The following is a 110571-nucleotide window of genomic DNA, read 5'->3' as shown; positions in this document are numbered from 1 at the left end:
AAGGGTGTCCTGCAGGACGTCGGCACCCCGACCCAGGTCTACGGGCGCCCCGCGACGCTCTACGTCGCGGCGTTCCTCGGCAGCCCTCGGATGAACCTGCTCGAGGCCGAGGTGTACGTGCACCTCGACCGGCACATTGCGCTGCACATGGGCGACCAGGTGCTGCACCTGCCGTGGAACGATCTGCGCTCCCGCCAGGTCGCGCACTTCCACGGCGAGCGGATCGTCATCGGCGTGCGCGCCGAGGCGCTCACGCCCGTGCCCGACACCACCGGCGGCGACGTCCTGCGCGGCAGGATCCGCTACCTGGAGCACCACGGCCACGAGTCGCTCGCGTTCCTCGACATCGGCGCGACCGCCGTGATCGTCGACGAGATCGGCGCGCCGCCGACCGACATCCCGATCAACGGCGGTGGGCTGAAGCGGTTCGTCAGCAAGCTCACCGGCCGCGGCGGCAATGTCGAGGACCTGGAGCTGGTCGGTGCCGGCAACGGCCGCGGCGGCCGTCGCGCGCCCCAGCGCGACAGCGTCCTGAGCGACCCGGGTCGCCACCACCGCCGTCCGGCGGAGCTCGCGGTGCGACTCGCGCCATACCCTGCGGTTACGCATGGTCACCCACTGACCGTTGCCGTCCGCATGGAAGCACTGCACTTTTTCGACGAAAGGGGACAGCGCATCGATGTGGGGTGGCGCTGAGTAAACGGCTGCTCTAGCCTGCGGCGATCTGGCCCTCCGACATAGGGGAATGTTCTGATGGCTGCACTAGGCACCACAAGCACCGCTCAACCACCCGGCAGCGGGCTGCTCATCATCGAGCGGATCCTGCGCGACCGGGACTCGATCTGGCGGCAGATCGGGGAGGAGCGCGATCTCGGCAAGCTCACGTTGCAGATGCTCGCCAGCTCAGTGCTGGCGCTCGCCTGCTACGGGGCGGTCCTCGGCGCATCGCACAGCCCGGCCCAGGCCGGGCTGTCGGCGCTGAAACTGCCCCTGCTGTTCCTGATGACGCTCGCGATCTGCCTGCCCACGCTGTACCTGTTCAACCTGGTGTTCGGCGCCAGGTTGCAGGTCCGGCAGGCACTCGCGCTGGTCATGGTCACCATCACCGTCACCGCGGTGCTGTCGCTGGCATTCGCGCCGATCAGCCTGTTCTTCCTGCTCACGGCGTTCAGCTACTCGTTCTACAAGATTCTCAACGTGGCGATCCTGACGATGACCGCGTTCGTCGGGCTGAAGTTCCTCACCAGCGGCATGCACGCGCTGAACGCCCACACGGCCAGGGCCGCTGCGGAGCGGCAGGCGCAGGCCGAGGCCGCCGCGGTGGCCGAGCTGGCCAACCCGTCCGCCGACGCGCCGGTGTCTCCGGCGCCGGCCGGTGCGGCGGAGGTCGTCGCGGGCACGGATGAAGGCAAGGCGGCTGTCCCGGCCGCGTCGGTGTCGGCCGGGCCTGCGGTGCAACCGCAGCCCAACGGGACGGCCGCACCGGTCCAGACCCTGCCGGCGTATCCGCCGAGGCAGCCGCTGCTGCTTCCGGACGGCCGCTACGCGTTCCCGGTGGCGCCGCCGCTGCCTGCGACGCGGACCGGGGCGACCGTCCTGCCGGCGGGTGAACGACCGGCCAGCATGACGCTGCTGCACGTGTGGATCCTGCTCTTCGGGTTCGTCGGCACCCAGCTGGCGTGGACGCTGCGACCGTTCGTCGGTGAGCCGCACGAGCCGTTCGAGGTGTTCCGGGCGATCGAAGGCAACTTCTACGTCAACATCATCCACACGATCGGCGAGCTCTTCTAGGGCTAGCTACCAGCCGGTAACATCGGCGGCATGACCGTTGACCCCCCAACGCTTGCCGCCGGCCTCATCGCCGCAGTCCCGTTCGCCCGCACCGTCGGCATCGAGATCACCGATGTGCGGGTGGACGGTGACGACATCAGCGCCACCGCCACGCTCCCGGACGAGGAGCGGCTGCACAATCACGTCGCCGGCCCGCACGCGGGCGCGATCTTCACGCTCGCCGAGACCGCTTCCGGCGCCGTGGTGATGGCGGCATTCGGCGGGCATCTCGCGCTCGGTACCCCGCTCGCGGTGCGGTCGGAGATCGCGTACCGCAAACTCGCCGTCGGGCCCGTCCGGGCCGTCGCCAGGCTTGGCCGTCCTGTGCGCGATGTCATCGCCGAGCTCGCCGCCGGCGAGCGCCCCGAGTTTCCCGTCGCGATCGAGGTCACGCGGGCCGACGGCGCGGTGACCACCGAGATGACGGTCGTCTGGACCATCCGTCCGCATCGATGACAGGGCCGTTAACTACTGGAAGGTTTCTTGACTATTACTGAGATGTGATGTGACCATTCTCGCCAGGCGCGAAGGGTGGTTGACGCATGGACGCAAGCACGGGGGACGACCTGGTGAGCATGGCGAACGCCGTGCTGCAGCCGGGATTCGTGGGCAAGGAGCCCCCACCGTGGGTCCGCCGCCGCCTGGCCGAGGGGCTCGGCGGCGTCGTCCTCTTCGCACGCAACGTCGTCGACCGTGACCAGGTGGCCGAGCTGACCGCGGCGCTGCGCGCCGAGCGTCCCGACGTCATCGTCGCGATCGACGAGGAGGCCGGCGACGTCACCCGCATCGACGCGCACAACGGCAGCCCGTGGCCCGGCAACCTGGCCCTCGGCGCCGTCGACGACACCGCCCTGACCCGCGAGGTCGCCTGCCACATCGGCCGCGATCTGGCCTCGGTCGGCATCACGTTCGACTACGCGCCCGACGCCGACGTCAACTCCGACCCCAACAACCCGGTCATCGGGTCCCGGGCGTTCGGCGCCGAACCCGAGCGGGTCGCCCGGCACACCGCCGCGTGGATCACCGGGCTGCAGGAGGCCGGCGTCGCCGCCTGCGCCAAGCACTTCCCCGGACACGGCAACACCAGTGTCGACTCGCACCTGGACGTCCCGATCATCAAGGCCGGGCGGGCCGAGCTCGACGCCACCGAGCTGGTGCCGTTCCGCGCCGCCATCACCGCCGGGGTGCAGGCCGTGATGAGCGCCCACCTGCGCGTCCCCGCCCTCGACCCGGACCTGCCGGCCACCCTCAGCGGGCGGATCATGACCGGGCTGCTCCGCGACGAGCTGGGCTTCCAGGGCCTGATCGTCACCGACGGCATCGAGATGCGGGCCATCTCCGACCGCTTCGGCTTCGCCCACGCCACGGTCCTCGCCCTGGCCGCCGGCGCCGACGCGATCTGCGTCGGCGGCGACCACGCCGACGAGGACACCGCCAACCTGCTCCGCGACGCCATCGTGGCCGCCGTGCGCTCCGGTGAGCTGCCCGAGTCGCGGCTCGCCGACGCCGCCGCGCGGGTCGCCCGGCTCGCCGCCTGGTCCGCCGCCGCGCGGGCCGGAGCGACGGCACCGCCGGACCCGCAGGCCGCCGCGCTGGGGCTGTCGGCGGCCCGCCGGGCGCTGCGCATCACCGCACCCGACGCCGCGTTCCCGCTCGCCGGGCCGGCGTACGTGATCGAGTTCCAGCCGGAGCTCAACTTCGCGATCGCGCCCGAGACGCCATGGGGTCTCCTGGCGCCGCTCGCCGAGCTGGTGCCCGGCACGTCCGGCGTGCGGCTGTCGTCGGAGAACGGCCTGCCAGACGCGCTGCAGGCGTCCCTCGGCCGGCCGTTGCTGCTGGTGGTCAGGGACCCGCACCGGTACCCCTGGATCACCGACGCGCTGCGCGCCTCCCTGGCCGTGCGCCCGGACGCCGTGGTGGTCGAGATGGGTGTCCCCGCCGCTCCGCTCGGCGACCTGCACATCGCCACCTTCGGCGCGACGGCCGCCTCGGGCCGGGCGGTCGCCGAGCTGCTCGCCGGCCGGTGACATCGATGTTGCGCAGGGTCACGGCACGCGAGTTGTTTCGCCGATCGGTCTAGCATGCGGGGTATGTCCCGCACCCGTGCTCTGCTGACCGGCGTAACGGCCGCCGCCCTGCTTCTCGTCACCCTGACCGGCTGCACCAGCAAGTCCAAAGAGGACGAGGCGGGGAAGGCGGATCCCAACCTGCCGGCGGCCGAGGGGCTGCTGAAGGAGTCCGCCGCCGCGATGGGCGGGATCAAAACGGCGAAGTTCCTCATCACCGCCGACGGCACCATCGCCGGCGTCGCCCTCAAGCGCGCCGATGGCGTGCTGACCAAGGAGGGCAACGCGCAGGGCACCGCCCAGGTCGAGCAGATGGGCGCGACGGTCGAGCTGGCGTTCACCATCGTGGGACAGACCATGTGGTTGAAGGGCCCCACCGGCGACTACCAGCAGCTGCCGCTCGCCCTCGCCGCCTCGGTCTATGACCCGTCGGCGATCCTCAACCCCGACCGGGGCATCGCCAAGGTCGTCGGGACCGCCACCGGCGGCAAGACCGAGGCCACGGAGAGCGTCGACGGCCAGGAGGCCTACCGGGTCTCCACCAGCAACTCCGCGGAGACGCTCAGCAACGTGGTGCCCGGCGTGACCGGCTCGGTGCCCGGGAAGTTCTGGATCGCCAAGGACGGCAAGAAGCTGCTGAAGGCCGCGTGGACCCTGCCTGCCGTCGGTGAGGCCAAGGGCGGCACGGTCACCGTGACGTTCAAGGAGTTCGACGCTCCGGTCACCATCACCCCGCCGAAGTAGCCGATGACGTCGACGCAGCCCACGAGCGCCGCCACCACCGCGCCGCCCACGGCCGGCGGCGTCCCGCGGCGCCGGCTCGCCATCGGCGTCGGCGGCGTCGCGGTGCTGCTCGCCGCCCTGGACGCCTACGTCGTCGTCGGGGTCCTCACCGACATCATGGACTCGCTGCACATCGCCGACACCAGGCTGGAGCGGGTCACCCCGGTCGTGACCGGGTTCCTGCTCGGCTATGTCGCCGGCATGCCGCTGCTCGGCTCGCTCTCGGACCGTTTCGGGCGCCGGGCGCTGCTCGTCGCGAGCCTGCTCGGCTTCGGCGCCGGCTCCGCGCTGACCGCCGCCTCCGGCGACATCATCCTGCTCACCGGGGGCCGCACCCTGCAGGGCATCGCCGGTGGCGCGCTGCTCCCGGTGACCGTCGCGCTGGTCAGCGACCTGTGGCGGGACCGCGACCGTCACCTCGTCCTCGGCAACGTCGGCGCCGCGCAGGAGCTCGGCAGCGTCCTCGGCCCGCTCTACGGGGTCGCGGTCGCCTCCCTCCTCGGCAGCTGGCGCGGCATCTTCTGGCTCAACCTGCCGCTCGTGGTGGTCGCGATCGCGCTCGTCTGGCTGGCCGTGCCGGGCGGCCCGCCCACCGCCACCGCGCCGCGCCGGACCGACCTCGTCGGCGGGCTGCTGCTCGCGGTGGTCCTCGGCGCCGTCGTCGTCGCGCTCTACAACCCCGACCCCCAGCGGTCCGTCCTGCCCTCGTGGGGCTGGCCCGTCCTCGCCGGCGCCGCCGCGGTGACGGTGCTGTTCGTGCTGTGGGAGCGCCGGGCGAAGACCAGGCTGCTGGACCTGACCGGCGCCGCCAAGGGACCGTTCTTCGCCGCCCTCGCCGCGAGCTTCTGCGCCGGCGTCGCCCTCATGGTGACACTGGTCGACGTCGAGCTGGTCGCGCAGACCCTGCTGGGCCGGTCGGGCGTCGAGGCCACCCTGGTGTTGACCCGGTTCCTGGTCGCGCTGCCGGTCGGCGCCGTCGTCGGCGGGCTGCTGCTGCGCTCCGGCCGGCTCGGCGAGCGCGTCGTCACCGCCGGCGGCCTGCTGCTCGCGGCGCTGGCGTATGTCCTCATCGCCGGCTGGCCCGCGGAGGTGCCCGCCGCCCGCTATCTCGGCTTCCTGCCCCGGCTGGACACGGACCTCGCGCTCGCCGGGCTCGGGCTCGGCCTGGTCATCGCGCCGCTGTCGGCGGCGGCACTGCGCGCGACCCCGCCGCCGCAGCACGGCGTGGCCTCCTCCGCCGTCGTCGTGGCGCGGACGATGGGCATGCTGATCGGCGTCGCCGCGCTGACCGCGTGGGGCCTGCACCGGTTCCACACGCTGACCGCGAAGCTGGACTTCCCGCTGGTGTTCGGCAAGCCCGCCGAGGAGCAGAAGCGCCTGCTCTCGGCGTATGCGGACGCCCTGCAGTCGGCGCTGCGCACCGAGTATCGCGAGATCTTCCTGATCACGGCGGTGGTGTGCCTGGTGGGCGCGGTGTCCGCAATCTTCCTCGGTGGCTCGCGCCGTCCCTCATGATCCGGAAGACTCTGTGCACCCAGGAGTACACAATCTCTTCCGGATCACGGATAGCGCGGGGCTAGAGGTGGCCGGCGGTGTGGGCTAGGGAGCAGATGGCGATCAGGCGGACCGTCGGCCACTCGGCCCTGGACCAGTCGATCTCCGAGGTCGGCGGGAGCTGCCACTGGGCCTCGATCAGCGCGTCGCGGACGCCCGTGGCGTAGCTGGCCAGGGCGACGGCGTTCGGTCCGCGCTCCGGGTCGCCGAGGGCGTCGCGGACCGAGGCGGCATGCTGATCGACGGCGGCCTGGAGGCCGGCGGACGCGGCTGCGGCCGCCAGGCCGGACTCGCCGAGCCAGGTCATCAACCCGTTCAGGGTCGAGCGGGCGGCGCTGTGGCGGGTGGCTTCGGCGAGGTCTTTGAACATGCCTCCGACTTCGACCGGCCGGCCCCCCGGTTGACCGGTGAACCCGGAGCGCACCCGTGTCGACCTCAGTTGTAACTGTGGGAGTTCGACTCGTCGGGCATCAGGACCCACAGCACGATGTAGACCACGAACTGCGGCCCCGGCAGCAGACACGAGAGCACGAAGATGAGCCGCATCGTGTTGGGCGACAGGCCGAACCGCCGGGCGAGACCGGAGCACACGCCGGCGATCCAACGGTTGTCCCTGGGTCTGACCAGTCTGGACATTGCTGCTCCTTCGACAAGACCTGCGTACGAGGTGTGTAGCTCAACGGTATGAATGCCCGGGGCCGTCGCCCTCCAACCTTTGACGGAACTTCACGGGCCGGTCCACTAGGGACCCACCCGCACGGGTAGCGGGCCGGTTGCCGACCGTTGCGGGGTAGTTGAGGTGCTCACGAGGGCTGTGAGCGACCCGATACCAACTGCGTCAAAGCTCACCGACGGAAGGTTCTCTCATCGTGACCCGGTTCCCTCGCCGTGCCACCATCCTCGCCGCCGTGCTGCTCGCGGTGCCGCTCGGCTTCACGCTCACCGCCACGGCAGCGACGGCCGCCCCCGCCGCCGCCCAGGTCGTCACCGCCGTCACCGCCGTCGGTGACGCGGTCGCCGGTGTCGACGTCGCCGCGGCGGTGTCCAAGAAGAAGAAAAAGAAGAAGACGACCGCCAAGAAGCCCGCCACGAAGCCGGCGACCACCCCGGCCACCAAGCCGGCCACGCCGACCACCAAGCCGGTGGAGAGCAGCTCGCTGGAGTCCGAGGTCGTGGCGCTGACCAACAGCTACCGCACCGCGAACGGCTGCGGCGCGCTGCGCATCGACACCCGGCTCGTCGCCGCCGGCCGGGCGCACAGCACGGACATGGTGACGAACAACTTCTTCAGCCACACCGGCTCCAACGGCAGCACATTCGTGCAGCGCGAGGCGGCCGCCGGCTACACCACCGGGGCGTCGGCGGAGAACATCGCCTGGGGCTACCGGACGCCGAAGGAGGTCGTCGACGGCTGGATCAACAGCCCCGGGCACAAGGCCAACATCCTCAACTGCGGCAGCGTCGCGGTCGGTGTCGGGCTCGCCTACAAGGCCGACGGGACCCCGTACTGGACCCAGGATTTCGGCCGCGTCTGAAACCCTGTACAAACACTGGGGTGACCCTACGCAGAGCCGTGCTGTCGGCGGGCGTCGTGCTGGCGCTCGCCGGCTGCGGCGACAACCCGTCCGGACCGGCCCAGCCGCCGGACCCGAAGCGCAACGGCGGGCTCTACGACGCCGTCGACGTGTGCGGCCTCGCCACCGACGACCAGCTCAAGGCCGCGCTCGGTGAGGCGCCGGGCGCCAAGGAGCGGCGCGACACCGACTCGCTCAAGGCGTGCTCCGTGGACGGCGTCTCCGGCAACTTCTACCTGTTCCTGGTGCTGGTCCGGCCGACGATGGGGGCCGCGCAGCAGGTCGCCTACGACAAGAACGTGGCGAAGGACGCCAAGTCGATCGACGCGACGACGTACTCGTCCGTGGCCGGCGGCGAGGCGCACGTCGAGACCGCCAGCGGCGAGCTGGTCGTGCGGGTGTCGTTCGTGTACTACCAGGACGGCGGCAGCATCACCGACGCCCCGGCCGTCGTCGGCAGGCTGCAAACCCTTCTCGGGGCCATCACCAGGAAAACGTAGGCGGTTCATCCTGGCCTCCTAGCGTCGCGGGCCATGAGGAATCTCCGACGAATCGGTGTCGGCGCGGGTATCGGCGTGCTGACGCTGGCCCTCGCCGCCCCAGGTGCCGCCGCACACGACACGTACGGCCGTGCCACCCTGACCGGTTTCGCCGCGCTCCCGGCGGCCACGTTCGTCTCCGCCAGCGACCCGTCCGGCTCGCTGCTGGGCGGCACGCCGTCCAACGGGATCACCCCGCCGTTCGCCGACCAGCCGATCCAGGGCTTCAGCGGCATCGTCCGCAACGGCGACGGCACCTTCGAGGTGCTCTCCGACAACGGGTACGGCAACAAGGCCAACAGCGCCGACTTCGTGCTGCGCATCCAGCGCGTCGCGCCGGACTACGGCAACCACACCGTGGACGTGGTCGGCGGCATCAACCTCACCGACCCGAACAGCTTCGTGCCGTTCGCGCTGACCCGGCCCGACCGGGTGCTGACCGGCTCCGACTTCGACGTGGAGTCGATCCAGCGGGCCAAGGACGGCACGTACTGGATCGGCGACGAGTTCGGCCCGTACCTGCTGCACTTCGACCGCGCCGGGCGGCTGCTGCAGGCGCCGATCCCCCTCGATGGCGTGCGCGCGCCGGAGAACCCGGCCGGCAACCCGAACCTGAACAGCAGCAAGGGCTTCGAGGGCCTCGCCCAGTCGCCCGACGGCCGGAAGCTGTACGCGCTGCTGGAGGGCGTCGTCGCCGGCGACGCGGCCGGTGGCCTGCGGCTCAACGAGTTCGACATCGCGTCGAAGACCTACACGGGCAAGCGCTGGATCTACCAGCTCGAGGACCCGGCCAACGCGATCGGCGACGCGATCGCCGTCGACGACGACCGCTTCCTGATCATCGAGCGGGACAACGGGCAGGGCGCGACCGCGAAGTTCAAGCGGATCTACCTCGCCAAGAAGAAGAACAACGGCACGCTCGAAAAGACCCTGGTCGCCGACCTGATGAACATCGCCGACCCGCGCCACCTCGGCAGCACGGACGGCACCTTCACGTTCCCGTTCCAGACCATCGAGGACGTCGTCATCCTCGACGACCGCACGCTCGGCGTGGTCAACGACAACAACTTCCCGTTCTCCAGCGGCCGTACCCCCGGCCAGCCGGACAACAACGAGTTCATCACCATCCGGCTGACGGACTCCCTGCACGCCGACAAGCGGTTCCTCAAGTAGCGAACCGCTACGACGGGATCAACGAACAGACCGCCAGCAGGCGGAGCATCGCCCAGGTCGGGCGGGACCAGTCGTCGAGGGTCTCGCCCGCATCCCGGGCGGCGTCACGGATCGCCGCCGCGTAGCCGGCGAGGGCCACCGGGTCGAGCAGTGTGCCGCCGAGGGACTCCCGGATCGCGGCGGCGTGCTGGTCGACCCGTGCCAGCAGGTCGGGCCGGGTGGACACGGCCACGCGGCCGGGCCGTCCGATGGCGGACGCGAGCTCGGCCAGGCCGGCCCGGGCAATCCACGCGCGTCGACCGGACGTCAACTCATCGAAGGGTGCGCTCACGTTCGCGACCATAAGCCCAGCATGCAACCGGTCGCAGCCCCGACGCGCCGGGTTTGGGCCGATCGCCAAGTTCGACCTGCCGACCCGTTGGGTAAATGAACCCGCATGGCCGATCGCGACGAGACCCCGGATGAGCGTTTCGACCGGAACTGGAATGAATTGCTGCAAGAGCTGCGGGTCGCGCAGACCGGGGTGCAGATCCTCTTCGCCTTCCTGCTGACGATCCCGTTCAACCAGCGCTTCGCCGAGATCACCGACGTGCAGCGGGCGACGTACATCGTGACGCTGCTGCTGACCGCCCTGGCGACGCTGTGCCTGATCGCCCCGGTCAGCCATCACCGCATCCTGTTCCGCCGGGGGCGCAAGAAGGAGCTGGTCGAGGCCAGCAGCAACCTCGCGAGTGTCGGCCTGGTGTTCCTGTGGCTGTCAGTGGTCGGCGCGGTGTTCCTGGTCTTCGAGATCGTCGTCGCCATGTCGTGGGCGATCGCGGTCGGCGCTGCGCTGGGCGTGTCCTTCATCGTCGTCTGGTACGTGTTCCCGACGCTGAAGCGATAGCCAAGCAAGAAAGAGTATTGACACTCTGTGTGCTGTAGGCCACAGTGGGAGCGCTCCCATTTCCCTTCCGCCACAAGGGGTGTCTGTGTGAAGCGCAAACTTTCGCTTGCCTTAACGGCGGCGGTGCTGGTCGTGCCGATGACCGCCTCCGCCGCCTTCGCCGATCCGGCTGAACAACTCGTCAACGGCACCTTCGACAGCGGCACCGACCCGTGGTGGTGGACCGGCAACGCGCCGGCCGCCGTCGTGGACGGGCAGCTGTGCGCGGCCATCCCGGCCGGGACTGCCAACCCGTGGGACGCGATCATCGGCCAGAACGCGGTCAAGCTGCAGGCCGGCGAGTCATACAAGCTGGCGTTCAAGGCCAGCGCCAGCACCCCGGTGACGGTCCGCGCCAACGTCCAGCTTGCGGCGCCGCCCTACACCCAGGAGCTCTCCGCGGCACCGGCCCTCACCGCGACGCCGCAGACCTACAGCTACACCTTCACCGCGGCCGCCGACACCGATGCGGGGCAGGTCGCGTTCCAGGTCGGCGGGAGCGCCGTGGCCTGGACGTTGTGCCTTGACGACATCTCGCTGCAGGGAGGTGCACCGCCGCCCGTGTACGTCCCGGACACCGGCCCGCGGGTGCGGGTCAACCAGGTCGGCTACCTCACCAACGGCCCGAAGGCCGCCACCGTCGTGACCGAGGCGACCACGGCCCTGCCGTGGCAGCTGCGCAATGCCGCGGGCACGGTCGTCGCCACCGGCACCACTGCTCCATCCCCGGGCCCATCCGGCGTCGACGCGACGTCCGGCCAGAACGTCCAGACGGCCGACTTCGGCTCGTTCCACGTGGCGGGGACCGGCTACACGCTGACCGCCGACGGCGAGACCAGCGTGCCGTTCGACATCGGCGTCAACGCCGCCTACGAGAAGCTCCGCGCCGACTCGCTGTCGTGGTACTACACGCAGCGCAGCGGCATCGAGATCCTCGACAGCATCGCCCCCGGCTACGCCCGTGCCGCCGGTCACCTCGGCGTCGCACCCAACCAGGGCGACACCGACGTGCCGTGCCAGCCCGGCGTGTGCGACTACCGCCTCGACGTGCGCGGCGGCTGGTACGACGCCGGCGACCACGGCAAGTACGTCGTCAACGGCGGCATCTCCGTGTATCAGCTGCTGAGCACGTTCGAGCGGACCAAGGTCGCCACCGGGGCCCGCGCGGACAAGCTCGGCGACGGCTCGCTGCGGATCCCGGAGCACGGCAACCAGGTGCCCGACGTCCTCGACGAGGCCCGCTGGGAGCTGGAGTTCATGCTGCGCATGCAGGTGCCGGCCGGCAAGCCCCTCGCCGGCATGGTCCACCACAAGGTGCACGACGCGGCCTGGACCGGTCTGCCGCTCGACCCGGCCGCCGACCCGCAGCCGCGCGAGCTGCACGCGCCGTCGACGGCCGCGACGCTGAACCTCGCCGCCACCGCCGCGCAGGGCGCCCGGCTCTTCCAGCCCTACGACAAGGCGTTCGCGGCCAAGCTGCTCGCCGCCGCGAAGACGGCCTACGCCGCGGCGCTGGCCAACCCGGCCCGCTACGCGCTGGTCACGGACGGCACCGGCGGCGGCGCGTACGACGACGACAACGTGACCGACGAGTTCTACTGGGCCGCGGCGGAGCTGTTCATCAGCACCGGCGAGAAGGCCTACCAGGACGCGGTCGTCGCGTCGCCGTGGCACACCGCCGACGTGTTCCGCCCGGAGGGCTTCGACTGGAAGTTCACCGCGACGGCCGGCCGGCTCGACCTGGCGACCGTGCCCAACGCGCTGCCCGACCGGGCGCGGGTGCGGCAGTCGGTGATCGACGGTGCCCGCGGTTACCTGTCGACGCTGCGCGGCAACGCGTACAACATCGCCTACAACCCGACCAACGGGAAGTTCGACTGGGGCTCCAACGGTCTCGTCGTCAACAACCTGGCGGTGATCGCCACCGCGTACGACATCAGCGGCGACACCGCGTTCCGCGACGGCGTCGTCACGGGCATCGACTACATCCTGGGCCGCAACGCGCTCAACCAGTCCTACGTGACCGGCTACGGCGAGCGGGCGTCGCACAACCAGCACTCGCGGATGTACGCCCACCAGCTCAACCCGGCACTGCCCAACCCGCCGGCCGGCTCGCTGTCGGGCGGCCCGAACTCCTCGATCCAGGACCCGGTCGCGTCGAAGATCCTGCCGGGCTGCAAGCCGCAGTTCTGCTACCTGGACGAGATCGAGTCGTGGTCGACGAACGAGATCACCATCAACTGGAACTCGGCGCTGTCGTGGGTGTCGTCGTTCCTCGCGGACCAGGGCGAGGGCGGCGCGGTGCCGAAGTCTCCGTGCACCGTGTCCTACACCAAGGTCCTGGACCTGGGCGGCGTGTACATCGCCTCGGCGACGGTTCGCAACACCTCGAAGCAGACGCTGAACAACTGGTCGCTGGGCTTCGCCTACACCGGCACGCAGAAGGTCGAGCTGGCGGTCAACGGCACCGCCACGCAGACCGGCGCCTCGGTGCAGGTCAAGCCGTGGCAGACCAGGCTGAAGCCGGGAGAGTCGACGACGATCCTGCTGATCGGCAAGGTGGCGTGGGGCCCGAACGCGGCCCCGGCGGTCTTCACCTGCGGTTGATTGGGTGGCCGCATCGGATGGGGTGAGGAAAGGAGAGGGGCACCGGCCGCGACCCGGCCGGTGCCCCTCACCCGGTTCAGACCGGTTCAGACCAGCCAGATGACCAGCGCGACGATCACCGCGACGAGGACGACGACCGGCACCGCGATCTTGATGATGTTGGTGGTGCCGGCGGTCTCCAGGAGGTTGACCGGCTCGGCCTCGGGCCCCTCGATGACGCGGACGGCCTGCTGGGCCGGCGCGATCGAGGCGCCGTTCGGGTCGGGGACATTGCCCGCCGGCAGGATCGCGACGACCTCCTCCACCTGCGCGGCGGAGGCGGGCACCGGCTCGGTCGACGCGGCCTGCTCAGCTGACGCGGAGGCGGAGGCGGAGGCGGAGGCGGAGGCGGGGACGGCGGGTTCGGCGGCGGCGGGCGGGCTGGCGGCCAGCTGCGCCTCCAGGTTCGTCACGAACTGGCCCAACAGCCGGGTGCTGATGTCGCCGATCGTGCTCCGGCCCATCTGCGCGAGCGGGCCGGCGATCGTCAGGTCCGTCTCGACCGTGACCCTGGTGTCCTCGCCCTCGGCCACGAGCACCGCGGTCACCAGTGCCGACGCGCGGCCCTTGCCGGTCGCGTCGCGGCCGCGGGCGTCGATCACCGCCCGGTGCGCTTCGGTGTCGAGTTCCTTGAACGTGGCCACGCCCGAGAACTGGGCGGTCATCGGGCCGACCTTGACCTTGACCTTGCCGTGGTACTCGTCGCCCTGCACCGAGGTGAGCTGGGCGCCGGGCATGCACGGCGCGATCCGCTCCAGATCGGTCAGGACGGTCCAGGTCTCTTCGAGGGGGCGGTGGACGACGAACTCATTGGTGAGCAGCATGACGGGCACGTCCTTCTAGTGCAGCCAGGAGGGGGTCGAGAGCGTTGAGGGAGTGTGCGCTGACCACCGCGTCGCAGTAGGGCCACGCGGCGGCCATGCCACCGACGAGCGGCCGGTAGCGGGGACTCTGGGTTCTGGGGTTGACCCACACGATGCGGTGGGCGAGCCGGGACAGCCGGGCCATCTCGACGCCGACCTGCGCCGGGTCGCCGGTCTCCCAGCCGTCGGAGACGATGAGCACGACGGCGCCGCGGGCCATCCCGCGCCGGCCGAAGGTGTCGTTGAAGGCCTTCAGCGCGGCGCCGATGCGGGTGCCACCGGACCAGTCGGGGGCGGCCTGCCCGGCGCGGTGGAGGGCGACGGCCGGGCGGGTGCGGGCGAGGATCTTCGTCAGGCGGGTCAGTCTGGTGGCGAAGGTGAACACCTCGGCGTGCGAGGTGCCGGCGGCGCAGTACAGCAGCTGCAGCATTGCCCTGGCGTAGGGCTCCATCGAGCCGGAGATGTCGCAGAGCGCGACGAGCCGCCGGGGGCGCACGCGCGGTTCGCGGCGCATCAGCCGCACCGGATGCCCGCCGGTGCGCCTGGCCCGCCGGAGCGTGGCCCGCAGGTCGACGGCGCTGCCGTGCGCCCGCGCGGCCATCCGGCGGGTGCGCCGCGGCGGGGTCGCCACGGCGAGCCGGCGCATCAGGTCGGCCAGCTGGTAGAGCTCGTCGGGTGTCAGGGTGGCGAAGTCCCGCGACGCGAGGCGTTCGGTCGCGCTGCCGACGGTGGCGACCGGGATCTCGATCTCCCGGCCGGTGGACGCCGTGCCGGGGGGCGGCGGCCCGGCCGACGGGGTGCTCCCGGACGACGCACTGGTGGTGGACGTGCCGGTGGCGTTGGGGTCGCCGCGGAAGTCGGCCGGGTCGTCGGCGTAGCCGCGGAAGACCGCGTCGAAGACCCGGTCGAGGATCTCGAACTGCTCCGGGTGGCAGGTCAGGGTCGCCCGCGCGCAGCGGTGCAGCTCCGCGGTCGTGGTCGGGGCCAGCAGCGTGACGGCCCGGGCGAAGCGTTCGCTGCGGTCCGGCCCGACGGGCAGCCCCGCGTCGTGCAGCGCCGCCCCGAACGCGGCGACGAGCCCGGCCAGGTCACCTCTCGACAAGGTCCGCCAGTCCCGTCCTGCGGGCCAGCTCCTCGTCCTCGCGATACTTCAGGACCGCGCCGAGGGTCGCGCCGGCGGACTTCTCGTCGAGGGGCAGGCCCAGCAGGCGCAGCGCGTTGGCCCAGCTGATCGCCTCGGCGACGCCGGGCGGCTTGGTCAGGTCGAGGCCGCGCAGCCGGGACACCGCGCCGGCGACCCGGGCCGCGAGGAGCTCGTCGGCGCCCGGCACCCGCTGCCGGATGATCGCCGCGACCCGGTGCGCGTCGGGATAGCCGATCCAGTGGTACAGGCAGCGCCGCAGCAGCGCGTCGTGCAGGTCACGGGTCCGGTTGCTGGTGAGCACGACGACCGGCGGCACGACGGCGGTCCGCGTCCCCAGCTCGGGGATGGTCACCGACCCTTCCGCCAGGAGCTCGAACAGGAACGCCTCGAACTCGTCGTCGGCCCGGTCGACCTCGTCGATGAGCAGCACCGCCGGGCGCGGCCCGGGATGTTCGATCGCGGCGAGCAGCGGACGGCGCAGCAGGTACTCGGGGGCGAACAGGTCCGCCTCGCGGGGCACCTCGCCACGGGCCTCGGCCAGCCGGATCCCGAGCAGCTGGCGGGGGTAGTTCCACTCGTAGAGGGCCTCGGCGGCGCTGAGCCCCTCGTAGCACTGCAACCGGATCAGCGGCGTGTCCAGGAACGCGGCGAGGGCGCCCGCGGCGGCGGTCTTGCCGACCCCGGGCTCCCCTTCGAGCAGGATCGGCTGGCTGAGCCGCACCGACAGGAACAGCGCCGTGGCGAGGCTCTGGTCGGCGAGGTACCCCTGCGCGCTCAGCCCGTCGACCAGTTCCTCGACCGACGCCGTCACAGGTACCGGGCCGGGTTGTCGATGAACGCCCGCCGGCAGCCGGAGCCGCAGAAGTAGTACCTGGTGCCCTCGTGCTCGTACTGCAGCGCGTCAGGGGAGATCGCCACGTCCATGGCACACACGACGTCCTTGGCGATCGCCACCTGCGACACGGGCTTCTGGATCAACGGCAGGTCGATGCGGCCCGGCGGCGGCGCCGTCTGCCGGGGTCGCCTGGAGATGACCTCGGCCAGGATCGACAGGGCGATCTCCGGTGCCGTGCGAGCGCCGATGTCCAGGCCGGCGGGGGCGTGGATCCGCGCCTTCTCCAGCGCGGTCAACTGCAGCTCGTCCAGGACCGCGGCAGCACGCTTGCGGCTGGCGACGAGCGCGATGTACGGCACGTCGGCGCGCACGGCAGCGGTGAGGACCTCGACCTCGTCGCGGCCGTGTGACGCGACGACGACCGCCGAGGCGTCCAGCGGCAGGGTCGCCGCCGGGCCACGGACACCTTCCCAGCCGATCGAGCGCGCCACGTCGACCATCGCGCGGGCGACGGGAGCTTCGCCGTGCACGTACACCAGCGGCGCGGGGATCATCGTCTCCAGGAAGATCTCCAGGGTGCCCCCCGACAGGCACGGATTCGTGACCGTCAGCAGGCCCTCCCGCTCGCCGTCAGTGCCGGATGAGGAACCGCTGGGCGTGATCCGCAGCAGTGTCGACTCGCCCGTCTCCAGCAGCCGGAGCCCCTGGAGACGGACGGTGGACTCGGCGCAGGTACCGCCGACGAACCCCTCCATCGTGCCGTCCGGCAGCACGAGGGCGCGGTCGCCGGTCTTGGCGCTGGTCGGGCGCTCGGCGCGGACCACGGTGGCCAGGACGAACGGGGTGCGGTCCGCGCGCAACCGGTCGGCGCGATGGAGGAGGTCCATTACTGGATAGCCAAATCTGTGCGGATCGGGCGGCCCTGAGCGGCGCGCCACACGTTGGACGGGGTGAGCGGCATGTCGGCGTGCCGGACCCCGAAGGGCTTCAGCGCGTCGAGGACCGCGTTGACCACGGCGGCCGGCGAACCGACGGTCGCGGATTCGCCGACGCCCTTGGCGCCGATCGGGTGGTGCGGCGACGGCGTGACCGTCTCACCGAGCTCCCACGAAGGGCACTCGAGGGAGGTGGGCAGCAGGTAGTCCATGAGCGACGCGCCGAGGTGGTTGCCGTCCTCGTCGAACGCCATGAGCTGCATGAGCGCCATGCCGATGCCGTCGGCGAGACCGCCGTGCACCTGGCCCTCGACGATCATCGGGTTGATCCGCACACCGCAGTCGTCGACCGCGATGAACCGGCGGACCTTGACCTGGCCGGTGGCCGGGTCGACGTCGACGACGCAGATGTACGCGCCGAACGGGTAGGTCAGGTTCGGCGGGTTGTAGACCGTCGTCGCGTCCAGGTGGCCCTCGACGCCCTCGGGCAGTTCGAGGCTGGAGTGCGCGGCCATGGCGATCTCCTGGATCGTCTTGGCCTGGTCGGGATCGCCCTTGACGAAGAACTTCCCCTTCTCCCACTCCAGGTCGTCCGGGGACACCTCGAGCATCGCCGACGCCACGATCCTCGCCCGGTCGCGGACCTTGCGGGCCACGATCGCGGTCGCGGCACCCGACACCGGGGTGGAGCGGGAGCCGTACGTGCCGAGCCCGAACGGGGTCTGGTCCGTGTCGCCGTGCACGACGTCGATGTCGTCGGGGGAGATGCCGAGCTCCTCCGCGACGATCTGCGCGAAGGTCGTCTCGTGGCCCTGACCCTGGGTCTGCACCGACAGCCGCAGCACCGCCTTGCCGGTCGGGTGGACCCGCAGCTCGGCACCGTCGGCCATGCCCAGACCGAGGATGTCCATGTGCTTGCGCGGGCCGGCGCCGACCCCCTCGGTGAAGAAGCTGATGCCGATGCCCATGTACTCGCCGCGCTGGAGCTTCTCGGCCTGCTCGACCCGCAGCTTCTCGTAGCCGACCATGTCCATCGCGAGCCGCAGCGCCTTCGGGTAGTCGCCCGAGTCGTACTCCCAGCCGGTCGGCGTGGTGTACGGGAACTGCGCCGGCTGGAGCAGGTTCTTCATCCGCAGCTCGGCCGGGTCCATCTTCAGCTCGAAGGCGAGCACGTCGATCATGCGCTCGACCAGGTACGCGGCCTCGGTGATCCGGAACGAGCAGGCGTATGCCACGCCGCCGGGCGCCTTGTTGGTGTAGACGCCGGTGACGTCGCAGGACGCCGCCTCCAGGTCGTAGGACCCGGTGAAGATGTGGAAGAAGCCGGCCGGGAACTTCGTCGGCTGGGCGGTGCCGTTGAACGCGCCGTGGTCGGCGAGGACCTTGACCCGCAGCGCACGGATCTTGCCGTCCTTCGTCGCCGCGATCTCGCCGCGCATGTGGTAATCGCGGGCGAACGCGGTGGCCGTCAGGTGCTCGTTGCGGTCCTCCATCCACTTCACCGGCTTGCCGGTGACGATGGAGCCGACGATCGCCAGCACGTAGCCGGGGTAGATGCCGACCTTGCCGCCGAAGCCGCCGCCGATGTCGGGGGAGATGACCCGGATCTTGTGCTCCGGCAGGCCCGCCACGAGGGCGTAGACCGTCCGGTGCGCGTGCGGCGCCTGGGTGGTCGAGTAAATCGTCAGCTTGCCGGTGACCTTGTCGAAGTCGGCGACCGCGCCGCACGTCTCCAGCGGGGAGGGGTGCACCCGCGGGTAGAGGATGTCCTCGCCGACGACGACCTCCGACGAGGCGAAGACCGCGTCGGTCTTCTCCTTGTCGCCGGCGGACCAGTCGAAGATGTGGTTGTCGGACTTGCCCTCCTTGTCGTCCCGGATGACCGGGGCGCCGGGAGCGAGGGCCTGCTTCGCGTCGGCGACGACCGGCAGCGGCTCGTACTCGACCTCGATGAGCTCCAAGGCGTCGCGCGCGATGTAGTGGTTGTCCGCGACGACGAACGCGACCTCCTGGTTCTGGAAGCGGACCTTGTCGGTCGCGAGCACCGCCTGGGTGTCGTACGACAGGGTCGGCATCCAGGCCAGGCTCAGCGTCTCCAGGACGGCGCCGGTGATGACGGCCTTGACGCCCGGCAGCGCCTCCGCCGCGCTGGTGTCGATCGAGACGATCTTCGCGTGGGCGTACGGGCTGCGCAGGAACGACCCGTGCAGCATGCCCGGCAGGTTGACGTCGTCGACGTAGTTGCCCTTGCCCCGCACGAACCGCGCGTCTTCCTTGCGGTGCATGCGGCCGAAGCCCATCGGGGTGGGGTTCTCGGTCACCGTCATGACGTCACCTCGGCTTTCGCTGCAGCCTCGTGCTCCGCGGCCCAGCGGACCGAGCGCACGATGTTCTCGTAACCCGTGCACCGGCAGATCTGGCCGGAGATCGCCTCACGGATCTCCTGCTCCGACGGGTCGGGGTTCTTGTCGAGCAGGCAGCGGGCGGTGAGCATCATGCCCGGCGTGCAGAAGCCGCACTGCAGCCCGTGGCACTGCACGAAACCCTGCTGGACCGGGTCGAGGCCGTCGGCCCGCTCGAGTCCCTCGACGGTGCCGACCTGCTTGCCGTCGGCCATCACCGCCAGGACCGTGCAGGACTTGACCGGCACGCCGTCCAGGGTCACGGTGCACACGCCGCAGTTGGACGTGTCGCAGCCCCAGTGCGTCCCGGTGAGGCCGAGGTCATTGCGAAGGAAGTGGACCAGCAGCAGCCGGGGCTCCACGTCGCGGGTGTGGCTCTCGCCGTTCACCGTCACGGTGATCTGCATGGTTCAGGCCTCCTGACCTCGCGCGCGGGCCGCCGCGGCGCGCAGTGCGCGCACGGTCAGCTCGCCGGCGAGGTGCCGCTTGTAGTCGACCGGTCCGCGCTGGTCGGCGACCGGGTTGCTGGCTTCCGCGGCGATGCGTCCCGCCTCGGCGAAGCTCGCCTCCGTGGCCGGCTTCCCGACCAGGTACGCCTCGGCCTCGGCGGCGCGGAAGTGCTCGGCGCCGACGGCGGCCAGGCCGATGCCGACGGTGCTGACGTTGCCGCCGGCGTCGGTCCAGATCGCGGCGCCGGCCGCGGCGACCGCCCAGTCACCGACGCGCCGCTCCACCTTGACGTATGCGGACCCGCCACCCGGGCGGATCGGCACGCGCACCTCGGTGAGCAGCTCGCCGGCCTCGACGACCGTCTCGTAGGGGCCGACGTGGAACTCGGTCAGTGGCACGGTGCGCGACCCCCGCGGACCCTGGATCACCACCGAGGCGCCAACGGCGGCGAACGCCGCGGAGAGGTCCTCGGCCGGGTCCGCCTGGCACAGCGAGCCGCCGACGGTGCCGCGGTTGCGCACGATCGGGTCGGCGATCACCCGCTCCGCGTCGCGGAAGATGCGGTAGTGCTCCTCGACGAGGGCCGACTCGAGCAGTTCGGCGTGCCGGGTCAACGCCCCGATCCGCAGCTCACCGCCCTCGACCTTGATGTAGGACAGCTCGCCGACGTCGTTGATGTCGATCAGCGCCGTGGGCCGGGCCAGCCGCAGTTTCATCATCGGGATCAGGCTGTGACCCCCGGCGATGACGCGGGCGTCCTCGCCCCACTGAGCCAGCAGGTCCAGCGTCTGGGTCACCGACGTGGCCTTTGCATATTCGAATGCGGCGGGTACTTGCATCGCGCCTCCGCGTGAGGGGATCGTTCGGGCACCAACGGGAGAATGCTCGTCCTAAAGGCGACATTGAACAACACCTGATGACAAAAATTCTTCACTCGCGGGGTCACTACGGTTGGGCGCATGGGTCGACAGAAGCGAGCGGGCGGCATCGTCGAGCAGATCGACGGCGGGGTCGCCGAGCTGCATTCCGACGACGGCCGGCCCGGGCGGTGGACGCTGCTGGTGGACGGCTACCCGCAGTCCGCCGTCGACCTGGACGATCCCCGCCGGCTCGACTTCGAGTACATGCGCCGCCTGGCCTCGATCGTGGACGGCGTCGCGCCGCCCGGCGCCCCGCTGTCGGTGCTGCACCTCGGCGGCGGCGCGCTGACGATGGCCCGCTACGTCGCCGCGACCCGGCCCGGCTCGTCGCAGCGGGTGGTCGAGCTGGACGCGGCGCTGATCGCCCTCGTGCGGCGGGTGCTGCCGCTGCCGCGGGGCGCCGACATCCGGGTCCGCGCGATGGACGCCCGGGCCGCCGTGGAATCGATGTCCGGCGGGCGCTTCGACCTGGTCATCGCCGACGTGTACCGCGGCGCCCGCGTCCCGGCGCACCTGGCGTCGCTGGAGTTCCTGACCGCGGCGGCGAACCTGCTGCGCCCCGGCGGGGTCTACACCGCCAACCTCGCCGACGGCACCGGGCTGGCCTTCGCCCGGGGTCAGGTCGCGACGCTGCGGCAGCTCTACGCCGACGTGTGCCTGCTCGCCGAGCCGTCCGTCCTGCGTGGCCGGCGGTTCGGCAACGTCATCCTGGCCGCGTCGGCGGCGGCGCTGCCGGTCGCCGGGTTCGCCCGGGCCGGTGCCGCGGACCCGTTCCCGGCCCGGCTCGTGCACGGTGAGGACCTCGACCGCCTGGTCGCCGGCGCCCGGATCGTCACCGACGCGATCGCCACCGAGTCGCCCGCCCCGCCGGCCGGGATCTTCCAGTCCCAGCGGAGCCGGGGAAGTCAGCAATAGCTACCGCCCAGTTCTCGGGAAGGAGCTTAGGGATCGTTCAGGAAGCGCATACAGTCGCGGAATGCTTGATTTCGCAACCGTTTCCGCGCCGCGCCGCCCCGCGGCCGAGCGCGCCGCCCTGTTGAGCGACCCCGGCTTCGGTCGCGTCTTCACCGACCACATGGTCACGATCAGATACGCCGACGGCAAGGGTTGGTACGACGCCCGGCTCGAGCCGTTCGGCCCGCTCTCGCTCTCGCCGGCGACCGCCGCCCTGCATTACGGGCAGGAGATCTTCGAGGGGCTCAAGGCCTACGCGCAGCCCGGCGGCGGGGTCGCACTGTTCCGCCCCGAGGCCAACGCGCGCCGGCTCAACGTGACCGCCGAGCGCCTCGCCATGCCGCAGCTGCCCGAGGAGCTGTTCCTGCGCGCCGTCGAGCTGCTGGTCGACGCCGACCGGGACTGGGTGCCCACCCGCGACGGGCAGAGCCTCTACCTGCGCCCGTTCATGATCGCGACCGATCCGTTCCTCGGCGTCCGGCCGTCCTCGGAATACCTGTTCGCCGTCATCGCCTCGCCGGCCGGTTCCTACTTCGCCGGTGGTGCCAAGCCTGTCACCATGTGGGTCTCGCAGGAGTACTCGCGGGCCGCGCCCGGCGGCACGGGCGCGGTGAAGACCGCCGCCAACTACGCCGCCAGCCTCCGCGCCCAGGAGCAGGCCCACGCGGCGGGCTGCGACCAGGTCGTGTTCCTCGACTCGGTCGAGCGCCGCTACATCGAGGAGTCCGGCAGCAACAACCTCTTCTTCGTCTACGACGGCGAGCTGGTGACCCCGCCGCTGGGCGGCACGATCCTGCCCGGCGTCACCCGCGACTCGGTGCTGCGCCTGGCCGAGCATCAGGGGCTCACGGTGACCCAGCGCCCGTACACCTTGCAGGAGTGGCGCGACGACGCCCGTTCGGGCGCGCTCAAGGAGACCTTCGCCAGCGGCACCGGCGTCGTCATCAGCTCCATCGGCACCGCCCGCACCGCCGGCGACGAGTTCACCATCGCCGACGCGGTCGAGGGCCCGGTCACCGCCCGGATCCGCGACGCGCTCGTCGGCATCCAGCGCGGCACCGTCGAGGACCCCTTCGGCTGGCGGCGGCCGCTCTCCTAATAGACGGAGAGATGGACGTGGTTGGTGTGGTCGCTGGACGGGTCGCCGTTGCCGCCGCTGTAGGAGTGCCAGCCGGCTGCCGGGGTCCACACCTGCCGGAACCAGATGACGTAGAGCACGCCGAGCGCGCTCGCGTTGCGGACGAAGAACGCGGCCAGGTTGCCGCCGTAGACCTTGTCCCCGCCGGTCGCCACGCCGCCGAAGCCGTTGGCCGCGGCGGCGAAGTCGCACGCCCGGCCCTTCGGATGCTCATACGGGCCGGAGGGCCGGAAGCACGAGTAGTAGCGGGTGAAGCCGGCCTTCTGGGCCTCCTTCGCCGCGTGCAGGGTGCGCGGGGTGATGCAGCCGCTCGTGGTCGGGTCGTCGATGATGCAGTTCTCTTTCGGCCACGAGCCGTTGGCGTTGCGCGGGGCCGGTGTCGCCAGGGGTGAGTTGACGTTGACGTAGCCGTTGGCCCGGCCGCCCATCTTCACCAGCGCGGTCTCGGCGTCCTTCTTCTTCTTCGCCATGACGTCGGTCTGCGCCTGCTGCTGCGCGACCTCCGCGTCGACGGCCTTCTTCGTCTCGCCGAGCTCCGCCTGCAGCTTCGTGAGCCGCCCGATCTGGCGGTCGTTGTAGCGGGCGATCGTGTTGACCATCATCGTGCGCTCCATGAACGACTCGGTGGAGTCGCTCTGCAGCAGCGCCGCGGCGGTGCGCACCCCGCCGGTGCGGTAGGCGGCGCCGGCGATGACGTTGACCTCGCCGAGGATCACGTCGAGCTCGCGCTGCATCGAGTCGACCTGCGCGGTGAGCTCCGCCTGGCGTTTCTTGGAGACCTCGAGGATGCCCTGGGCGTCCAGGAAGTCGCCGTTGGCCTTGTCCAGCAGCTCACCGAGGGTCATGTTGGCGGTGCCCTCATCGGGTGCGGCGGTCGGGTCGCCGGGCGCTGCGCCGGCCGGCACCCCCCAGGCACCGATCATGACGAGCGCCACGAGGAGCGAGGCGATGATGCGCTTCCGCAACGGTGTCCCTTCCGCGGGCTGGTCAGCCGTCAGATTACCGACTGCCCTCCGGAAGTACAGGACCGAGAACGCTTACGGTCAGTTACTGACCGTAGCCATGCGCCGGGTCGTGAACAGCGCCACCCATCCGAACGTCAGGCCCAGGCCGACCGTCACGACCGTGGTCAGGCCGCCCGTCGGGAGCAGGCCCGAGAGGCGGGAGGCGGCGACGCCCAGCCCCACGTAGAGCCCGCCCCACAGGGCCGAGCCCATCGCGGCGGAGCGCAGGAACCGCACGTAGGGCATCCGCAGCCCACCCGCGGCGAGCGGCACGAGGGTGTTGAGGAACGGCAGGAACGGCGCCGTGACCAGGATCCGGGTGCCCCCGGTGCGGACCACGTGGTCGGCCTTCGCCCAGCGCTCCTCGCCGATCCAGCGGCCGAACCGGCCCTGCCGCAGCCGCTGGCCGAAGGTCCAGCCGACGAAGAAACTCAGTGACCAACCGGCCAGGCACCCTGCGATGATCCAGCCGAGGCTGCTGAACGGGTCGGCCGCGCCGACCGTGGTGAGGATGGCGACGTCGGCCGGGATCAGGATGCCGAGCAGCGGGATGGAGTCGAGCAGCATGACGAGCCCCAGCGCCAGCCCCAGCAGGGCGGCAGGGAGGCTGTACAGCGGTTCGAGCCACTCGGTCATGTGGATGACGGTATGGCTGAGCGTATAAGCGGCACATCAGGGAGCGACCCCGAGACAACCCCGAGGGGCTTCCGGATGCTTCTGGGGGCCCGCGGCATCTCGTACGCCGGCGACACCCTCAGCATGGTCGCGTTGATGCTGCACGTCGCCTCGTCGACCGGCCAGGCCCTCGCGGTCGCCGCGTTGCTGCTCGCCGGGGACTTCGTGCCGTCGCTCGTCGCGCCGTTCGCGGGAGCCCTCGCCGACCGGTTCGACCGGCGTCGGCTGATGATCGGCTGCGAACTCGTGCAGGCGCTGGCGGTCCTGGTCATCGCGCTGACCCTGCCCCCCGTGTGGCCGCTGCTGGCGCTGGTCGCCGCCCGGGCCGTCGCGGGGCAGGTCTTCCAGCCGGCGTCGCGGGCCGCCGTGCCGTCGCTGGTGCCGCCCGACGGCCTCGTCGCCGGCAACGCCCGGCTGGGCCTGGTCACCAACCTCGCCGAAGTGGCCGGACCGCTGCTGGCCGCGGCCCTGCTGCCGGGGCTGGGCACGCGGGGCGTGCTCGCCGTCGACGCGGCGTCGTTCGTGGTGTCCGCCGCGCTGCTGACCCGGCTGCCGCGCCTGGAGCCGGTGGCGCTGGAGGTCGAGTCCCTGTGGGCGGGGGCCCGCACCGGGCTGGGGTATCTGGTCCGGCACCGCACGGTGCGGATCGTCGCGCTCGGCTTCTGCGCGGTCGTGCTGTGCACCGGCGTCGACGACGTGGCGCTCGTCGTGCTGGCCAAGGAGGACCTCGGCGCGAACGACTCGGTCGCGGCGCTGCTGCTCGGCGCGGTCGGCTTCGGCCTCACCGCCGGCTATGCGCTGCTGTCGAAGGCCGGCGACCACCTCCGGATGACCGTGCTGCTCATCGCGGGCTTCGCGGTCAGCTCGGCCGGTAACCTGCTCACCGGGGCGTTCGCGCACGTCACGTGGGCCGTGGCGGCGGTGTTCGCGATGCAGGCGGGGCGCGGGCTCGGCATCGCCGCGATCGATGTGGCGAGCAACACATTGCTGCAGCGGCTCGTCCCGGACGCACTGCTGGGTCGGGTCTTCGCCAACCTGTACGGCGCGGTGGGCGCGTCCGCCGCGCTGTCCTACGTGGGCGGTGGCCTGCTGCTGGACGCCACCGACGCGCCGACGACCCTGATCGTGGCCGGCGCCGGCGGGCTGCTCGCCGCATTTGTGGCCGCCGTCGCGCTGGCCCGGCGCGTCGATTGAGGACATCGACACTTCCTTTGCTAGCGTCCCCGCTAGCAAACGGCTAGCAGGAGTGTGGGTTGGAAGCGACAGAGAACGCGGTGGCGATGCCGCCGCAGCGACCGCGATTCGAGCGTGTGCAGCTCAACACGCGGGTCCGGGTGGAGATCGAGCAGATGCTCCAGCGCTTCGTCGAAGACCACAACACCACGGTGCAGAGCTCCGTGGACCTCGCGCTGGCCGAGTTCCTCGCGGCGCGGGGCTACCCGCTGCCCGCAACGGATGACAGGAGAAGCCGGTGACTTCGCCGGGCAGCAAGCGACCTGGAATTGTCGAACTCGACGCCGACCTGCAACGCACGGTCCGCCGCACCTCATACATGCGCCAGCTGTTCTACTTCGTGGTGCTGCTGGTCGCCCTCGCCGGGCAGGTGTCCGGCGCGGTCGAGGCGCTCGGCATCCCGCTCCTGTGGGCCATCCCCGCGGTCGGCGCGCTCGAGCTGGGCGGCATCGTGGTCCTGGCCAACGCCGACGTCCGGCGCCGGCTGGGCGAGCGGGCGACCGCCTCGCGGGTGCTGTCCGCGGCCATCGCCGGCTTCGCCGTCGCCTTCAACTGGCTGGCCCACGACAACAAGCTGCTCGCCGGTTTCTTCGCCGGCATGTCGCTGCTGGGTTACCTGGTGTGGCTGATGCACACCGAGAACCAGCGCCGCGACCGGCTGCGGGCCACCGGCGACCTGCCGCCGACCACCCCGGCCTACGAGGTGGTCGGGCACTGGATCCGGCACCCGTGGCTGACCCTGCGGGCCAAGAACCTGGCGAAGGCCGACGACCGGCTCGGTCTCTACACCTCCCTCGCGGCGGCGCGCGCCGAGAAGCGCAAGGAGGTGCGGACCAAGGCGATCGCCAAGGTGCTGCACCGCAAGATCCGCGCCGCGGTCGACCCGACGACGGCCGACATCGCGGTCGCCGTCTACGACCTGGACGAGATCGCCGTGCGGCTCGCCGACGGTGCCGACTACGACGGGCTCACCGCGCTCATCGCCGCGGACCTGTCCCCGGCCCGGCTGGCATCCGACGCGCGGATCATCTCCGTGGTCGACGAGCCGGCGCGCCGACCGGCGATCACCGATGCGGTCGAGGTGCCGGTCGACGAGCAACTGACGTTGCCAGAGGTGGCTGACGTTTCCGTTGCGCCTGGTGTACCCCCAGCGCCTGCTGTGGCCTCGGCGCCCGCTGAGCCTGCCGTTCCCACCACGCCCGAACCGGCCGTCTCACCGCTCGGCGAGTGGCGGGGCGAGATCGCCGAGATCCTGCCGCCGCCGGCCCCGCGCCGGGCCCGGGGCCAGTCGAAAGTGCCCGCGCCGGATCTCGGCGAGGAGCCGACGCTGACCCCGAGCCGGGCGATCCGGGAGGGCTCGCTGCGCAGCCAGGTGCACGCCGCGCTGCACGAGCACGTGCCGGACAACGACCCCCGCGACACGATGGCGCTGACCTCGTTCGTCGGTGACCTGCTGGAGCTCAACGACGTGGAGCGGCTGACCGCGTCGAACTACGTGCGCACCTGGAAGCGCGAGGTCGACGCCGGTCGCCGCGCCTCCGTCAACGGCCGCCACCTGCAAGATGTGATCCCGACCAAGCGCTGACACTGTCTCCAGTTCCCCGGCCCGGCGGCCGCGGTTCCCGTGGGGGGTTCCCACCCCACACCCCCATGCGCCGCTTCGCGACGCACGCAGGCTCAACACGGCCCTCTGCCTGTCGATCATCACGGTGACAGGCAGGGGGCCGGTATGGCGCGGATTCTGGTCGTGGACGACGAGCAGGACGTCCTGGAACTGATCGTCAAGCGGTTGCGTGCCGACGGGCACGAGGTGCTCGCCGCCGCCAGCGGCGATGCGGCACTGGAGCAGGTCGCGCGGCACGGATTGCCGGACGGCGCGATCCTCGACGTCGATCTGCCCGGCATGGACGGCATCGACCTGCTGCTCCGGTTGCGCGAGCTTCGGGCCGACCTGCCGGCCATGTTCCTGACGGTGCTGTGGGACGGTGCGGTCGTTGCTCGCGTGCGCGACACCGGCGCGCTGTACCTGCGCAAACCGTTCACCACGGAGAGCCTCCGGACCGCGCTCGACATGGTGCTGGTGCCCGGATGATCGGCTCACTCGGGCGGACGCTGGCCTGGTCGGTGCTCTGCCTGCTGGCCACGTTCGCGGGCCGGCTGACCATCATGGACGGCACGAGCCTCAGCCTGGTCTGGCCGGCGGCGGGGGTCACCGTCCTGTGGTTCTCCATGCAGCGCCGGGCCAGGCTGCGCTGGGTCGATCCGCTGATGCTGGCGGCCATCACCCTGGTGGTGAACATGGCGACCGGCGCCCCGCTCGTCCTGGCGCTGTGGTTCGTCGCGGCCAACCTGACCCAGGTGGCCGTGTTCCTGCGGGTGCACGCCCGGCTCAGTCCGCAGCTCTGGGGGGCCGGCGGCGACGCGCCGCTGGCCCGCTCGGCCGACCTGTGGCGGCTGCTGTTCGCCACGGTGGCGGGCACGCTCGCCGGCGCCGCGATCGGGCCGCCCGCGGTCTGGCTGGTCTCCGGACACGTCTCCTGGCTGGACGCCGCCGTCTGGTTCACCCGCAACACGGTCAGCATCCTGCTGATCGCGGCGGTCGGCCTGCGGGTCGGGCACCACTGGCGCGGTGGCTGGCAGGTCCGGCGGATCCCGCCGCTGCGCCTCGCCGAGTACGCGGCGCTGATCGTGTGCTCGATCAGCGCCTACGCCATCGGCTTCGCCGCGAACCACGGCCTGCCGCTGGCGTTTCCGCTGCTCGCGGTCACGGTCTGGGCGGGGTTGCGGCTGCACACCACGTTCGTGGTCCTGCACGACCTGTGCCTGGGCAGCATCGCCGTGCTCTTCACGCTGCACGGGCAGGGGCCGTTCGCGGTGATCGAGTCGTTCCAGGCGCGGGCTCTGGTGGCGCAGGTGTTCGTCGGCATGGTCGCCATCGTCGGGCTGTCGATCGCCCTCGGCCGGGATGAGCGGGCCGAGCTGCTGCGGCAGCTCACCGACACCGGGCGGGCCGCCGCGGCGCAGGCGCAGCTGCTCACCACGATCGTCGACTCGATGAGCGACGGCGTGGCCGTGGTCCGGACCGACGGCAGCTGGGCGATGCGCAACCCCGCCTCGGTGGCGCTGCTCGGCGGCGTGACCAGCGGCACCGGCACCATCGCCGACCCCGGCCACTACGGCCTCTTCCATCCGGACGGCACCCCGCTGCCGGACGCGGACATGGCGCACACCCGGGCCCTCGCGGGCGAGGACGTGCACAACATGGAGCTGCTGGTGCGCAACAGCGGTGTGCCCGATGGCCGGATCGTGAGCGTCAGCGCGCGGCGGCTGCTGGGCGACGACGGAGTGGTGGTCGTGTTCCACGACGTGACGGCCGAGCGGCGGCAGCGCGACGAGCTCGCGTCCTTCGCCGGGGTGGTGGCGCACGATCTGCTCAACCCGCTGACCACCATCGACGGCTGGGCCGAGAACCTCGACGACACGTTGCGCGGCATGCCCGACACCGCGGCGCAGCGCGACGCCACCGACAGCCTCAGCCGGATCGTGCGCGCCTCCGGCCGCATGCGGCACCTGATCAACGATCTGCTCGCGTACACCACCACCCGCAACGCGGTCATCGCGCCGGTCGACGTCCGGTTGCGGGACCTGGTGGTGGACGTGACCACGGCGCGCGGCGACCTGGCCGCCTCGGGCGCGACGCCGGCGCCGCTGTTCGCCCTCGGCCGGCTGCACGACGTGCACGCCGACCCGGTGCTGCTGCGGCAGCTGGTCGACAACCTGATCGGCAACGCGGTGAAGTACACCGCGCCAGGGGTCGTCCCGCGGATCGAGATCTGCTCGGTGCGCATCGAGGGCGACCTGGTCCGGGTCGAGATCACCGACAACGGCATCGGCATCCCCGCGGGACAGCACGAGGCGATCTTCAACAACTTCCACCGGGCGCACCGCTCCGGCGGCTACGCCGGCACGGGACTCGGCCTGGCGATCTGCAAGCGGATCGTGGAGCGGCACGGCGGCTCGATCATCGCGACCGACAACCCGGGCGGCGGCTCCCGGTTCGTGTTCACGCTGCCGAAGGCGACCCGCCGTGAGGTAGCCCACGCCGTGAAAGCGAACGCTCGTTCTTGACGCGCCATGCGGCCGGGCGCATGCTCGACGGTAAGCGAATGAACGTTCCTTTTAGGAGAGTTCCGATGGCACCCACCGCACCTCGGTCGCCCTGGTCCCGCGTCGGCGCGATCGTGCTCCTGTTGACCGCCCTGCTCAGCCTGATCATGATCGCGTTCGCCTGGCCGGCGACCCGGTCGAGCGTCCACGACATCCCGATCGCCGTCGCCGGTCCGCCCGCCGCCACCGCGCAGATCGCCCAGCAGCTGGCGGCGAAACGCCCCGGCACGTTCGACGTCACCGTCGTGGACGGCACCGCCGCGGCCGAGCGGCTCATCCTCGACCGCGAGGTGTACGGCGCGATCGACGTCTCCAGCGGCCACCCGCAGCTGATCATCGCCTCCGCCGCCAGCCCGACCGTCGCGCAGGCCCTCCAGCAGGTGGCCCAGGCCCTGGGTGGCGCCGAGCCCGCCGTGCCGGTCCGCGACCTGGTCCCGCTGCCCGCCGACGACCCGCGCGGCGCCGGTCTGGCCGCCGGCGCGCTGCCGCTCGTCCTCGGCGGGATCGCCGCCGCCGGCCTGCTCACCAGCCTCGTCGTCGGGGTCGCCCGCCGCCTCGCCGGGGCGCTCGCCTTCTCCGTCACCGGCGCCCTCGCCCTCACCGCGATCCTGCAGTTCTGGCTCGGCTCGATCGAGGGCTCCTACTGGTTCAACTCCGGCGCCGTCGCCCTCGGCATCGCCGCCACCGCCCTGACCATCCTCGGCCTGGAGTCCCTGCTCGGCGCGGCCGGTCTGGGCCTGGGGGCGGCGACCATGATGCTGCTGGGAAACCCACTGTCGGGGCTGACCAGCGCCCCGCAGATGCTGCCGTCGGGCTGGGGCACGTTCGGCCAGTTCCTTCCCCCGGGCGCGGCGGGCTCGCTGTTGCGCAGCACGGCGTTCTTCGACGGTCACGCCGCCGCGTCGCACGTCTGGGTGCTGCTCGGCTGGGCGGCCTTCGGCCTGGCCCTCGCCGGCCTGGCGGCGGTGCGCACCTCGCGCCGCCCCGCCGCGGCTGAGCCGGCATCCGCCGAGCGACGTGCCGAGACGGCGGCCGTCTGAGACCCGCTCCGGCCCGGCTCACCCCCGCCTCCCCCGGGGGTGAGTCCGGGTCCGAGGTCTGCTCTTTCCCGCTAGCCGCAAGGTCGGCGGCGGCTACACCTGGCACCGTTCACGGTATGACGATCCGCTGCGTCATCGTTGACGACTCGGAACGCTTCCGTGTCGGTGCCAGGCGCCTGCTGACCGCACAGGGCATCTCGGTCGTCGCGGACGCGGCGAACAGCCAACAGGCGCTGCGCGCCGTGCAGGAACAGACGCCGGACGTGGTGCTGGTGGACGTCGGCCTCGGCGACGAGAGCGGGTTCGACCTCGCCGCCCTCATCGACACCAGCCCGGTCATCATGGTGTCGGCGTTCTCCGCCGAGGAGGTCGCGGACCTGCTCGCCGACAGCAAGGCCATCGGCTTCCTGCCGAAGGAGCACCTGTCCGCCGCCGCGATCAGGTGCCTGCTGACCCGGCTGCCGTGATCAGGTGCCTGCTGACGCGGCCTCGAGGAACGTGAGGACCGCCAGGACCCGGCGGTGCGTCTCGTCGGTCTCGGGCAGGTCGAGCTTCGTCAGGATCGACCGCACGTGCTTCTCGACGGTGCCCTCGGTGACCCACAGTTCCTTGGCCACACCCGCGTTGGACCGCCCCTCCGCCATCAACCCGAGGACCTCCCGCTCGCGGGGGCTCAGCACGTCGAGGGGATCCCGCCGCCGGTGTGCGGCGACCAGCTCCTGCACGACGGCCGGGTCGACCACGGTCCCGCCGTCCTGGACCCGGTGCAGCGTCTCCAGGAACTCCTCGACGTCGGTGATCCGGGTCTTGAGCAGATAGCCGATGCGCTCGCCGCTGGCCAGCAGCTCGATCGCGTGCTCCACCTCGACGAACGCCGACAGCACGAGGATCGCCACCGACGGGAACCGGGCCCTGATCTCCCGGGCCGCGGCCAGGCCCTCGTTGGTGTGCGTCGGCGGCATGCGGATGTCCACGACCGCCAGGTCCGGCCTGACCTCCTCGACCAGCCGGAGCAGGTGCGCTCCGTCGTCGGCGATCCCGGTCACGGCATACCCGTGCCGATCCAGGAGGCTGGCGAGCCCCTCCCGGAGCAGTACGTCATCGTCGGCAACTACCACAGATGTCATCAAAGCCAACATATCCCCGCTTAACCGGGTAGGACACCCCCATGCACGGGGGGTTGACGCTCCGCCTAGGGGTGACGTGCGCGCTGTTCACACTGCTGATCAGCACCGCGTTCGCAGCCATCCTGCTGTCCGTCTACCAGCTGCGGGAGTCCGTGCTTGCGGTGTCGAAGGCCGAGCGGGCGGTCTCGGCGGCGACCACCCTCGAGCGGCTCCTGCTGGACGTGGAGGCGGGCCGGCGGGGGTTCGCGCTCGCCCGTGACCCGGCGCTGCTGGTGCCGTGGAAGGCGGCGCAGGAGCAGATCCCGGCCCGGCAGGAGGAGCTCACGGCGGCCGTTGCCGACGATCCCGCACAGGCCGACCGGATCGCCCAGATCAACGTGGAGATCACCGATTACCTCGACGACTACGCCGACCCCTCCATCGCGCTGGAGGAGGGCGCGGTGCCGAAGAACATCAACGCCGAGTCGATCCGCGCCGGCCAGCGGCAGATCTCCGACCTGCGCCAGCAGTTCGACGACTTCGCCAACGCGCAGCGCACCACGGTCGAACGCGCCCGGCGGGACGCGATGATCGCCGGCCAGCGGGCCTTCGTCGCGGGGATCGCCGGCTTCGCCACCTCGTTGATCGGCGTCGCCATCCTGACCCGGTCGCTCGCCGTGATGGTGGCCCGCCCCCTGCACCGGCTGGTGTCCGCCGCCGACAAGGTCGCCAACGGCGACCTGAGCGTCCGCGTCGCCACCGACGGCCCGGTGGAGATCGGCAGCATGCAGCGCACGTTCAACTCGATGGTCGGCGTGCTGGAGCAGAGCCGCGACACGCTCAGCGCGATCGCCGCCGAACAGGCGGCACTGCGCCGGGTGGCGACCGTCGCGGCCAAGGGGAAGCCGGCGGAGGCCGTGTTCGGCGCGGTGACCGAGGAGGCCGGCAAGCTCTTCGGCGCGGACGCCACGGCCCTGCTCCGCTTCGAACCCGACGGCGGCGGCACCGTCGTGGCCAGCTGGTGCTGGGACGTCTCGCACCGCATCTCGCTGGGCAAGGTCAACCTGGAGAACCAGGGCCTCGCCGGGCAGGTCCTGCGCTCCGGCAAGCCGATCCGCCTCGAAGGACCCAAGAGCGCGGACTTCCTCGGCCATGAGTTCGGCGACCTGTCGATCCGCTCCGCGATCGGCGCGCCGGTCCTCGTCGCCGGGCGGACCTGGGGCGTGCTGAAGGCCCTGTCGACCCGCTCCCACCCGCTGCTGCAGCACGACGCCGCCCGGGCCGCGGAGTTCACCGACCTCATCGCCAGCGCGATCGCCAACTCGCAGGCCCGCGCCGACCTGACCGCGTCCCGGGCCAGGGTCGTCGCCGCGACCGACGAGAGCCGCCGCCGGATCGAGCGCGACCTGCACGACGGCACCCAGCAGCGGCTGATCGCCCTGCTGCTGCAGCTGCGGGCGACCGAGACGCAGGTCCAGGACGGGTTGCAGGACCGGCTGCGCACGATGGGCACCGACCTGGCCGAGGCCATCGACGAGCTGCGCGAGCTGGCCCGCGGCATCCATCCGTCGATCCTGTCCGAGGGCGGCCTGGTCCCGGCGATCAAGTCGCTCGGCCGCAGGTCACCGATACCGGTGGAGGTCCGCCTCGCGCTGCCCTCCCGCCTCGACACGAAGATCGAGATCGGGGTCTACTACGTCGTCGCCGAGGCGCTGACCAACGCCATCCGGCACGCTCACGCGAAGCTCATCTGCGTCCGCGCGGCGATCATGGAGGCGCCCGGCGGCGATCCGCCGGCGGGCCTGCTCGAGGTCTCGATCGAGGACGACGGGGTCGGCGGCGCCGATCCGCAGACCGGCACCGGCCTGATCGGCCTCGGTGACCGGGTCGCCGCGCTCGGCGGCACGATGCACATCGCCAGCCGGCCGGGCCGGGGCACCCGGCTCGACATCAGGATCCCGCTGGTGGACGCACCCGACGAGGGTGATGCCGGTTGAGACGCCGGTGGCGGCCAGCCGGTATATCCGGGTCGGGAAACCCGCAGTGCCGGACGCATGCTGGCGCAGATGCCCCGCACCCTCACCCGAGCGACGGTGGACAGGACACCAACGACCTCTGTGAGAGGTGAGCCACAATGACGACCTGCCTGGTGGACCCGGTCCTGTGCATGGCCCTGTTCGTCTCCGACACCCCCAACCACGCCGATCTCGACGACGCGACGGTTCGCGCCACCGTCGACCGGACGCTCGACCGGCTCGGCCCGGACGAGTGCTACGCCCGCGCCGCCGAGGTCTTCGGCGACCGGCCAGAGGTCGCGCTGGACCGCATCCAGTGGGCCCGCACGCTGTGCAGCCGGGCCCTCGCCCCGGTCTGACCCTCCCTCTCTCTTCCGACCGGTCAGTTCGTGGCCGGTGGCTGGCCACCCTGCTGGCCGCCGCCGTTGGCCTGGTTGAGCGTGGAGTCGGTGATCGTGGTGGCAGTCGCGGCCTCGCCGCTGAGTGTGCCGACCACGGTCACGGTGTCACCGACCTTCACGTCGCCGATCGCGCCGCCGCCGCCGACCGTCGTCGAAGACGTGACCGCGAACGTCGTGGCGTGCCCGTCGGCGCTCTTCGCGGTGATCGACGAGGCGCTGACCGCGGTGACCGTCCCGGTCTGCATGCGCCTGGTGACGGTGCCGCCGTTGCCGTCGGACGCGACGAAGTCCCCGTAGAGCACCCCGGCGAGGCCGTTCGCCCCACGGCCCATGCCTCCGCCCGTACCCCCGCCACCCATGCCACCCGCAGCACCCTGGCCGCCGCCCGGCGCCCCCTGTGCGCCCTGGGCCCCCTGCACCCCGGTCTGCTGGCTGGTGGACGCGCCGTTGTCGCCGGCCGCCCTGATCACCGCGAACCCGCCACCGCCGATGATCAGCACCGCGACCGCTCCGACGATGGCGGTCTTCAACCTCGACGACCTGCCCGGCGCTTGAACTGTCGGCGCGCCGTTTTGAACAGGTGCCACGCTCGGTTCGGTCAGGTGGGGCACCGGCGTGCCGTTGACGGCGACCGGCTCGGCCCAGACCGGCGTGGTCTGCTCGGTGTTGTTCATGTTGTCGCTCCCGCGGTCGGTCGGCCCGCTCCGGGAGGGCCGCTGGAAGCAACTGTCGTGGCCGTGCCTGCCAGCAACGTCCGCTGAACTTGGCAGCCGGCTGTGAAAAGGCCACCCGTGGCGGCGGGTGGCCTTTCCGATCGCGCGGCGGTCTAGAAGTTGCCCGCCGAGTTGCACTTGTAGCCCTGGTCGAGGCAGTCCCGGACCCGCCGGGCCAGCTCCTCGGGCTCCCAAGCGTTGAAGAAGTCCGCGTGCATCGAGTACCCGTTGCCGGAGGAGAGCGTGATCCCGGTCGTGTTGGTGTTCAGCGGGTAGGCGATCACGAAGGACACCGAGGGGATCGGCACCGGGTGCGACTTCGGGCAGGCGCCGGTGTAGTCGCCGTTGGCCATGTGGTCCTTGTGGTTGGGGCTGTCCAGGTGCACGCCGTCCCAGCAGTCGGGGAACGTGATCTGGCGGACCAGCTCGGCCGTCGGGGCGCAGACCGGGTACTCACCGTCCGGGGTGCGGCCGGTCGAGCCGCCGATGCCCGCGCACCAGAAGTGGTTGCCCTGCTTGTCGGGCGTGTCCGTCTGGGTCTTCGCGTCACCGGCGATCATGCGCAGGCCGAACGGGAACGGCTGGGTCTTGCTCGGGTCCTTCAGGCGCGATCCGTAGTAGATGGTCACCGCGCCCTTGGGGTCGACGACCTTGCCGTTCTGATACAGCGTCGGGATCCAGTAGGCCGAGTGGTCGCCGGCCGGGTTGCACGTCGTCGCCCCGGCGAACAGGCTCTCGGCGGTCGAGGCGGCATCGGTGGTCTTGTTGCCGAAGAACGTGTGGTTGTGCGCGGCGCCGGCCAGGCCCGGGAAGACGATCGGGTCGTCGTTGTTGTGGTGGCTGACCGTGCACTGCGCGTTGAACTCGGGGACCTTCACCGGGTTGTTGGTGATCGGCTTGGGCTTGCGGGCGAAGAACGCGGCGGTGTCGGCGGCCTGCTTCGCCGCGTCGACGGTCGGCCAGCCGGTCTGCGGCGCCGGCGGCGCGCTCGTCGGCGCCTTGGTGCCCCCGGCCGAAGCGGTCGGGGAGCCCGGGATCGTCGCGGTCGGGGTCCGCTTGAACTGCAGCCAGTTGATGTTGATGAAGTCGCCGGCCTGGTTGCTCTTCAGCACGACGAAGACGGTCTGCGGGCCGGTCAGCGCGGTCGGGCTGACGGCGGTCTTGGTGGTCCACGTCTGCCAGCCGCCGGTGTAGTTCACCGGGTAGCTGGCGAGCAGCTCGCCGGTCTGGGAGCCGGCGTGCAGCTCGACGGTGCCGCCGGCGCGGCTGGCCGCGGCGACGCGGACGCTGGCGGTCAGGGGGCCGCTGCTGCCGAGGTCGATGGCGTCGTAGCGCATCCAGTCACCGTTGGCGAGCCAGCCGACGTTCTTGCCACCGCCGGTGTCGCCGGTGTTCTCGGTCTTCGCGCCGGACTGGCCGCTCCACGCCTCGGCCTGGATGAGGCCGGCGGTGTCGGACTGTTCGGCGCCCGCGCTGGTGGTGACGATGACGGTCGTCGCGACCGCGCCGACGACCGGCACGGCGAGCAGTGCGAGCAAGGTACGGCGTCTGGTCTGCCGTTGGGTCGGCATGAGCCCTCCGGGGAAAAGTTGGGGCAGGCACCGAGACGGTAGACAGTGAGAGAGCGCTCTCTCAAGGGTTCCCCGGAGATCTAAGTCGAACGTAAAGGTGGCCTAAAGCTCGGTCACCACCCGCAGCGAACGCGTCACCGTGTCCGCCATCGCGGCCCTGGCGGCCTTCAGGTACTTGCGCGGGTCGACCACCGCCGGGTCGCCGAGGGTGGCCCGGATCGCATCGGTGAACGCGATGTTCAGCGCCGTGCCGATGTTGATTTTCACGAGCCCGCCCCGGACCGCCGCGCGGAGCTCGCCGTCCGGCAGTCCCGACGAACCGTGCAGCACCAGCGGCACCGGCACCGCTGTGTTGAGCCGCGCGATGAGGTCGTGGTCGAGGGACGCCGTCCGGGTCGTCATCGCGTGGCTCGACCCGACCGCGACCGCGAGGGCGTCGACGCCGGTCGCCTCGACATACGCCGCCGCCTCCCCCGGGTCTGTCCGCGCGCCCGGGGCGTGGGCGCCGTCCTTGCCGCCGACCTCGCCGAGCTCGCTCTCCACCCAGATCCCGGCCGCGTGCCCGCGCCGGACCGCGTCCGCCGTCGCTCGGACATTGTCCGCGAACGGCAGCCGCGACGCGTCGTACATCGCCGAGCCGAACCCGTGCGCCGCGGCCAGGTCGAACAGCTCGTCGCTCTCCACGTGGTCCAGGTGCAGCCCCACGGCCACCGCCGACAGCTCCGCGACCCGCCGCGCCGCCGCCGCGATCGGGCCGAGCCGCCCACCGTGGAACTTCACCGCGTTCTGGCTGATCTGCAGCACCACCGGCCGGCCCGCCGCCTCCGCCCCGGCGACGATCGCCTCGGCGTGCTCGACGGTGATGACGTTGAACGCGCCGACGCCGACCCCCGCCACCCGTGCGGCCTCGACGATCTCACCCGTGGGGCTGAACATGGACCCGTTCCCTCGTTGCTCGGTAGTGGTTGATGTCGATCTCGCCGGCGACCGGTGCTTTGACCGCAGCCGCGGCCAGGGCCACCGCGTCCGCGAGCAGTGCCGGCCACGGCGTGCCGTCGCGCAGGCCGCGGGCGAGCGCCGCCGCGCACGCGTCGCCTGCGCCGGTCGGGTTGCCGGTCACCACCTCGGGCGGCGCCGCCCGCCACGACCCCTGCGGCGTCCGGGCGATCAGCCCTTCCGGCCCGTGCGACTCGACGACCGCCGCCGTCGGGCTCTGCAGTGCGGCGAGTTCCTGGGCGTTGGGCTTGACCACGTCCGGCCCGGCCGCCGCGCCCCGCTCGAGTGCCGCACCGCTGGTGTCGAGGACGCTGCGGCAGTGGTGCCGCCGAGCCAGCCGGATCAGCACCGCATAGGCGTCGTCCGGAAGTCCCTGCGGCAGTGACCCCGACAGCACGACCACCTCGGCGTCCTGCACCAGCGCGACGTAGTTCGCCTGGAACGCGGCCCACTCCACATCGGTCACGACCGGTCCCGGCTCCCACAGCCCGGTCGCGTCCGTGCGGTCGACGACCGTCACGGTCCGCCGGGTCTCCCCGCCGATCGGGGTGAAGCTGTGCGGGGTGCGGATCTTCGCCTGGACGACGGCGCCCGTCGCCCCGCCGAGCAGCCCGGTCGCCAGGACCGGCTCGCCGAGCGCGTGCAGCACCGCGGCGACGTTGAGCCCCTTGCCGCCGGCCCGCTCCGCCACCCGCCGGACGCGGTGCGTGGCGTGCGGCACCAGCGCGTCCACGGTGTACGTGAGGTCCAGCGCGGGATTCAGCGTCACCGTGACGATCATGGCTGGGTCAGGATCACGGAACGGGTCAGCAGCCTCGGCCGGTCCGGGTCGAGCCCCTTGTGCTCCGCGAGCGCGACGGCGAACCGCTGCGCGAGGACGAGCTGGGCCAGGGGGTCGAGGCCGTTGCGGACCGGGGTCGCCCCCGCGCCGCGGATCGGCTCGTCCAGCGACTCCGGCACCGCGCCGAACGCCCAGACCAGGCTCCGCGCCCCGGCCACGGCGACCGGTCCGTGCCGGTAGTCCATCGCCGGGTACGACTCCGACCAGGCCTGGGCCGCCTCGCGGACCTTCAGCGCCGCCTCGTGCGCCAGCCCCACGGTCCAGCCGGTGCCGAGGAACACCAGGTGCTCGGTCTTCCCGGTGTCGCCGGGGAGGTCCGCGGCCAGGGCCGCCTCGCCGTCGGCGACCAGGTGCGACAGGTCCTCCCCGTACGCCCGGCGCGCCACCGCCAGCAGCGTGGTCGGGAACCTCGTCTGCACGACGCTGCGCTCGTCGGCGAAGTCCAGCAGGATCCGCTCCTCGACGAGCTGGTCGACCGGCTCGCCGTCCACCGCGGTGATCGCCACCCGGTGCGTGCCCTCCGGGATCTGCCGCAGCGCGTCGAGCACCTCCGTCGACGTGCCCGACCTGGTGATCGCGATGACCCGGTCATACCGGCGGCGCGGCACGAACTCCGACGCGCACACGGCGTCGGTCTCGCCGAAGCCGGCCGACTCCCGCAGCTCGGCCAGGCTCTGCGCCATGAACCACGACGTGCCGCAGCCCAGCACCAGCACCCGCTCCCCGGGCGCGACGAGCGCGGCACCGTCGACGCTTGCGGCCCGCGCCCACGTCTCGGGCTGGCTGGCGATCTCGTTCGCGGTGTCCGTCATGCCACCAGGGTTGCGCGATTCCTGCGCGCCTCACAAGCTATCTTGCTCAAGTGGACATTCTGAACTGCGCGTTTGGCTGCTTGTGAGCCGCCGCCGCGCCGATCGCGTCTCCGCGATCCTGACCCGCGTCTCGGGCGACGGCTCGATCGACGCCGGCTCGCTGGCCGCCGAGTTCGGCGTCTCGGCCGCGACCATCCGCCGCGACCTGCAGACCCTGGAAGACCAGAAGCTGCTCGCCCGCACCCACGGCGGCGCGGTCGCGGCCTCGCCGTCCCACATCGAGCTCCCGGTCCGCTACCGCACCGGCCGGCACCGCGAGGCCAAGGCGGCGATCGCGCGGCTGGCCTTCGACCTGCTCCCGCACGGCCCGCTGACCCTGGGCCTCACCGGCGGCACGACGACCCACCTGCTGGCCAGGCTGCTCGCCACCCGCGTCGACCTGACCGTCGTCACCAACGCGGTCAACATCGCCGCCGAACTGGCGCTGCTTCCCCGCCTCAAACTGATCATGACCGGCGGGGTGACCCGCACGCAGTCCTACGAGCTGGTCGGCCCCATCGCCGACCGCACCCTCAACGGGCTGCACCTGCAGGTCGCCGTGATCGGCGTCGACGGCGTCTCCGCGGCCGGCGGCCTCACCACCCACGACGACATCGAGGCCAACACCAACGCCACCATGCTCCGCCGCGCCGCCCACGTCATCGTCGTCGCCGACGGCTCGAAGATCGGCCGCAACTGCCTGGCCACGATCGCGCCGCTGACCTCGGTCGCGGTCCTCGTCACCGACCCCACCGCCGACCCCGCCGAGCTGGCGGCGATCCGCCTCGCGGGCGTCACCGTCGTGAGTTCCTCGTGATCCGGAAGACCCTGGGCACCCCTGACTACACAAGGTCTTCCGGATCACGGGAACCTCAGCGGCGGGCGTGGCGCAGCCGCGTCACGCCGAAGGCGAGCGCGAACAGCGCCACCGCCGCGCCGGCGACCGCTGCGGGTGGCGGGCCACCGGACGGCAGCGCCCCCATGAAGTCCAGGGCTGCGACGTCGTTGATCAGCATGTACCAGAGCACGGTGTAGAGCGCCTGGAAGGTGCGTGGCACGCCGGTGAGCGTGCCGAGCGCGAGTGCCAGCGCCGGGATGAACAGGGCGCCGGCGGTCCACGCAGCGAGGCCGGGCAGGTCGGCGCCGGCCAGCATCCGGACGGCGGGGAGGGCTCCGATGGCGGCGGCGACGAGCACCCCGGCGGCCCACTCGGCAACGAGGCGCCGGCGTGGAGCGGGATACGCCGCGAGGATCGCCGCCGTCTCGTCGCGGGTCCCGAGGCGGGACCAGAGCAGCACCGGCCAGATCCACACGACGGCGAGCACCGGGCCGGGCGGCGCGGCGAGACCCGCGACCGCGAGCACCGCCGCGCCGGCCCACCACCACCATGGCGTGCCCCGGACCAGGATCAGCACCTCGGCGGCGAGCAGCCGCCCGGTCGCGGACCCGGCGACGGCCGCGGTCGGTGGCAGTCCCCGGTAGACGGTGTGCGGCTCCGGCAGTGACCGGGCGGTGGAGCGGGCGGCGACGTCGAAGCGGTGGAACCACAGCGCCGGCAGCAGCGCGACGGCCACCGCAAGGAGGGTCAGCGCGACCCGCCCCGCGACGAAGCCGGCGTCCAGTGGCAGCCCGGACCATTCGAAGGTCCGCAGTGGACGGTCGACGTACATGAGACCCAGCCCGAACGTGTCGGCCGTCGCCGGCATCGTCCCGGCCAGCTGGCCGACGCCGATGCCGCCCAGCGGTGCCGACGCCGACTGACCGCCGATCGCGCCGGCCATCCACACGAAGCACCACAGCATGTTGCCGAACCCGGAGCGCAGCACCGGGGTCGTCTCGAACAGCAGCGCCGCGGCGGCGGTCACGGCGAGCATCGGCAGCGCCAGGAACACGAACGGCGCCATCAGCCCGACCGGGTCGACGGTGCGGGACTCGCCCCGCAGCAGCTGCAGCACCAGCGCGGTCACCGCGAGGACCCCGGCCATCGAGCCGAGCACCAGCAGGTTGCTGGTGAACTTGCCGGCCAGGTACACCGGCGTGCGCAGCGGGCCGGCGGCGAGCAGCTGGCCGACGCCGGTGCGCACGTCGCGCGCCACGGCGTCGCGGACCAGGTAGAACCCGACGAACGTGAGCCACAGCGCGCTGGTCAGGGCGGTCACCAGGCCGACGTACGCGCTGGTGTAGAGGCCGCGGTACCCACCGGCGTCGAGCACCACCCAGCGCGCGTCGGTGGGCGGCACCGCCAGCCAGCCCAGGCCGACCGCCGAGATCAGCATCACCAGGTACGCGGGCCGGCGCACCCGCTCGCGGAAGTCCGCGACGGTGAGCCCCCACCAGGCCGTCACGCCGGCCTTCATGTCGTGGCCCGGGTGCGGTGCACGACGGCGAGGTAGGCGTCCTCCAGGTCCGGCGGGACCGGGGTCGCGTCCGGCGCCGGCCGGTGCGCGGCCAGGACCCGCACCCGGACCTGCTCGGCGGTGCGGACGAGGCGGGTCACCGGCAGGCGCCGCTGCAGGGCGGCCAGCTCGGCCGGCGGCACGGTCAGCTCCCAGACGTGCCCGGCGACGCCGCGCTGGAGCTCGGCGGGTTCACCGTCGAACCGGATCCGGCCGCCGGTGACGACCACGATGCGGGTCGCGACCGACTCGACGTCGGAGACGACGTGCGTCGACAGCAGCACCGACCGGTCCGCGGACAGGTCGCTCAGCAGGTTGCGGAACCGCACCCGCTCCTCCGGGTCGAGACCCGCGGTCGGCTCGTCCACGACGATGATCCGCGGGTCCGCGAGGAGCGCCTGCGCGATCCCGACCCGCCGCAGCATGCCGCCGGAGTATCCGCCGAGGGGCCGCTTCGCGGCGTGCGTGAGGTTGACCAGCTCGAGCAGCTCGCCGACGCGCGCCCGGGCGGAGCGTCCCGCCAGCCCGCGGACGGCGGCCAGGTAGCTGAGGAACTCGTGCCCGGTGAGGTGCGGGTACACGCCGAAGTCCTGCGGGAGGTACCCGAGCGCCCGGCGCAGCGGGCCCGGCCTGGCCACCGCGTCGCCGCCGGCGAAGCGCACCTGCCCGCCGGTCGGCCGGGTGACCGTCGCCGCGATGCGCAGCAGCGAGGACTTCCCGGCCCCGTTGGGCCCGAGCAGCCCCACGAGACCCGGCCCGAGCCGCAGCGTCAGCCCGTCGACGGCGCGCTTGTGCCCCTTGTAGACCTTCGTGATGTCGATCAGTTCCAGCATCGTTCGAGCGTCCCGACTGCCACCGCGGCGCACATCTGCCGAACGGCAGATTCCGGGCCCCCATGGCCGCCGGAGATGTCGTAGCCTGTTGCCCTTCACGGGAGGAACCACCATGTCAACATCGGCTCAGCAGCAACAGCAGGCTGCCCAGCTCACCCCCTGCCGCTTCTGCAACAACGTCCCCACCGCCAAGACCAAGTTCCGCGGTCACCGGGGCATGATCATCGTGATGCAGTTCCGCCACGTCGACGGCCCGTTCTGCCGGGACTGCGGCATGGCCACGTTCCGCGAGATGACCTCGAAGACCCTCATCCAGGGTTGGTACGGCTACATCTCGTTCCTGATCACGCCGTTCATCGTGCTGTGGAACATCATCAACCGGGGCAAGGTCGCCAGGCTCGCCCCGCCGCAGCCCTCGCCGTTCGGCGGCGCCCGCCAGCCGATGGACCCGGGCCCCCGGCTGCTGGCCCGCCCGATCAGCATCATCGGGCTGTGCATCCCGTTTCTCCTGATCATCGCGTTGGTGATCATCGTCAACCTCGGCTGATACGTCAGCTGACGGCTGGCAGGTGGCAGGTCACCTGCCAGCCGTCGCCGAGCGGACCGGCGGTCAGGTCGCCGCCGACGGACCTGACCCGCTCGTCGAGGCCGACGAGGCCGGTGCCGCCGCCGTCCCTTTCCAGCCGCGGTCCCGCGCTCTTGTCGTTCACGATCCGCAGCTCGACCCCCGGGCCTGTCGATGTCACGGTCACCGTCACGGTGGTCGCGGCCGGGGCGTGCCGGCGGACGTTGGTCAGTGCCTCGATCACCACGTGGTAGGCGGCCTTCGACGCGTCCGGGGACAGGTCCGGCACCGCCGGCATCGACAGCGTCGCCGCGGTCGGGCCGGTGGTGGAGAACCGGCGCACCACGTCCGGCAGGTCCGCGACGCCGTGGACGCGCTGTGACACCGGTCCGCGCAGGGTGCTGACCATCTGGTCCATGGCCTCCAGCGCCCGCAGGCCCGCCGCCTCGATGTCGGGCAGCGCCGCCGCCTGCGCCGCGATCACGATGCCGGTGACCTCGTGGGCAACCAGGTCGTGCAGGTCGCGGGCCAGGTCCAGGCGGTGCGCCCGGCGGGCCTGCTCCTCGGCCAGCCGCCGCCGGTGGTCGCCGAGCCGCAGGTACAGCCCGGTGCCGGTGGTGCAGACCGCCGCCGTGAACGCGGCCGCGACGAGCAGCACCGACGCCTCGACCCGGTCGCCGGGCACGTGCAGGGACATCCGCAGCGGCAGCGCGGTGACGGCGAGGCCGACGGCGACGACGGCACGGGCCGGTCCCCGGCGGGCGAGCGACACCAGCAGGACGGTCAGCGCAACGAACTCGACCGGCGCCCACAGCGCGGGCGGCTGCGGCGGGCCGGTGTAGAGCGCGTCGGTCAGCAAGGACCCGGCGGCGGCCAGCATCGCCGGCCACGGCGTGCGCGCGAGGGCGGCGACCGTCACGGCGGCCCCCGCGGCGGCGCCGGGAACGATGCCGGCGGGCCCGGTCAGCGGCAGCGCGCACAGCCACAGCAGCCCGACCGGCAGCACCACCAGGAGCAGCTTGAGGGGGCGGGTCACGGTGCCACGGTGCCCGTGTCCCACGCCCACACGGCGATCCCGACGCGGTTGCGCACGCCGAGCTTGCGCTGGATCGCGGCGACGTGCGTCTTGACCGTGCCCGCCGAGATGAACAGTTCGGCGCCGATCTCCGCGTTGGTGCGGCCCGCGCCGACGTGCGCGGCCACCTCCAGCTCCCGTTCCGTGAGCGCCTCGACCGGTGCGGGCCGGACCGGGCGGGGACCGGTGACGTGCTTCAGCAGCCGCACCGTGATCGAGGGGCTGATCAGGCTGTCCCCGGCGTACGCGGCGCGGACCGCCTCGGCCAGCAGCGCCGGCCCGGACCGTTTGAGCAGGAAGCCGGAGGCGCCGTCGCGCAGCGCCGGGTAGACGTACTCGTCCAGGTCGAACGTGGTGACCACGACGACCCGGGTCGGTCCGCCGGCGAGGTGCCGGGTCACGGTGAGGCCGTCCATGCGCGGCATGCGGATGTCGAGCAGGGCGACGTCCGGGGCGAGCTCCCGGGCCAGCCGCAGCGCCTCGACCCCGTCGGCGGCCTCGGCGACCACCTCGACGTCGGGCTCGGCGCCGAGGATCTGCCGCAGCCCCGCCCGCACCATCGGCTGGTCGTCGGCGATGAGCACGCGGATCACAAGGTGGAAGCCTAGGCCAGCCCGGCTTCCGTGCCACGAGCTCGGCAACAGGCGGCGCTCCCGTGGCGCCGTCCCGATCTGCCCGCCCGGTTCGTCTGGGGCCAAACGAGATCGGCTGTTGACCGCCCGGGCGACCCGGTGTACTGGCCGCCATCAAGGCGGGCCCCTGGCCCAACCCGGATGTCAGAAGTGTGCCATGACTGCCACGCCCCCTCCGACTGTGGCAGTACTTTGACATCGTCATTCCACGATTTTCCACGTATTTGCAGGGCAATTGGACTGCAGTCGGGCCCGTGGTTACAGGGTTGGAACGGTCAAGAAATGTCAGAGTAATGACTCGGGGTCAACCTGCTCTCACCTGCACAGTCGGCTGCACCTTTCCGGCGACACGGGGTGGGGCGCTCGGGACGCCGGCGGTTCGCCCTGGACATGTGTATCCGCACGATCCGCCGTGCCGCGACCCAGGCGTCACGCCCCTTTACCAGGAACGGAGCTCTCACATATGTCCACCACCAGCAAGCGGCTGCGCACGCTTGTGGCCACGGGCGCCATCGGGACGACCGTGGCCCTCGTGCTCGCCGGCTGTGGCGCCAAGGCCGGCGACGAGGAGAAGCCCGGCGGGGCGGCTTCGGCGGCCAGCTGCATCGACACCTCCGGCGACACGATCAAGCTCGGCTTCCTCAACTCCCTGACCGGCGGCATGGCGATCTCCGAGAAGACCGTCTCCAACGTGCTGCACATGGCTGCCGACGAGATCAATGCCAGCGGCGGCATCCTCAAGAAGAAGATCAAGTACGTCCAGGAGGACGGCGCCACCGACTGGCCCACCTTCGCGGAGAAGACCGAGAAGCTGCTCACCCAGGACTGCGTCGGCGCGATCTTCGGCGGCTGGACCTCGTCCTCCCGCAAGGCCGTCAAGCCGGTCGTCGAGAAGAACAACGGCCTCTTCTTCTACCCGGTGCAGTACGAGGGCCTCGAGGCGTCGCCGAACATCTACTACACCGGTGCGACCACCAACCAGCAGATCATCCCCGCGATGGACTTCCTCGCCTCCAAGGGCGTGAAGAACCTGTTCCTCGCCGGCAGCGACTACGTCTTCCCGCGCACCGCGAACGCGATCATCAAGCTCTACGCGGCCAAGCTCGGCATCAAGATCGTCGGTGAGGAGTACGTGCCTCTCGACAAGGACGACTGGACCACCCAGGTGGCGAAGATCAAGGCGGCCAAGCCCGACTTCATCTTCAACACCATCAACGGCTCGTCGAACGTCGGCTTCATCAAGGCCTACTACGACGCCGGCCTCACCGCGGAGACGACGCCGATCATCTCGGTGTCGATCGCCGAGGAGGAGGCGCCGGCCATGGGTCACGCGGTCACCGGCCACTACGCGTCGTGGAACTACTTCCAGTCGCTCAAGACCGACACCAACCAGAAGTTCATCGACAGCTGGAAGGCATACCCCAACAGCAGCGGCGTCACCTCCGACCCGATGGAGGCCGCCTACATCTCGCTGTACCTGTACAAGGCACTCGTCGAGGCGGCCGGCTCGTTCGACGTCAACGCGGTGAACGCCGCGGCGAAGAAGGGCGGCATCACGTTCGCCGCGCCGGAGGGCACCGTCACGCTCGACGGCGAGAACCACCACATCTCGAAGCCGGGTCACATCGGCAAGATCAACGCCAGTAACCAGTTCGACATCGTCTGGTCCTCCGACGCGTTCATCAAGCCCGACCCGTTCCTCAAGGGCTACGACTGGTTCCCGGCGAGCGTCCGTGACCAGCTCGTGAAGTCCGCCGGCTGACAGTTCCACCCGGACGCGGGGTTGCGTCAGGCAACCCCGCGTACCCCGGATCCCCCGCACACCCACCTCCGCACAGAGAGCGAGAGCACGTGGACTCACTGATCCCACCGCTGCTGAACGGCAGCGCACAGGGTGCGCTGCTCCTGCTCGCCGCGCTCGGCCTCTCGCTCACGTTCGGCCAGATGGGCGTGATCAACATGGCCCACGGCGAGTTCCTCATGATCGGCGCATTCACCGCCTACCTCGTCCAGCAGGTCATCGACTCCAGCGACCTGTCGATCCCGGTCGCGCTGCCGGTCGCGTTCCTCGTCGCCGGACTGTTCGGCCTCCTGCTGGAGGTCAGCATCATCCAGTGGATGTACCGCAGACCCCTCGACACCCTGCTCGTCACGGTCGGTGTCAGCCTGATCCTGCAACAGGCGGCGCTGCAGATCTTCCCGTCCCAGGGCGTCCCGGTGGAGAAGCCGGGCTGGCTCGACGGGCAGTTGACCATCCTCGGCTACGACTGGCCGCTGCGGCAGGTGTTCACCATCGTGCTCGCGACCGTCTGCGTCGCCGCGCTGGCGGCCTGGCTCAAGTACACCTCGTTCGGCCGCCGCATCCGGGCGACCGTGCACAACCGGGACCTCGCCGAGACCGCGGGGATCTCCACCCGCACCGTCGACCGCCTGACCTTCTTCGTCGGGTCGGGGCTGGCCGGGGTCGCCGGAGTGGCCGCGTCGCTCATCGGCGGCACGAACTCCACGATGGGCGTGCAGTACATCATCCCGGCCTTCCTCGTCGTCGCCGCAGGCGGCATCGGCCAGCTCAAGGGCACCATCATCGCCGCATTGGCGGTGGGCGTCGGCCTCTCGTGCTTCGCCTACTGGACGACCGGCAGCCTCGCGCAGGTGCTTGCCCTCATCCTCGTGATCGTCTTCCTGCAGGTGCGCCCGCAGGGCCTGTTCACGGTGCGAACCAGGAGTCTGGTATGACCAAACTGAAGCCCTGGCTTTCCCTCTCCGGCATCGGGGTGTTCGCCGTCCTGCTCCTCGCGGTCGCTCCCCTCGTGCTCACCGATCACTGGCTCAGCAACCTCGGCAAGTACCTCTGCTGGGCCATGGCCGCCGTCGGCATCGGCCTGGCGTGGGGCCGGGGCGGGATGCTCGTCATGGGCCAGGGGGTGTTCTTCGCTCTCGGTGCCTACTCGATGGCCATGCACCTCACGCTGGAGACCGCAGGTGACGGGGTGCCGGGGTTCATGGTGCTCTATGATCCGCTCGCGCCGCTCCCGGCGTTCTGGGAGCCGTTCCGCAGCACGGCGTTCACCCTGCTGGCGATCGTGCTGCTCCCGGTGATCGCGGCCGGCCTCCTCGGCTACGCGCTGTTCAAGCGCCGCGTGAAGGGCGCGTACTTCGCGATCCTGACGCAGGCGCTCGCCGTCGCGCTCGCCACCCTGGTCAGCTCCACGATCCGCGAGACCGGCGGCGACACCGGACTCAGCGACTTCAAGTACTTCTTCGGTTACGTGCTGAACGACCCGGCGAACAGGACCATGGTGTACCTCATCACGGCCGCGCTGCTCGTCGTGTGCCTGCTCGTGGTGTGGCAGCTCTACCGCAGCCGCTTCGGTGAGCTCCTCGTCGCCACCCGGGACGCCGAGGAGCGCGTGCGCTTCCTCGGCTACGACCCGGCCAACGTCAAGCTCGTCGCCTTCGTCGGCGCAGCGCTGATGGCAAGCATCGGCGGAGCGATGTTCGTGCCCATCGTCGGCATCATCACTCCGGCCGAGATCGGTGCTGCTGCCTCGATCCTCATGATCGCGGGCGTTGCCTTCGGCGGCCGCGCCTCGCTCTTCGGCCCCGCGCTCGGCGCGATGGCGGTCGGCTGGGGGCAGTCGAGCCTCGGCTCCACCTGGCCCGACGGCTGGACCTACATCATCGGCCTGCTGTTCGTCGTCGTCATCCTCTTCCTGCCGAAAGGACTGTCATCGGTGCCGGCCAGGTTCATGGCAGTGCGACGGGGCCCGGGCGAACAGCCCGCGGCGCCGACCGCCACCCTGCAGCTCGAGGAGGCGAAGTCGTGACCGACTCGCTCGTCGTCACGGACCTCCACGTCGAGTTCTCGGGCTTCGTCGCGGTCGGCGGCGTCTCCTTCGACGCGCACCCCGGCGAGGTCCGGTTCCTCATCGGCCCGAACGGTGCCGGCAAGACGACCTGCATCGACGCCATCACGGGGCTCTCCGCGGCCACCGGGTCGGCGAGGCTCGGCGAGCAGGAGCTGCTCGGCAGGCCGGTGCACAAGATCGTCCGACTCGGGGTCGGCCGCACGTTCCAGACCGCGAGCGTCTTCGACGAGCTCTCGGTGCTGCAGAATCTCGACATCGCCGCCGGACGCCACCGCCACTGGGCCTCGCTGCTACGGACCCGGCGTGGCGTCGACCCGTCGATCATGCAGGCGCTCGATGAGACAGGACTCGCCGGCGAGCTCGCCACGCCGGCCGGCATCCTGTCGCACGGCCAGAAGCAGTGGCTGGAGATTGCGATGCTGCTCGTGCAGGACGCGAGGGTGCTGCTGCTCGACGAACCCGTCGCCGGTATGAGCCAGGACGAGCGCACCGCGACCGGCGAGCTCCTGCAGCGCGTCGCGGCGAAGCGCATTGTGCTGGTGGTCGAGCACGACATGGACTTCATGCGCCGCTTCGCCACCCGCGTGACGGTGCTGCACCAGGGCAAGGTGCTCTCGCACGGCACGGTGGCCGAGGTGCAGGCCGACCCCAAGGTGCAGGAGGTCTACCTGGGCACCGCGGGCGCCGCGACCACGGCCGCCATGGCGGCCGTGCCCGAAGCGGCAGCCGCAGGGCTCGCAAGCTCGCAGCAGGAGGAGGACTCACATGCTTGAGCTCACCGACATCGAGGCCGGCTATGGGCGCACGCGGGTGCTGCACGGGGTGACGGTCCCGGCCGGGAAGGTCGTGGCCGTGCTCGGCCACAACGGCGCCGGCAAGACGACGCTGCTGCGTGTCGCGATCGGGCTCATCAAGCCGACGAAGGGCCGCGTGTTCTTCGACGGCGAGGACATCTCGTCGCTGGCCCCCAACAAGCGCGTCGCTCGCGGCATGGCGTACGTGCCGCAGGGTCAGCAGGCGTTCGGCCAGCTCACCACGCTCGAGAATCTGCAGCTCGTCGCCGACGGGCGCCGGGGCGGCAAGGCCCTCATCGACGCGCAGCTGGCTCGCTTCCCCGCACTGGAGCAGTTCGCAGCCCGCAAGGCCGGCCTGCTCTCGGGCGGGCAGCGCCAGCAGCTCGCGATCGCCCGCGCCCTGATCACCGAGCCGAAGCTGCTCATCCTCGACGAGCCGACCGAGGGCATCCAGCCCACGATCGTCGCCGAGATCGAGCACACCATCGTGCAGCTGGCCAGTGAGGGCATCGATGTGCTGCTCGTCGAGCAGCACATCGGCTTCGCCCTCGAGGCCGCCGAGCGGTACGTCGTGCTCGCCTCGGGCTTCGTCACACAGACCGATGAGGGGGGATCGGCAGCCGTCTCCACCGTGCGGGCCGCCATGGCGATCTGAGCCGACATTGCTGTTTTCCGGGCCTGCAATGCCGTCGTAACAACGGGCCCGGATGATGCCCCACGCCTAGCGCGTGAGGGGATGCCATTGTGAGCAGAACAGGCAACGCGCGCGCGGCCGCGGAGGACAGCCTCGAGGACTATGCCTTCCGATATGTGCCGCGCACCTTCCGGCGCTGGAGCGCGGCCTCCGTCGGCGCGACCGCCCTCGGGTCCATCGCGTTCCTCGCCGATTTCTCGATCGGCGCGAGCGTCGGCATCGACCACGGCACCATCAACGCCGTGCTCGGCATCCTGTTCGCGCCGGTCATCATCATCATCGTGGGCGTGCCCGTCGCCTACTACGCCGCCCGCTACAACCTCGACCTCGACCTCATCGCCCGCGGCTCGGGATTCGGCTACTACGGCTCGATCATCACAACAGTGGTCTTCGCGGGTTTCACCTGCATCTTCTTCGCCCTGGAGGGCGCCATCATGGCGCAGGGGCTGCAGGTGGCGACGGGGATGCCGCCGTGGCTCGGCTATCTCATCTCGACCGTGGTCGTGATCCCGATCGTCATCTACGGCATGCGTGCACTGGAGCGCCTGCATTTCTGGACCACGCCCATGTGGCTCGCCCTCGCCCTGCTGCCGCTGCTGTGGATCCTCGTCTCCGACCCCGAGTCGGTGCGCGCCTTCACGTCGTTCAGCGGCAATTCCGACGGCTCGATCGGTTTCGGCGCCGTTGTCTCAAGCGCGGCCGTGTGCTTCGCCCTCACCCCGCAGCTTGCGGAACAGATCGACTACATCCGCGCCATGCCGCCGCGCACGCCGGCGAACGCCCGCTCGTGGTGGACGTCGTTCGCGCTGGCCGGCCCCGGCTGGGTCATCTTCAGCGGCACCAAGCAGGTGATCGGGGTGTTCCTGGCCGTCTACGTCCTGGTGAAGGTGGATGCCACCCTCGGGCACAACGCGACCGAGCCGGTCAAGCAGTTCGTCGGCATGTACCAGACCCTGTTCCCCGACTGGCTCGCCATCGTCCTCGCCCTCCTGCTCATCGTGGTCGCGCAGGTGAAGATCAACGTGACGAACGCGTACTCAGGCTCGCTCGCCTGGTCGAACGTCTTCACCCGGGTGACGAAGCATTACCCCGGTCGCACGATCTTCGTGCTGCTCAACCTCGTGATCGCGTACGGGCTCATGATGCTGGACGTCTTCACCCTCATCTCGTTCGTGCTGAGCCTCTACGCGAACGTCGTCATGGCGTGGCTCGTGACGATCGCCACCGACATCGCGATCAACAAGTGGGTGCTGCGCATCTCGCCGCGCTTCCCGGAGTTCCGCCGCGGCATGCTGCACGACTGGAACCCGGTGGGGCTCGTGTCGGTGGGACTCGCCTCGGTGCTTTCGCTGCTCGCGTTCGCCGGGCTGCTCGGCACCGCCGTCAAGCCGTTCTCGGTGCTCATCGCGATCGGCGTCGCGTTCGTCGCCACGCCGGTCATGGCCCTCGCCACGCGGGGGCGCTACTACCTCCGCCGCCGCTCCGACGGCATCGACTCCCCCCTGTTCGACGAGCACGGCAACCCCTCGGGTGAGCGGTTCCGCTGCCACGTCACCGGCTATATGTTCGAGCGGCCGGATATGCTGGCCTCGGCGCAGCGAGGGTCGCACGGCCAGTTGCAGTACGTCTCGTCGCTGGCGCTCACGCTCGACAATTCCGATCGCTACGTGCTTCCGCCGGAAGTCACCGGCCCCCCGCACCGGGCGACCGATCGAGGCAGGGGAACGTGATGGAGGAGCCGGTCGACACCGCGACCGCGATTCTGGCGAGCGCTGCGGCTCTGCTGCGTGAGCACACGTTCGACGACATCTCCTATCGTGCCCTCGCCGACGAGGTCGGCATCTCGGAGCGCACGGTCTACCGCCAGTACCCCACGCGTGCGCACCTGCTCGCCGCACTTTCGAACTGGATTGAGCAGACCCATTTCCCGCTGCCGCCGTTCGTGACCGTGGCCGATTTCCGCGCCGCTGTGCACGACCGCTTCCGCGCCTTCGACGCGTCGCCCGCGTACGCATACGTCGGCGCACGGGCGTCCGCGATCTCGCTGACGATCGACGCCGAGCCCGCCTACATCACGCGTGCGATCGAGGCGATGCTCGACGTGTCGGCTTCGACGCTCAACCGACGGGATCGGCGGCGGGTCGCGGCATCCCTGCGGTACTTCTCGTCGGCGATGTTCTGGGCGCGACTGCGCACGGGCTTCGACATGGATGCCGGCGAGATCTGCGACGCGTTCGATCGCGCCGTGGGCACCATGCTCGCGAGGCTGCTCGACGCGACGTGGGCGAAGCCGTGACCGGGTCGACGGACGTCCCGGCGTTGAGCGGCACGCAAGCAGCCATCCTCGCCGCCTATGCCGAGCTGATCGAGGAAGTCGGCAGCGACGACGTGTCGTTCCGGCTCGTCGCGCGCCGGGCCGGCATCGCCGAGCGCACGGTGTTCCGCAACTATCCCACGCGGGTCGATCTGCTGCTGGCGACCGCGACGTGGATCGAGGCGACGGTGTTCGTCCGCGAGGAGTCGCACTCGATCTTCGACATCCCCCTCGCGATCCGCGACGCGATGCAGCGGTACGACGAGCGGCCGGAGCTCGCACACGTCGTAGCCGAGACGGCGATGCGCGGCGTGAGCGGCGCGGCGCCGGCGCTCGGCCGGCCGCACCTCGAGCGGCTGCTGGATGCCGAGGTGCCATCCCTCGACGCGGCGCAGCGCAGGGCGGTCATCGTGGCGCTGTCCCACCTCGACTCCGCCGCGACCTGGGTGACGTTTCGCCGCGAGTTCGGCATGGACCGGCGTGACATCGCCGACGCCGCCGCGTGGGCGGCGGAGGCGGTGCTCGACAGCATCCGCAACCGCGTCGCCCTGTAGGGCCGCGTAGCCGAAAATGCACGATCGTCACGTCAGCCTGCCGACGCCGGTCCAGATCCCGGCAGCAGCCATGTGCAGCGTGTCATTGGGCGCCTGCCGACCGGCCGCTGCACGTCGTCGTAGCCGAGATGGCGTCTTCGTCGTCCGCGTGACCGTGTTCGACCCCCACTTGCCGTTCGCCCGTCCGAGTGCAGCAGCCACGCCACAGGTGCTGGTGACCACCCGCGAGGTGCCAACCGGCCCGGTCGAGCCGTGGCGGGTGCGATCAGCGTCGGTTGCAGGACCTTCCGCAGATGCAGGCAGTCGCTGACGCTCCGCATCGAGGTGGCGGAGACCCGGAAGCTGGTGGGTGAGGTGGTGTTGTTCTGGCGTAGCCGGGAGCAACGCTCGCCGGCGAGTGGGCTGGGAACTGCAATTGGCATGATCTCTGACCTGAACCCGTGGGGAGAAAGCGCTCGGCACTGGGGTGGGCCCTACCAACGAGAGGGCGGCTCGCCGGATCGGTTGTAGCGGCGCCGGCGCCTAGCGTCGATGGCATGACCGCGACCTTGCTCGAGACGCCCCGCACCACCATCGCTTCCGCGACCGGCCTCCCGGCCCGGGTCGCCGCCGACACCCGCTACGTCCTCACCGGGTTCCCGCTGGCGCTTGGCGGACTGGTCCTGTGCATGACCGGCTTCGTCGCCGGGGTCAGTCTGGCGGTGGTCTGGGTCGGGGTGCCGCTGATGATCGCCGCCATGACGTTGTCACGGGTGTTCGCCAGGGCGGAGCGGGCACGCATCGCCGCGGTGCTCGGAAAAGCGAAGGCGGAGGCGGAGGCTGGGCAGGTCCGGCAGCCCCGGCACCGCGTCGCCTTCACCGATCCGCAGGCCTGGCGGGACCTGGCGCACGCGTCGTTGCGCATCATCCCCAGCACGGTCGCGTTCTCGGTCGTGGTCACCTGGTGGGCCGGGGTGCTCGGCGGGCTGAGCTGGGCGCTGTGGGGGTGGGCGCTGCCGGACGGGCAGGGGTTGCCCGAGCTGCTCGGCCTCGGCGACGCCTACCTCACGGCGGTGGCGTTCTACCTGGTCGCGGCGCTGCTCTTCGCCGTCACCCTGCCCGTTGCCGTCCACGGCGCCGCGCGGTTCGAGGCCCGGTTCGCCCAGGTGCTACTCAGCCCCGCGGCGCTGCCCGAGGCCTGAGTTCAGCTGGTACGCCTCCCGGCTGGCCTCGATGTGCGGCACGTGCTCGATCGCCCAGCCGGCGAGAGCGAGCGCGGGCGGGATCAGGCTCTTGCCGGTGGGGGTCAGGGTGTACTCGACCCGTGGCGGGACCTCGGCGTACACCGTGCGGGAGACCAGGCCGTCGCGCTCCAGGTTGCGCAGCGTCAGGGTCAACATCCGCTGGGAGATGCCGGGGATCTGCTGGTGGAGGTCGGTGAAGCGCAGCGTGCCCTGGTCGAGGGTGGCGACGACGAGCAGCGTCCACTTGTTGCAGATCTGGTCGAGGATCGCCCGGAGCGTCTGGCCGCCGTCGCCGCGGATCATGCAGGTGTGCTCGTACTGCACAGTGACAACCCCTTGTGCCTCACGTACATCCGTGTGCCTTTTGTAAGCCCCTCAATAGTGACGCATCATGTGCCTACTTACGACTGGTAACCATCCTGGTGAGGGGCGCTCATGGAGATCGCGTACTGGATCGTCGGCGGGTTGCTCGCGGTGTTCTACCTGTACGCCGGCGGCAAGAAGGTCGCGCAGAGTCAGGAGCAGCTCCAGCCGATGATGGGCTGGGTCGACCGCGTGCCGATGCCGCTGGTGAGGACGATCGGGGTGCTGGAGGTCCTCGGTGCGGTCGGGTTGATCCTGCCGCCGCTGACCGGGATCGCGCCGTGGCTCGCCGTGGCCGCCGCGGCCGGGCTCGTGCTGATCCAGGTCGGTGGCATCGCGGTGCACCTGTCCCGGGGTGAGGCCCGCCTGATCGGCCTCAACATCGGCCTCCTGGTGACCGCCGCCGTCGCCGTCTGGCTGGGCACCACCTGGCGCTGACCGGCTAGTGCAATGTGATCTTGAGCAGGATCATCAGGACGCCGAACGCACCGGCGACCAACGCCGACACCAGCCGTTCCGGGCGGGTGAGCTGGCCGTTCCGGCCCACCTCCCAGCCGGCCAGGCACAACAGCAACGTACTGCAGACGAGCGCGGACAACACCGCGGCACGGAGCGGGGCACCCCCGAGCCGCAGCACGGTCAGGACGGCCACCGGCAGGGCGGACGCCGTCACGATCTCCCAGCCGGTGGTCAACTGTGCCCGCACCTCGGGTGCGGTCGGCCGGCGGTGCGCGTGGATGCGTTGTGCCACCAGGCGGGAGTACCGCTCGGCGGTCCAGTAGACGACGAGGGCGACCAGGACCGCCCCGATCACGGCCGCGGCTGAGGCGGCGTGGGACGAGGCCATCACGGCCGCGCCGATGATGACGCCATAGATGCCCGCCGCGGTGCTCTCCTCGTCGGGTCCGGTCACCCAGAAGTGATGCCGGTGTACCCGTGACCTGATCCGCATCGTCACCGTCCTGTTCGCCCGCCACGGGGGATGGCGAGCCGTGATTGTGGGTGAAGCGTGGGTGATACAGGAGCGAAGGAGGGAAAATGGCGACGTTTTCAGCGAGACACGGCGACGCCCCTCGGCGCGGCGTGGCGCACGGTTCCCCGGCTACGGCCGCCGTGCCGTTCAAACAGACCCTGACGTTGGGCGTGATCACCGCCCTGTTCGGGATCGTGGTGCTGGCCTGGCCGGGCGAGACGCTGCGGGTCCTCGGTGCGCTGGTCGGCGTCTGGCTGCTCGTGGCCGGCGTGATGCGGGTGGCGGCGGCACTGACCGAGCATCAGGGGATGGGACGGCGGGTGCTGACCGGGGTGGTCGGTGCCGCGATGATCATCGGTGGGGTGGCCTGCCTGCGCGACGTTGCCAACGGCGTGGTGGTCCTCGCGTTGATCGTGGGGTTGGCCTGGCTGCTGACCGGCGTGTCGGAGATCGGGATCGGGATGATGACGCACGGCCGGGCGCGGATCTGGCTGACCACCATGGGCGTCGCGTCGCTGGTCGTCGGCCTGGTGTTCGTCGTGTGGCCCGGCGTGACGCTGACCGCGATGGTGCTGCTGACCGGCATCAGCGCCCTGGTGATCGGGTGCGTGGAGATCGCGTTCGCATTCATCATGCGGCGGGAGGCCCGAGCCTGAGAGGCCCCACAGAAGAAGCAGGAACGGCAGGCGGCGCCCCGGGGCGCCGCCTGCCGCGTCATTTCGACTCGGACTTGCGGGTGTGGGACCGGGCTGCCGTGGCCTTCGCGGGTCTCGCAGTACCACCGGTCGTCGGTTCCTCATCCTCGCCGTCGTCCAGAACCTTCATGATTCTCGGCGCGAGCACCTCCGCCAGCGCCGGTGCGATCGCGTCGGCGAGCACCCCGGCGAGGGCCTCGGCGATGAGCATCCGCTCCAGCGTCGAGCCGCCCGAGCGGCCGCGCATGGTGGACCGGACCCCCTCGAGCAGGCCGCCGGGGGCCGGGGCGCGCCCCTGGGCGCGACCTCGACCCGTGGTCTTCGTGCTCTGGTCGGCGTTGTCGAGGATCTCCAGGATCAGCTCGTCGATCAGGGCTTCGACATGTTGGTGTGGTTGGTCCGGATCATTGGGTACGGGCGAGTCAGCCGCCACGATGGTGCCTCCCTCAGATGGGCAAATGCCCCGCCCCCCGGCCGCGAACAGCCGGAGGACGGGATCGGGATGAACAGGCGGCCCCGGTCAGTTGCGCGCCATCATGGCGGCCAGCAGAAGGGGGTGCTCGACGATGTTCTTGCCCCGCCGCTTACGGCCGGCGAGCGCCATGAGCAGCAGCGGGTTGTCCATGATGCTGTCGCCGTCGTCGCGGCGGCGACGGGCGAGGGCGGCGAGCAGCAGCGGGTGTTCGATGCCGGACTCGCTGTCGTCGTCGCGGCGGCGGCGGGCGAGCGCGGCCAGCAGGAGCGGGTGTTCGATGCCGGGCTCGTCGTCATCGTCGCGGCGGCGGCGGGCGAGCGCGGCCAGCAGGAGCGGGTGTTCGATGCCGGACTCGCTGTCGTCGTCGCGGCGGCGGCGGGCGAGGGCGGCGAGCAGCAACGGGTGTTCGAACAGGGTGTCGCCACGCTCCTCCCGGCGTGCCATCAGCGCCGCCAGCAGCAGCGGATGCAGGACGCCTTCTTCTTCCCGCTCACCGGTTTCGGTACGGGTGCGTTCAGCGGTGGAACTGGTCACGGGTGCTCCCTTGATCAGTAGATCCGTCACGGGCCGCCTCGCGGCGCGTGCGCTTACGGGATCCACAATCCGGCTCCGGCACCGGCAAGCACCCACCCGAGCCGCATGAACGGCTGGCCCGGCTGTGATGCAATCTTTCGCGTGACCATTGCGATCCTGGCCCGTGGGCAGAACACGGCGCTGCCGCCGGCGCCGTCGTACACCGTCGTGGTCAGCCACGCGTCCGGGCCCGAGGTGGACCTCGTGGCGTTCCTGCTCGACGAGACCGGCCGGGCGCCCGGCGACGAGGCAATGGTCTTCTACAACCAGCCCACCGGCGCCGGGGTGCGCTGGCTGCCGCCCGAGACCGCCGGCGGGGTGACCCGGCACCGCCTCGAAGTGACGCCGGGAGGGTGGGCGGGGACGACCGCCCGGGTGCGGATCGGCCTGACGGTTGCCGGTGCCACGTTCGCCGCGGTACCAGATCTGCGGGCGGCGCTGCACGGGGACGGCGGGGAGCTGTACGCGCTGGACCTCGGCACGCCGACCGTGCAGGACGCGCTCATCGTCGGCGACGTCTACCGGCACCGCGACGCGGTCAAGGTGCGGTGCGTCGGGGACGGCTTCACCGACGGCCTGCGCGGGCTCATCACCGACGTGGGGCTGACGGTCGACGAAACGGTCGACGACGCGGCGCCCCTGGCCGAGACCACGGCACCCGCGATCCAGCTCACCAAGGCCAAGCAGATCAGCCTCGCCAAGCCTGCCGCCGGCGCCTCCAGCGTCGACCTGCGCAAGTACGCCGTCGCGGTGTCGCTGGTCAAGAGCGGCCTGGACGGGCGCACGTTCCGGGTGGTGCTCGCGATCGACTGCAGCGGCTCGACGAAGAAGCTGTTCCGCAGCGGCGTCATGCAGCGCTCGCTGGAGCGGATGGTCGTGATCGCCGACCTGCTGGACGACAACGGCGAGATGGAGGTGTGGTTCTTCGGCGACTTCCCGGTGCGGTCGGCGCCGGTGCGCACCACCACCGCGCACGACTACCTGGAGCGGCAGGCCGACGACAAGAAGCGCGCGGAGGGCGGCAACTTCGAGCCCCGGGTGATGAAGGAGATCCTGGACTGGACGGCGGCCGAGCCGTCGCCGCACCCGACGCTGGTGCTGTTCTGGTCCGACGGCGGCGTGCACGCCGAGAAGCAGATCAAGGAACTGCTGGTGCGTTCCAGCAACCAGCCGGTGTACTGGATGTTCCTCGGCCTCGGCGTTGCCGACTACGGGGTCCTCGCCCGGCTGGACGACGTGCGCGGCGGGATGGTCGACAACGCCGGCTTCATCCCGATCGACGACATCGACCTGCTGTCGGACGAGGACCTGTACGGCCAGATCTTCGGCAACTTCGTCAGCCGCTGGCACACCGCCGCCGCCGCGGCCGGCATCCTGCGGTCCTGAGGACACGGGTGCCCACCACCCCGTGAATGGTGGGCACCCGCAAACCCCGGTCAGGAACGGGCGTACTCGTCCTTGCGCCGCCACCAGACGCCGGTCTCGTTGCGGCCGCGGGGGGCCCGGTCCAGCCACGAGTACATGCCCCAGATGCCGTCCACACCGCGCTCGTACGAGGAGTAGGTGTGGTAGACGGCGCCGTCGTCGAGCACGAACGCGCTCACGCCCGGGCCCTGCTGCCGGTACGTCGACCAGTCGACGCCGACACCCGACGCCATTTCGATCACGCTCGGGGGCAGCTCCCCGGCCGGTCGCACGTCCATCTGGCGGTAGTTGTACTCCACGCTGCCGGAGCGCCACTCCTCGGCGGAGTGGGTCACGCGGAAGTCGTAGTTGAAGTCGCTTCCGGCCGAGGACGCCCACGGGAACGTCCAGCCCATCCGCTGCTTGTACCCCTGCAGCTTCGCCAGCGGCGCCTGCGAGACGGCGTGCAGCGTGACGTCGTGATTGGCGAGATGGACGACGGAGCCGTTGAAGCCGTCCGCGATCGACGAGCACGACGGGCAGCCGGCGGTGTAGTCGGGTCCGAACATGAAGTGGTAGACGAGCAGCTGCGAGTTGCCCCGGAACAGGTCGGCGAGGGTGGCCGGCCCGTCGTCGGTGTCGAAGCGGTACTCCTTGTCGACGCGCACCCAGGGCAGCTCCTGCCGCTGCCGGGCCACCTCGTCGCTGCGCCGCGTGAGTTCCTTCTCCGCCTTGAGCAGTTCCAGCCGCGCCGCGAGCCACTCCTCGCGGGTCCCGGTCGTGTGGTCGGTCATGATGTGTTCTCCCTTCGTCGCAACCTAACGGTTGCACATCCTCGCGCGAATGGCAACCAAAAGGTTGCGTCAGGATTGGCTCGGAGCTGTCGTAAGGAGCCGGTAACCACGTGACATCTGGCCCCGGTCCGGGGCGACCGGTTCACTCGGAGGCATGACGCGCAAGCCGTTGACGTGGATCGTGCTCGCGGGACTCGCCGTGGGGGTCGGGTTCGGCCTGTACTGGTTCGCGCCCTGGCGCCTGTTCACCGACACCACCGTGCGGGAGGCCCTGACCACGCCCGCGCCCACCGTGGCTGGTTCTGGTTCTGGTTCTGGTTCTGGTTCTGGTTCCAACGCCGCCGTCGTCGTGGCGCAGGGCACGTTCGTCACCCACGAACACGACACGTCCGGCACCGCGCGGATCGTGCGGCTGCCCGACGGCACGCACCGGCTGGAGATCGAGGGGCTCGACACCTCCGACGGGCCGGACCTGCGCGTGTGGCTCACCGACCAGCCGGTCGTCACCGGCAAGGCCGGCTGGCAGGTCTTCGACGACGGCCGGTACGTCGAACTCGGCAAGCTCAAGGGCAACAAGGGCGACCAGGTGTACGCAATCCCCGCGGCCACTGACGTCACCGCTCTGCGCTCGGTGACGATCTGGTGCAAGCGCTTCTCGGTGTCCTTCGGCGCCGCGCAGCTCGCTTAGCCGGGCCGCCGAGGCGGGCGACGGAGCCGAGGCGCTGACCAACACGTCCGCATCCCGGTCGCGCCGGTCTCCGCCATGCGGACGCCAGCACCTCGACAAGGCGGCCCGGAGGGCCAGTGGCACGCGAACGGCACGCAAGCCCAGGACGAACGTGCAAGATGTCTCTGGTCTGGTGCCCCCGGCAGGATTCGAACCTGCGACACACGGTTTAGGAAACCGTTGCTCTATCCCCTGAGCTACGAGGGCGCGGTGCACAGTGTACCGACGCCCCCGCTGACCTGCGTCGCCATATCCCGCCCCGGCGTGACCTGGCTTCGTTCGGGCTGGTGGGAGCGGGGGCCGATCACACAATCGGCGTTTGCGATGGGCGGGGTCCGTCCGGTATGCCCGGTTGGTTCGCCGTGACCCTGGGTGGTTCGCTTCGTCGAGCACTCTTCGAGCCAGTGCGGCGGTCGAAGGCGTGGTACCACAGAGTGATCCCGCTTGCGGATACTTGGTTCGCCGAACATCTCGCGTCGCTGAAGAGGGGGCCATTCGTGACCGAGGCGTCGAACTGGCGAGACGTCAGGGCGCAGGCTGGCGCCGCCGACCCAACCTGGGACAGCGCCGAGTGGGTAGCTCGGCGCCAGGACGACATCCGCGCGGAACTCGGCGACGGCGACAGCGACGCGCTGAACGCGGAACGGGTCCGGACCGAGGCGTGGGTCAGCGCCTTCCACTTCGCCGAGGTTCGATCTTTGTCTAAAGACATCTAATTCCACCTAAGAAGCACCATGACGCGCTGCTCGTGAGCTGCGACGGGCCGCCGTCGGTGGAGTCAACGGCACCGGACCCCCGCCCGAGCGCACCTGCCGTGTGGACGTCGACCAGCTCATCTGGCCACGCTCGGGCACAACGTCGGCGACCGGCTCATCGTGTCCGCCGCCCACCGGCTCACTGCGGCGGCCACCGTCGGCGAGTTCGTTGCGCGGCTCGGTGGCGACGAGTTCGCGGTGCTGACCCGGATCGCCGACGGGCTGCCTGCCGACCAGTCCGCGGCCGCGCTCGGCGAGCGGTTCCGGCAGGCGATCGCCACGCCCGATCCGGCGCTACCAGGCCGGCGCGCACAGCGTGGCCAGCGTCGGCGTCGCGAGCGCCGGCGCCGACGCGGAGACGCTGCTGCGCGAGGCGGACCTGGCGATGTACCGGGCGAAGCGGGCCGGCGGCGACAAGGTCCGGGTCGCGCTGAACGTCGGCGCCCAGCCCGGTTTGCGTCCGGGCGCCGGCGACGACATCGTCCGCGCCATCGAACACGGTGAACTCCGGCTGTTCTACCAGCCGATCATCGGCGTCACCGACGGATGGGTCCAGTCCGTCGAGGCACTCGTCCGCTGGCAGCACCCCCAGCACGGGCTGCTGACCCCTGACCAGTTCCTGGCGGACGTGCGCCGGGCCAGGCGGCTGCCGGCCCTGGACAGCTGGGTGCTCGACCGCGCGTGCGCCGACCTCGCCGCCTGGGACGCCACGCTCGGCAGCCAGGCGCCGCGGTGCGTCAACGTGAACCTCACCCTCGAAACGCTCTGTGCCGACGATCTCGCCGACCAGTGCGCCGCCGCGCTGCCGCAGGCGGCGTTGACCCGGACCGCCTGCGGGTGGAACTGCCCGAGTCGGCCGACCTCGCCCAGCTGCAGGATGTCGTCGGGCAACTGCATGACCTGCGCGACCACGGCGTCGGCATCGTCCTGGACGACATGGTCGCGGGCGTGGCGACGTTGCGGCATTTGTCGGCCCTGTCGGTCACCGGTATCAAGATCGACCGCTTGTTCGTCGCCGGCATGCTGGACAACCGCAACGACCACGCCGTCGTCAAACTGCTCGGCGACCTCGGCCAGAGCCTGGGCATCGACGTGACTGCCGAGGGTGTCGAGGTCGACGGGCAGCTGGACTGGCTGCGACGGCTGCAGGTGCCGTACGCGCAGGGCCACCACCTCGGCATGCCCGCGCCCGCCGACCACCTCACCCCGCTGCTGCGCACCGGCCGCCCCCGGTACCTGGGCCGTGTGCCGTTCCAGCAGCTGGAACGCCAGGTCGAAGTGGGACGCCACCGGGGGTAGGCGTTCACTGCGCAGGCTCGAACCGAATCCGAGGGCACCGGCTGAAACCGATGCGCGGACTACGGACCGATACGACAGCACAGGTCATCATCGCCAGACACGCCTTCACGCAGAGCCTCCGACGCGGACACTACGAACTCGCCGTCGACGCCCCGCCCGCGCTGCGGGTCGCCACAGCGTTCGCCGAACTCGCCCCACGCGATCTGACCGCGGACCCGACACGGGCACAACACGTCCGCCGATCCCACAACGCAACTGTGCCCTGCGCGTCGATCGACAGCTACAACCGCTGACCGGTCAGCGGGCGCCGAGGGCGTGGAGCCGGTGCGACAGCAGGCCCGTCATCGCCCGGACTCCGACGCCGATGGCCCGCTCGTCGGCGGCGAAGTCCGGCGCGTGGGCCACGCCGTTGATGCCGGCGGCGGGGTCGGCGACGCCGAGGTACAGCATCGCTCCGGGGACGCGCTGCAAGAACAGTCCGAAGTCCTCGCCGTTGAACGGGAACGCGGCGTGCAGCACGGTGACGGACTGCGGGCCGAGTGTGCCGCGGAGGAAGTCGGCGGCCGTGTTGCTGAGCTGCGGCGAGCACACCATCGGCGGGAAGGGCTCCGGGACGAACGTGACCCGGGCGCCGTCGACGGACTCGACGAGGCGCCGTACCTCGGCACGGATCTCCGGATAGCGGTCGTGTGGCCATGCCCGAACCGAGACCCGGATCTGTGCTCGCCGGTCGTCCTCGGTGAGGTCGGACCGGACGAAGACGAATCGCGCCAGCGGGCCGTCCGGCCGCTGCAGGTCGTCCACCAGCCGCGCGTACTGTTCGGGGGTCTGCGGGCGCTGCACCGTCGACAGCGCGTCGATCGCGGCGCGCAGACGCGCGGCGTCGGATCCGGACACCTCGATGTCGAACGTGTCCTGCCCGGGCAGGCCGTAACCGGGCATGACCGCGAACGCGCCGACTGGCAGCGGGCTGCAGTGCAGCGCGTAGATCTCCTGCGGCTCGATCCGGTCGAGGGCGCCGTCGGCGAGCATCGCCCGGGCGCCCTCGACGTTCTCCTCGGCCGGCTGGAACACGAACACCACGCGACCGCTGAGGCGGTGCCGGAGCCGCGCGAACACCTGGGCGACGCCCACGCCGATCGCGGTGTGGACGTCGTGGCCGCACAGGTGCGCCACTCCCGGCACCTGCGAGGCGAAGTCACTGCCGTACAGCTCGCTGCTGGGAACGGCGTCCAGGTCGGCGCGGTAGGCGACAGTCGGCCCGTCGCGCTCGCCGTCGAGGACCGCCACGACGCCTTGACCGCCCACGCCGACCGAGACGGCCAGACCCGCGGCCCGCAGCCGGTCCGCGACGAGGGCGGCCGTGCGCCGTTCGTCGCCGGCCAGCTCGGGCCAGCGGTGAATGTCACGGCGTAGCGCGACCAGGTCGTCTTCGAGCTCGGCCGTTGTCGTGTCGATCGATGCGCGATCCGGTACCGCTGCCACGACGCCAACGGCAGGACCTCGACGCCTGGTACTGAAACGGCGTTTCGTCACGTGTGATCACCTTCGATTCTTTGCGGTAGTTGCTGGCTTTCGCTTGGGCTTAGACCGTGTCTCATTTGGGGTGACGTAGGATGGTTGATGTTGTTCAATGAGTTTGTGTCCGATATGGAGCGTTGGTGTCCTGATGCGCGTGGGAGATCGCTGAGCCGTTGATCCCGGCTGCGCCTGTGAGGGCCCAGGGTGGCGGCCGGCGTCGGGTCGATGACCGGGCCGCGCTCCGCGCATCGAACTCACGGCCACCTGGGCCTTCCGAACGCGGCGACATCGACCGGATCACCGCACGGGTCCGTCAGGCACTGGGCGAGCCTCGTTTCACCACCGAGTTCCAACGCGGCAGCAGCCTCACCTTCGAAGAAGTGCGGACTCTCATGGCCGCGCTGAAGGCGCCCGTAGCGACTGTTGTCGGCACCAGGTGAAACAGATCAGGTTGAGGATCATCGGCGCGAGCCCCGAACCGGGGTGGTGCGATGCCGGTAGTGGTGGTGGGGCGGACGCCGGATATCGGGCTCTCACCGCCATGGACCGGAATCGGCTTCGGCGGGCTCTGGACGCCGGTCGAGGAGGCCGGCTGCCGCCGCGACCAGCCCGGCGAGGACCGCCACCACCACGAACGAGACCCGGAGCGAGGTCGCCGCCGCCACCGCCCCGATGACGCTGGGCGCTGCCAGTCCGGCGCCGTAACTGACCGTCGCCACACCGGCGACGCCGACCGCTGGGTTGGCCGTGGCGTGCCCGGCGGCGGCGAATGACAGCGGTACGACAACCGAGACGCCCGCCCCGATCAGCATGAACCCAGCCATGGCCAGCAGTTGCGTATTGGCGATGACGACGAGCAGCGCTCCGGTGGCGCCGAGCAGTCCGCAGATCCGTACCGTCCGGCCGACTCCGAGCCGCCGGACCACGAGGTCGCCGCTGAGCCGACCGCCGGTCATGGTCAGGGCGAACACGCTCGTCGCCAGCGCCGCCGTAGCCTCGTCGGCGCCGAGGACTCTTCGCATGAAAATGGCCGACCAGTCGTGGGCAGCGACCTCCGGAAAGACCGCGCAGAAGCCGACCAGTCCGATGAGCAGGACCCGCCCCGTCGGCAGAGTGAACCAGGGCACCCGTTCCTGCCCCGGCCGGTCGACGGCCGTGGGCGGCCCGCTGAACCTGGCTGCGGCGACCAGACCGGCCACCAGCAACCCGGCCGCGATCACCGCGAAATGCACGCGTGCGTCGACCCGAGCCCGAGCGAACAGCGAACCGGCGAACGCCGCCACGAGCACCCCGACGCTCCACGACCCGTGCAGCCCAGACATGAGCGACTTGCCGAGCCGCTTCTCCACCTCGATCCCCTGCGCGTTCATCGCCATGTCCGCGGTCCCGCTGGTCATCCCGAAGACAAACAGGAGCGCTCCGAAGACCACCACATTCGGGGCCAGCGCCGGCAACGCCAACGCGGCGCACCACGCCGCCAGCGTCACCATCGTTGAAGTCCGGCCGCCGAATCGCTGGACGAACCGGCCGGCCAGTGGGGTCGCAAGGAGCACGCCGACCGAGATCATCGACAGGGCCAGGCCGAGCTGTCCCGCGCCGAGGCGGAGGTGATCGGCGATCCACGGCAGCCGTGACGTGAATGTCCCGAGCACCGTGCCGTGGACCGCGAATACCGCCGCGACCGCCCAGCGTTCCCTCGCTGCCCGGCCGCTCATGACGGTACCGGAAAGAGCTGCTCGAGAACCTCGGCGACGCCGTCGTCGTCGTTTGCGCCGATGACCCGGTCGACCGCGGCGAGCACGTCCGGATGCGCGTTGGCGACGCCGTACGAGGTACCTGCCCAGGCAAGCATCGGCAGGTCGTTGGGCATGTCCCCGAATGCGACGGCGTCGGCGGGGTCGATGTCGCCGCGCGCCGCCAGGTCGGCCAGGGCCGAAGCCTTGCTCACGCCCGCGGCGGTCGCCTCGATCAGCCGTATCCCGTTCGAGTGGTAGACGGTGACGATCCCCGCGAGGACGGGCGCCGCGATCTGTAGCAATTCGTCGGCGGAGAGCACCTGGTGGCGGCCGAGGAGCTTGGGTGCGGGGCGGCCGAACAGCTCCGGGTCGCTGAGCCGCTGGAGGGTGACCCCGACGTCCCATGCGCCCGGCTCATAGCGGGCGTCGCCGGCGAGTTCGTCGGCGTATTCGACGGCCAGACCGATCCCGCCGACGGTCGAGCGCAGCAGCCGGGCCGCCTCGGCGAGGTGTGCCGGAGGGATGAGGTGCTCGTCGATGACCTTCTCGTGGTACAGGTCGTAGAAGAGCGCGCCGTTGGCGCAGATCGCCGTGCCCTGGTGACAGAACGCCTTGGCAACGGCATCCATCAGGCGCGGCGGTCGGCCGGTGACAAAGACGAAGCGCGCGCCCGCCTGCCCGATCCTTTCGAACGCGGCGACGGTGCGGGCAGAGATGGTGCCATCGCTGCGGATGATCGTCCCGTCGAGGTCACAGGCGACCAGGCGGGGCGTCAGGGACGGTGACATGAGCGGCTCCCTCGGGCAGCGGTAGCAGCCACCATAGAGAACGCTGGATCGGCGATACGATCCAATACTGTGCTGGAAAACCAGGCCAATACTGCCCAGGAAACCTTGCTGCTGCTCCTTGAAGGTCAGGTGGTTGGCCCGTTGCACGACCGGCTGCGCCGGGCCGTCCGTGCCGCGATCGTCAGCGGGCGGCTCCCGGCCGGCAGCACGCTCCCGCCGAGCCGCACCCTCGCCGCCGACCTGGGCTGCTCGCGGTGGGTCGTCACCGAGGCATACGCACAGCTGGCGGCCGAGGGTTACCTGGAGTCGCGCACCGGGTCCGCCACCCGCGTGCGTCCGAGCGCCGGCAGGGCCGCCACCCGACCCGCGCCGCCGGTGCCACTACCGCCGCCGCCGCGCTTCGACCTCGCCCCCGGGCTGCCGGACCTGCGGGCGTTTCCCCGTAAACACTGGTCGGAGGCGATACACCGGGCCAGCCTGCGGGCCGCATACCCGGACTTCGGCCACTTGGAGCCCGCCGGCCATCGCGACCTGCGACGGACCCTCGCCGAGCACCTCGTGCGCTCCCGTGGCGCGGCGTTGACGCCCAACGACACCACAATTTGCGCGGGCACGACCGACGGCGTTACGCGGATCGCCCGAGCCCTGCGAACCCGCGGCGTCACCCACGTCGCCGTCGAAGAGCCCGGCTGGCCAGGGACGCGCAAGGCCATCGCCGATGCCGGGCTCATGCCCGTCTCGATCAACGTCGACGGACACGGGCTACAGGTCGACCTGTTGCGGGCGCAGTCACGGATCCAGGCGGCGATCGTGGCCCCCGCACACCAGTTCCCCACTGGCACCGTCCTCGCGCCGGCCCGCCGCGCCGAGCTCATCGCCTGGGCCGACGAGGTCGACGGCATCATCCTGGAAGAGGACAAGGATGCCGACTTCCGCTACGACCGGCGTCCAGTCGCGGCCATGCAAGGCATGGCGCCCTCCCGGGTGGCCCTGCTCGGCTCGCTCAGCAAGACGCTCTCCCCAGCGCTGCGCATCGGCTGGTTCGCCGTTCCGCACCGCTGGGCGGCGGCGGTCCGGGCGGCCAACCCGATGGAGCTGCCACCGCCGGTGCTCGACCAGCTCGCGCTCGCTGCGTTCCTGGACAGCGGGGGCTACGACCGCCACCTTCGGGCCAGTCGGCGGCGCTACCGGGCCCGCCGCGACACGCTCATGGCACAACTGTCCCGGCAACTGCCCAGCGCCCGCATGTCAGGCGCCGCGGCCGGACTGCACCTGCTGCTCCACCTCGGTACGACCGACGCGGCCAGCGTGGTCGCGCTCGCAGCCAAGGAAGGTGTACGGGTCGGCAACCTCGCCGACTATCGCACGGCAACCGACCCCGCCGAGTCGACACTGGTCGTCGGCTACGGCAACCTCGCCGACAGCAGCGTCAACGAAGCGGTCGGTCGGCTCGCCAGAGCAATCGAACGCGCCACGGCTGTGCGCGCCTGACACTGCACTGACAGTTCGATCTCGGGCCTGACCGACTCGCTTGACCAGGCCGTTGCGACGTTGCCGATCATGCCCAGGAGATGACGCTCGTCGAGCGCACCGACGGCAAGATCTACGCCCTGGCCCGGGAGCGTGGGAGAGGCCAACGCGCGGTTCGCCGAGGCGCTGCGCCGCAGCAACGTCGACGCTGCCATCGCCGCCGATGGCGATTTCCACGGCGTCGCGGTCACCGCGCGTGCCAATCAGGCCATTCACACCGTGCTGGATCAGTTCACTCCTCTGCTGCGGCGCGTGGAGCGGCTGCGGTTCTCCCCGCTGAGCGGCCGGGACTCGGGAGAGTAAATGCTTGAGGGACGGATCACGCATGGTCTTGCGTCGAGGGTCGTTGAGGATGGTCGAGCACGTGGCTGCCAACTCGTCATCGAGGATGGAAGGCCACTCAGCAGGCCCGACCACCTGGCCCCGGTGCACACAGAGTCCCACGTACCCGGGATTGAGGACGGTGGCCTTTACCTGTTCGAGCGACCAGCCCCCTTTGCCGTTACGAGGGGTCGGCACGCCACGGTCGTTAAGATCAGCGAAACCGATGCTCTATCCCCTGAGCTACGAGGGCGCGATGAGCGGTGTACCGACGCCCCCGCTGACCTGCGTCGGCATATCCCGCCCGCACGTGACCCGGATGCATTCGGGCTGGTGAGACCGGCCACCGATCACCCGATCGGCGTTTGCGACCGACCCTTGTCCGTCCGGTGTGCCGGGTTGGTCTGCTGCGACCTTCGCTGGTCCGCTTCGCCGAGCACTCGTCGAGCGCTGGCCAGGCGTATATACTGATGACCGGAAGAAGATATATGGGGGGCTGCGATGACCAAGAAGCTGATCGACATCGACTTGGACGCCTTGGCGGAGGCAACAGCGCTGCTCGGGACGAAGACGCAGAAGGACACCATCAACACTGCCCTCCGCGAGGTGGCCGCCATCCAGCGTCGCGCCAAGGCTCTGGACGAGCTGACCGAGATCGCCGCTACCGGCGCGTTCGATCATCTGCTTGACAAGGGGAACTACCGGCCGTGAGCACAGTTCGGTTTCTCGCCGACACGAGTGCCGTGGTGCGCCTGCTGCGCAACCAGCGGGTGCAGGAGCTGTGGCAGCCGCAGTTACGGGCCGGCGTGATCGGCATCTGCACCCTCACTGAACTGGAGTTCCTTCGCGGAGTGCGGTCCAAGGCCGACCACGACCGGTATGCCGCATTGCTGGGGTCGGTCTTCACGTGGGTGGTGACCCCGGACGACGTGTGGCATCGAGCCGCCGAGGTCCAGCAGCTGCTCGCGGACGGTTCGGAGCACCAGGGACCCAGCGCGGTCGACCTGCTGGTGGCGGCGGCCGCCGAGCTGTCCGGCCTGTCACTGCTGCACTACGACCACGACTTCGAGACGATCGCGCGGACGACCCAGCAGCCGACCACCTGGCTGGCGGCTCCCGGCTCCATTGACTGACCCGGGCAACGGCTTGCCGCATGTAGTCCACGCTGCGTCATCTGGCTCCGGAGTCGAGGCCTTACTGATCGTCTCCGAAGACGCGGACCTGACCAGCTACTACGACAATGGCTCGGCTGCTTGGTGCAAGGTCCTGCCGTCGGTAAGCCGAAACCATGCGGGAGCCCAGATCTGTGCCTTCTCTGGCTGCCCGGTGGCTGCATCGATGATGTGCCGGATGAGTTCGATGAGCCGATGGGGTTGCGCGTCGTACGCCCACTCCACTGGCCCCTTGACGTCGTTGCGCCAGTGGACGGTCGAACGGCTCTGGTCTTCGTCGAGCCACGCCCGAATCGCGTCGCGATCCTGGCCGACGAGGTCCGGCACCTGAATCGTCAGCGCAGTGCCGTCCGGAATCGCCTGGTGCAAGATGAGTCGTTGAACCGCCGATGCGCGTCGTTCGGTAGCGGCCTGGGTAGCCGCCTGGGTGCTGACGCTGGAGCGCGGTCGAATCATGAACTGTTCCGCGTCGGGAACCGGGAGAAGCTGGGAGACCGACAGCACCTGCTCGCCACCGGCTGTGCGGTACAGCTGGTAGCGGACAAGGCGCACATCGATGCCGCTCTCGTACAGGAAGAGTGCGGTGTTCGTGACCACGGGCCCGAAGTCTGCGGCCATCAGGACGATTCGAGGTGGGCTGAGCGTGTCGTCAGAAATGCCTTCCGCCCACTCCATGAGCTGCTCACGGGCCTGACATGACCTTGGACGACCTGATGTGGTGGCGTCCTGAACCGCCGAGGAGGGGGCGTCCACGCAAATCGTGAACGTGATTGCGACCATCGAGCATGAGACAGAGTCGATAGGCTGCCGGCAGCTGAAGACTGACGCTCGATGCGCTGTGCATCTATTCGACACGCCGTAGGTCGCTGATCATTCATGCGGCCGAAGCGACGACGAGTTCCGAAACTGTGGCAATGAACATGCTGGATACGCGACTGAGACATGAAGAACCAGCGGAATTAGGAAACCGTTGCTCTATCCCCTGAGCTACGAGGGCGCGATGAGCAGTGTACCGACGCCCGCGCTGACCTGCGTCGGCATATCCCGCCCCGGCGTGGCCGTGGGGTGTTCGGGCTGGTGAGACTGTCGACCGATCACGCAATCGGTGTTTGCGACCGGCGTGGCCCGTCCGGTATGCCGGCCTCCGCGCCAGAGCGAAGGGTGTGACGTCTTGTGCCAGTAATCCGCTCTTCTGAAGGATGCGAAGTATGTCGACCTGAGGAGGATCTTCCGTGCGGCATCTTGGAACCCTGATCACCGCGATCGTCGTCGCCCCGCTCGCCTGGGTACTGCTGGCGATCGGTCAGCAGCGGTCCGTCGCGGCGTTCTCCGGAGACCTGCAGCCCGCAGAGTTCGTGCGGCCCTTGCTGGTGCTGGCGGCGGCCGGACTGCTTCTGGGCGTGCTCGGCACCCTGCGGTTCTCCCCGCTGGGCGCAATGGTGATCGGCATCGTGTACATCCTCAGCGACACGATGCTGCTCGTCTCGCCGTCGGCTGTGATGCGCGTGTTCACCGACGACCTGCATGTCGCGGACCGGCACATCGACCTGACCGAGCCGATCCGGAGCGGCACGGCGATGGTGCTCGGCGTGCTGCTGCTGGTCGGAGCGGCCAGCGTGCAGCGGTGGCGTCGCTGGCCACGACCCGACCGCGACGGGGCGCCTGAGACGGCCGCTGAGGACCGTCCGGTCGGCGTTGACGGGCTCGGCCTGAACACTCCACAGCAGGACACCGAGCCCGAACTGTCCGTCCGGTACGCCACAAGCTCTGAGCCCTATGCAACGTCGCGGCGCGGCACCTCGGCGAGCGACGCCCCCTACAGCTGGTGAGTCGGCGACGGCCTGGGAGAGTCTGCCGAAGTTGTATGGCTGGACGCGGTGTACTCAGTCCAGGAGAGGGCGCAGCAGGGCCGTGAGGGTGTCGGCGGTCTGTTCGTCGAGGTCCCTGTCGTCGCGCATGTCGTCGATCCTCCGCTGCAGGTCCTGGGCCGTCCTACGTTCCTTGCTGCGGCCGATGTTCTGGCGTAGGTCGTTGACCTTGTCCCGCAGCTTGTCCGCGGCGTCGGAGTCGATCCTGCCGTCGGCGAGAGCGTCGGCGATGACGACGTCGAGTTGGTTCACGATGGCCTGCGGGGTGGTGGCGGAAGGGGCGGGTGACGCGGCCGCGGCCGCGGACGGGGACGACGGTGGGCTTGTCTGGGTCGGCGAGCCCGGCTGGGCGGTCCTGTCCGCGGGACGGGACAGCAGCATCGTGGTAACGACGGTCAACGCGAGCACCAGCACCACCACCGTGCCGATCAGCCCGCCCAGCAACGGCCGCGACACGCGCCGCGCAGCGGGGACGTCCGGCTGCTCGGCAAGTACCGCCGATCGGGATTCGATCATGGTGGGTGGGTGTGGCAGTGGTGCCGATCCGACGGCGTATCCAGCGCGTGCGGTGTGCGTGGCCGGCGGTGGATCGGCAACGAGTATCGGCAGGGCGGTCGTGACCTGCGGCGGCTGGCCGGCGGCCGCGGCCAGATCCTGCGCCACGGCGTCGGCGCTGGGCCGTCGGGCGGGGTCGGGAGACATGCAGTCCATACACAGCTGGCGCACCTCGTGTGGCAGCCCCGGCACCTGCGGCGGCGGAACCGGCGGTCCGGTCCGGTGTGCCGCGGCCGCCTCCCGCCAGGTGGCGATCCTGACGGGCGGATGCCCGGTCAGCGCCTCGTACAGCAGTACACCCAATGCATAGACGTCACTCTCGGGCAACGCCGCGCCGGGCCGGAGCCGCTCGGGTGCCGCGTATGTCGGGGTGCCGACCAGCCGACCGCCGTCGGCGTCCGGTTCGCCGCCGCTCAACGCGGCAATGCCGAAGTCGAGGATCTTGGCGCCCATGTGGGCCAGCATCACGTTGCCGGGCTTGATGTCGCGATGCACTACACCGATGCGGTGGGCGGCGGCCAGCGCTGCGGCGATCTGAGCGGCCATGATGGTCGCCTGCCGCCAAGGCAGTGGTCCGAACCGCAGCCGATCCGCGAGGCTCTGCCCCTCGACGAGCTCCATCACCAGGTACGCCACCACCGCGCCGCCGGGCAGGGCCGCCTCACCGTAGTCGTACACCTGGGTCACGTGAGGATGAGTCAGGCGGGCCGCGGCGCGCGCCTCGGTCCAGGTTGCGGCGCGCAGCAATGGGTCGGTGGCCAGCGGCGTGGTGAGCACCTTCACCGCCACCTGGCGGCCCAGGATCTCGTCCTCGGCCCGCCAGACCTGTGACATACCGCCCCCCTCGATACGGTCGCGCAGCGTGAACCGATCGTGGAGGCGTACCCCAGAAGCCAACGGCGACATGGACACCAGTGTGCCCGGCCCATGCGGGCCGAGCTCGTCGGCGCGGCCGAGGCACTCGAGGTCCGCGGGGTGGGCCCGGATTACACCGGTGCTGTGGTCAGCAGGGACAGGGCGTGCTCGGCGATGGTGATCAGGACCTGTTTCACCGATTCGCGGGAGCGGGCGTCGATGAGGACCAGTGGCACGTGGTCGGCGATGGCCAGGGCTTCACGGACCTCGTCGACGTCGTACTCCGGGGCGCCGTCGAAGCAGTTGACTGCCGCCAGGTAGGGCAGGTCGCGGTGCTCGAAGAAGTCGATGGCGGTGAAGCTGTCCTGGATCCGGCGCGTGTCGACGATGACCACCGCGCCCAGGGCACCGCGGATCAGCTCGTCCCACATGAACCAGAAGCGGGTCTGTCCGGGGGTGCCGAACAGGTACAGGATCAGATCGCGGGCGATCGTGATGCGACCGAAGTCCATTGCGACCGTGGTGGTGCTCTTCGCCGGCACGGCGGTGGTGTCGTCGACGTGCACGCCGGCTGCGGTCATGACGGCCTCGGTGGTCAGCGGGGTTATCTCCGAGATCGCGCCGACGAGGGTGGTCTTGCCGGCGCCGAAGCCGCCGGCGATGACGATCTTCGCGGCGGTGACCCGGCTCGCGTCACAGGAACGGTCAGAGGCTGCGGAGTCCAACGAGAACCCTTTCCAGTACGTTGATCCGCTCCTCTGTGTCGCCCGCTTCGAGCGGCTCGTGGAGGGTCAGGATCCCTTCGGTGATCATGTCGGCGACGAGGACCCGGGCAACGCCGAGCGGCACCCGCAGGTGGACGGCGATCTCGGCCAGTGACTGCGCGCGGCCGTCGCAGAGGGTCGCGATGAGATGCCGGTCCCGTCCGGCATACCGGCTCTCCTCCACCCCCCGCTGCATGGTCAGCATCACCGCCTCGATGGCGATCTCGCGGGTGGGCTCGGTCCGGCCGCGGGTCACCGCGTACGGGCGAACGAGATTTCCGCGCGGGTCCTCCTCGCCGTACTGATCCATTGCCGCCTCCGCCCTCAGCCGCCCTCCCGCCTGCCTTCCTTACCGGGCCGCCGTTTCGCGGGGAGGTGACACCAGTGACTTGCCGACGCGCTCGACCAGCAGGGCCATCTCGTAGCCGACATGGCCCACGTCGCAGTGCCGGGCCGCGAGCACCACGAGCGAGGAGCCGTCGCTGATCGACATGAGGATCAGGTACCCGGCCTCCATGTGCACGATGGTCTGCTGCACGTTGCCGCCCTCGAAGTGCCGGGCCGTGCCGTAGGTCAGGCTGACCAGCCCGGCCGTGATCGAGGCGAGCTGCTCGGCCCGCTCCGGCGGGAGGTCACCCGTGGCGGCCAGCAGCAGCCCGTCGGACGACACCACGATGACGTGGGCGATCCCGTTCAACTGCTGGGCGAAGCTGTCGAGCAGCCAGTCCATGCTTTCCAACGCGCCGGTCATCAGCGATGCTCCTCGGTTGCCTGTGCCGCATGGTCCGGATTCGATTGGCCCGCCTGCCGTCCACGCTGGACACCCCGCTGATACGAGGAGAGCAGGCCGCGCAGTTCCTCGGCGCTGGGCCGGTTGAGTTTGGCCGGCCGGGCGGGCACGCCGCCCGGCACGAGCTGGGCCTGCGGTGCGCGTTTGGGCAGACCGGACCGGGTGTTGCCGGCGAGCGGCGGATCCTGCGCCGCGGATGCCGCGCGCCAGCCGTCGTCGGCCGCGCTGCGCCAGTTCGCGCGTCCGGAAGCCGCGGCGGGCTCGGCGGCGGGCTCGGCGGCGGGCTCAGCGGCGGCGGGCTCAGCGGCGGCCGACCGCCGCCGCGCCGCGGGCTGCGGCGCCGATGCCGATGCTGGGGCCGGGGCTGGTGGCACCGCGACCGGTGCGGGGCGGGTCGTCGTCGGTGGCCCCTGCATCACGCTGTGGCCACGCTCGTGGAACCACGCCGTTTCGATCTCGCGGAAGATCGGCAGCTCCGTGGTGTCCTCGGCGGCCATGTCCGCGTTCCAGACCGGCTGGGGCGACGGGCTCACCAGGTCGGCCCACCGGTTCGGCCCCGGATCGGTCGCCGCCACGGGCGGCCACTCGGGTGGGTGGCTCGGACCGGGCGCCACCATCGTCGCGGTGCCGGCCGGCGCCGCCGCGCCACCGCCGGAGGTGACCGCGGCGGGACGCCGCCGGACCGGAACGGCCGGCACCCGCCCGCCGCGCGGCGGGACGAGGACGCCCTGCGGCAGCACGATCTCCGCGACGGTGCCGCCGCCGACGTTGTTGCGCAGCTGCACAAGGATCCTGTGCCGGAAGGCGAGGCGTCCGACGACCGCGATGCCCATCAGCCGGAAGGCGCCGATGTCGACCGGCGGCGGTTCGGCGAGCCGGCTGTTGTAGGCGGCCAGCGAGTCCGGGTCGATGCCGAGCCCGCGGTCCTCGATCTGCAGGATCGCGCGGTCGCCGAGGCGCCGGCCGGTGAGCACGACCGGCGCGTTCGGCGGCGAGAACCGGGTCGCGTTGTCCAGCAGCTCGGCGAGCAGCCGGACGGTGTCATTGACGGCCGGGGCCGCCACGAACACGTCGTCGTCGACCGTGGGGAACTCGATCCGCTCGTACAGCTCGATCTCGGACTGGGCGGCGCGCATCACGTCGATGAGCGGCGCGTTCTGGCGGCGCGGCGGGGTGGTGTCGGCGCCGGCGAGCACCAGGACGTTCTCGTCGTTGCGCCGCATCCGGGTGGCGAGGTGGTCCAGCTGGAAGAGATCGGCCAGCCGCCTGGGGTCCTCCTCGCCGTGCTCGATCCGGTCGAGCTGGCCGATCATCCGGTCGACCAGGGTCTGGCTGCGGCGCGCCAGGTTGAGGAACATGGCCGAGACGCTGTTGCGCAGAACGGCCTGCTCGGCCGCGACCCGGACCGCCTCGCGGTGCACGATGTTGAAGGCCCGCGCCACCTCGCCGATCTCGTCCTTGCTGTGGAACCCGATCGGGTCGCGGACCTGGTCGGCGATCTCCTGCGGCGAGCGCAGCGACCGGGCGTCGCGGAACTGGCTGACCGCGGCGGGCAGGTCGTGCTCGGCCACGGCGAGCGCGCTCTGCCGCAGCCGGCGCAGCGACACGACCATCGAGCGGGCCGTGACCAGGGCCAGGCCGAGCACGACCGCCAGGACCAGCACCACGATGGCCGACTCCACGATCACCTGGCGGCGCACGGCGGAGCCGATGCCGGCGGCGTCGGCGATGAGCCCGTCGTCGAGTTGTTCCTCGGTCCAGCGCATGAGGTCGTTGACCGCGCCGAACACGGACACGGCGTCATCGGCGGAGACGGGGGGCGGCTGGCCGACCGACCGTTGCAGCGTGCCCGTCATGTCGTCGGCCATCTGGGTGGCGTCGCCGGCGATCGTGGCCTCCACGAGCCGGCGCTGCTCCACGTTGGCCGAGAGCGAGAAGGCGACGAACGCCTCCTGCTGGCCGGTGAGCGTGGCCAGCAGCGCGGACAGCTGATGAGCGTCGAGCGGGCCGGCCTTCAGCGCGGCGTAGACGGTCGCCTCCTGCTCCGCCACGCGCGCCTTCGCCTTGGAGAACGCCGCCGCCGCCCGCAGCGCGTCGGCGAGATCCGGGTCGGTGCTCACCTGTCCGAGGGCCTCACGGTAGGAGACGAGGTCCTCGACGATCACGCCGTACCGCAGCAGGACCTCGGCCACCGATACGCCCTGCCGGCTGCTGACCTCGGCGCGGATCGCCGAGACGGCCTCGAGCTGGTCGTTGATGCGTTGCAGCCGGTCCCGGATCGCGGTGGGCACCTCGCCGAGCGCGTCGCGGCGCTTGGCGTAGGCGGCGATGGCCACATCGGTCCGCAGGATCTGCCGGTTGTACGCCATCGGTGCCGGGGCGGGGGAGGCCAGCAGTGCCGCAGCGGTCATCCGTTCCAGATGGATCTGCTGAGAGAGGGCCGACACGTCGGCCGACAGCCGGGTGAGGGCACCCACCCGGACGGCGTCGCCCGCGCGGTCGGCGGCGCTGTTCAGCCGGAACGCGGCCAGCGTCACGATCGCCATGATGGGGATCAGCAGGATGAGTCCGAGCTTGGCGCGGATTCTGGTGTTGGCCAGTCGGGGCCGACCGATGCGCAACCTACTACCTGCAGGCTTCTTCGATGCGGGCATGCAAGGTCTCCGCGTGCTCGTGGTCGCCTAGGACGGTCCGGCGGATCGACGGTCGCGCAGGATGGTGACCTGGCGGCCCCCGGCGCAGGACAGCGCATTCCACCATGTCCGACATTCCTGAGGAAACCCGGTAAGGCATTCACAAGTGTCTCTGAGTACTATCAGGTTCATCAATGAGTAAGAAGCCATACCAAGTTCAGCAATGGTGTCAGAAAGCGTATTTCGAGCCTCTTGACCGTCCTGGTACGAGTTGGCAAGGTGTTGGCGGTCAGCGCGGTCCATAGGGGCCGGGGCATCGAGCGGGGGAATTGACGTGCGACGCTGGCGATCTTTTGCGGCGATGCTCGCGGTGGTCGCCGCGTCCGCAGCGGGATGCACGAGCGTCAATGAAAAACAGGAAACTGATGTCGTTGTCGCGGCGAGCCTGGAGCTCTCCGGCAGCGCGGCCGACCTCGGCACGGCGTACAAGCGCGCGCTGGAACTGCGGGTGGGCCAGATCAACTCCGGCGGTCTGCTGGGCCGGCGCCGGATTGCCCTGCGGGTGCACGACAACCGCAGCGACCCGGCGATCGCGCTGACCCAGATCACGGAGTTCACCGGCGATTCCGACGTCACCGCGATCATCACCGGGGCCTGCGCCGAGTGCGTGACCGGTGCCGCGAAGGTGATCAACGATGCGCACCGGCCGACGATCGCCCTGTCGCCGGTGGCCGAGGTGAGCGCTCCGCTGGCCGACCGCAGGTACATCTTCCGCCTCGCCCCCAACGTCGACGACGACGCGAGCGTCCTGGCCGGCGAGCTGGCCCGGGCCGGGCGGCGCAAGGTCGCGTTCGTCTCCAGCGACGACGCCTACGGCCGGGGCGGCGCGGAGGCGCTGGCCCGGGAGGTCGCCAAGATCGGCGCGAAGGTGGTCGCCCACGGGCAGTATCCGTCGGCCGGCGGCGACCTCGGCCGGGCGGCCCGCACGGTCACCGCCGGCAGCCCGGACGCGATCGTGGTCTGGGGCTACCCGCCGCAGGCCGCGACGGCCATCGGCGCCCTCCGCGACGCCGGCTACCGCGGCCAGGTGTACCTGGACGCCGGCGCCGCCGGGGAACTCTTCCTCAGTGGACCGTCCGCGGCCACCGACGGCACGGCGCTCGTCTTCACCCAGACGCTCGCCATCGACGACGTCATCGCGACCACGCCCGCGAAGGCGGCCCGCCGGCAATGGTTCCAGGACTACACATCCCGCTACGGGACCTATCACGGGCACGCGTCATTTGCCGCGGACGCGCTGCAGCTCGTCGTGAATGCGGTCGTCAAATCCGGCTCGACCGACGGGGCAACGCTGCGCGCGGTGCTGGAAACCTCGCAGATCGATGGTCTCAGCGGTCAGGTCAGATTGACGCCCAGCAATCACTCCGGGTTCATGCCGCAGTCCTTGACGATGCTCGAGGCGCGCGGCGGTCGCTGGCGCCTGCTCGGTTAGAACATGTGTTCTGAACTTTCGAAAAATACGAATGGGGAATCCGCGATGAGGCGTTACCGCGCATTGCTGGTGGCGGTGTTGGCCACGGCACTGATCGGCACGACGGGTGGCTGCACGAGTTCGAAGGCCGAACCCGCCGCCGCGGAGAAGCAGGCCGACAAGGTCACCTACCTGACGGCGTTCGGCGCCGTCGGTCGTGATGCCTTCGCCTGGGTGGCCCAGGAGAAGGGGTACTTCAAGGAGGCCGGGCTCGACGTCACCATCCAGCTCGGCGCGGCCACGGGTGAGAACCTCAAGGGCCTCGCCGCCGGCCAGGCGCAGTTCGCCAACCTGGACCTGATCGGGGCCTGGATCCTCGCCGGCAAGGGCGACTACAAGGACTTCCGGACCATCGCCGCGATCCACCAGCAGTCGCTGGTCTCGATCGTGACGCTGGAAGGATCGGGCATCACCTCGCCCAAGGACCTCGAGGGCAAGAAGGTCGGCGCCGCGACCGGCTCGGTCAACCAGCTGCTGTTCCCGGCCTACGCCAAGCTGGCCGGCATCGACGCGAGCAAGGTCCAGTGGGTCAACGCCCAGCCTCCCCAGCTGCCCGCGCTGCTGGCCGGTGGTCAGGTCCAGGCGCTGAGCACGTTCCTCATCGGCTCCAAGGGCATCGAGAAGGCGGCCGGCGGCAAGAAGGCCGTGATCCTGCCCTACAGCAAGTACCTCGGTGACCTCTACGGCAACGGCATCATCACGACCGCGAAGATCGCCAAGGAGAACCCGGACCTCGCCCGGCGGTTCCGTGACGCCTCGCTCAAGGCCGTGAAGTACAGCATCGAGCACCCCGACGAGGCCGCGCAGATCCTGAAGAAGGCGCAGCCCGCCGCCGACATCACCGCCGCCGTCGGCGAGATCACCCTGATGACGCCGTACGTCAGCTCCGGCGCCGCGATCGGTGCCATGGACCAGGAGCGCGTCGCCCGTGCGATCGCCACCCTGCAGGCCGGCGGCCTCATCCCGGCCGGCCTGACCCCGGACGCGGTCGTCGACTTCGGCCTCACGCCGAAAGCCTGACCTCAAGATCGCCGGAGCCCGATCTCGAGATCGCCGAAGCCTGACCTCGAGATCGCCGAAAGCTTGACCTCGAGATCGCTGAAAAGCCTGACCTCGAGATCCCGGGAGGAGCCGCACATGACCACATCCATCGACCCCAACAGGTCGCGGTACTCGTTCGACAACGACGATCCCGAGTCCGTGGGGCGGCACAACCACCTGTCCGCCATGCTCGACGGCTTCACCTTCGACCGGCTCGGCACGGTCGGCGAGCTGACCGGCCGGCGCTGCCTGGAGGTCGGCGCCGGCGGTGGCAGCGTCGCCCGCTGGCTCGCCGGCCGGACCGGCCCGGACGGCCGGGTGCTGGCCACCGACCTCAACACCCGGCACATCCCGACCGGCGACGGATACTCCGTGCTGCAGCACGACCTGGTCGCCGAGCCCGTGCCGGAAGGTCCCTGGGACCTCATCCACGCCCGGCTGGTGCTGCTGCACATCCCCCAGCGCGCGGAGATTCTCGCGCGACTGGCGGCGGCCCTCGCCCCGGGCGGGGCGCTGGTCGTGGAGGACTGGGCGACGGAGTTCGGCAACCTGTGCCTCTCGGCCCCGGACCGCGAAACCGCCGAACTCATCAACCATTACCAGGACGTCCTGGTGCACCAGGTGCTACCCGCCCGGGGCAACGACCCCACCTGGGCCGCACGGGTGCACGACACGATGCTGGCGGAAGGGCTCGTCGACGTCGACACGGCCATCCACGCGGAGTCCTGGCCCGGTGGTACTCCCGGCGCACTGCTCATCGCCGTCAACGTGGCGCAGCTCCGCAACGAGTTCATCGCCGCCGGGTTCACCGCCGAGCGGATCGAGCAGCTGGACGTCGCCGTGCAGGATCCGCGCCTGGTCGTCCGGGGACACTTCACCTACTCGACCATCGGCCGCCGTGCCTGAGGAGCGGACGTCGTCGCGGTGGCAGGTGGTCGCCCTGCCGGCGGCCGGTGCCACCGCGGCGGTCGGCCTCTGGTGGGGCATCACGGTGATCTTCGGCATCCGGTCGTTCTTCCTGCCGGCGCCGCCGGACATCATCGCCTCCTTTCGCGCGCAGCCCGCCTACCTGCTTCGGGAGACCTGGGCCACGGTGTCGGAGACGCTGCTCGGCTTCGGGATCGGGGTGGTCGCGGGCCTGACCATCGCCATGATGCTCACCGCGTGGCGGGCGGTCGAACGGGCGACGTTCCCGCTCCTCGTCGCCCTCAACTCGATCCCGAAGGTCGCGGTCGCGCCGCTGCTGGTCGTCTGGCTGGGATACGGGCCGAAGCCGAAGATCGTGCTGGTGGTGCTGATCTGCTTCTTCCCGATCGTCGTGTCGACGGTCGCCGGACTGACCTCAACCCCGGCCGACCTCGGCGAGCTGGCCCGGTCCCTGTCCGCCTCCTGGTGGCAGGGCTACTTCAAGGTCCGGCTGCCGTGGGCACTGCCGCAGGTCTTCGTCGGCTTGAAACTGGGCGTCTCGCTGGCCGTCATCGGCGCGGTGGTGGCCGAGATCAGCAGCCCGAACCAGGGACTCGGCGCCGTCATCGTGCTGTCGGGCAGCTCGCTGGACACCCCGCTCGCGTTCGCCGCCATCGTGCTGCTGGCGCTGCTGAGCATCGTGCTGTTCTACCTCATCGTTGCCCTCGAGCGGTTGCTGCTGCCGTGGGCCCGGGCGATCTCCGCGTAACCCTCCGGAGGAGCCATGAAGGGAGGATCCATGATGGGAGGAGCCATGATCGAGCTTGCCGGGGTGTCCCGGACCTTCCGCACCCGCTCCGGTGACATCGAGGCGCTGCGCGGCATCGACCTGACGGTTGCCGAGGGCGAGTTCCTCGCCGTCATCGGTCGCTCCGGCTGCGGGAAGTCCACCCTGCTGCGGTTGCTGGCCGGACTGCTGCCGCCGACGGACGGCACGGTGCTGGTCGGCGGCACTCCGGTCACCCGGCCCCGTCGCGACGTCGCCCTGATGTTCCAGCGACCGGCCCTGCTGCCGTGGCGGTCCGTGCTCGCCAACGTGCTCCTGCCGGTGGAGATGCACGGCGGCAAGCGCGCGCAGCACCGGGAGCGGGCCCGCCAGCTCCTCGACGCCGTCGGCCTGGCCGGCTTCCACAAGCGGCTGCCCCACGAGCTGTCCGGTGGCATGCAGCAACGCGTCGCGCTGTGCCGCGCCCTCATCCAGCAGCCGAAGGTCCTGCTCATGGACGAGCCGTTCTCCGCCCTCGACGCGCTGACCCGCGAGGAGCTGGCGGGTCAGTTGCAACAGGTGCACATGGACGTCAGGCCCACGACCGTCTTCGTCACCCATTCCATCCAGGAAGCGGTGCTGCTGGCCGACCGCGTCGCCGTGCTCAGCGAACGCCCGGGACGCGTCCGGCACGTCCTCACCGTCGACATCCCCCGCCCCCGGTCGTTCGGCCGCAACGCACACCTCGCGGACGTGGCGACCTGCGTGGCCGAGCTGACCGACCTCTTGCACGACACGGACGCCCCCGCCCCGATCCGCATCACCTGACCGCCCCGGCGGCGATCGTGAAGAGGTCCCGTTCCGGGCCGGTGAGCTGCATGCCCGCCGGCCAGATGGCGCGCAGCTCGCGGTGCAGGTCGACGTCGATGACCGGGACGGCGGTGAGCGTGCCGGCGGCGAGGTCGGCGGTGACGGCGAGGGAGCTGAGGACGGCGGGCGTGTCGCCGTACGCCACCGCGTGCTTGATCGCGGTGGTCGAGGAGAGCTCCAGCAACGGCACCGTCGAGGAGCCCAGGGCCTGCTCCAACGCCCGGCGGGTGCCGGAGCCGGCCTCGCGGGTGACCAGTGGTGTCGCGGCGAGTTCGGCGGCGGTGACACTGGAGCGGCGGGTCCACGGGTGGCCGGGCGCGACGACGACGGTGAGGCGGTCGGTGGCGACGGTTGCGGCGTGCAGGCCGGCCGGCAGGTCGGGGCCCTCGACGAAGCCGAGCGCGGTGTCGCCGGCCAGGACGCGGGCGGCGACGTCGGCCGAGTTGGCGGCCTGGAGGACGACGCTGAGGTCGGGGTGGGCGGCGCGCAGTGCGACGAGCCACGCGGGGAGCAGGTATTCGGCGACGGTCTGGCTGGCCGCGACGGCCAGGCGGCGGGTGTGGGTGTCGCGGAGCGCCGCCACGCCGAGGGCGAGTGCGGAGGCGGCGTCGACGGCGGTGCGGGCCCAGTCCGCGACCAGCGCTCCGGTGGGCGTGAGGGTGGAGCCGCGGGTGGTGCGGTGCAGGAGGGTGAGGCCGAGCCGGCGCTCGAGCTGACGGAGGCGGGCACTGGCGGCCGGTTGGGAGACGCGGTGTTCGGCGGCCGCGCGGCCGACGCTGCCGAGGCGGGCCACGGACAGCAGCAGGTCGAAGCTGGTGAGGTCGGTGACCTGCGGCGGGAGTGGCATAACCGCAGCCTATGGCGGCATCAGGGGAAGACCGGTACCGGGAGGGCGCCGAAGGATCAAGGCTGAACGGTGTGAAAGCCAATCGGTTTGCCGCGGTGATGGGCACCGGGATCGTTGCGAACGCCGCCGTGACGTTGCCGCTGCAGGTGAGCGGGCAGCGGCAGGCGGCCGCGGTGGTGTGGGCGGCCGCGGCGACGCTGTTGGTGGCGCTGGTCGTGCACCCGGCGCTGGTCGCGCACCCGCGGAAAACGGAAACACGGAACGGGGCGCTGCCCATGGCCGTGCTGACCGTCGGCGCCGGGGCGCTGCTGGCCGGTGGGGCGTGGATCGGGGAGTCGGCGGCGGTTGCCCTGGATGCGCTGCTGTGGTGCGTGGGCACCGGGATCGGGCTGGTGACGGCGGGTGCCGCGCTGCGCGCGCGGAAGGTCGGGCCGCCTGATCCGACCTGGCTGCTGCCCGTCGTCCCGCCACTGGTCTCGGCGTCCACCGGCGCGCTGCTGCTCCCGCACGTGCCCGGCGCGCTCCGGCCGGGGCTGCTCGGGGCCTGTGTGGTCCTGTTCGGGGCCGGGCTGCCCGTGGCGGCGGTGACGCTGGCCAGGGTGTGCCGCGGACCGCGGACCGCGCCGGCGGTGTGGATCGTGCTCGGGCCGCTCGGCCAGTCGGCGACCGCGGCGCTCCTGCTGGGCCGGGCCACCGGACATGCGACGGCGGCGCTGTGGTTCGCGGGGCCGGTCCTGCTCGGCGCGATCGGGTGGGGGATCGGCGCTGCGATCGTGACGGCGGCCGCGATGCGCAGGGGGCTCCCCTTCTCCCTCGGCTGGTGGAGCTTCACGTTCCCGGTCGGGACCGTCGTCACCGGGATGACGGGGGTCGCGGCGCAGACCGGCAGTCCCGCGGCCGCCTGGCTCGCCGTCACGCTCTACGCCGTGCTGGTCGCCGCCTGGATCACGGTCGTGTCCCGGACCGTCGGCGCAAAAGCCGTTCGCAGGGCTGTCAACGGGCGGGGCGCCGAAGGGACTCTGTTGGGGGACATGGTCTGACAGAGGGGACGAAGCGTGGTGACCCTGCAGCCGACCGAGGCCCACGTCGTGGGGTTCGAGGCGTTCGTCGCCGCCCGGGGTGCGGCGCTGGTGCGCTTCGCGATCCTGCTCACCGGCGACGACCACCGGGCCGAGGACCTGGTGCAGGAGGCGCTGGCCAAGGCCTACCTGCGCTGGTCGAGCATCCGGCGCGCCGACGACCCCGAGGTGTACGTGCGCCGGCTCGTCCTGAACGGGTCGCGGTCCTGGTGGCGGCGCCGGACCAACCGGGAGGTCCCGGTCGAGCGGGCGCCCGACGGCACCGCGCCCGGCGACCTGAGCCTGGAGTCGGCCGACCGGGACGAGCTGTGGCGGCTGGTCGCCGCGTTGCCGCTCAAGCAGCGCGCCGTCGTCGTCCTGCGGTACTACGAGGATCTCGACGACGCGGCGATCGCGCAGGTCCTGGAATGTTCACCGACGACCGTCCGCACCCACGCCATGCGCGCCCTGACCAGGCTGCGCGGGCGCCTCGACGCGGACGGCCGGAGCGCGGCGGAGGAGACGGCATGACCGGCCAGCGCAGCGTCTCGGGCCGGTCATCATGTGGCGGGGTTGGGTCAGGCCGACGCCGGAGCGTAGCGGAGGGGGCGGCATGACCGGCCAGCGCAGCGTCTCGGGCCGGTCATCATGTGGCGGGGTTGGGTCAGGCCGACGCCGGAGCGTAGCGGAGGAGGCGGCATGACCGACATCGAGACCAGGCTGGCGCGGAGTCTCACCGCGCGGGCCGACCGGCCGGTCGAGGTCGACAGGCTCGCCCACCGCGCGGTGACCAGGGCCGGGCGGATCCGGACCCGCCACCGGGTGGTCGCGGGCGCCGCGGCGGCGGTGCTGGTCGTTGCCGGGGTCGTCGGGGTGCGCGCGCTGCTGCCCGAGCGCAAGGACACCACGCTGCCCGTCGCGCTGGGCATCCCGTCCGCGGCGAGCCGGCCCGAGGGGATCGGCACGGACCCGGGGCTGCTGCACTTCGACGTGGACGTGCGCGCGTTCGGCGTGCCGCCGGCGTACACCGTCTGGGGTTCGGCCGAGGACCACGAGTCGGTGAGCGTCTACGCGTCCGACAACAGCCTGATCGCCGCCGTGTACCTGGCGCCGACGGCGTCGGACCTGAAGCGGGCCCTACGGCCGTTGAACTCCACCGCCGTCGACACCACGGTCGGCGGCCGGCCGGCCAAGGCCGACACGTTCGCGGTGGGTGCCGGCGATCCGGCGGTGCGGTACACGGACCTGCGGTGGGAACCGCGGGATGGCATCTTCGCCGCCGTGTGGGCGCCGGACCGGGCGGGCGCGGTGCAGGCATTCGACGCCGTCCGGCTCGACCGGGCCCAGCGGTGCGTGACCCCGATGCGCCTGTCCGCGCTGCCGGCCGGGGCCCGCTGGACCGAGTGCGAGACGGCGGTCCGCGCCGGGCAGGTCCCGGGCCGGGCCGGGTGGCGCTGGTCGGACCTCACCATCCAGCAGGTCGACGGCACCCGGGTCCGGCTGTGGGCGGCGTCCGAGCACGACGTCGCGGAGTTCAAGCCGGACCGGGTCGTGGCCGGCTACCCCGCGCAGTGGGTCACGGAGGGCATGCGCGGCCTGTGGATCCCCGAGTTCGGGCCGGTCAGCCTGTATGTCGGCGAGCGGGATGCGTTCCACGCGGATCTGATCAGCGAGGAGCAGGCGGTCTGGTACATCCAGCGCCTCCAGATCTTCGAGGACCTCACCAACCCGGCGGCCTGGCCGACGACCATCACCCGCTAGAACGTCAGAACGCCAGCGCGACCAGCGGAGTCAGGCCGGCGATCAGACAGGTGCCGGCGACCAGGGCCCGGACACTGCCGAGCCGGGCCGCGGCCGCGAGCAGGAGCAGCTGCGCGACGACCACGAAGACCGCGGTCCCGTTGGTGAGCGGGTCGAGGAGCATGGCGACCCCGAGTGCGATCGCCGCCACGCTCGGCAGCAGCATCAGGTACTGGCGCAGGGCCGGGTGCCGCACGACGCGGGTCCCGGTGTTCCGAGTCATCGTCACGGTCATGGATATGACCGTATGGAAGCGGCCGGCCCGGTCCCAGCCCGCTGTCTACCGTGTCGGGGGTAGTGCCAGCCCTACCAGAAAATATGTTGGTGGTCCGTGTCGGATCGGGGCCGGCCCGTTCGAGGTACCGGTGAAGACACCTGCTGATAGGAGACGGACATGCGCTACCTCGTGCTGCTGAAGGGGTCGACCCCGGGCACCCCGCCCCCGCCCGAGCTGATGGCCGCGATCATGAAGCTGGGCGAGGACGCCACCGCCGCCGGCGCGCTGCTCGACACCGCCGGGCTCGCCCCGAGCGTGGACAGCGCCCGGGTGACCGTGACCGGTGGCGCCCTCGACGTGATCGACGGGCCGTTCGCCGAGACCAAGGAGATGATCAGCTACGCGCTGTACCAGGTACGGACCAAGGCCGAGGCCACGGAGTGGACCACCCGGTTCATGAAGCTGCACCGCGACCTGTGGCCCGGCTGGGAGGGCGCCGCCGAGGTGCACCGTGTCTTCGGCCCCGAGGACTTCAGTCCGGCGGGATGACCGCGCCGGGGACGGGGGCCAGGAACTCCGCGGACGGCGGGGCCGACACCGTGACCCGCTCGTCGCCCAGGTCGAACGACAGCCGCCACGCGTGCAGATGCGTCCGCCCCGTGGCGGCCTTGTCGAACAGCGGATCGCCCAGGATCGGGTGACCGATCCAGGCCAGATGCACCCGGATCTGGTGGCGCCGGCCCGTCAGCGGGTTGGCGACCACCAGGGCGTGCCGCTCGTCCTGCCACGGCACCCGCAGCTCCGTCACCGACGGATACGTCGGGACCTGGTCGAACACGGCCTCCGCCGGCACCGACCAGGTCCCGTCGCGCAGCGCGATGCTCTCCCGGGCCGCCGCGATCCGGACCCGGTTCTTGCGCCCGACGCTCAGCGGCAGGTCGATCCGCGCGTCGGCGGGCAGGCCACCGGGGCTCACCACGGCCAGGTAGGCCTTCGCAACGGTCCGCTTGTTGAACTGCCGGGTCAGCCCGCCGTGCGCGGCGAGGTCCTTGGCGAACAGGATCACGCCGGAGGTGACCTTGTCGATGCGGTGCACCGGGAACAGCGTCTCGCCGGCGTCGGCGGCCATCCGCACCAGGTCCGACTCGTGCCGCTCACCCATGACGGAGACACCGACCGGCTTGTCCAGCACCAGCACCGCGTCGTCCTCGAAGAGCACGCGCTTCCGGTAATCCGCCCACATCGCCCTAACATACGGTGGTGGAGGAGTACCGCCGCGAGCTGGAGGTCCACTGCTACCGGATGCTCGGCTCGCTGCACGAGGCCGAGGACCTGGTGCAGGAGACGTACCTGAAGGCCTGGCGCGCCCGCGACGGCTTCGACGGACGGTCATCGGTGCGGACCTGGCTCTACCGGATCGCCACCAACGCCTGCCTCGACGCGCTCAAGGCCCGCCCCCGCCGCGCGCTCCCCGTCGACCTCGGCCCCGATGAACCCGCCCTCTGGCTGGAGCCGATCCCCGACGCCGTGCTGAACCAGGCGCAGGCCGGCCCGGAGGCGGCGCTGGTCGCAAAGGAGGGCGTCGAGCTGGCGTTCCTCGCCGCGCTGCAGCACCTGCCGCCCCGCCAGCGGGCCGTGCTGATCCTCCGCGACGTGCTGGAATGGCCGGCCGCGCAGACCGCGACCCTGCTGGACATGACCGTGCCGGCCGTCAACAGTGCCCTGCAACGGGCCAGGACCAGCATGCCCGCGCCGTCGAAACCGGCCACCGCGGCCGAGCACGAGGTCGCCCGCCGCTACGCCGACGCCTTCCAGCGCGGCGACATCCCGGCGATGATCCGTCTCCTCGCGGACGACGTCAGGGCCTCGATGCCGCCGCTGCGCATCTGGTACCGGGGGCGAACGGCCGTCGAGCAGGCCCTTCGGGAAAGCCGTGCGGCCCTCGGCGAGGTCCGGGTCCGCTGCACCTCGGCGAACCGCCGGCCCGCCATGGTGTCCCATATCCGCCCGCCGGGCGAGACGGACTGGCAGCCGTTCGCGGTCGCGATTCTGCACGTCACCGCCGGCCGGATCACCGAGATGGTCGCCTTCCACGACCCCGCGGTCGTCGCGCTGTTCGACGGTAGGGAAAGCCCCACGGCAGATCGGCGGGCTGGCACGCGTGTCGCGGAGGGCCGGAACGGGCACGGTTGAGGTGTGCAGTGGGCCTACGTCGTGATCTTCGTGCTGCTGGTGTTGGACTGTCTGCTGCCGGTGCTGCCGGCAGAGACCAGTGTCATCGCCGGCGGGGCGCTGGCGGCCGGTGGGCAGTTGCAGTTGCCGGTGGTGCTGGTCGCGACGGTGACCGCGGTCGCGGCGGGTGACCTCCTCACCCATGAGGCCGCCCGGCGGGGCGGGCGCCGGCTGTTCGGCAGGTGGACCTGCAAGGGGCGATCGCGACGGGCCCTGGCGAAGACCACCACGGCGCTGCACCGGTGGGGCGGCGGCATCGTGGCGGCCGGCCGGTTCGTGCCGATGGGGCGCACCACGGTCGCCCTCGTCACCGGCTACGCAAGGTTCCCGCGCCGGCGGTTCCTGCCCGCGCTGCTGCTCGGCGCGGTGCTGTGGAGCTGCTACATGGTGTCGCTCGGCTACCTCGGGGGGCGGGTGTTCGACCAGCCGTACGCCGCCGCCGGGGTGGGCAGTGTGGTGTCCCTCGCGGTGACGGCGGTGTTTGCGGTATGGCAAGTACGGGCACCCCGGAGTGCAGGACAAGACCGAACGGAAGGATCAGCGATGAGCTTCACGGACAAGGTCGAGCACAAGGCTGAAGAGCTCAAGGGTGCCGCCAAGGAGAAGTTCGGCGACGCCACCGACAACGAGCGGCTGCAGGCCGAAGGTGCCGCCGAGCGTGCCGCCGCCAAGGCGAAGCAGGCCGGCGACCACGTCAAGGACGCCGGCGCTGATGTCAAGGACGCGTTCACGAACTGACCGCACTGACACCCATCGGGCCCGCCCAGCGCATCGGGGCGGGCCCGAAGTCACGTCAGGACGAGGCGGACAGCCCGGTGCAGATCAGCATGACCAGGCCGACGGCGAGGTCGTTGGCCGTCGGGGTGCTCCACCCGTACTGCAGGACCAGCGGCGCGATCAGCAGCCAGCCGGCGAGGCCGGCGGTGACCCAGGCCAGGGCCGGGGTCGGGCGCAGCAGCCGGACCATGGTGACGATCGCGACGGCGATGCCGACGACCGTGTCGCCCCAGAACACGTCGTAGCGGCCGGCGCCGATGTAGCCGATCGGCACCGCGGACACCACCAGCCAGACTGCGGCCAGGAACACCACGGCGAGGAACGGGGCCGGGGAGGACTCCCGGCGTTCGGTGCGCTCCTCGACGTCGGCGGTGACCCGGGTGTGTGCGGGGGTGGTGAAGTCCTGGTCGGAGATGAAGCTGGTCATCGTCCGAACCTGCCGCGGTCCGGGATGAGCCGGGCTCACCTCGCCGGAGTGCTCTCGTTCCACGAGCGGTCCAGCGCCGTCACGCAGTAGGTGCCGGCGGCGTCCGGGACGGTCAGCGAGCCGTCCCCGCCGCGGCGCACGGCCAGCAGGTTCGCCTTGTCGCCCTGGACGCGGTACACGGCCGAGTTGGTGCCCTTGCCCTTCCAGGTGAGCGAGGTGCCGGACAGCGAGACGCGGGGCGGGGCGGGGATGTCGGCGGGGAGCTGCGCCATGATCGGCGGCAGTGCCGGCGTCGAGTAGAAGCTGGCCGCGTACTTCGACACAGAGCCCAGGGCGTCGCTGCGCATGCTCTTGGCGCTGAAGTGAACGCTGCCGGTGACCTGCGGATACTTGCGGTTCAGGGCGAGCTGGCGGTCCAGTTCGCCGGCGTCGGACCAGGCGCCGGCCTGCCCGACGCGGTAGTCGGCCTGGCCGATCCACAGCTGCACGTCGGTGTCCTTGACCACGGCGGCCCACCAGGGCAGCAGCTTGGCGTAGTCGGCGACGTCGAAGCCGATGTTCCAGTACAGCTGCGGCACGATGTAGTCGAGCCACTCCCGCTGCACCCACAGGCGGGTGTCGGCGTAGATCTCGTCGTAGGACTGCAGGCCGCGGGTCGGGGAGCCCGAGGGGTCGGTCCGGTCGTTGCGCCAGATGCCGAACGGGCTGATGCCGAACTTCACCCACGGCTTCAGCTTGCGGATCTTGTCGTGCATCTCCTGGACGAGCTTGTTGACGTTGTCGCGGCGCCAGTCGGCCCGGCTCTTCCCGTTGCCGTACAGCGCGTAGGCGGCGCCGTCCGGGTACTCCTGCTTGCCGACCGGGTACTGGTAGAAGAAGTCGTCGAAGTGCACGCCGTCGATGTCGTAGTTCTTGACCGCCTCGAGCATCGAGTCCTCGACGAACTCGCGGGCCGCCGGGATGCCCGGGTTGAAGTGCAGGCGGCTGCCACTGGTGCCGGCCGCCGGGTAGACGACCGCCCACTCGGGGTGCTTGCGCAGCGGGTGGTCCGGGGCCAGGGCGTTGATGTCGGATCCGGCGCCGGACGGCGCGGGCTGGCTGCCCCGGTACGGGTTGAACCAGGCGTGGAACTCCAGGCCGCGGGCGTGGGTCTCGTCGATCATCCAGCGCATGAGGTCGAAGCCGGGCGCCTTCCCCCGCACCCCCGTGATCCACTCGGACCACGGCGCGAACTTCGACGGCCAGAGGGCGTCGCCGCTGGGACGCACGTGGACGAAGACCGCGTTGAGGTTGCGCTTCCCGGCGAGGTCCAGCCAGCCCAGGTATTCGGACTTGATCTGCTCATCGGGCAGCCCGGGGCGGCTCGGCCAGTCGATGTTCTCGACCGTGGTGATCCAGATGCCGCGCAACTCCCGGGGCGCGCTCAGCGGGACCCCGTCGCAGCGCAGGTCGCCGCGGGGCCGGGACCGGTCGGCGCGCTCCTCGCCGCGCCCCGACGGCGCGGCGTTGGACGAGGTGGAGCTGACCCAGACCGCCCGGACGGCGCCGACGCCGGCGACCACCGCGAGGACGACGCCGATCACGATCGGCAACACCGGGGGACGGCGGGGCAGGCTGTGACGCACGTCGACCAGTCTGCCCGGTCCCGAAGCCCCCATTGCAAGCGATTCAGGAACTTCTGGACGAAGAGGGGAGGGACTGGTCCTCCAGTTCCGCCATCAGGCGGGCGGTGGCCTGTTCGACCGCGGCGTCGACCAGGCGCCGCTCCGCGACCACGGTGTCCAGTCCGTCGCCGGCCACGTCCCGCGCGGCCGTGGCGACGCGGAGCTCCTGCTCGTGGCGTTTCGTCGCGCTCAACTCCTGGCGGCGGGCGGCGCGGGCCTCGGTGCGCTCGTAGGCGTTGCCGTGCGAGACCAGCTTCAGCCACACGGCCGCGCAGTCCAGGCAGACCAGCAGCGCGGCGACGCCGAGGTAGAAGAAGCCGAACCCCCAGAAGTCGCTCTTGACCAGGTGCCACATCGCGGTGGTGCGGGCGCCGAAGCCGGCGCCGGCCTCCACCGAGCGCCGGTTGTCGGTCCGTTGCTCGGCGATCTGCCCGTTGAGTGCCGATATCTGCTTCGCGCGGTCCAGGCGGGCACCTTCTTGCGTTTTCTGTAACGTGGCGGCCTCATCGTCGAGCCGGGTGGCCTCCGCGCTCAGCGCCCGGGACTGCTGCACGAGGGTGTCGCAGAACCCTCCCGCGGGGCAGCCGGCCCGCCGGGTCACCCCGTCGGCGTGCGAGTCGGCCAGGGCCCGGTCGTAGACCTCGGCCGCCTCCTGCCGCTTGGTCGCGGCGAGTTTGTGCAGGTCGTTGACGGCGGCGTCGTCGGCGGTGTCCTGCTGGCGCAGCGCGTCGACCTGCCCGGTGAAGGTGGCGATCGCGCCGGACTGTTCGAGCTGGATGAGCTGCCGGTTGTGCACGGTGCCGAGGTACGCGTCGATCTCGCCCTTGTACCGGGCCAGCATGAGCGGCTCGGTGATGACGACCGCGAAGAGCAGGGCGAGCAGGAGCCGGCCGGCGTACAGGCCGAGCGTTGTGCGCCGCAGCAGCAGCCTCGGATCGGGGGAGTCGAGGCTGTCGTAGCTGACCGCGACCCGGCCGACGACGGCCCGGTCGTAGGCGATCACGGCGGCCGCGACGGGCGGTCCGACCAGTCACTGCCACCAGGGATGGGCGTAGTTGGTGCTCGCGTCGACGAAGGTCGCGGCGCCGACGATCGCGTAGATGCCGTACAGCAGGATGAAGACCCCGATCGAGCGGTACAGCGCCCGGTCGGTGTGCGTCCGCACGCTGGCGGGGTTCACGTTGGCGACCCGCAGGAGCAGCGTGTGTCGGGTCATGACCCAGACGGTACGCGAGGATAAGTCGCATTTGTGGCATTCTTCGGCACTCGCTGAGCGGCACCATGTCGATCAGCGAGGTCACCGTGCAGAAGTCGGAACTCATGGTGCGGGCGAGGTCGTGCGCGCCGGCGACCGCGCCGACCTGCAGGACCCCGCCCTACGCTCACTCCGGACCGTCCAGATCGTCCAGGTCCTTCACCAGGATCTTGCACAGCTCGGGTTCACGGATCTCGCTGCCGTCCTTGAAGACCACGTAGTACGTGTCGACCAGGCCGTGCGGCCACTCCGCGAACCCCAACCGCAGATACAGGCGCTCGGCATCGGCGTTGTCCAGGCTGATGCCGAGCGCCAACTGCGTGTGCCCCTGCTTCCGGACCAGCCGCTCGGCGGCGTGGACCAACGCGGTGCCGAAGCGGTTGTTGCGCAACGGTTCGACCACCCGCAGGCGGTTCAGCAACGGCACACCCGGCAGGTGTTTGCGCAATTCGGCCTCTTCGGCGTCCTCGAACCATACGTAGACACAGCCCACGGCTTCGCCGTGCAGCCATGCCACCAGGAGGACGCCGTTGTCCTCGGATTGTCGTGCCATTCGCTCGGCGAAGAATGACGCGTCGCCGAACGCGGCGACCACGAGGTCGAGCTCAGGCTCGATCGCGGGTCTGACCTCCAGATGATCTGACAACACCAAGCAATAGTGCCTTCTCGTGCGACCAGGGTCGATGCGGTGGCCGATGAGCGCCGGGGTCGGGGCGGGGCGGCGATCCACCACCCCGACCCCGGCTCCGCATTGCCGGGCCGCCCCCTCCACCGGTCCGACATATGCAGGTCACGGAATTGACGGCAACTTTCCTGACGTCAGACTAAACTTCAGTTCTAGCTGAAGCAACGCATCGACTACAGACGCTTGACCAGCGGTTTGCTATGGTGAACGCCGTCAGGAATGTTCATCCAGATTCTGAAGTCCGAATCGTCCTAAGGATGCTCATGGCGGCGTCGACACAGAATGCGAAAGCCCGGCTGGCGGTCCGGCTGAAGTCGCTGCGGACCGAAGCGGACGGCACCGCGCTCACCCAGAGCCAACTGGCCAAGGCCCTCGGCGTCAGCCCGCCCCTCATCTCGTCCTGGGAGTCGCCCGGCAAGCCGGACCTGCCGCCCGTCGGGCGGATCAGCTCCTACGCGCGGCTGTTCTGCACCGGGCGCTCCTTCGCCGGCGGCCGGGTCCGGCTCATCGGCGAGGACGACCTCGACCACGACGAGCAGGCCCGCCGCCGGGAGCTCGAAGAGGAACTGCTGATGCTGCGCGACGCCGCCAACGGCAGCGCCACCGGCCCGTTCCGGCCCGCCGAGGAGGAACTGCGCCGGCTGCACAGCGGGCCGCTGTGCTTCGCCGACAACCGCCCGATCACCATCGTCTGTGCCCGGCTCCCACCCGAGTTCCGGCGCAACATGCCCTACGTCGACCCGGCCGAACCCGACTACACGGAGTCGTACACGTACGCCGACCTCGACACCCTGCTCGAACTGCACGGTCACATCCGCGCCGCCAACCCGCTCAGCGTCATCCACATCCGCGCCGACGACGCCCTGTCCGCCGACGATCTCACCACCCACCTGGTGCTCCTCGGCGGCGTCGACTGGAACCTCCTGACCCGCGACCTGCTCGGCCGCCTCGACGTGCCCGTGTCGCAGCGTGACCGCCTCGGCGACGACGAGACCGGCGCCGCGTTCCAGGTCCGCCACGGCGACGACGTCCAGATCTTCGCCCCCACCCTGGTCGACGGCCGGCTCGTCGAGGACGTCGCCCACTTCTACCGCGCACCCAACCCCTACAACCGGCTGCGGACCGTCACGATCTTCAACGGCATGTTCGGCCGGGGCACCTATGGCGCGGTGCGTTCCCTGACCGACGAGAGGTTCCGCGACCGTAACGGTGGGTACCTCGCAGCGCGGTTCGCATCTCGCGATACCTTCAGCATCCTCACGTCGGTGCAGATCGTCAGAGGGGAAGTCTTGACACCTGACTGGACGGTCCCCGAGACCCGGCTGCACGAATGGCCGGAGCCTACGGAGTGACCCGAGGGCCGCAACCGGTCCCACCGCGGGTGCACGCGCACCACGCGTCGCACACGCGACTGCTCAGCACCGCCACGGTCCGCTCGACCCGGCCCGCCGGCGTCAACGCGGTCATCGTGCCGACCGCCCGGCCCTACGGCTACCTGCGCGACGCCGCCGAGCTCGTCAAGGACCTCAACTGCCAGCTCATCGTGCTGTGCAGCAAGTGGGCCGACGCCGGCCGCGCCCTCGACCTCGCCGCCGACGTCGGCGTCCGCGTGGTCACCGTCGACATCGACGACGACCAGCCGCGCCTGCCCGACCTGCGCACCTCGTCGATGCTCAACGAACATGGCTGGCGGCGCTTCTCCCGCAAGACCGACACCAGCCTCAAACGCAACGTCGGGCTCGCCCTCGCCCGCATGGTCGGCTGGCGCTTCGTGCTCTTCCTCGACGACGACATCCGCGTCGAAGAGCCCGGCGACATCTGGGACGCCGCCGCCCTCGCCGAGACCCACGCCGCCGTCGGCCTGGTCAACCAGGGCTTCCCGGACAACTCCGTGGTCTGCCACGCCTACCGCAGGACCGGCGGCATCCAGGGCACGTTCGTCGGCGGGGGAGCCCTGGTCGTCCAGGTCAACCGGACCACCTCGTTCTTCCCCAACATCTACAACGAGGACTGGTTCTTCCTGCTCAACGGCCACGGCATCGACCCCGTCACCACGGTCGGCAAGGTCACCCAGAAGGAATACGACCCCTTCCGCGACACCGTCCGGGCCCGCGGCGAGGAGTTCGGCGACACCCTCGCCGAAGGCGTCTACGCCCTCCTCGACGACGGGAAGACCATCGACGCCGCCGACGCCGGCTACTGGGAGGCGTACCTCACCGTCCGCCGCGACTTCATCCAGCAGGTCCTGCAGCGCCTGCCCCGCGCGATCGTCGCCGACGAGGCGGAGCGGCAGCGCATGGCGGCCGCCCTCGCCGGCGCGCACGGGCGCAGCCTCACCATCACCCCGGACCTGTGCGTCGAATACCTGCGGGCGTGGTCCGCCGACCGGCGGCTGTGGCAGTCCTGGCTCGGCAAGCTGCCGCACAAGCCGTCGGCCGAGGCGGCACTGCGCTACCTCGGCCTGAAACCGCACGTCGCCTGAGGCTGGATCTCGTCGACGCCACTGGGACGCAGGAGTAAAAGTCCGCGTCCCGTGGTATGCCAGATGCACGCACGGCTCCGGCGGAGGTGGGCATCCATGGGCAGGGACGTCGAAACGACCGAATTCAGCCGGGAAGACCGCATGCGCTATCGCGACAAGGTGCGCCAATGCCTCGATGCGTTCGCCAGGATGCTGGCCGACGCGCACTTCGAAGACGGCGACGGCATGAGCGGCCTGGAGATCGAGCTCAACCTCGTCGACGAGCAGCACGACCCCGCGCTGCGCAACCAGCGGGTCCTCGACGCCCTCGCCGACCCGGCGTTCGTCACCGAGCTCGGCCAGTTCAACATCGAGATCAACGTGCCGCCCCGGCGGCTCGCCGGCGACGGGCTCGCCCGGTTCGAGGACCAGGTCCGGGCCAGCCTCAACGCGGCCGAGCAGCACGCGGCGGGCGTCGACACCCGGCTGGCGATGATCGGCATCCTGCCGACCCTGCGCCGCGACCAGCTGACCCCCGACGTGCTGTCGGCCAACCCCCGCTACGCGCTGCTCAACGAGCAGATCTTCGCCGCCCGGGGCGAGGACCTGCTGATCGCGATCGACGGGGTGGAGCGGTTGCACGTGCGCTGCGACTCCATCGCCCCCGAGGCCGCCTGCACCAGCGTCCAGTTCCACCTGCAGGTCAGCCCGCAGCAGTTCGCCGCGCACTGGAACGCGGCCCAGGCGATCGCCGGCGTCCAGGTCGCCCTCGGCGCCAACGCACCCTTCCTCTTCGGCCGTGAGCTGTGGCGCGAGACCCGCATCCCGCTGTTCGAACAGGCCACCGACACCCGCGCCGAGGAGCTCAAGTCCCAGGGGGTGCGCCCCCGGGTCTGGTTCGGCGAGCGGTGGATCACCTCGATCTTCGACCTGTTCGAGGAGAACGTCCGCTACTTCCCCTCGCTGCTGCCCATCTGCGAGGACGAGGACCCGATCGCCGTCCTCGACGGCAACGGCGTGCCGAAGCTCGGCGAGCTGCGACTGCACAACGGCACCGTGTATCGCTGGAACCGCCCGATCTACGACGTCGTCGACGGCAAACCGCACGTCCGCGTCGAGAACCGGGTCCTGCCCGCCGGACCGACCGTCGTGGACAGCATGGCCAACGCCGCCTTCTACTTCGGCCTCGTCCGCCGCCTGGCCGAACAGGACCGCCCCGTCTGGACGCAGATGTCCTTCGGCGCCGCCGAGGAGAACTTCCACACCGCCGCCCGCCTCGGCATCGACGCGTCCGTCTTCTGGCCCGGCCTCGGCGCCGTCCCGGTGACCGAGCTCGTGCTGCGCCGCCTCCTGCCGCTCGCGCACGAAGGCCTCGACGGGTGGGGCGTCGACCCCGTGCACCGCGACCGGCTGCTCCGCGTCATCGAGCAACGCTGCCTGACCGCCCGCAACGGCGCGTCCTGGCAGGTCGAGACCGTCCACCGCATCGCGGGCGCGGGTGAGATCGACCGCGACGACACCATGCGCAAACTTCTGGCGGAGTACCTTCCCAGGATGCATTCCAACGTGCCCGTCCACGAGTGGTGACCGGCGGCCCCGGGGCCTCCGGGGGCGCGGTTCGCGCCGACGTCGACGGCCCGGTCGCGACGCTGCTCATCGACAACCCCGGCAAGCGCAACGCGCTGACCGCCGCCATGTGGCGCGCCATCCCTCACCTGCTGGCCGACCTCGCCGCCGACCCCGTCGTCAAGGTCGTGGTCGTCGCCGGGGCGGGCGGCACGTTCTGCGCCGGCGCGGACCTCGACGACGCGGCGGCGATCGCGGCCGACGGCGAGGACGGCGTCGCCGTGCACGCCGAACGGGCCCTGGCCGCCTTCCCGAAACCGACCATCGCCCGCATCGACGGCTTCTGCGTCGGCGGCGGCTGCCAGCTCGCGGTCGCCTGCGACCTGCGGTTCGCGGGAGACGACAGCCGCTTCGGCATCACCCCGGCGAAGCTCGGCATCGTGTATCCGCGCTCGACCACCCGCCGCCTGGTCGCGCTCGTCGGCCCGTCCAGGGCGAAGCTGCTGCTCTTCACCGGCGAGCTGCTCGACGCGCGGACCGCCGAGCGGATCGGCCTGGTCGACACCGTCGTGGCCACCGACTCTCTCGCGGCCACGGTGCGCGACACCGCCGCGGTGATCGCCGGCCGCTCCCAGCTCAGCGTCCGCGCGGCCAAGGCGATCATCGACGGCTGGGACGGCCTGGTCCAGCAGGACCCGACGGAGATGGCGGAGGGCATCGCGGCGTTCCGGCAGCGTCGCGCTCCGCGGTGGCCGTCCGGCTGAGCCGGGTGTCAAGCCTTGCGGAACACCCACACCCGCATCAGCACGAAGCGCAGCACCGTCGCGGTCAGGTTGGCGATCACCAGCACCAGCACCTCCACCAGGTGCGGGTGGACCGGCGCGGCCGAGGCCAGCAGCGCGAGGGAGCCCGAGGTCAGCGCCAGGCCGAGCGCGAACAGCAGCAGCCCCTGCGCCTGGTGCCGGCCGGCGTTCGCGGCGCCGCGAACGGCGAACGTGACGCGCCGGTTGAGCGCGGTGTTGCCGACCGCGGTCACCAGCAGCGCCGCGAAGTTCGCCGCCTGTGCCCCCGCGAGGGGCCGCAGCAGCGCGAACAGCAGCAGGTACGCCGCTGTCGACAGCACCCCGACCGCGGCGAACCGCAGCAGCTGCGACGGCATCGCCGCCGGCACGCCCGCCGCGACGAGCGGCGCCCGGCCGAACTTCGAGCGCAGCGCCTGCAGCGGCAGCGTCCCGTTCAGCAGGCCGCGACCGAGGCGGGCGATACCGCGGAGGTCGGCGACGGCGGTCGAGACGATGTCGACGCGGCTGTCCGGATCGTCGACCCAGTCGACCGGGACCTCGTGGATGCGCAGCCCGGCCCGCTGGGCGAGGACCAGCAGCTCGGTGTCGAAGAACCAGCCGGTGTCCTCGACCAGCGGCAGCAGCTGCTCCGCGACGTCCTTGCGGATCGCCTTGAAGCCGCACTGCGCGTCGGAGAAGCCGACCTGCAGCGTCCCGCGCAGCAGCAGGTTGTAGGACCGGGAGATGAACTGCCGCTTCGCGCCCCGCACCACGCGGGAGCCCCGGGCCAGGCGGGTCCCGATCGACACGTCGGAGTGCCCCGACAGCAGCGGCGCGACCAGCGGCAGCAGCGCGTTGAGGTCGGTGCTGAGGTCCACGTCCATGTAGGCGAGCACCGGCGCGTCGGAGGCGTCCCAGGCGGCCCGCAGCGCCCGCCCGCGGCCCTTCTCCGTCAGGTGCAGCACCTCGACGCCGGTCAGGTCCCGGGCCAGGCCGGCGGCGACCGCGAGCGTCCCGTCGGTGCTGGCGTTGTCGGCGACGGTGATCCGAAAGGGATACGGGAAGGTCGCCGTGAGGTGCGCGTGCAGCCGGCGCACGCACGTGTCCAGGTCGCGCTCCTCGTTGTACACGGGGACGACGACGTCCAGCACCGCCGTGGCGGCGCTGGACCGGGTGATGGCGGCTGCGCGGGGAAACGTCGTTGTGGTCATGGCACCAAGGTCGGTCCCGCACCTTCCGGCAGCTTGCGACGATCCTGCGCCCCACCTGTGAAAAGGGGCCGCCCCATGACGAGACGGCCCCTGCTCGGAGACGGACTACGACAGGTCGTACACCGTGACGCCGCCGACCGTCTGTGCGGTGTAGTTGGCCGCCACCCAGGCGGCGATCTCGGCACTGACGCTGCTGCCGCCGTTGCTGCGACCGCCGACGCCGGCGCCGCCGATGAAGTAGTGGATCTCGCCGGCCGCGACGTACTGCTGGAACTGCTCCAGGCTCGGCGCGGGGTCGCTGCCGTTGAAGCCGCCGATCGCCATCACCGGCAGTTCGGTGGCCAGCTGGTACCCGGACGCGCTGTTGGACCCGACGGCTGCGCCGGCCCAGGTGTACTGCGACGCGTCGGCCCGCAGCAGCGCGACGAGTTCCGCGCTCGGGGTGGTGGCGTTGAGCAGGCCGCCCATGCCACCGCCGCCGCCCATACCGCCGCCGCCACGGAAGCCCCCGGCGCCGCCCGGGATGGTGCCGCCGGGTGCCGTCCCGCCGTTGCGGAAGCCACCCGGGCCTCCACCCATACCGCCGCGACCGCCGCCGAAACCAGCACCGGCGACCGTGGGTCCGGCCGTGACGATCGAGCCGCTGTGCGGGGTGGCCACGGTGTTCATCGAGTAGGCGACCGGCCCCCCGAGCAGCGCGAACAGTGCTGCCGCCGCGGCGGCCGGCCCGACCCGCCGGCCCAGCCGCCGCCCGAGCTGCTGGCTGACCACCAGACCCGCGGCGCCCGCCGCCCCGGCCAGCAGGACCGTGACGCGCAGCCACGGGTGGAAGTCGGTGGCGCGGGCGAGCAGGACGTAGGACCAGATCGCGCTGATCGCGACCGTGCCGGCCAGGGTGAGCAGCGCGAAGAGGTTGTCCCGCCGGCGCCACAGGGTAGCCGTGCCCATCGCGACCAGCGCACCGATCGCGGGGGCGAGGGCCACGGTGTAGTAGTCGTGGAAGATGCCCTGCATGGTGCTGAAGACGACGACGGTCACCACCAGCCAGCCGCCCCACAGGACGTAGGCGGCCCTCCGCGTCGACCAGACCAGCCCGGCGACCAGGAAGATCAGCGCCGCCGGCAGCAGCCACGACGCCTGCCCGCCGGTCTGCCCGTCGAACATGCGGGACCAGCCGGTCGTGCCCCAGCCGCCGCCGTTGCCGCCGCCCCCGCCGACGCTGCCGGTCTCGTCGCCGGTGATGCGGCCCAGGCCGTTGTAGCCGAGCGTGAGCTCCAGGATCGAGTTGGTCTGTGAGCCGCCGACGTAGGGCCGCCACGACGCCGGGGTCAGCTCGACGATCGCGATCCACCAGCCGGCCGAGACGACCAGCGCCGCGCCGGCGACGAGCAGCTGCACCACCCGGCGGCCCCAGCCGGCCGGTGCGAAGAGCAGGTACGCCAGGGCGAATGCGGGCACCACCAGCAGCGCCTGCAGCATCTTGGTGAGGAAGCCGAAGCCGATGCTGCCCGCCGCGAACACGAGCCACCAGGTGCTGCCCCGCTCCAGGGCGCGGACCATGCCGTAGACGCCGGCGACGAGCAGCAGCATGAGCAGCGCGTCGGGGTTGTTGAAGCGGAACATGAGCGTGGCGATCGGGGTCGTGGCGAGCACCGCGCCGGCGAGCAGCCCGGCCGCCGGGCCGTGCCAGCGGCGGACCGTCAGGTACAGCACCCAGACGGTCGCCACCCCGATCAGCGCCTGCGGCACCAGGATGCTCCACGAGCTGAGCCCGAAGATCCGCACGGACAGCCCGGTCACCCACAGCGCCGCCGGGGTCTTGTCGACGGTGATGAAGTTCGACGCGTCGGACGAGCCGAAGAACCACGCCTTCCAGCTCTCGGAGCCGGCCTGCGCCGCCGCGGCGTAGAAGGCGTTGCCCCAGCGGGAGGCGCTGAGGTTCCACACGTAGGCCACGAGCGTGCCGACCAGCAGCAGCCCCAGGGCCGGCCGGACCCAGGTGGGGTCCCGGGGCGGCTGCGTGGAACTGTCGGCAACGGTCAAAGGGCGGGTCAGCGTCGTCGTCATGGTGCCGAGACTGCGGGCCGGCCCTGCCAGCAGCTTGCGCCCTACCTGTGGGCCGGCTGTGAGTCCGGCACCCGCCGGCGGGCCCCCGGACCGGGGACCGGCACGACGTCGCGCGGGACGATCTCGTCGTGCCCGGATTCGCAGATCAGCACCGCGTGCACGGGCGCGCCGCAGCCGCGGTGGATCATGTCCAGCGGCGGGCCCTCCGGGCCGGCCAGGTACCGGTCGCCCCACTCCCGGACGGCGACGAGCAGCGGGTACAGGTCGAAGCCCTTCTCGGTGAGCCGGTACTCGTCGCGGGCCCGCGAGCCGGGCTCCCGGTAGGTGACGCGGCGCAGGACGTCGTTGTCGACGAGCCGGCCGAGCCGGTTGGTGAGCACCTGGCGGGGGATGCCGGTGCGTTCGCGCATGTCGTCGAAGCGGTGGATGCCGTTGAAGACCTCACGCAGCACCACGAGGGTCCACTTCTCGCCGAGGATCGCCATCGCCGCGCCGATGGTGCAGTTGTCAACAGACCATTCCAGTGCCGCAGGTCTCATCCCGAAAGGCTAACCCGCACCTGAGTCTGATTGACAGATCCAGCCGCCGAAGGCCAGGCTGCATCTATGACGCAGACTCAGGATGGGGTACGCAGCCGCACGTTCACCTGGTCCGACCCGATGCTCAACGCGGCCGAGCTGGGCCGCCGCAGCGGACTGGAGCTGCTGCAGGCGATGGCCCGCGGCGAACTGCCCGCGCCGCCGATCACCCACCTGATGGGCGCCGGGCGGATCGAGGCCGAGCTGGGCCGGGTCGTCGTGACGCTCGAGCCCCAGGAGTTCCACTACAACCCGCTGGGCAGCGTGCACGGCGGGGTCCTGGCGACGTTGCTCGACACGGCCGCGGCCTGCGCCGTCCACTCGACGCTGCCGGCCGGCGTGGGGTACACCTCGCTCGACCTCACGACGAAGTTCCTGCGCCCGGCGTCGCTCGCGTCCGGCACGCTGACCTGCGAGGGGACCGTGCTGTCCAAGGGGCGCCGGACGGCGCTGGCGCAGGCGGTGATCACCGACGCCCGCGGCGGAATGGTCGCGCACGCCACCTCCAGCTGCATGTTGTTCGACCTGACGTGATCGACATCACGCTGCGTATGCGCTGAGCAGCGAAGAGTGGCCGATCTGGTGACAACGCTGCACAACGCTCTGCCCAACCATGGACCACGGCGAGTCGTCGACCCATGGAAGGGGACCGAATGCCAAGCAGACACCGGAGCGCAGTGGGGGCCGCAGCGGCAGCGATCATCTCGATCGCTGGTGTGGCCGTCCCGGGCGTGCCGGCAGCCGCAGCGCCGCCGACGGCGTCGGCCGCCGACCAACTGACCCGCGTCATCGTCGCCTATGACGACGCCGACGCGGCCGCCCGCGCGGTCGACCGTGCGGGCGGGAAGGTCGGCCGGCCGTTGTCGATCGTGGAGAGCTTCGCGGCTGAGGTACCCAGCACCCAACTGCCCGCCCTGAGGAGCGCGCCCGGCGTGCGCTCCGTGACCCTCGACGGCGAGGTGGCACTCCAGGCCGAGCGATGGCGCGCCGACGGCGACGCCAACTCGATGTTCAGCGTCGTGCGCGCGACCGGCGCGCTGGACGTGTGGAAGAAGGACGACGCGAGCGGCAAGCCGATCGGTGGCACCGGCGTCGGCATCGCACTGATCGACTCCGGCGTCTCGTCGGTCACCGGCCTCAACGACCCGACCCGGATCATCAACGGCCCGGACCTGTCGTTCGAGTCGCAGTCGCCCAACCTCCGCTACGCCGACACCTTCGGCCACGGCACCCACATGGCCGGCCTGATCGCCGGCCGCGACCCCGGCACGAACTTCCGGACCGTCGACACGCCGACGAACTTCACCGGCATGGCGCCCACCTCGACGCTCATCAGCGTCAAGGTCGCCACCGCCGACGGCGCCACCGATGTCTCCCAGGTCATCGCCGGGATCGACTGGGTCGTCACGCACCGCAACGACCCGGGGCTCAACATCAAGGTGCTGAACCTGTCGTTCGGGACCGACACGTATCAGGACGAGAAGCTCGACCCGCTCTCCCACGCGGTCGAGGCGGCCTGGAAGAAGGGCATCACGGTCGTGGTCTCCGCCGGTAACGACGGCAAGACCCGCACCGCGCTGTCGATGCCGGCGGCCAACCCGTACGTCATCGCGGTCGGCGCCGCCGACTCGAAAAACACCGAGTCGCGCTCGGACGACGTCCTGGCCGACTTCAGCACCCGCGGCAACACCACCCGCTCCGCCGACCTGACCGCGCCCGGTCGCTCGATCGTCGGGCTGCGGGACCCGGGGTCCTACGTCGACGTCAACTACCCGACCGGGCTGGTGCCCGGCGACTCGACCGGCCGGTACTTCCGGGGCAGCGGCAGCTCGCAGGCCGCGGCCATCACCTCCGGCGCGGCGGCGCTGCTGCTGCAACAGCGCCCCAACCTCACCCCCGACCAGGTCAAGAAGCTGCTCGTCAGCACCGCCGACCCGATGACCGCCGGCGACGTCCTGGGTCGCGGATCCGGCCAGCTCAACATCAAGAAGGCGATCGAGGCGCCGACCCCGACCTTCACCCAGACCTGGGCGGCGTCGACCGGCACCGGCTCGCTGGAGTTGTCCCGGGGCTCCGCGCACGTCTCGGACCCGGTCACCGGCACCGAGCTGACCGGTGAGAAGGACATCATGGGCCGGGCCTGGACCGGCACCACCTGGGCCAACGCGGCCACCGCCGGCACGGCGTGGACCGGCGGCACCTGGAACGGCGCGACCTGGACCGGCACCGCGCTGAACGGCAACACCTCAACCGGACGCAGCTGGGTCGCGGTCGGTTGGAGCGGCAACAACTGGGCCGGACGCACCTGGAGCGGGCGCACCTGGAGCAGTGCCGTGTGGGACGGCCGCACATGGAGTGGTCGAACTTGGTCAGGTAGCACCTGGAGCGGCCGAACTTGGAGTGGAAGCTACTGGTCCGCCTCCATCTGGCAGTAACCGCACTACGAAGGCGACTTCCGGGACGGTCATGAAGAAAGCACGTGCGTGGAGTCGCCCGGACGCCCGGGTGGCGGCGCTCAGCCTCTGGCTGGGCGCCGCCACCGTCGTGGCGCACGGCCTCCGTATCCAGCACGGTGGCCTGCCCTCCAGCGCCGACGCGTTGCCGCTGATCCTGCTCGGCGCCGCGTTCGCCGTGACCGAGGGCTTCGCCGTGCACATCAGGGTCCGCCGCGGCGGCCACGCGATGAGCCTCAGCGAGATCCCGATGGTCCTCGGCCTGCTGGCGGTCGACCCGACCCTCCTGCTCGTCGTGCGCCTGCTCGGCGGCGGTCTCGGCCTCGTCGTCCTGCGCCGCCAGCGCGGCGTCAAGCTCGGTTTCAACGTCGCCCTGCTCGGCGTGCAGACCACCGCCTCGTCCGTGATGCTGTGCGCGCTCGCCGGCCCCGAGCCCGGCGACGTGGGACCGGTGCAGTGGCTCTACGTCCTGCTCGTCATGATGGTCTCCGACATCATCGCCGCGGTCCTCGTCACCGCCGTCATCGCGCTGCACGACGACCCGAGCGAGTGGAAACGGCTGCCCAGCGCGCTGCAGGGGCTGCCGCTGGTCGCGATCACCACCAGCATCGGCCTGATCAGCACCCTCGCCATCGACCGCGACCCGCGGGCCATCGCGCTGCTGACGATCGTCTCCGGGGTCACGTACAAGGCGTACCGCTCCTACGTCAGCCAGAGTCAGGGCCACGAACAGGTCGAGGAGCTCTACGCCTTCACCCGCGCTCTCGACGGCGTCCTGGACACCGGTGGCGTCGCCCGCATCGTGCTCGAACAGGCCCGCGACCAGCTGCGCGCCGAACGCGCCGAGCTGATCATGCCCGGCCCGGACGGCACCCAGATCCGGATGCGGATGCACGGCCGGCACCAGCTCGACACCACCGTCCTGGAGGCGCTGCCCGAGACCGCCTGGTGGCAGCCCGCCCGCGCCGGCACCCCCGTCCTGGTCGCCAAGGGCAGCCGGGTCGTCGGCTCCATCGTCGACGGCATCGCCGTCCCCGTGCCGCTCAGCGACGGCGCCACCGGCGTGCTGTTCGTCGCCGACAGCCTCCCCGACATCCCGACCTTCGGCGAGCAGCACGTCCGGCTCTTCCAGGCCCTCGCCAACCACGCCAGCCTCTCCCTCACCAAGGCCAGGCTCCTGGACGAGCTGCGGCAGGAGGTCGCGCAGAAGGAGCACCTGGCGCTCTACGACCCGCTCACCGGCCTGGCCAACCGGCAACGCTTCCAGGCCCTCACCGACGCGCTGCGGGCCCAGGGCGTGCCCGTCGCGATACTGCTCATGGACCTCGACCGGTTCAAGGACGTCAACGACGCGCTCGGCCACGACATCGGCGACACCCTCCTGCGCCAGGTCGGCGACCGGCTGCAGAGCCGCCTCGGCGACCGCGGCACCGTGGCCCGCTTCGGCGGCGACGAGTTCGCCGTGCTCCTGCCCGGCATCCGCACCCGCGAGGTCGCCGTGGCGGTCGGCGACGACCTCGCCGCCGCCATGGAACAGCCGATCGCCATCGGCCACCTGCGCCTCAATGCCCGCGTCAGCATCGGCATCGCCCTCGCCCCGGAGCACGGCAATGACGCGAAGACCCTCATCCAGCGCGCCGACGTCGCCATGTACGTGGCCAAGACCACCCGCACCGGCGTGCGCGTCTACCAGCCCGACGACGACCGTAACAGCCCCCGCCGGCTCGCCATGGTCGCCGACCTGCGCGAGGCCATCCAGCGCCACGACCTCGTCGTCGTCTTCCAGCCCAAGCTCGAGACCGCCACCGGCATCGTCCGCGGCGCCGAGGCCCTCGCCCGCTGGCACCACCCTGCGCACGGCTTCGTCCCGCCGGACGAGTTCATCCCCCTCGCCGAGACCTCCGGGCTGATCCGCCCGCTGACCCTGCACGTGCTCGAGGTCGCCCTGCGCCGCTGCGCGTCGTGGCGGCGGATGGGCCACGACATGCACGTCGCGGTCAACCTGTCGCCCAACAGCCTGCAGGAGGCCGACCTGCCCGACATCGTCGCCCGGCTGCTCGGCCAGGCGGGGGTGCCGGCCAGCGCCCTGACCCTGGAGATCACCGAGAGCAGCATCATGGACGACCCCGCCGGCAGCCTCGTCACCCTCGACCGCCTGCACGCCCTCGGGGTCAAGCTGGCCATCGACGACTTCGGCACCGGCTACTCCTCCCTCGGCCGCCTCCGCGAGCTCCTCATCCACGAGATGAAGATCGACAAGTCCTTCGTCCAGCGCATCGCCGTCGACCATCGGGACCGCGCGGTCGTGCGCTCCGCCGTACAACTCGGACACGCCCTCGATCTCGAAGTCGTCGCGGAGGGCGTCGAGGACGAACAGACCCTCAACCACCTGCGCATCGAGGGCTGCAACCTGGTTCAGGGCTACTTCATCTCCAAGCCCCTCCCCGCCGACGAGTTTGCCGACTGGCTGGCCGCGCGGGTGCCTCAGCTCGGACAGGCATAACCTTCACCCGCATGTGCACCGTGCTCCTCCGCTTCGACCCCGCCGCCACCTGGCCCCTCCTGCTGGCCGCGGTCCGCGACGAGTATCTGGCCCGCCCCTGGGAGCCGCCCGCCGAGCACTGGCCGGGCCGCTGGGGAGGCCGGGACAGCACCGGCGGCGGGACCTGGCTCGCCGTCGACCCGGCCGGTCCGGTCGTGACGGCCCTGCTCAACGGCTTCCCCCCACTGCCACCGCTCGGCGACCGCCCGACCCGGGGCACCCTGCCGCTGACCCCGCTGCCCGAGGACTTCTCCGGTTTCGACGCCTTCCATCTGGTGCGCGCAACGCCCGCCGAAGTCGTCGTCCTGTCCTGGAACGGCACCGACCTGTCCCGGCAGACCCTGCCCCCGGGCGACCACGTGATCGTCAACCAGGGCGTCGACGTCAACACCTTCGCTCCGCTGAACGCCGCCGCCAGCCCCGACCCGGTCCCCGGCCGGCCCACCGCCGACGCGTGGGGCGACTGGGTCCCCCTGCTCGCGGGCGGCACCTTCGGCGGCGCCGCCCCACGACCGCTGCTCGTGCACCGCGAGGTCGACGGCCTGGAGTACGGCTCGGGCTCCGCTGCCCTGGTCGCCCTGCGCCACGACGCCGCCCGCTACGACTTCGCCACCACCCCCGGCCCCACCACCACCTGGCACGAGATCCCCCTACCCCCAGCGCTCGGATAGAGGGCGAGCAGTATGCGGCACTGGACGCCACGGGCTGCATGACTCCGTGGCTCCGGTCCTAGGGCAGTTCGTCCGTGGCGGTTTTGTCCGTGGCGGTTTCGTCCATGGCGGTGAGGGAGGACTGCCAGAGGCGGGCGGCGCGGTGCGGGGAGGTTGCGCGAGGGGTGGCGGCGAAGGGCCGGCGCAGGAAGTAGTAGCCGCCCGGGGCGAGGTCGGGCGCAGGGGCGTCGGCGAGCCAGAGCAGGGTGTCGGTCGCGCGGTGCGGGGAGGCGAACAGCACCGGGATCAGCTTGCCGAGCATGAACAGCGGGCTGGTGGTGGCGAAGCGGCTGCGCACCAGGCCGGGGAAGTACGCGGTCGGCAGGATGCCCAGCGGGGTCCAGCGGCGGGCGGCCTCCACGGTGAACAGGACGTTGGCCTGCTTCGACGAGCCGTACGCGAGCCAGCGGCTGCGATGCCACAGCGACTCCCGCAGTGGACGGTCGACGTCCAGGACGCCCCAGGCCTCGGCGAGGGAGGCGGTCGTGATCAGGCGGGCCGGGTGGCCGGGGGTGGCGGCGGCCTTGAGGTGGTCCAGCAGCAGGTGGGCCAGTTCGAAGCCGGCCAGGTGGTTGACCCGCAGGCAGGTCGCCCCGCGGAACAGGCCGCCGGCATTGTTGACCAGCACGTCGACGCGGTCGCAGGCGGCCCTGACCTGCTCGGCGGCGGCGCGGACCTGGGACGGGTCGGCGAAGTCGGCGCGGATCGCGAGCGGCTCCTGACCGCGTGCGCCGGCGCTGGCAGCAGCGGCGGTGCGGGTCGCTTCCAGTGCCGACGCCAGCCGGGACTCGTTGCGGCCCAGGAGGATCACCCGGTCGCCGGCGGCGGCGAAGCGTTTGGCCGCGGCGAGGCCGATGCCGGCGCTGCCGCCGGTGACGACGACGGTGCGGGTCACGGTTTCGCGCGGACGTGCACGGCGGCGGTGTGCACGAGCCAGGCCGAGACGGCGGCGAGGGCGGCGCGCTCCATCAGGCCCGTGAACAGGCCACGACCCAGGAGCAGGATGCCGATCGCGGACAGGATCAGCGGCGGGAAGGCCAGGAGCACGCCGAGGCGGCCGGCCCGGCGCAAGGTCGTGGCATCGGGTTGGGTGGCGTACACCAGGATCGCGAGCGCGCAGAGCAGCAACGCGCCGATCGCCCCGGTGGCGTGGATCAGGTCCTGCGGCCGGGGCGACTCGTACGGCGGCAGCGGGCAGCCGGGAGAACACGTGACGGCCCCGGAGAGGGCGGCCAGCGGGGCGGCCAGGGCGAGCGCGGCGGCGGCCAGGCCGGTCGGCACGGCGGCGAGGCGCCCTTTCCAAAGGGTGGCGAAGGCGTGCCAGCCGGTGTGCCGGGCCGGCCCCGCCAGCAGCGCCAGGGACGCCGCCAGCAGCAGCATGCTGCACCGGTAGAGCGTCGGGTGGGGGGCGCCGGCGACGCCGGACTCGCTCACGTAGCGCCACGGCGCCGAGCCGGCCACGGAGATGGCCAGCCCGATCGCGCCGGTTGCCGCGGTCGCGGTGGCGGCACCGGCGCACCAGCGGCTGGGGGAGGGCACCCATCCAGCCTACGGCTCAGTGGTGGACGTGGTGATCGTGGTGCTGGTGGACGACGGCGTGGCCGCGGCCGCGGGCGATCAGGAACCGGTTCACAGGGACGGTCACGACGAACGCCACGGCGAGGGAGAACAGCAGCGTGAGCCAGAACAGGGCGCTGGCCAGGCCGGCTTCCATGGCGCCCGGGACGGCCAGGATGACGGCGTTGTCGACGATCTCCATGGTGGCGATCGAGGCGGTGTCGGCGGCGAGGGTGACCGGGATCGCGGCACCGAGCGCCAGGCCGGCGGCGAGCACCGAGCGCAGGGTGAACGCGTAGCCGAACACGAACGCGAGGGCGACCGACAGCACGACGGTGGCCATGTTGCCCCAGCCGAACGCGGTGCCCAGGACCATGCCGAGGATCTCGCCGATGGCGCAGCCGGTGAGGCAGTGCAGCGTCGCGGTGATCGCCTGCCGCGTCAGGGAGGGGGTTTCCATAGCACGACCATATACCCCCGGGGGGTATAGCGGCAAACGACAGACGTGTTTCGATGATGTGTCGATCTGCGAAAACGGTGAGTCTCGATACCTCCGGGGTCTTCTCCCCATCCGGTAGACGTCCTACCGTCTGCATATGGATCTGGAGCTGCGGCACCTGCGCGTCGTGTGTGCGATCGCGGATGCCGGCAGTGTCACCAAGGCCGCCTCGATGCTGGGGCTCGCCCAGCCGGCGTTGACCGCCCAGTTGCAGCGCATCGAGCGCGCACTCGGCGGGTTGCTGTTCGAGCGGGACCGGCGCGGGGCCCGGGCGACGCCGCTGGGCGAGCTGGTGCTCGCCCGGGCGCGGGTGCTGCTGCCGGCGGTGAAAGGCCTGCAGGACGAGGCGACCCGGCTGGCCAGCACGAAGGACCCCGCCGGGCGGTATCGCATCGGCGCCGTCAACGGCCCGATCCTGGGCGGCCTGGTCCACCGGATCAGCAGCAACCACCCGGGCGCCCAGGTGAGCACGCACGCGTCGTGGTCGGCGTCCGAGCTCGGCGACCAGATCCTCGCCGGCAAGCTCGACTTCGTCCTCGTCGGCGCCTGCGGCGACGCGCCACCGGCGACGGACAACGGACTGGCCTGGCGGGTCGTGGCCGCCGACCCGGTGTTCCTGCTGCTGCCGGAGGGGCACCCGCTGGCCGACCGGGACGAGGTCGACCTGGCCGAGCTTGCCGACGCCCAGTGGGTCGCGGCGCCCGGCGACGGCTGCTTCTCGGCCTGCCACGCGGCGGCCTGCGCCAGGGCCGGCTTCACGCCGAAGGTGCTCTTCGAGACCGAGGTCCGCGGCGCGATCGACCTGATCGAGTCCGGGGACGCGGTCGGGCTGTGCCAGGCGACGCTGCGCCCGATGGCGGGCCTGGCCGCGGTGCCGATCGTGGGCGCGCCGCTGCACTGGCGGCAGATGCTCGGCTGGCTGCCCGACGGGCCGGCCGCCAGCGTCGCCGGGCAGGTGTGGGCGTATGCGATCGAGGCGTACGCCGACGCGGTGCGCAAGAACGACCGCTACACCGCCTGGCTGGGTCGCCACCCGGACCGCAGAGGGCTGGCCCTGTAGGACCAGCCCTCTGTTCCGTGCGGTTCGGCCTATCCGGTGAACGTGGCGGTGATCTGCGTGAATTGCCAGTTGTTCTGGGCGATGCCGCTGCAGTTGGACACGACGCCGCCGCCGGCGCAGCCGCG

At 71.2% G+C, this 110571-nt stretch carries 114 protein-coding genes, 1 tRNA gene and 3 pseudogenes (1 of these 118 only partly in view); 65 read left to right on the top strand and 53 right to left on the bottom strand.

The features are described 5' to 3' along the window. From ACFPIJ_RS03920 to ACFPIJ_RS03895, 6 genes are all read left to right on the top strand, one after another. A protein-coding gene (locus ACFPIJ_RS03920; RefSeq protein WP_380113197.1) for an ABC transporter ATP-binding protein crosses the window boundary here: on the top strand, positions 1-696 show its 3' portion. Its footprint begins 627 nt before the window's first position; only the last 696 of its 1323 coding nucleotides appear in the window; its start codon lies off the left edge, out of view; its stop codon occupies positions 694-696. Between the two features lie 57 nt (positions 697-753). Then, complete coding sequence (locus ACFPIJ_RS03915) at positions 754-1791, top strand: hypothetical protein (protein ID WP_380113196.1); 1038 nt, start codon at positions 754-756, stop codon at positions 1789-1791. 30 nt (positions 1792-1821) lie between these two features. Next, entirely contained in the window at positions 1822-2286 is a 465-nt protein-coding gene (locus tag ACFPIJ_RS03910; protein ID WP_380113195.1) for a DUF4442 domain-containing protein, read from the top strand. Positions 2287-2372: 86 nt separating this feature from the next. After that, complete coding sequence (locus tag ACFPIJ_RS03905) at positions 2373-3857, top strand: glycoside hydrolase family 3 protein (RefSeq protein WP_380113194.1); 1485 nt, start codon at positions 2373-2375, stop codon at positions 3855-3857. Positions 3858-3920: 63 nt separating this feature from the next. Then, positions 3921-4640 carry an LppX_LprAFG lipoprotein gene (locus ACFPIJ_RS03900; protein WP_380113193.1) on the top strand — a complete coding sequence of 240 codons (720 nt, stop codon included), beginning with the start codon at positions 3921-3923 and terminating at the stop codon, positions 4638-4640. A gap of 3 nt (positions 4641-4643) precedes the next feature. Further along, a complete protein-coding gene (locus tag ACFPIJ_RS03895) occupies positions 4644-6194 on the top strand; it encodes an MFS transporter (RefSeq protein WP_380113192.1) in 1551 nt (516 codons plus the stop codon). A gap of 61 nt (positions 6195-6255) precedes the next feature. On the opposite strand, the gene ACFPIJ_RS03890 is transcribed toward ACFPIJ_RS03895, so the two are convergent. Further along, on the bottom strand, positions 6256-6603 hold the full coding sequence (locus ACFPIJ_RS03890; protein WP_380113191.1) for a DUF6401 family natural product biosynthesis protein: 348 nt from the start codon (positions 6601-6603) through the stop codon (positions 6256-6258). A 65-nt stretch (positions 6604-6668) separates the two neighbouring features. After that, on the bottom strand, positions 6669-6869 hold the full coding sequence (locus tag ACFPIJ_RS03885) for a PspC domain-containing protein (protein ID WP_380113190.1): 201 nt from the start codon (positions 6867-6869) through the stop codon (positions 6669-6671). 233 nt (positions 6870-7102) lie between these two features. Here ACFPIJ_RS03885 and ACFPIJ_RS03880 point away from each other — a divergent pair, with 233 nt between their 5' ends. From ACFPIJ_RS03880 to ACFPIJ_RS03870, 3 genes are read left to right on the top strand one after another with little or no spacing between them, the layout of a single operon-like run. After that, positions 7103-7768 (top strand): CAP domain-containing protein, encoded by a 666-nt coding sequence (locus tag ACFPIJ_RS03880; protein ID WP_380113189.1) that lies wholly within the window; start codon positions 7103-7105, stop codon positions 7766-7768. Positions 7769-7788: 20 nt separating this feature from the next. Next, positions 7789-8307, top strand: coding sequence for a hypothetical protein (locus tag ACFPIJ_RS03875; RefSeq protein ID WP_380113188.1), 519 nt, complete (start codon positions 7789-7791; stop codon positions 8305-8307). A 33-nt stretch (positions 8308-8340) separates the two neighbouring features. Continuing rightward, on the top strand, positions 8341-9519 hold the full coding sequence (locus ACFPIJ_RS03870) for an esterase-like activity of phytase family protein (protein WP_380113187.1): 1179 nt from the start codon (positions 8341-8343) through the stop codon (positions 9517-9519). 7 nt (positions 9520-9526) lie between these two features. Here the strand turns inward: ACFPIJ_RS03870 and ACFPIJ_RS03865 are convergent, their stop codons facing one another. Continuing rightward, the gene (locus tag ACFPIJ_RS03865) at positions 9527-9850 is read right to left on the bottom strand and encodes a DUF6401 family natural product biosynthesis protein (RefSeq protein ID WP_380113186.1); all 324 of its coding nucleotides are present in this window, start codon (positions 9848-9850) and stop codon (positions 9527-9529) included. A gap of 105 nt (positions 9851-9955) precedes the next feature. Here ACFPIJ_RS03865 and ACFPIJ_RS03860 point away from each other — a divergent pair, with 105 nt between their 5' ends. Next, positions 9956-10405 carry a DUF6328 family protein gene (locus ACFPIJ_RS03860; RefSeq protein ID WP_380113185.1) on the top strand — a complete coding sequence of 150 codons (450 nt, stop codon included), beginning with the start codon at positions 9956-9958 and terminating at the stop codon, positions 10403-10405. Positions 10406-10543: 138 nt separating this feature from the next. Beyond that, complete coding sequence (locus tag ACFPIJ_RS03855; protein WP_380113301.1) at positions 10544-13051, top strand: glycoside hydrolase family 9 protein; 2508 nt, start codon at positions 10544-10546, stop codon at positions 13049-13051. Positions 13052-13137: 86 nt separating this feature from the next. Here ACFPIJ_RS03855 and ACFPIJ_RS03850 read toward each other — a convergent pair whose 3' ends face one another. The 7 genes from ACFPIJ_RS03850 to ACFPIJ_RS03820 are packed head-to-tail and all read right to left on the bottom strand — an operon-like array spanning position 13138 to position 20558. Next, the gene (locus ACFPIJ_RS03850; protein ID WP_380113184.1) at positions 13138-13914 is read right to left on the bottom strand and encodes an SRPBCC family protein; all 777 of its coding nucleotides are present in this window, start codon (positions 13912-13914) and stop codon (positions 13138-13140) included. Further along, positions 13898-15055, bottom strand: coding sequence for a vWA domain-containing protein (locus ACFPIJ_RS03845; RefSeq protein WP_380113183.1), 1158 nt, complete (start codon positions 15053-15055; stop codon positions 13898-13900). Before ACFPIJ_RS03845 ends, ACFPIJ_RS03850 begins: the two co-directional genes overlap by 17 nt. After that, positions 15042-15908, bottom strand: a complete 867-nt coding sequence (locus ACFPIJ_RS03840; protein WP_380113182.1) for an AAA family ATPase — start codon at positions 15906-15908, stop codon at positions 15042-15044. Before ACFPIJ_RS03840 ends, ACFPIJ_RS03845 begins: the two co-directional genes overlap by 14 nt. Continuing rightward, positions 15905-16819: an XdhC family protein gene (locus ACFPIJ_RS03835; RefSeq protein ID WP_380113181.1), complete on the bottom strand. Its 915-nt coding sequence runs from the start codon at positions 16817-16819 to the stop codon at positions 15905-15907. The genes ACFPIJ_RS03840 and ACFPIJ_RS03835 overlap by 4 nt, the downstream gene beginning before the upstream one ends. Then, positions 16819-19194, bottom strand: a complete 2376-nt coding sequence (locus ACFPIJ_RS03830) for an aerobic carbon-monoxide dehydrogenase large subunit (protein WP_380113179.1) — start codon at positions 19192-19194, stop codon at positions 16819-16821. Before ACFPIJ_RS03830 ends, ACFPIJ_RS03835 begins: the two co-directional genes overlap by 1 nt. Then, a complete protein-coding gene (locus ACFPIJ_RS03825; RefSeq protein WP_380113178.1) occupies positions 19191-19676 on the bottom strand; it encodes a (2Fe-2S)-binding protein in 486 nt (161 codons plus the stop codon). The genes ACFPIJ_RS03830 and ACFPIJ_RS03825 overlap by 4 nt, the downstream gene beginning before the upstream one ends. Before the next feature lie 3 nt (positions 19677-19679). Next, positions 19680-20558: an FAD binding domain-containing protein gene (locus ACFPIJ_RS03820; protein ID WP_380113177.1), complete on the bottom strand. Its 879-nt coding sequence runs from the start codon at positions 20556-20558 to the stop codon at positions 19680-19682. Positions 20559-20678: 120 nt separating this feature from the next. On the opposite strand from ACFPIJ_RS03820, the gene ACFPIJ_RS03815 reads away from it, so the two are divergent. Beyond that, positions 20679-21554 (top strand): spermidine synthase, encoded by an 876-nt coding sequence (locus ACFPIJ_RS03815; RefSeq protein WP_380113175.1) that lies wholly within the window; start codon positions 20679-20681, stop codon positions 21552-21554. Between the two features lie 61 nt (positions 21555-21615). Then, entirely contained in the window at positions 21616-22692 is a 1077-nt protein-coding gene (locus ACFPIJ_RS03810) for a branched-chain amino acid aminotransferase (RefSeq protein WP_380113174.1), read from the top strand. Here the strand turns inward: ACFPIJ_RS03810 and ACFPIJ_RS03805 are convergent. Both ACFPIJ_RS03805 and ACFPIJ_RS03800 read right to left on the bottom strand, forming a co-directional pair. Beyond that, a complete protein-coding gene (locus ACFPIJ_RS03805; protein WP_380113173.1) occupies positions 22689-23696 on the bottom strand; it encodes a coiled-coil domain-containing protein in 1008 nt (335 codons plus the stop codon). The genes ACFPIJ_RS03810 and ACFPIJ_RS03805 overlap by 4 nt on opposite strands. 78 nt (positions 23697-23774) lie before the next feature. After that, positions 23775-24371 (bottom strand): DedA family protein, encoded by a 597-nt coding sequence (locus ACFPIJ_RS03800; protein WP_380113172.1) that lies wholly within the window; start codon positions 24369-24371, stop codon positions 23775-23777. A 75-nt stretch (positions 24372-24446) separates the two neighbouring features. On the opposite strand from ACFPIJ_RS03800, the gene ACFPIJ_RS03795 reads away from it, so the two are divergent. From ACFPIJ_RS03795 to ACFPIJ_RS03765, 7 genes are all read left to right on the top strand, one after another. Beyond that, complete coding sequence (locus ACFPIJ_RS03795; protein ID WP_380113171.1) at positions 24447-25604, top strand: MFS transporter; 1158 nt, start codon at positions 24447-24449, stop codon at positions 25602-25604. 80 nt (positions 25605-25684) lie between these two features. Next, positions 25685-25885: a hypothetical protein gene (locus ACFPIJ_RS03790; RefSeq protein ID WP_380113170.1), complete on the top strand. Its 201-nt coding sequence runs from the start codon at positions 25685-25687 to the stop codon at positions 25883-25885. Next, positions 25882-27228 (top strand): hypothetical protein, encoded by a 1347-nt coding sequence (locus tag ACFPIJ_RS03785; RefSeq protein WP_380113168.1) that lies wholly within the window; start codon positions 25882-25884, stop codon positions 27226-27228. Before ACFPIJ_RS03790 ends, ACFPIJ_RS03785 begins: the two co-directional genes overlap by 4 nt. Positions 27229-27372: 144 nt before the next feature. Then, positions 27373-27735 carry a response regulator gene (locus tag ACFPIJ_RS03780; protein ID WP_380113167.1) on the top strand — a complete coding sequence of 121 codons (363 nt, stop codon included), beginning with the start codon at positions 27373-27375 and terminating at the stop codon, positions 27733-27735. After that, on the top strand, positions 27732-29771 hold the full coding sequence (locus ACFPIJ_RS03775; protein WP_380113166.1) for an ATP-binding protein: 2040 nt from the start codon (positions 27732-27734) through the stop codon (positions 29769-29771). Before ACFPIJ_RS03780 ends, ACFPIJ_RS03775 begins: the two co-directional genes overlap by 4 nt. 65 nt (positions 29772-29836) lie before the next feature. Beyond that, complete coding sequence (locus tag ACFPIJ_RS03770; protein WP_380113165.1) at positions 29837-30850, top strand: hypothetical protein; 1014 nt, start codon at positions 29837-29839, stop codon at positions 30848-30850. A 116-nt stretch (positions 30851-30966) separates the two neighbouring features. Further along, positions 30967-31317: a response regulator gene (locus ACFPIJ_RS03765; RefSeq protein WP_380113164.1), complete on the top strand. Its 351-nt coding sequence runs from the start codon at positions 30967-30969 to the stop codon at positions 31315-31317. Here ACFPIJ_RS03765 and ACFPIJ_RS03760 read toward each other — a convergent pair whose 3' ends face one another. Further along, positions 31318-31977: a response regulator transcription factor gene (locus ACFPIJ_RS03760; RefSeq protein WP_380113163.1), complete on the bottom strand. Its 660-nt coding sequence runs from the start codon at positions 31975-31977 to the stop codon at positions 31318-31320. A gap of 41 nt (positions 31978-32018) precedes the next feature. Here ACFPIJ_RS03760 and ACFPIJ_RS03755 point away from each other — a divergent pair, with 41 nt between their 5' ends. Continuing rightward, positions 32019-33953 (top strand): CHASE3 domain-containing protein, encoded by a 1935-nt coding sequence (locus ACFPIJ_RS03755; RefSeq protein ID WP_380113161.1) that lies wholly within the window; start codon positions 32019-32021, stop codon positions 33951-33953. A gap of 137 nt (positions 33954-34090) precedes the next feature. Beyond that, complete coding sequence (locus tag ACFPIJ_RS03750; RefSeq protein ID WP_380113160.1) at positions 34091-34330, top strand: hypothetical protein; 240 nt, start codon at positions 34091-34093, stop codon at positions 34328-34330. Positions 34331-34353: 23 nt separating this feature from the next. On the opposite strand, the gene ACFPIJ_RS03745 is transcribed toward ACFPIJ_RS03750, so the two are convergent. The 5 genes from ACFPIJ_RS03745 to ACFPIJ_RS03725 all read right to left on the bottom strand — a co-directional run bounded on the left by ACFPIJ_RS03745 (position 34354) and on the right by ACFPIJ_RS03725 (position 39305). Further along, on the bottom strand, positions 34354-35046 hold the full coding sequence (locus tag ACFPIJ_RS03745; protein ID WP_380113159.1) for a hypothetical protein: 693 nt from the start codon (positions 35044-35046) through the stop codon (positions 34354-34356). Between the two features lie 152 nt (positions 35047-35198). Continuing rightward, positions 35199-36656, bottom strand: coding sequence for a DUF1996 domain-containing protein (locus ACFPIJ_RS03740; RefSeq protein ID WP_380113158.1), 1458 nt, complete (start codon positions 36654-36656; stop codon positions 35199-35201). Positions 36657-36758: 102 nt separating this feature from the next. Then, positions 36759-37592 carry a class II fructose-bisphosphate aldolase gene (locus ACFPIJ_RS03735; protein ID WP_380113156.1) on the bottom strand — a complete coding sequence of 278 codons (834 nt, stop codon included), beginning with the start codon at positions 37590-37592 and terminating at the stop codon, positions 36759-36761. After that, positions 37573-38421, bottom strand: a complete 849-nt coding sequence (locus ACFPIJ_RS03730) for a 1-phosphofructokinase family hexose kinase (RefSeq protein WP_380113155.1) — start codon at positions 38419-38421, stop codon at positions 37573-37575. The genes ACFPIJ_RS03735 and ACFPIJ_RS03730 overlap by 20 nt, the downstream gene beginning before the upstream one ends. A gap of 8 nt (positions 38422-38429) precedes the next feature. Further along, complete coding sequence (locus tag ACFPIJ_RS03725) at positions 38430-39305, bottom strand: SIS domain-containing protein (RefSeq protein ID WP_380113154.1); 876 nt, start codon at positions 39303-39305, stop codon at positions 38430-38432. Positions 39306-39387: 82 nt separating this feature from the next. Here ACFPIJ_RS03725 and ACFPIJ_RS03720 point away from each other — a divergent pair, with 82 nt between their 5' ends. Then, positions 39388-40161, top strand: coding sequence for a DeoR/GlpR family DNA-binding transcription regulator (locus ACFPIJ_RS03720; protein WP_380113153.1), 774 nt, complete (start codon positions 39388-39390; stop codon positions 40159-40161). A 55-nt stretch (positions 40162-40216) separates the two neighbouring features. Here ACFPIJ_RS03720 and ACFPIJ_RS03715 read toward each other — a convergent pair whose 3' ends face one another. Then, positions 40217-41689, bottom strand: coding sequence for a hypothetical protein (locus tag ACFPIJ_RS03715; RefSeq protein WP_380113151.1), 1473 nt, complete (start codon positions 41687-41689; stop codon positions 40217-40219). 8 nt (positions 41690-41697) lie between these two features. Next, positions 41698-42573, bottom strand: coding sequence for an ATP-binding cassette domain-containing protein (locus ACFPIJ_RS03710; protein ID WP_380113150.1), 876 nt, complete (start codon positions 42571-42573; stop codon positions 41698-41700). Between the two features lie 112 nt (positions 42574-42685). On the opposite strand from ACFPIJ_RS03710, the gene ACFPIJ_RS03705 reads away from it, so the two are divergent. Then, positions 42686-43120, top strand: coding sequence for a hypothetical protein (locus tag ACFPIJ_RS03705; protein WP_380113148.1), 435 nt, complete (start codon positions 42686-42688; stop codon positions 43118-43120). A gap of 4 nt (positions 43121-43124) precedes the next feature. On the opposite strand, the gene ACFPIJ_RS03700 is transcribed toward ACFPIJ_RS03705, so the two are convergent. Both ACFPIJ_RS03700 and ACFPIJ_RS03695 read right to left on the bottom strand, forming a co-directional pair. Then, positions 43125-44174, bottom strand: a complete 1050-nt coding sequence (locus ACFPIJ_RS03700) for a sensor histidine kinase (protein ID WP_380113147.1) — start codon at positions 44172-44174, stop codon at positions 43125-43127. Then, positions 44171-44806 (bottom strand): response regulator, encoded by a 636-nt coding sequence (locus ACFPIJ_RS03695; RefSeq protein ID WP_203849105.1) that lies wholly within the window; start codon positions 44804-44806, stop codon positions 44171-44173. The genes ACFPIJ_RS03700 and ACFPIJ_RS03695 overlap by 4 nt, the downstream gene beginning before the upstream one ends. A 502-nt stretch (positions 44807-45308) precedes the next feature. On the opposite strand from ACFPIJ_RS03695, the gene urtA reads away from it, so the two are divergent. The 9 genes from urtA to ACFPIJ_RS03650 all read left to right on the top strand — a co-directional run bounded on the left by urtA (position 45309) and on the right by ACFPIJ_RS03650 (position 54251). Then, positions 45309-46607, top strand: a complete 1299-nt coding sequence (gene urtA / locus ACFPIJ_RS03690) for an urea ABC transporter substrate-binding protein (RefSeq protein WP_380113146.1) — start codon at positions 45309-45311, stop codon at positions 46605-46607. 89 nt (positions 46608-46696) lie between these two features. After that, positions 46697-47581: an urea ABC transporter permease subunit UrtB gene (gene urtB, locus ACFPIJ_RS03685; protein ID WP_380113145.1), complete on the top strand. Its 885-nt coding sequence runs from the start codon at positions 46697-46699 to the stop codon at positions 47579-47581. Further along, complete coding sequence (gene urtC, locus ACFPIJ_RS03680) at positions 47578-48672, top strand: urea ABC transporter permease subunit UrtC (protein WP_380113144.1); 1095 nt, start codon at positions 47578-47580, stop codon at positions 48670-48672. The genes urtB and urtC overlap by 4 nt, the downstream gene beginning before the upstream one ends. Continuing rightward, positions 48669-49487 (top strand): urea ABC transporter ATP-binding protein UrtD, encoded by an 819-nt coding sequence (urtD, locus tag ACFPIJ_RS03675; RefSeq protein ID WP_380113143.1) that lies wholly within the window; start codon positions 48669-48671, stop codon positions 49485-49487. Before urtC ends, urtD begins: the two co-directional genes overlap by 4 nt. Beyond that, positions 49480-50163 (top strand): ATP-binding cassette domain-containing protein, encoded by a 684-nt coding sequence (locus ACFPIJ_RS03670; RefSeq protein ID WP_380113142.1) that lies wholly within the window; start codon positions 49480-49482, stop codon positions 50161-50163. The genes urtD and ACFPIJ_RS03670 overlap by 8 nt, the downstream gene beginning before the upstream one ends. 89 nt (positions 50164-50252) lie before the next feature. Next, positions 50253-51932 (top strand): purine-cytosine permease family protein, encoded by a 1680-nt coding sequence (locus ACFPIJ_RS03665; RefSeq protein WP_380113141.1) that lies wholly within the window; start codon positions 50253-50255, stop codon positions 51930-51932. Continuing rightward, positions 51932-52498, top strand: a complete 567-nt coding sequence (locus ACFPIJ_RS03660; RefSeq protein WP_380113300.1) for a TetR family transcriptional regulator — start codon at positions 51932-51934, stop codon at positions 52496-52498. Before ACFPIJ_RS03665 ends, ACFPIJ_RS03660 begins: the two co-directional genes overlap by 1 nt. Then, a complete protein-coding gene (locus ACFPIJ_RS03655; protein ID WP_380113140.1) occupies positions 52495-53070 on the top strand; it encodes a TetR/AcrR family transcriptional regulator in 576 nt (191 codons plus the stop codon). Before ACFPIJ_RS03660 ends, ACFPIJ_RS03655 begins: the two co-directional genes overlap by 4 nt. Before the next feature lie 536 nt (positions 53071-53606). Then, positions 53607-54251, top strand: a complete 645-nt coding sequence (locus tag ACFPIJ_RS03650) for a sensor domain-containing protein (RefSeq protein WP_380113139.1) — start codon at positions 53607-53609, stop codon at positions 54249-54251. Here ACFPIJ_RS03650 and ACFPIJ_RS03645 read toward each other — a convergent pair. Then, a complete protein-coding gene (locus tag ACFPIJ_RS03645) occupies positions 54219-54617 on the bottom strand; it encodes a winged helix-turn-helix transcriptional regulator (RefSeq protein ID WP_380113138.1) in 399 nt (132 codons plus the stop codon). The two genes, ACFPIJ_RS03650 and ACFPIJ_RS03645, sit on opposite strands and share 33 nt — an antisense overlap. A gap of 111 nt (positions 54618-54728) precedes the next feature. Here ACFPIJ_RS03645 and ACFPIJ_RS03640 point away from each other — a divergent pair, with 111 nt between their 5' ends. Then, positions 54729-55094: a DoxX family protein gene (locus ACFPIJ_RS03640; RefSeq protein ID WP_380113137.1), complete on the top strand. Its 366-nt coding sequence runs from the start codon at positions 54729-54731 to the stop codon at positions 55092-55094. Between the two features lie 4 nt (positions 55095-55098). Here ACFPIJ_RS03640 and ACFPIJ_RS03635 read toward each other — a convergent pair whose 3' ends face one another. Next, the gene (locus ACFPIJ_RS03635) at positions 55099-55569 is read right to left on the bottom strand and encodes a hypothetical protein (RefSeq protein ID WP_380113136.1); all 471 of its coding nucleotides are present in this window, start codon (positions 55567-55569) and stop codon (positions 55099-55101) included. 125 nt (positions 55570-55694) lie between these two features. Here ACFPIJ_RS03635 and ACFPIJ_RS03630 point away from each other — a divergent pair, with 125 nt between their 5' ends. Then, a complete protein-coding gene (locus ACFPIJ_RS03630; RefSeq protein ID WP_380113134.1) occupies positions 55695-56285 on the top strand; it encodes an HdeD family acid-resistance protein in 591 nt (196 codons plus the stop codon). Between the two features lie 58 nt (positions 56286-56343). Here the strand turns inward: ACFPIJ_RS03630 and ACFPIJ_RS03625 are convergent, their stop codons facing one another. Continuing rightward, complete coding sequence (locus ACFPIJ_RS03625; RefSeq protein WP_380113133.1) at positions 56344-56757, bottom strand: hypothetical protein; 414 nt, start codon at positions 56755-56757, stop codon at positions 56344-56346. Positions 56758-56844: 87 nt separating this feature from the next. Further along, a complete protein-coding gene (locus ACFPIJ_RS03620) occupies positions 56845-57333 on the bottom strand; it encodes a hypothetical protein (protein ID WP_380113132.1) in 489 nt (162 codons plus the stop codon). Between the two features lie 141 nt (positions 57334-57474). Here ACFPIJ_RS03620 and ACFPIJ_RS03615 point away from each other — a divergent pair, with 141 nt between their 5' ends. After that, complete coding sequence (locus ACFPIJ_RS03615) at positions 57475-58758, top strand: VWA domain-containing protein (protein ID WP_380113131.1); 1284 nt, start codon at positions 57475-57477, stop codon at positions 58756-58758. 50 nt (positions 58759-58808) lie between these two features. On the opposite strand, the gene ACFPIJ_RS03610 is transcribed toward ACFPIJ_RS03615, so the two are convergent. Then, positions 58809-59570, bottom strand: a complete 762-nt coding sequence (locus ACFPIJ_RS03610; RefSeq protein ID WP_380113130.1) for a DUF899 domain-containing protein — start codon at positions 59568-59570, stop codon at positions 58809-58811. A gap of 154 nt (positions 59571-59724) precedes the next feature. Here ACFPIJ_RS03610 and ACFPIJ_RS03605 point away from each other — a divergent pair, with 154 nt between their 5' ends. Continuing rightward, a complete protein-coding gene (locus tag ACFPIJ_RS03605) occupies positions 59725-60258 on the top strand; it encodes a DM13 domain-containing protein (protein WP_380113129.1) in 534 nt (177 codons plus the stop codon). 170 nt (positions 60259-60428) lie between these two features. Here ACFPIJ_RS03605 and ACFPIJ_RS03600 read toward each other — a convergent pair. Then, a tRNA-Arg gene (locus ACFPIJ_RS03600) sits at positions 60429-60504 on the bottom strand. 227 nt (positions 60505-60731) lie between these two features. Between ACFPIJ_RS03600 and ACFPIJ_RS03595 the strand changes: the two genes are divergently transcribed. Continuing rightward, on the top strand, positions 60732-61013 hold the full coding sequence (locus ACFPIJ_RS03595) for a hypothetical protein (protein WP_380113128.1): 282 nt from the start codon (positions 60732-60734) through the stop codon (positions 61011-61013). Between the two features lie 93 nt (positions 61014-61106). After that, positions 61107-61319: pseudogene (locus ACFPIJ_RS03590) on the top strand (diguanylate cyclase domain-containing protein); the annotation flags it as partial. Between the two features lie 27 nt (positions 61320-61346). Here the strand turns inward: ACFPIJ_RS03590 and ACFPIJ_RS03585 are convergent. Beyond that, on the bottom strand, positions 61347-61544 hold the full coding sequence (locus ACFPIJ_RS03585; RefSeq protein ID WP_380113310.1) for a hypothetical protein: 198 nt from the start codon (positions 61542-61544) through the stop codon (positions 61347-61349). Between ACFPIJ_RS03585 and ACFPIJ_RS03580 the strand changes: the two are divergent. After that, a pseudogene (locus tag ACFPIJ_RS03580) lies at positions 61507-62351 on the top strand (EAL domain-containing protein). The gene ACFPIJ_RS03585 and the pseudogene ACFPIJ_RS03580 overlap by 38 nt on opposite strands. Before the next feature lie 297 nt (positions 62352-62648). Here ACFPIJ_RS03580 and ACFPIJ_RS03575 read toward each other — a convergent pair. The 3 genes from ACFPIJ_RS03575 to ACFPIJ_RS03565 all read right to left on the bottom strand — a co-directional run bounded on the left by ACFPIJ_RS03575 (position 62649) and on the right by ACFPIJ_RS03565 (position 66543). After that, positions 62649-63836, bottom strand: coding sequence for a M20 metallopeptidase family protein (locus tag ACFPIJ_RS03575; RefSeq protein ID WP_380113127.1), 1188 nt, complete (start codon positions 63834-63836; stop codon positions 62649-62651). Positions 63837-64405: 569 nt separating this feature from the next. Further along, positions 64406-65587 (bottom strand): MFS transporter, encoded by a 1182-nt coding sequence (locus tag ACFPIJ_RS03570; RefSeq protein ID WP_380113126.1) that lies wholly within the window; start codon positions 65585-65587, stop codon positions 64406-64408. After that, positions 65584-66543, bottom strand: a complete 960-nt coding sequence (locus ACFPIJ_RS03565; protein ID WP_380113125.1) for an HAD family hydrolase — start codon at positions 66541-66543, stop codon at positions 65584-65586. The genes ACFPIJ_RS03570 and ACFPIJ_RS03565 overlap by 4 nt, the downstream gene beginning before the upstream one ends. On the opposite strand from ACFPIJ_RS03565, the gene pdxR reads away from it, so the two are divergent. Continuing rightward, on the top strand, positions 66526-67887 hold the full coding sequence (pdxR, locus tag ACFPIJ_RS03560; RefSeq protein WP_380113124.1) for a MocR-like pyridoxine biosynthesis transcription factor PdxR: 1362 nt from the start codon (positions 66526-66528) through the stop codon (positions 67885-67887). The two genes, ACFPIJ_RS03565 and pdxR, sit on opposite strands and share 18 nt — an antisense overlap. A gap of 132 nt (positions 67888-68019) precedes the next feature. Beyond that, on the top strand, positions 68020-68229 hold the full coding sequence (locus tag ACFPIJ_RS03555; RefSeq protein WP_380113123.1) for an FCD domain-containing protein: 210 nt from the start codon (positions 68020-68022) through the stop codon (positions 68227-68229). A 66-nt stretch (positions 68230-68295) separates the two neighbouring features. Here ACFPIJ_RS03555 and ACFPIJ_RS03550 read toward each other — a convergent pair. Continuing rightward, positions 68296-68475, bottom strand: a pseudogene (locus ACFPIJ_RS03550) (recombinase family protein); the annotation flags it as partial. Positions 68476-68748: 273 nt separating this feature from the next. On the opposite strand from ACFPIJ_RS03550, the gene ACFPIJ_RS03545 reads away from it, so the two are divergent. Both ACFPIJ_RS03545 and ACFPIJ_RS03540 read left to right on the top strand, forming a co-directional pair. Further along, a complete protein-coding gene (locus ACFPIJ_RS03545; protein ID WP_380113122.1) occupies positions 68749-68958 on the top strand; it encodes a type II toxin-antitoxin system VapB family antitoxin in 210 nt (69 codons plus the stop codon). Further along, entirely contained in the window at positions 68955-69380 is a 426-nt protein-coding gene (locus ACFPIJ_RS03540) for a PIN domain nuclease (RefSeq protein WP_380113121.1), read from the top strand. The genes ACFPIJ_RS03545 and ACFPIJ_RS03540 overlap by 4 nt, the downstream gene beginning before the upstream one ends. A gap of 99 nt (positions 69381-69479) precedes the next feature. Here ACFPIJ_RS03540 and ACFPIJ_RS03535 read toward each other — a convergent pair whose 3' ends face one another. Further along, positions 69480-70037 carry a hypothetical protein gene (locus tag ACFPIJ_RS03535; RefSeq protein WP_380113120.1) on the bottom strand — a complete coding sequence of 186 codons (558 nt, stop codon included), beginning with the start codon at positions 70035-70037 and terminating at the stop codon, positions 69480-69482. Between the two features lie 614 nt (positions 70038-70651). Between ACFPIJ_RS03535 and ACFPIJ_RS03530 the strand changes: the two genes are divergently transcribed. Next, the gene (locus ACFPIJ_RS03530; protein WP_380113119.1) at positions 70652-71248 is read left to right on the top strand and encodes a hypothetical protein; all 597 of its coding nucleotides are present in this window, start codon (positions 70652-70654) and stop codon (positions 71246-71248) included. 54 nt (positions 71249-71302) lie between these two features. Here the strand turns inward: ACFPIJ_RS03530 and ACFPIJ_RS03525 are convergent, their stop codons facing one another. From ACFPIJ_RS03525 to ACFPIJ_RS03505, 5 genes are all read right to left on the bottom strand, one after another. Next, positions 71303-72676, bottom strand: coding sequence for a serine/threonine-protein kinase (locus ACFPIJ_RS03525; protein ID WP_460494040.1), 1374 nt, complete (start codon positions 72674-72676; stop codon positions 71303-71305). Positions 72677-72828: 152 nt separating this feature from the next. Beyond that, a complete protein-coding gene (locus ACFPIJ_RS03520) occupies positions 72829-73422 on the bottom strand; it encodes a GTP-binding protein (protein ID WP_380113117.1) in 594 nt (197 codons plus the stop codon). Then, complete coding sequence (locus tag ACFPIJ_RS03515) at positions 73403-73771, bottom strand: DUF742 domain-containing protein (RefSeq protein WP_380113116.1); 369 nt, start codon at positions 73769-73771, stop codon at positions 73403-73405. The genes ACFPIJ_RS03520 and ACFPIJ_RS03515 overlap by 20 nt, the downstream gene beginning before the upstream one ends. 39 nt (positions 73772-73810) lie before the next feature. Next, positions 73811-74212, bottom strand: a complete 402-nt coding sequence (locus ACFPIJ_RS03510; RefSeq protein WP_380113115.1) for a roadblock/LC7 domain-containing protein — start codon at positions 74210-74212, stop codon at positions 73811-73813. Further along, positions 74212-76872: a sensor histidine kinase gene (locus ACFPIJ_RS03505; RefSeq protein ID WP_380113114.1), complete on the bottom strand. Its 2661-nt coding sequence runs from the start codon at positions 76870-76872 to the stop codon at positions 74212-74214. Before ACFPIJ_RS03505 ends, ACFPIJ_RS03510 begins: the two co-directional genes overlap by 1 nt. Positions 76873-77245: 373 nt before the next feature. On the opposite strand from ACFPIJ_RS03505, the gene ACFPIJ_RS03500 reads away from it, so the two are divergent. The 5 genes from ACFPIJ_RS03500 (at position 77246) to ACFPIJ_RS03480 (ending at position 81956) form a co-directional block, all read left to right on the top strand. Continuing rightward, positions 77246-78376 carry an ABC transporter substrate-binding protein gene (locus tag ACFPIJ_RS03500; RefSeq protein WP_380113299.1) on the top strand — a complete coding sequence of 377 codons (1131 nt, stop codon included), beginning with the start codon at positions 77246-77248 and terminating at the stop codon, positions 78374-78376. A gap of 45 nt (positions 78377-78421) precedes the next feature. Beyond that, entirely contained in the window at positions 78422-79435 is a 1014-nt protein-coding gene (locus tag ACFPIJ_RS03495; protein ID WP_380113113.1) for an ABC transporter substrate-binding protein, read from the top strand. 117 nt (positions 79436-79552) lie between these two features. Continuing rightward, entirely contained in the window at positions 79553-80362 is an 810-nt protein-coding gene (locus ACFPIJ_RS03490; protein ID WP_380113112.1) for a class I SAM-dependent methyltransferase, read from the top strand. Next, complete coding sequence (locus ACFPIJ_RS03485; protein WP_380113111.1) at positions 80355-81131, top strand: ABC transporter permease; 777 nt, start codon at positions 80355-80357, stop codon at positions 81129-81131. Before ACFPIJ_RS03490 ends, ACFPIJ_RS03485 begins: the two co-directional genes overlap by 8 nt. Positions 81132-81176: 45 nt before the next feature. Continuing rightward, positions 81177-81956: an ABC transporter ATP-binding protein gene (locus tag ACFPIJ_RS03480; RefSeq protein ID WP_380113110.1), complete on the top strand. Its 780-nt coding sequence runs from the start codon at positions 81177-81179 to the stop codon at positions 81954-81956. Here the strand turns inward: ACFPIJ_RS03480 and ACFPIJ_RS03475 are convergent. Continuing rightward, entirely contained in the window at positions 81949-82845 is an 897-nt protein-coding gene (locus tag ACFPIJ_RS03475; RefSeq protein WP_380113109.1) for a LysR family transcriptional regulator, read from the bottom strand. The genes ACFPIJ_RS03480 and ACFPIJ_RS03475 overlap by 8 nt on opposite strands. Before the next feature lie 71 nt (positions 82846-82916). On the opposite strand from ACFPIJ_RS03475, the gene ACFPIJ_RS03470 reads away from it, so the two are divergent. From ACFPIJ_RS03470 to ACFPIJ_RS03460, 3 genes are all read left to right on the top strand, one after another. Next, positions 82917-83885, top strand: coding sequence for an SLAC1 family transporter (locus ACFPIJ_RS03470; RefSeq protein ID WP_380113108.1), 969 nt, complete (start codon positions 82917-82919; stop codon positions 83883-83885). A 48-nt stretch (positions 83886-83933) separates the two neighbouring features. Then, positions 83934-84434 carry a SigE family RNA polymerase sigma factor gene (locus tag ACFPIJ_RS03465; protein WP_380113298.1) on the top strand — a complete coding sequence of 167 codons (501 nt, stop codon included), beginning with the start codon at positions 83934-83936 and terminating at the stop codon, positions 84432-84434. Positions 84435-84602: 168 nt separating this feature from the next. After that, the gene (locus tag ACFPIJ_RS03460; RefSeq protein ID WP_380113107.1) at positions 84603-85664 is read left to right on the top strand and encodes a hypothetical protein; all 1062 of its coding nucleotides are present in this window, start codon (positions 84603-84605) and stop codon (positions 85662-85664) included. A gap of 4 nt (positions 85665-85668) precedes the next feature. Here ACFPIJ_RS03460 and ACFPIJ_RS03455 read toward each other — a convergent pair whose 3' ends face one another. Beyond that, positions 85669-85938, bottom strand: a complete 270-nt coding sequence (locus tag ACFPIJ_RS03455) for a hypothetical protein (protein ID WP_380113106.1) — start codon at positions 85936-85938, stop codon at positions 85669-85671. A gap of 159 nt (positions 85939-86097) precedes the next feature. On the opposite strand from ACFPIJ_RS03455, the gene ACFPIJ_RS03450 reads away from it, so the two are divergent. Further along, positions 86098-86469, top strand: coding sequence for a YciI family protein (locus tag ACFPIJ_RS03450; protein WP_380113105.1), 372 nt, complete (start codon positions 86098-86100; stop codon positions 86467-86469). On the opposite strand, the gene ACFPIJ_RS03445 is transcribed toward ACFPIJ_RS03450, so the two are convergent. Next, positions 86453-87163: an RluA family pseudouridine synthase gene (locus ACFPIJ_RS03445; protein ID WP_380113104.1), complete on the bottom strand. Its 711-nt coding sequence runs from the start codon at positions 87161-87163 to the stop codon at positions 86453-86455. The two genes, ACFPIJ_RS03450 and ACFPIJ_RS03445, sit on opposite strands and share 17 nt — an antisense overlap. 17 nt (positions 87164-87180) lie before the next feature. On the opposite strand from ACFPIJ_RS03445, the gene ACFPIJ_RS03440 reads away from it, so the two are divergent. Both ACFPIJ_RS03440 and ACFPIJ_RS03435 read left to right on the top strand, forming a co-directional pair. Next, positions 87181-88113: an RNA polymerase subunit sigma-70 gene (locus tag ACFPIJ_RS03440; RefSeq protein WP_380113103.1), complete on the top strand. Its 933-nt coding sequence runs from the start codon at positions 87181-87183 to the stop codon at positions 88111-88113. 3 nt (positions 88114-88116) lie between these two features. Next, positions 88117-88890, top strand: a complete 774-nt coding sequence (locus ACFPIJ_RS03435) for a CsbD family protein (protein WP_380113102.1) — start codon at positions 88117-88119, stop codon at positions 88888-88890. Positions 88891-88945: 55 nt separating this feature from the next. Here ACFPIJ_RS03435 and ACFPIJ_RS03430 read toward each other — a convergent pair whose 3' ends face one another. From ACFPIJ_RS03430 to ACFPIJ_RS03410, 5 genes are all read right to left on the bottom strand, one after another. After that, complete coding sequence (locus ACFPIJ_RS03430; protein ID WP_380113101.1) at positions 88946-89356, bottom strand: SPW repeat domain-containing protein; 411 nt, start codon at positions 89354-89356, stop codon at positions 88946-88948. 35 nt (positions 89357-89391) lie between these two features. Further along, positions 89392-90981: a glycoside hydrolase family 10-like protein gene (locus ACFPIJ_RS03425; RefSeq protein ID WP_380113100.1), complete on the bottom strand. Its 1590-nt coding sequence runs from the start codon at positions 90979-90981 to the stop codon at positions 89392-89394. 43 nt (positions 90982-91024) lie between these two features. Continuing rightward, on the bottom strand, positions 91025-92050 hold the full coding sequence (locus ACFPIJ_RS03420; protein WP_380113297.1) for a DUF4407 domain-containing protein: 1026 nt from the start codon (positions 92048-92050) through the stop codon (positions 91025-91027). Continuing rightward, positions 92051-92236 (bottom strand): hypothetical protein, encoded by a 186-nt coding sequence (locus ACFPIJ_RS03415; RefSeq protein WP_380113099.1) that lies wholly within the window; start codon positions 92234-92236, stop codon positions 92051-92053. It abuts the gene before it with no gap. A 166-nt stretch (positions 92237-92402) separates the two neighbouring features. Next, positions 92403-93047 (bottom strand): GNAT family N-acetyltransferase, encoded by a 645-nt coding sequence (locus ACFPIJ_RS03410; protein WP_380113098.1) that lies wholly within the window; start codon positions 93045-93047, stop codon positions 92403-92405. 176 nt (positions 93048-93223) lie between these two features. Between ACFPIJ_RS03410 and ACFPIJ_RS03405 the strand changes: the two genes are divergently transcribed. From ACFPIJ_RS03405 to ACFPIJ_RS03390, 4 genes are all read left to right on the top strand, one after another. After that, on the top strand, positions 93224-94312 hold the full coding sequence (locus ACFPIJ_RS03405) for a helix-turn-helix transcriptional regulator (RefSeq protein WP_380113097.1): 1089 nt from the start codon (positions 93224-93226) through the stop codon (positions 94310-94312). 29 nt (positions 94313-94341) lie between these two features. Then, positions 94342-95442 carry a hypothetical protein gene (locus ACFPIJ_RS03400; RefSeq protein ID WP_380113095.1) on the top strand — a complete coding sequence of 367 codons (1101 nt, stop codon included), beginning with the start codon at positions 94342-94344 and terminating at the stop codon, positions 95440-95442. A gap of 96 nt (positions 95443-95538) precedes the next feature. Further along, positions 95539-97008, top strand: coding sequence for a glutamate-cysteine ligase family protein (locus tag ACFPIJ_RS03395; RefSeq protein WP_380113094.1), 1470 nt, complete (start codon positions 95539-95541; stop codon positions 97006-97008). After that, positions 97005-97751, top strand: a complete 747-nt coding sequence (locus ACFPIJ_RS03390; protein ID WP_380113092.1) for an enoyl-CoA hydratase-related protein — start codon at positions 97005-97007, stop codon at positions 97749-97751. The genes ACFPIJ_RS03395 and ACFPIJ_RS03390 overlap by 4 nt, the downstream gene beginning before the upstream one ends. 8 nt (positions 97752-97759) lie before the next feature. On the opposite strand, the gene ACFPIJ_RS03385 is transcribed toward ACFPIJ_RS03390, so the two are convergent. From ACFPIJ_RS03385 to ACFPIJ_RS03375, 3 genes are all read right to left on the bottom strand, one after another. Then, a complete protein-coding gene (locus ACFPIJ_RS03385) occupies positions 97760-98980 on the bottom strand; it encodes a bifunctional glycosyltransferase family 2/GtrA family protein (protein WP_380113091.1) in 1221 nt (406 codons plus the stop codon). Positions 98981-99085: 105 nt separating this feature from the next. Beyond that, positions 99086-101047 carry a glycosyltransferase family 39 protein gene (locus ACFPIJ_RS03380; RefSeq protein ID WP_380113090.1) on the bottom strand — a complete coding sequence of 654 codons (1962 nt, stop codon included), beginning with the start codon at positions 101045-101047 and terminating at the stop codon, positions 99086-99088. 41 nt (positions 101048-101088) lie between these two features. Continuing rightward, entirely contained in the window at positions 101089-101586 is a 498-nt protein-coding gene (locus tag ACFPIJ_RS03375) for a winged helix-turn-helix transcriptional regulator (protein WP_380113089.1), read from the bottom strand. 66 nt (positions 101587-101652) lie between these two features. Between ACFPIJ_RS03375 and ACFPIJ_RS03370 the strand changes: the two genes are divergently transcribed. The 4 genes from ACFPIJ_RS03370 to ACFPIJ_RS03355 all read left to right on the top strand — a co-directional run bounded on the left by ACFPIJ_RS03370 (position 101653) and on the right by ACFPIJ_RS03355 (position 107291). Further along, a complete protein-coding gene (locus ACFPIJ_RS03370; RefSeq protein ID WP_380113088.1) occupies positions 101653-102159 on the top strand; it encodes a PaaI family thioesterase in 507 nt (168 codons plus the stop codon). A 197-nt stretch (positions 102160-102356) separates the two neighbouring features. Further along, complete coding sequence (locus ACFPIJ_RS03365; RefSeq protein WP_380113087.1) at positions 102357-104060, top strand: S8 family serine peptidase; 1704 nt, start codon at positions 102357-102359, stop codon at positions 104058-104060. Positions 104061-104091: 31 nt separating this feature from the next. Next, positions 104092-106581 (top strand): putative bifunctional diguanylate cyclase/phosphodiesterase, encoded by a 2490-nt coding sequence (locus ACFPIJ_RS03360; protein WP_380113085.1) that lies wholly within the window; start codon positions 104092-104094, stop codon positions 106579-106581. A gap of 11 nt (positions 106582-106592) precedes the next feature. Then, positions 106593-107291, top strand: coding sequence for an NRDE family protein (locus tag ACFPIJ_RS03355; protein ID WP_380113084.1), 699 nt, complete (start codon positions 106593-106595; stop codon positions 107289-107291). Positions 107292-107349: 58 nt separating this feature from the next. Here ACFPIJ_RS03355 and ACFPIJ_RS03350 read toward each other — a convergent pair whose 3' ends face one another. The 3 genes from ACFPIJ_RS03350 to ACFPIJ_RS03340 are packed head-to-tail and all read right to left on the bottom strand — an operon-like array spanning position 107350 to position 109347. Then, a complete protein-coding gene (locus ACFPIJ_RS03350) occupies positions 107350-108225 on the bottom strand; it encodes an SDR family NAD(P)-dependent oxidoreductase (RefSeq protein WP_380113083.1) in 876 nt (291 codons plus the stop codon). Then, positions 108222-108869, bottom strand: a complete 648-nt coding sequence (locus ACFPIJ_RS03345; RefSeq protein WP_380113082.1) for a DUF998 domain-containing protein — start codon at positions 108867-108869, stop codon at positions 108222-108224. The genes ACFPIJ_RS03350 and ACFPIJ_RS03345 overlap by 4 nt, the downstream gene beginning before the upstream one ends. A gap of 16 nt (positions 108870-108885) precedes the next feature. Further along, positions 108886-109347, bottom strand: a complete 462-nt coding sequence (locus ACFPIJ_RS03340) for a DUF4396 domain-containing protein (protein WP_380113081.1) — start codon at positions 109345-109347, stop codon at positions 108886-108888. Positions 109348-109483: 136 nt separating this feature from the next. On the opposite strand from ACFPIJ_RS03340, the gene ACFPIJ_RS03335 reads away from it, so the two are divergent. Beyond that, positions 109484-110446, top strand: a complete 963-nt coding sequence (locus ACFPIJ_RS03335) for a LysR family transcriptional regulator (RefSeq protein ID WP_380113080.1) — start codon at positions 109484-109486, stop codon at positions 110444-110446. Positions 110447-110571: the final 125 nt, after the last annotated feature.

It is taken from the genome of Dactylosporangium cerinum, assembly GCF_042653625.1.
Taxonomy (GTDB): Bacteria; Actinomycetota; Actinomycetes; order Mycobacteriales; family Micromonosporaceae; genus Dactylosporangium; species Dactylosporangium cerinum.
Note: the sequence above shows the minus strand (reverse complement) of the source record. Positions and strands in the feature narration are given on the sequence as shown.

What these genes read in the sequence shown, in the direction of transcription:
- ACFPIJ_RS03915 (WP_380113196.1), top strand. Translation starts at nt 754, where the DNA reads ATGGCTGCACTAGGCACCACAAGCACCGCTCAACCACCCGGCAGCGGG.
- ACFPIJ_RS03910 (WP_380113195.1), top strand. Translation starts at nt 1,822, where the DNA reads ATGACCGTTGACCCCCCAACGCTTGCCGCCGGCCTCATCGCCGCAGTC.
- ACFPIJ_RS03905 (WP_380113194.1), top strand. Translation starts at nt 2,373, where the DNA reads ATGGACGCAAGCACGGGGGACGACCTGGTGAGCATGGCGAACGCCGTG.
- ACFPIJ_RS03900 (WP_380113193.1), top strand. Translation starts at nt 3,921, where the DNA reads ATGTCCCGCACCCGTGCTCTGCTGACCGGCGTAACGGCCGCCGCCCTG.
- ACFPIJ_RS03895 (WP_380113192.1), top strand. Translation starts at nt 4,644, where the DNA reads ATGACGTCGACGCAGCCCACGAGCGCCGCCACCACCGCGCCGCCCACG.
- ACFPIJ_RS03890 (WP_380113191.1), bottom strand. Translation starts at nt 6,603, where the DNA reads ATGTTCAAAGACCTCGCCGAAGCCACCCGCCACAGCGCCGCCCGCTCG.
- ACFPIJ_RS03885 (WP_380113190.1), bottom strand. Translation starts at nt 6,869, where the DNA reads ATGTCCAGACTGGTCAGACCCAGGGACAACCGTTGGATCGCCGGCGTG.
- ACFPIJ_RS03870 (WP_380113187.1), top strand. Translation starts at nt 8,341, where the DNA reads ATGAGGAATCTCCGACGAATCGGTGTCGGCGCGGGTATCGGCGTGCTG.
- ACFPIJ_RS03860 (WP_380113185.1), top strand. Translation starts at nt 9,956, where the DNA reads ATGGCCGATCGCGACGAGACCCCGGATGAGCGTTTCGACCGGAACTGG.
- ACFPIJ_RS03855 (WP_380113301.1), top strand. Translation starts at nt 10,544, where the DNA reads ATGACCGCCTCCGCCGCCTTCGCCGATCCGGCTGAACAACTCGTCAAC.
- ACFPIJ_RS03850 (WP_380113184.1), bottom strand. Translation starts at nt 13,914, where the DNA reads ATGCTGCTCACCAATGAGTTCGTCGTCCACCGCCCCCTCGAAGAGACC.
- ACFPIJ_RS03835 (WP_380113181.1), bottom strand. Translation starts at nt 16,819, where the DNA reads ATGGACCTCCTCCATCGCGCCGACCGGTTGCGCGCGGACCGCACCCCG.
- ACFPIJ_RS03830 (WP_380113179.1), bottom strand. Translation starts at nt 19,194, where the DNA reads ATGACGGTGACCGAGAACCCCACCCCGATGGGCTTCGGCCGCATGCAC.
- ACFPIJ_RS03825 (WP_380113178.1), bottom strand. Translation starts at nt 19,676, where the DNA reads ATGCAGATCACCGTGACGGTGAACGGCGAGAGCCACACCCGCGACGTG.
- ACFPIJ_RS03820 (WP_380113177.1), bottom strand. Translation starts at nt 20,558, where the DNA reads ATGCAAGTACCCGCCGCATTCGAATATGCAAAGGCCACGTCGGTGACC.
- ACFPIJ_RS03815 (WP_380113175.1), top strand. Translation starts at nt 20,679, where the DNA reads ATGGGTCGACAGAAGCGAGCGGGCGGCATCGTCGAGCAGATCGACGGC.
- ACFPIJ_RS03810 (WP_380113174.1), top strand. Translation starts at nt 21,616, where the DNA reads ATGCTTGATTTCGCAACCGTTTCCGCGCCGCGCCGCCCCGCGGCCGAG.
- ACFPIJ_RS03800 (WP_380113172.1), bottom strand. Translation starts at nt 24,371, where the DNA reads ATGACCGAGTGGCTCGAACCGCTGTACAGCCTCCCTGCCGCCCTGCTG.
- ACFPIJ_RS03795 (WP_380113171.1), top strand. Translation starts at nt 24,447, where the DNA reads ATGCTTCTGGGGGCCCGCGGCATCTCGTACGCCGGCGACACCCTCAGC.
- ACFPIJ_RS03780 (WP_380113167.1), top strand. Translation starts at nt 27,373, where the DNA reads ATGGCGCGGATTCTGGTCGTGGACGACGAGCAGGACGTCCTGGAACTG.
- ACFPIJ_RS03775 (WP_380113166.1), top strand. Translation starts at nt 27,732, where the DNA reads ATGATCGGCTCACTCGGGCGGACGCTGGCCTGGTCGGTGCTCTGCCTG.
- ACFPIJ_RS03770 (WP_380113165.1), top strand. Translation starts at nt 29,837, where the DNA reads ATGGCACCCACCGCACCTCGGTCGCCCTGGTCCCGCGTCGGCGCGATC.
- ACFPIJ_RS03765 (WP_380113164.1), top strand. Translation starts at nt 30,967, where the DNA reads ATGACGATCCGCTGCGTCATCGTTGACGACTCGGAACGCTTCCGTGTC.
- ACFPIJ_RS03760 (WP_380113163.1), bottom strand. Translation starts at nt 31,977, where the DNA reads ATGACATCTGTGGTAGTTGCCGACGATGACGTACTGCTCCGGGAGGGG.
- ACFPIJ_RS03755 (WP_380113161.1), top strand. Translation starts at nt 32,019, where the DNA reads ATGCACGGGGGGTTGACGCTCCGCCTAGGGGTGACGTGCGCGCTGTTC.
- ACFPIJ_RS03750 (WP_380113160.1), top strand. Translation starts at nt 34,091, where the DNA reads ATGACGACCTGCCTGGTGGACCCGGTCCTGTGCATGGCCCTGTTCGTC.
- ACFPIJ_RS03745 (WP_380113159.1), bottom strand. Translation starts at nt 35,046, where the DNA reads ATGAACAACACCGAGCAGACCACGCCGGTCTGGGCCGAGCCGGTCGCC.
- ACFPIJ_RS03740 (WP_380113158.1), bottom strand. Translation starts at nt 36,656, where the DNA reads ATGCCGACCCAACGGCAGACCAGACGCCGTACCTTGCTCGCACTGCTC.
- ACFPIJ_RS03735 (WP_380113156.1), bottom strand. Translation starts at nt 37,592, where the DNA reads ATGTTCAGCCCCACGGGTGAGATCGTCGAGGCCGCACGGGTGGCGGGG.
- ACFPIJ_RS03725 (WP_380113154.1), bottom strand. Translation starts at nt 39,305, where the DNA reads ATGACGGACACCGCGAACGAGATCGCCAGCCAGCCCGAGACGTGGGCG.
- ACFPIJ_RS03710 (WP_380113150.1), bottom strand. Translation starts at nt 42,573, where the DNA reads ATGCTGGAACTGATCGACATCACGAAGGTCTACAAGGGGCACAAGCGC.
- ACFPIJ_RS03705 (WP_380113148.1), top strand. Translation starts at nt 42,686, where the DNA reads ATGTCAACATCGGCTCAGCAGCAACAGCAGGCTGCCCAGCTCACCCCC.
- urtA (WP_380113146.1), top strand. Translation starts at nt 45,309, where the DNA reads ATGTCCACCACCAGCAAGCGGCTGCGCACGCTTGTGGCCACGGGCGCC.
- urtC (WP_380113144.1), top strand. Translation starts at nt 47,578, where the DNA reads ATGACCAAACTGAAGCCCTGGCTTTCCCTCTCCGGCATCGGGGTGTTC.
- ACFPIJ_RS03670 (WP_380113142.1), top strand. Translation starts at nt 49,480, where the DNA reads ATGCTTGAGCTCACCGACATCGAGGCCGGCTATGGGCGCACGCGGGTG.
- ACFPIJ_RS03660 (WP_380113300.1), top strand. Translation starts at nt 51,932, where the DNA reads ATGGAGGAGCCGGTCGACACCGCGACCGCGATTCTGGCGAGCGCTGCG.
- ACFPIJ_RS03650 (WP_380113139.1), top strand. Translation starts at nt 53,607, where the DNA reads ATGACCGCGACCTTGCTCGAGACGCCCCGCACCACCATCGCTTCCGCG.
- ACFPIJ_RS03640 (WP_380113137.1), top strand. Translation starts at nt 54,729, where the DNA reads ATGGAGATCGCGTACTGGATCGTCGGCGGGTTGCTCGCGGTGTTCTAC.
- ACFPIJ_RS03630 (WP_380113134.1), top strand. Translation starts at nt 55,695, where the DNA reads ATGGCGACGTTTTCAGCGAGACACGGCGACGCCCCTCGGCGCGGCGTG.
- ACFPIJ_RS03610 (WP_380113130.1), bottom strand. Translation starts at nt 59,570, where the DNA reads ATGACCGACCACACGACCGGGACCCGCGAGGAGTGGCTCGCGGCGCGG.
- ACFPIJ_RS03605 (WP_380113129.1), top strand. Translation starts at nt 59,725, where the DNA reads ATGACGCGCAAGCCGTTGACGTGGATCGTGCTCGCGGGACTCGCCGTG.
- ACFPIJ_RS03585 (WP_380113310.1), bottom strand. Translation starts at nt 61,544, where the DNA reads ATGGCGCGGACGATGTCGTCGCCGGCGCCCGGACGCAAACCGGGCTGG.
- ACFPIJ_RS03570 (WP_380113126.1), bottom strand. Translation starts at nt 65,587, where the DNA reads ATGAGCGGCCGGGCAGCGAGGGAACGCTGGGCGGTCGCGGCGGTATTC.
- ACFPIJ_RS03545 (WP_380113122.1), top strand. Translation starts at nt 68,749, where the DNA reads ATGACCAAGAAGCTGATCGACATCGACTTGGACGCCTTGGCGGAGGCA.
- ACFPIJ_RS03535 (WP_380113120.1), bottom strand. Translation starts at nt 70,037, where the DNA reads ATGGCCGCAGACTTCGGGCCCGTGGTCACGAACACCGCACTCTTCCTG.
- ACFPIJ_RS03525 (WP_460494040.1), bottom strand. Translation starts at nt 72,676, where the DNA reads ATGTCACAGGTCTGGCGGGCCGAGGACGAGATCCTGGGCCGCCAGGTG.
- ACFPIJ_RS03515 (WP_380113116.1), bottom strand. Translation starts at nt 73,771, where the DNA reads ATGGATCAGTACGGCGAGGAGGACCCGCGCGGAAATCTCGTTCGCCCG.
- ACFPIJ_RS03510 (WP_380113115.1), bottom strand. Translation starts at nt 74,212, where the DNA reads ATGACCGGCGCGTTGGAAAGCATGGACTGGCTGCTCGACAGCTTCGCC.
- ACFPIJ_RS03500 (WP_380113299.1), top strand. Translation starts at nt 77,246, where the DNA reads ATGCTCGCGGTGGTCGCCGCGTCCGCAGCGGGATGCACGAGCGTCAAT.
- ACFPIJ_RS03495 (WP_380113113.1), top strand. Translation starts at nt 78,422, where the DNA reads ATGAGGCGTTACCGCGCATTGCTGGTGGCGGTGTTGGCCACGGCACTG.
- ACFPIJ_RS03490 (WP_380113112.1), top strand. Translation starts at nt 79,553, where the DNA reads ATGACCACATCCATCGACCCCAACAGGTCGCGGTACTCGTTCGACAAC.
- ACFPIJ_RS03480 (WP_380113110.1), top strand. Translation starts at nt 81,177, where the DNA reads ATGATCGAGCTTGCCGGGGTGTCCCGGACCTTCCGCACCCGCTCCGGT.
- ACFPIJ_RS03475 (WP_380113109.1), bottom strand. Translation starts at nt 82,845, where the DNA reads ATGCCACTCCCGCCGCAGGTCACCGACCTCACCAGCTTCGACCTGCTG.
- ACFPIJ_RS03460 (WP_380113107.1), top strand. Translation starts at nt 84,603, where the DNA reads ATGACCGACATCGAGACCAGGCTGGCGCGGAGTCTCACCGCGCGGGCC.
- ACFPIJ_RS03455 (WP_380113106.1), bottom strand. Translation starts at nt 85,938, where the DNA reads ATGACCGTGACGATGACTCGGAACACCGGGACCCGCGTCGTGCGGCAC.
- ACFPIJ_RS03450 (WP_380113105.1), top strand. Translation starts at nt 86,098, where the DNA reads ATGCGCTACCTCGTGCTGCTGAAGGGGTCGACCCCGGGCACCCCGCCC.
- ACFPIJ_RS03445 (WP_380113104.1), bottom strand. Translation starts at nt 87,163, where the DNA reads ATGTGGGCGGATTACCGGAAGCGCGTGCTCTTCGAGGACGACGCGGTG.
- ACFPIJ_RS03430 (WP_380113101.1), bottom strand. Translation starts at nt 89,356, where the DNA reads ATGACCAGCTTCATCTCCGACCAGGACTTCACCACCCCCGCACACACC.
- ACFPIJ_RS03415 (WP_380113099.1), bottom strand. Translation starts at nt 92,236, where the DNA reads ATGACCCGACACACGCTGCTCCTGCGGGTCGCCAACGTGAACCCCGCC.
- ACFPIJ_RS03405 (WP_380113097.1), top strand. Translation starts at nt 93,224, where the DNA reads ATGGCGGCGTCGACACAGAATGCGAAAGCCCGGCTGGCGGTCCGGCTG.
- ACFPIJ_RS03395 (WP_380113094.1), top strand. Translation starts at nt 95,539, where the DNA reads ATGGGCAGGGACGTCGAAACGACCGAATTCAGCCGGGAAGACCGCATG.
- ACFPIJ_RS03385 (WP_380113091.1), bottom strand. Translation starts at nt 98,980, where the DNA reads ATGACCACAACGACGTTTCCCCGCGCAGCCGCCATCACCCGGTCCAGC.
- ACFPIJ_RS03380 (WP_380113090.1), bottom strand. Translation starts at nt 101,047, where the DNA reads ATGACGACGACGCTGACCCGCCCTTTGACCGTTGCCGACAGTTCCACG.
- ACFPIJ_RS03375 (WP_380113089.1), bottom strand. Translation starts at nt 101,586, where the DNA reads ATGAGACCTGCGGCACTGGAATGGTCTGTTGACAACTGCACCATCGGC.
- ACFPIJ_RS03370 (WP_380113088.1), top strand. Translation starts at nt 101,653, where the DNA reads ATGACGCAGACTCAGGATGGGGTACGCAGCCGCACGTTCACCTGGTCC.
- ACFPIJ_RS03360 (WP_380113085.1), top strand. Translation starts at nt 104,092, where the DNA reads ATGAAGAAAGCACGTGCGTGGAGTCGCCCGGACGCCCGGGTGGCGGCG.
- ACFPIJ_RS03355 (WP_380113084.1), top strand. Translation starts at nt 106,593, where the DNA reads ATGTGCACCGTGCTCCTCCGCTTCGACCCCGCCGCCACCTGGCCCCTC.
- ACFPIJ_RS03340 (WP_380113081.1), bottom strand. Translation starts at nt 109,347, where the DNA reads ATGGAAACCCCCTCCCTGACGCGGCAGGCGATCACCGCGACGCTGCAC.
- ACFPIJ_RS03335 (WP_380113080.1), top strand. Translation starts at nt 109,484, where the DNA reads ATGGATCTGGAGCTGCGGCACCTGCGCGTCGTGTGTGCGATCGCGGAT.